Source organism: Achromobacter insuavis (assembly GCF_902859645.1).
Taxonomy (GTDB): Bacteria; Pseudomonadota; Gammaproteobacteria; order Burkholderiales; family Burkholderiaceae_B; genus Achromobacter; species Achromobacter insuavis.
This window is the reverse complement of record NZ_CADIJR010000001.1, coordinates 1-115,343: the sequence shown is the minus strand read 5'-3', so window position 1 is coordinate 115,343 and position 115,343 is coordinate 1. Positions and strand designations below refer to the sequence as shown.

Genomic DNA, 115,343 nt, shown 5'->3' with positions numbered 1-115,343 from the left:
CTTTCTACACTGTCGTTATGCCCGCCCCTGCATCCTGGCGCAGACGGCTGCTGTACACGGCGTTGACGGCAGGCTTGGCCAGCCCGTTCGCGTCGGCGTTCGGCGGCACGCCCGCGGCCCCCCTCTCCCCTTCGCCGGCCCCGACCTACGTGGCGCGCGGCATCGGCGTGCTGGCGCCGGTGCAACCGGTGCCGGTCCGGCCCGCGCCGTCGCTGGAGTCGCGCGCGGTGCCGCTCGACCCCACGCCCTGCGACATGCAGACGGCCGAACCGGCCATGGATACCAGCGTGGCCGGCGGCAATGACGCGGAGCTGATACCGGGGACGGGCTCGACCCTGTCCGGCGATGCCAGCGCCGGCCCGCTGGGCTGCACGCCGCCCCAGGCCGCCGCCGACCCGTCCGACACGCCCGAATACGCCTTCGACCTGGAAAGCGGCGATATCCCGCGCGTGCCGGTGGTGGTGATCTCCGGCGTGTCGCGGCCGACCCGTCCCTGGTTCTCCTCGGTCAGCGGCCAGGACGGCCTGCGCTACGGCGGCGACCGCAACTGGGTCTACCGCAACACCACCGGCCCGTCGTTCTCGGTGGGCAACATCAACGCCAACGCGCCCACCTGGGGCAGCAGCGCGCCCGTCGGCGGGCTGCAGATCTCCAACCTGCAAAGCACCACGGCGCCGCTGGCGGAAGGCAGCTTCGGCTATTCCTCGTCGCTGGGCCGGCTCAACCGCATGGATCCGAGCGCCACGTCCGGGGCGGTCGACTACGGCGCCTCGGTCGGCAACAGCACCGTCCGCTACGGGCTGACGCCGGTGCTGACGCTGGAAGGCCAGATGCAGAGCGCGCCGGCGCTGACCACGCGCGGCATGGGCACCACCTATTCCGCCGGCGACTACGGCACCTTCCAGGCCGGCGCCACTCAGAGCTCGTTCGACGCCGCCAGCGCCTGGCGCTACCGCTTCGGCTACAACGTCGACGTGGCCGACGCGGTCAACCTGGGCTACACCAACGAACAGATCGGCGCCGGCTTCGGCGACCTGTCCACCTATTCCGGCGGCGTCGCCGCGGCGCCGCAGACCCGCAACACCCTGTCGGCCGGGGTGCCGATCACCGGCTGGGGCACGCTCAGCGGCACCTATTCGGGGCTGCACGAGGGCTCGGTGCTGGCCGAACAGCGCGTCGGCCTGTCCCACAGCATGTTCGTGGCGCCCAAGGTCAAGCTGGCGGTGGGCGCCGACCGCGACATCATTTCCGGCAATTACGAGTGGCGCGCCAACCTCAGCATGCCGGTGGACACCTTCATGCGCGGCACGTGGCTGAGCTGGTGATGCGGGTCGCCCGGCGGACGGAAATATCCCCCCGCGCCCGGGCGGCCGGATTTGCGGCTTAAAATCCCCGCCATGATGCTCCCGGCCTATCCCCATGTCTGACGCGCGCGCCCTCGGCGTCCTGCAGCGCGTTTTCGGTTACGAATCCTTCCGCGGCGACCAGCAAGCCATCGTCCAGCAAGTCATCGACGGCGGCGACGCGCTGGTCCTGATGCCCACTGGCGGCGGCAAGTCGCTCTGTTACCAGATTCCGTCGCTGGTGCGCGAAGGCACCGGTATCGTCGTGTCACCCCTGATCGCGCTGATGCAGGACCAGGTCGACGCGCTGACCGAACTCGGCGTGCGCGCCGCCTTCCTCAACTCGACGCAGGAATGGCGCGTGGCCCGCGACGTCGAGCAGGCTTTCCTGGCCGGCGAGCTGGACCTGCTGTACGTGGCGCCCGAGCGCCTGCTGACCGACCGCTGCCTGCAGCTGCTGGAACGCGGCAACATCGCGCTGTTCGCCATCGACGAGGCCCACTGCGTCTCGCAATGGGGCCACGATTTCCGCCCGGAATACCTGGGCCTGTCGATGCTGCACGAGCGCTGGCCCGATGTGCCGCGTATCGCGCTGACGGCCACCGCCACCGCCGAGACCCGCACCGAGATCGCCCAGCGCCTGTCGCTGACCGACGCGCACCACTTCGTCTCCAGTTTCGACCGCCCCAACATCCGCTACCGCATCGTCGAGAAAAACGAGGTGCGCAAGCAGCTGCTGGACATGATCCGCACCGAGCACGAGGGCGAATCCGGCGTGGTCTACGCGCTGTCGCGGGCGCGGGTCGAGGAAACCGCCGAATTCCTCTGCAACCAGGGCATCGACGCCATGCCGTACCACGCCGGGCTCAGCGCCCAGGTGCGGGCCGCCAACCAGGCGCGCTTCCTGCGCGAGGACGGCGTGGTCATGGTCGCCACCATCGCCTTCGGCATGGGCATCGACAAGCCCGACGTGCGCTTCGTGGCCCACATCGACCTGCCCAAGTCGGTCGAGGGCTACTACCAGGAAACCGGCCGCGCCGGCCGCGACGGCCTGCCCGCCACCGCCTGGCTGGCCTATGGCCTGCAGGACGTGGTGCAGCAGCGCCGCATGATCGACGAATCCCCCGGCGACGACGCCTACCGCCGCCGCCTCGGCCAGCAACTGGACGCCATGCTGGGGCTGTGCGAAACCGTGGAATGCCGCCGCGTGCGGCTGCTGGCGTATTTCGGCCAGCACATCACGGCCTGCGGCAATTGCGACGTCTGCCTCGATCCGCCCCAGGCCTGGGACGGCACCGTGGCCGCGCAGAAGGTGCTGTCGGCCGTCTACCGCCTCTGGAAGGAACGCGGCCAGCGCTACGGCGCCGGCCACATCATCGACATCCTGCGCGGCAAGGTCACCGACCGCACCAAGCAGCACGGCCACGAAACCCTGAGCGTGTTCGGCGTGGGCGAAGACCTGAGCGACACGGCCTGGCGCGGCGTGCTGCGCCAGTTGCTGGCGCAGGGCCTGCTGACCGTCGACAACGAGGGCTACGGCACCCTGGCCCTGACCGAGGGCAGCCGCGCCGTGCTCAAGGGCGAACGCCAGCTGATGCTGCGGCGCGACTCCGAAAAGAAGACCCGCTCGGGCAAGACCGGCGGCACCCGCGCCAAGGCCGCGGCGATCGACCTGCCCGCCGAACTGCAACCGGTGTTCGAGGCGCTGCGCGCGTGGCGCGGCGAAGTGGCCAAGAGCCACGGCGTGCCGGCCTACGTCATCTTCCACGACGCCACGCTGCGCGAGATCGCGCTGGCCCAGCCGGAATCGATGGACGCGCTCAGCCACATCAGCGGCGTCGGCGCGCGCAAGCTGGAAGCCTACGGCGAAGAGATCCTGCAACGGGTGGCGCGGCCGGTGCTGTAGCGGCCGGCGGTTCTCGATAGCAGCCGCTTCGATGACGGCTGTGCGGCGGCCGTCCGCGTGGCGGCCCATGCGGCGGGCGCCTCGACGGCGCCCGCGTTGCCGTCAGGGCGACGGCGGCGGCAACAGCGGCACGGGCGCGCGTTCCCGGCCGAACACCGAGCGGTAGGCCAGGATGTTGAACACCAGCACCACCGGAATCCCCACCACCGCGCCGGCCATCACCAGCCGCATCGAGCCCAGCGCGCCGGCGCCGTCCCACAGCGTCATGTCGTCCAGGATCAGGTAGGGGAACAGGCTGTAGGCCAGGCCGCTCAGCATCAGCAGGAACAGCGCCACGCACAGCACGAAGGGCAGCCAGCTGAAGCGGTCGGCGCGGCCCGGCAGGCGGGCCAGCAGCATTTCGGCGGCGACGAAGCCGGCCAGCATCAGCACCCATACCGTGGCCGCCAGGCTCAGGTGGGCGATGTTGCTCCATTTGTAGAAGATGCCGGCGTTGGCCAGGCCCAGCGTGACGGCGATGGCGACCATGCCGACCGCGGTCCAGCGGATCGCGTGGCGCGCCCAGTTGGCGGCGCGGCGCTGCAGGTCGCCGTCGACCCGCATCACCAGCCACGATGCGCCCAGCAGCACATAGGCGGCCACGGCGCACAGGCCGACGAACAGCGCGAACCAGCCATAGCCGGCGTCGGATTGGTAGCCGGTGGCGATGCGGCCGAGCAGCATGCCCTGGCCGAAGGCGGTCATCAGCGAACCGGCCCAGAAGGCGAAGATCCAGCGCGGCTTGGCCTCGTTGCGGGCGCGGATGCGGAATTCGAAGGAGACGCTGCGCAGCACCACGCCCAGCACCATGAAGGTGAGCGGTCCGTAGAGCTTGCCCAGCACCGCGCCCCAGGCGAACGGAAAGGCCGAGGCGAACAGCCCCATGCCCAGCAGCAGCCAGAATTCGTTGGCGTCGCGCCAGGGGCTCAGCAGGCTCATCATGCGGCCGCGCTCCTGTTCGGGCGCCAGCTGCAGCAGGATGCCCACGCCCAGGTCGAAGCCGTCCAGCACCACGCCGGCGGCGATGACCACGAACAGCAGGCCCATGAACGCCAGCGGCATCCAGAAGGAAGGATCATCGGGACTCAGCCCCTGCGAGGCAGCGAGCATGGCGATCATGGCGTTCCCCCGCCCAGTTTGCGCACCGGCACCACGCCGTAGCGGGCCGCGTGGAACAGCATGCCGGCGAAGGCCGCCAGCAGCAGCGCGTACAGCAGGCCGTAGCCGATCAGACCGTACAGCACGGTGCTGGAAGACATGGGGCCCAGCACCTCGGTCTGGGTGATCGTGCCGTTGACGACGAAGGGTTGCAGGCCGATGACGGACACCCACCAGGCGGCGACGACGGCGATGCCGCCGGAGAACATCATGCCGCACAGCACGCGCTGCCACCATCGCGACACCACCGCGACATCCATGCCGCGGCGCCAGGTCAGCAGGACCGTGACCCAGGACACGGCCAGCATCAGCAGGCCCAGCCCCGCCGCCACCCGCAGCGACCAGAAGGTCAGCGCCACCGGCGGCAACATGCCCGAATACTTGTCCAGCCCCTGGTAGGTGCCGTCTTCATTGCGGTGCAGCCACATGCCGCCGGCGTTGTTCCAGGTCCAGTCGGCCACGTTGGTGTGATTGCGGGCGTCCGGCCAGCCGAACAGCACCAGGCGCGGCTCGGCGCCGCTTTCCCAGTAGCCGGCGGCGGCGGCGGCCTTGGCGGGCTGGTACTGCGCCACCATCTGGCCGGCGCCGGAGGCCACCGGCAACTGCAGCACGGAAGCCAGCGCGGCGATCGCCAGGCCGGTCTTGAAGGTGCAGCGCTCGCCGTCGTCCAGCGGACGGCGCAGGGCCTGCAGCGCGGTCACGCCCATCATCAGGAAGGCCGCGGCCAGGGCCGAGCCCACCACCACCACGGCCATGCGCCAGCCGACCGAGGGGTTCAGCACCACCGCCGCCCAGTCATAGACCTGGTAGCGGCCATCGACCAGCACGGCGCCGTCAGGCGTCTGCATCCACGATTGCAGCGCCAGCACCCAGAACAGCGCCACCAGCTGCCCCACGGCCACCATCAGCACCGCCAGGGTATGGGCGCCGTCGGACACGCGGCGCTGGCCGAACAGCATGACGCCCAGGAAACACGACTTGAGGATGAAGACGGACAGGATGCCGTAGCCCAGCAACGGCCCGGCGACGTTGCCGATCTTGTCCATCAGGCCGGCCCACAGGCTGCCCAGCTGGATCAGCACCGGCACACAGGCGGCCAGGGTCAGCACGAAGGACAGGGCGAAGATGCGGACCCAGAAGCGGTAGGCGGCGGTCCAGCCGCCCTGCCCCGAGACGCGGGCGCGTATCTTGAAGAACAGCAGGACCCACGCAAGCGCCAGGGCCACGGCCAGGAACAGCGCCAGAAAGCTCAGGCTGGCCACGAATTGCGCGCGGGCCAGGGAAAGGGTGGAGATATCCATGATGGCCCGTAGTGTAGAGCCAGTTACATGGCAATGGGGGCCAGTTTGAAACCGCTTGCAGCGAGCCAAAAATGGCTTGTCACGGGAACGTGGCAAAATTGACGCTTTGTCGCTGCTTTTTCCTATTCTTTCAAGAATGACCTCCGCCACGACGCCGACCCCCGCCGCATCCAATTTCCTGCTCAACATCGTCGAAGACGACCTGCAAGCCAACCGCTTCCAGGGCAAGCGTTGGGCGGGCAAGCCTGGACCGGCCTCCGTGCAGCAGCAGGGCGAACCCGACCCGGCGAAGATCCGCACCCGTTTTCCGCCGGAGCCCAACGGCTACCTGCACATCGGCCACGCCAAGAGCATCTGCGTGAATTTCGGCCTGGCCCGCGATTTCGGCGGCGTCTGTCACCTGCGCTTTGACGACACCAACCCCGAGAAGGAAGACCAGGAATACGTCGACGCCATCATCGAGGCCGTGCACTGGCTGGGCTTCGACTGGAAGGCCGACGGCCGCGAGAACCTGTATTTCGCCAGCGACTACTTCGGCTATATGTATGAGTTCGCCGAGGCGCTGGTCGAGGCCGGCCACGCCTACGTCGACGCGCAGAGCCCCGACGAGATCCGCGCCAACCGCGGCACCCTGACCGAACCCGGCACCGACTCGCCCTGGCGCAACCGTCCGGCCGCCGAGTCCATCACGCTGCTGCGCGAGATGCGCGACGGCAAGCACCCGGACGGCAGCCTGGTGCTGCGCGCCAAGATCAACATGGCGTCGCCCAACATCAACCTGCGCGACCCGGTCATGTACCGCGTGCGTCACGCCACCCACCACCGCACCGGCAACCAGTGGTGCATCTACCCGATGTACAGCTGGGCGCACCCGGTGGAGGACGCGCTGGAAGGCATCACCCACAGCGTCTGCACGCTGGAGTTCGAAGACCAGCGCCCGTTCTACGACTGGATCCTGGAACGCCTGGCCGAACTGGGCAAGCTGGCCCGGCCGCTGCCGCACCAATATGAGTTCTCCCGCCTGAACCTGAGCTACGTGGTCACCAGCAAGCGCAAGCTGCTGCAACTGGTGCGCGAAGGCCACGTGGACGGCTGGGACGATCCGCGCATGCCGACCATCTTCGGCCTGCGCCGCCGCGGCTACACGCCGGCCTCGATCCGCCTGTTCTGCGACCGCACGGCGGTGTCGAAGTCGGATTCGCGCATCGACTACAGCCTGCTGGAGCAGGCCGTGCGCGACGACCTGGACCCGATCGCGCCGCGTTCGGTGGCGGTGCTGGACCCGCTCAAGCTGGTCATCACCAACTATCCGGAAGGCCAGACCGAGATCTGCACGGCGCCGCGCAATCCGCACGATCCGGAAGCCGGCGTGCGCGAATTCCCGCTGTCGCGCGAGCTGTGGATTGAGCGCGATGACTTCCGCGAGGAAGCGCCGAAGAAGTATTTCCGCCTGTTCCCGGGCAACCTGGTGCGCCTGAAGTACGGTTATGTGGTGCGTTGCACCGGCTTTACCAAGAACGAGGCGGGCGAGGTGGTCGAGGTGCAGGCGGAGTACCTGCCTGAGACGCGCAGCGGCACGCCGGGGGCGGACAGCGTCAAGGTCAAGGGCAATATCACCTGGGTGAGCGCGGCGCATGCGGTGCCGGCGCAGATCCATCTGTACGACCGCCTGTTCGCGGATCCGCGGCCGGATGGCGGCGACAAGGATTTCCTGGCCTGCCTGAATCCGAATTCGAAGCAGACGGTGACGGCGTGGCTGGAGCCGGGCACGGTGGCGACGCCGGGGGCGACGTGGCAGTTCGAGCGGCTGGGGTATTTCACGGCTGACTTGAAGGAGTCGACCGTGGAGAAGCCTGTGCTGAATCGGGTGGTGACGTTGCGGGATTCTTGGGCGCAGGGGTGAACGGGTTTTGCCTTGTTGCGTTGTGTATTCAAAAAAGCGCCTTCGGGCGCTTTTTTTTATGGCCAGCGAGGTTGTGGGCTTCGTAGGCCGCGCCTCGCGCGGTGGGCCTGGGGAGGGCGTGCCCACGATTGCGGTCCGGAATCGAGCGTTGAGGCCGGGCTGGATACAGGGGTTCCGGAGAGGTTTTCGGGGCCCGCCAAAATCGGCCGCGCGGGCGGCCGGTTTTGGCATACGTGGTGTCTGGCGTTGGGGCGATGGGCGCTGCGCGGAGGGGGCAGGGAGATTGCTTTGGGGGGGCGGGGACGCCCCCCGCCCTCTTTCAGTCCAGTTTGATGTTGGCGGCCTTTACTACGTCGGCCCACTTGGCGGTTTCGCTTTTCATGTAGGCCTCGAAGTCGGCGGGGGTGCCGCCCAGGGGTTGGCTGCCTTCGTCTTCCAGGCGCTTGATGACGGCGGGTTCCTTGAGGACGGCCTGCATGCGGGCGTTGAGCTGGTTGACCATGTCGGGGGACATGCCGGCGGGGCCGACCAGGCCGGTCCAGGCGGACGCTTCGAAGCCGGGGTAGCCGGATTCGGCGACGGTGGGGACGTCGGGCAAGGCGGCCAGGCGGGCGTTGGAGGTGACGGCCAGCGCGCGCAGCTTGTTGGCGGCGAGCAGGGGGAAGGCGGTCTGCGGGGTGATGAAGTAGAGGTCGGTCTGGCCGCCGACCAGGTCGGTGACGGCGGGGCCGGCGCCCTTGTAGGGGACGTGCAGGAACTCGACGCCGGCGCGGCGCGCGAGCATGACGCCGGACATGTGGCCGATGGTGCCGTTGCCGGCGGAGGCCAGGCGCAACGCGGCGGCGGGCTTTTTCCTGGCGTCGTCGACGAGGTCGGCGAGGGTCTTGTAGGGCGAGTCGGCGCGCACCACCAGGACCACCGGCTGGGCCGCGACCAGGCCGACCAGGGTGAAGTCCTTTTTCGGGTCGAAGGGCATCTTCGGATACAGCGCGGGGTTGATCGCGAGGTTGGCGGCCTGGCCCATGCCGACGGTGTAGCCGTCGGGCTGGGCGCGGGCCACGTAGTCCATGCCGATGTTGCCGGTGGCGCCGGGCTTGTTCTGCACCACCAGGTTCCAGCCGGTGGCCACGCCCAGGCGCTCGGCCAGAAGGCGGCTGACGACGTCGGTGCCGCCGCCCGGCGGCATCGGCACGACCAGGTTGATGGGGCGTTCGGGATAGGCGGCGATGGCGGGCGCGGCGCCGGCCAGGGTGGCGACGGCGATCGCGGCCGCGGCCAGGCGGCGCGGCAAGAGGCGCGAGAGGGCATGCATGAGTTGTCTCCAGAGGGGATATATATCGGGCGGGACGGCCGGGGCCGACAGGGTTAGTTCACAGGCCCCACGACGCCTGCTTCGGTCAGGGCCGCGATCTGCGTCGCGCTCAGCCCCAGGGTTTCCAGCAACTGGGCGCCATGCGCGCCCAATGCCGGGGGATCGATACGCACGCCGGGGCGGCGGCCGCCCAGCGTGATGGGCAGCAGCGGCACCTTGGCATGCGCGTTGACCGCCCCGCTGCCCGCCCCGCTGCCCGCACCGTCTTGCGGCAGGGCGATCTCGGCCAGGCCGCCGGTGGCGGCCAGGTGCGGATCGTCGAACAGGTCCTGCGGCTTGGCGATGGGCGCGTAAGGCAGGCCGTGCGCCTCGAAGCGGGCGGCGATGGCGGCGGCCGGCTCGGACGCCAGGCGTTCGCGCAGGATCGGCATGAGCCAGGCGCGGGCCTCGACACGGTCGTTGTTGCCCGCCAGGCGCGCGTCGGCGGCCAGGTCGGCGAAGCCGAAAGCGTCGCAGAACAGCTTCCACTGGGTGTCGGACACCACGGCCAGGAAGATCTGTTCGCCGTCCTTGACGGTGAAGACGTCGTACACCGCCCACGCCGATATGCGACTGGGCATGGGCGCGGCGGGCTTGCCGGTGACGGCGTACTGCATCATGTGATGGCCGACCAGGAACACGTTGTTCTCGAACAGCGCGCTCTGCACTTCCTGGCCGCGGCCGGTGCGCTGGCGCTCGAGCAGCGCGGCCATGGCGCCCATGGCGCCGAACATGCCGCCCATGATGTCGTTGACGGCCGCGCCCGCCCGCAGGGGGCGGCCTTCGGGGCCGGTCATGTAGGCCAGGCCGCCCATCATCTGCACCACCTCGTCGAGCGCGGTGCGGTGCTGGTAGGGACCAGGCAGGAAGCCCTTGTGCGAGACGTAGATCAGGCGCTCGTTCAGCTTCGACAGCGTGGCGTAGTCCAGCCCCAGGCGCGCCATGGTGCCGGCCTTGAAGTTCTCGCTGACGATGTCGGCGGTGGCGATCAGCTTGAGCACCAGCTCGATGCCGCGCGGATCCTGCAGGTTGACCGGCAGGCTCTTCTTGTTGCGGTTGAACATGGTGAAGAAGCCCGCGCCCGAGCCTTTCAGGCGGCGCGTGTTGTCGCCCTGCACCGGTTCGATCTTGATGACCTCGGCGCCCAGGTCGGCCAACATCATGCCGCAGGTGGGGCCCATCACCATGTGGGTGAATTCGACCACCCGAATGCCCGTCAGCGGCAGGGCCGGTTCGGCGCTGGCCGGATGGGGGTCATGCGTACTCATGCGGCCTCCCGCGCGTAGGTGAATCCTTTCGGCAGGCCCGCGTCGGGCAAGTGGCCGTACAGCGCTTCGCCCGGCAACCCGTCGCGCAGCGCGGCGCGGGCCGCCATCAGCGCGTCGACGTCGATGCCGGTATCCAGGCCCATCGACTCCAGCAGGAACACCAGGTCCTCGGTGACGATGTTGCCGGAGGCGCCCGGCGCGTAGGGGCAGCCGCCCAGGCCGCCCTGGCTGGCGTCGAAGGTGTCGACGCCGACCTCCAGCGCCGCCACCACGTTGGCCAGTCCCTGGCCGCGGGTGTTGTGGAAATGGGCGCCGCCGGCGCGCGCGCCCAGTTCGGCGCGCAGCGCCTTGAACAGGCGCCCGACCTGCGCCGGATTGGCGTAGCCGGTGGTGTCCGACAGCCCGACCTCGTCGACGCCCAGCTGCGCCATGGCCACGGCCATGCGCAGCGTGTCGGCTTCCGGCACCTGGCCGGCCAGGGTGCAGCCGAAGGCGGTCGACAGACCGGCCTCGAGTTTCACGCCGGGATGGCGGGCGTCGCGCAGCGCCACCACGGCCGCGACTTCGTCACGCATCTGCGCGTGGGTCTTGCGCACGTTGGCCAGGGAATGGGCCTCGCTCACCGACACCGGCAGCGTGACCTTGGCCGCGCCGGCCTCGAAGGCGGCCTGCGCGCCGCGCAGGTTCGGCGCCAGCGCCGCGACGTGCAGGCCGGGCAACTGGCGCGCGCCGGCCACCACCTCGGCGGCATCGGCCATCTGCGGCAGCAGCTTGGGCGGCACGAACGAGCAGACCTCGATTTCGCGCAGGCCGGCCGCCGCCAGCGCGCCGATCCAGCGCAGCTTGGCGGGCGTGGACATGACGGCGGCGATGCTCTGCAACCCATCCCGGGGGCCGACCTCGCTGACTAGAATCTGGGGCATTGACTTTCTCCTTAGCGTTCTATAAGATAGAACGACGTTCTATAAATTATTCCCCATCCGGATTCCGGGTGTCAACCCTGCCTGCCCGAAAGGCCGTTTCGCCATGCCCAGAAAAGCCAGCCAGCCCTCCCTCGCCGACCAGCACGCCGCGCCCGGCGGCGCCGCCGCGGTCGATCGCGCGCTGTCGGTGCTGTCCGCCTTCCGCACGGGCGACACCGCCCTGACCCTGGCGGAACTGGCCGAGCGCACCCAGCTCTACAAGAGCACCGTGCTGCGCCTGCTGGCCTCGCTGGAACACGGCCGCCTGGTGCAGCGCAGCGCGGACGGCCACTACACGCTGGGCGCGGAGATCGCGCGGCTGCACGCCGTGTATGCGGCGTCGTTCTCGCTGGAAGGGGTGGTGATGCCGGTACTGCGGGAACTGACCCGCGTGACCCGCGAAAGCGCCGCGTTCCACGTGCGCCAGGGCGACCATCGCCTGTGCCTGTACCGGGTGGATTCGCCGCAGCCGGTGCGCGACCACATCAAGGCCGGCGACCTGCTGCCGCTGGAACGGGGCGCGGGCGGACGCGTGCTGATGGCCTTCGCCGGCGCGGCCGGCGAGCCGTACGAGACCATCCGCCACAGCGGCGTGGTGGTGCTGGAGGGTGACCGCATGCCCGAGCTGTCCGGCATCTCGGCGCCGGTCTTCAATGAAACGGGGGCCCTGGCCGGCGCCGTCACGCTGACCATGCCCACGCCGCGGCTGCAACGCGAACATGCGGCGCTGGTGGTGGCCGCCGCCGCCGAAGCCACCCGCAACCTGGGGGGTTTTTACCCTTGGCCGAACGATTGAACGGGGCCCGGGCGGGTTATCATGCCCGACATTCCGCAGCCGGTTGCGCGCGCCCCTTCCAGGCGCCCCGAACCGCCAGCCCCAATCAAGATGAACACTGAATCCCTAGCCCTGGACTTCAAGAGCGCCACCCTGTATGCGATCCGGGTGGTCCTGCACAGCGCCGACCCCGAACGCCTGAACGCCGCGCTGGCCAAGCGCATGGCCGACGCCGGCAGCTTCTTCGAGAACGAGCCCGTGGTGATCGACGCCAGCCGCGTCGAGGAAGCCATCGACTGGGCCGCGCTGGTCGGCGCCTTGCGCGGGCACAACCTGCCGCCCATCGGCGTGGTGGCCGAAGGCGCCAACCTGGCCGCGGCCCGCGCCGCGGGCCTGACGCCGGTGGAGCTGTCCACCCCGGCCGCGCGTCCGGCGCAGGTGATCGACACCGCCCCGCCCAACGACGTCGCCACGCCGGTGCCGTCGGTGCCGGCCGCCGCCGTCGAGATCGCGCCCGCGCCCACCACGGCTGCCGAAGCGCCGGCCGAAAAGGCCGCCGAACCCGCCACGCCCAAGAGCGCGGCCGAACCGCTGCCCGAGCGCGCCGCCGCCAGCACCACGTCGGCCGCCAGCCCGACGCCGGCCGCGCCGCAATCGTCGTCGGCCCTGGTCATCACCCGCCCGCTGCGTTCCGGCCAGCGCGTCTACGCGCGCCACACCGACCTGGTCGTGATCGGCATGGTCAGCCAGGGCGCCGAAGTCATCGCCGACGGCAACGTGCACGTGTACGGACCGCTGCGCGGCAAGGCCATGGCCGGCGCGCGCGGCGACACCTCGGCGCGCATCTTCACCACGCATCTGGATGCCGAGCTGCTGGCCGTGGCCGGCGTCTATCGCGTGGTCGAGGACAAGCTCGACCGCTCGCTGCACAACCAGCCCGCGCTGGTGCGCCTGGATGGCGATACCTTGCGCATCGAGGCCCTGAAAGCCTGAGCGGGCCGGCCTCTGGCAAGACCGCGCCAGGCTCGGAACGGTCTTGCATCGACAGACTCTGTTTACCTTGAACGGGCGGTGCCCGTTCAACACATTCTGTAAGAAGCCTTACACGGGCTTTTTGCTTTACGATAACGCGATTTATTCGAACATAAGGGTTTGATCGTCATGACACGCATTGTTGTGGTGACTTCCGGCAAAGGCGGCGTGGGCAAAACCACGACGAGCGCCAGTTTTTCCGCGGGCCTCGCGATGCGGGGCCACAAGACCGCTGTCATCGACTTCGACGTCGGCCTGCGCAATCTCGACCTCATCATGGGCTGCGAGCGTCGCGTGGTGTACGACTTCGTCAATGTGATCCAGGGTGAAGCCACGCTCAACCAGGCGCTGATCAAGGACAAGCAGCTTGAAAACCTGTTCATCCTGCCCGCCTCGCAGACGCGCGACAAGGACGCGCTGACGCAGGAAGGCGTGGAAAAGGTCATCAACGACCTGAAGGAAATGGGCTTCGACTACATCGTCTGCGACTCGCCCGCCGGCATCGAGACGGGCGCGCTGATGGCGGCCTATTTCGCCGACGACGCGCTGGTCGTGACCAACCCCGAAGTCTCGTCGGTGCGCGACTCCGACCGCATCCTGGGCATCCTGGCGGCCAAGTCCAAGCGCGCCGTCGAAGGCGGCGACCCGGTCAAGGAATTCCTGCTGCTGACGCGCTACAACCCCAAGCGCGTGGTCGACGGCGAGATGCTGTCGCTGGGCGACATCGAGGACATCCTGCGCATCAAGCTGATCGGCGTCATCCCCGAGTCCGAAGCCGTGCTGCAGGCCTCGAACCAGGGCCTGCCGGCCATCCACCTGAAAGATACCGACGTGTCCGAGGCCTACAAGGACGTCGTGGCCCGCTACCTGGGCGAAGACAAGGCCCTGCGCTTTACCGACTACGAAAAGCCGGGTTTCCTGAAACGCCTGTTCGGAGGCAAGTAAGCAATGTCCTTCCTGTCGTTTCTGCTTGGTCAAAAGAAAACATCCGCTTCCGTCGCCAAGGAACGGTTGCAGATCATCCTGGCCCACGAGCGGGGCCGTGGCGACTCGCCCGACTACCTGCCGCAGTTGCAGCAGGAACTCATCGCGGTGATTTCCAAATACGTGAAGATCAACCCCGAGGACATCAAGGTGCACCTGGAACGCCAGGACACCCTCGAAGTGCTGGAAGTGAAGATCGAGATGCCGCAAAGCGAATCCTGACGCGTTTTCCGCGCGCCGCTGGCCGGCGCCGGATCCGCACGCGATGCGCGCAAAAAAACGCCCGGCAATGCCGGGCGTTTTCGCATTTGGGCGCAGCGCGCCAGCCTGCGCTGGCGACCGCCTGGTTCGCGGTTTAGTGCTTGCCCACCTGATCGCCGATGACGCCGCCGATGGCCGCGCCGCCCACCGTGCCGAGAATGCCGCCGTTGGTGATGACGGCACCCGCCACGCCGCCGAGCGCCGCACCGCCCACCGTGCTTTTCTGGCGATGGCTCATGCTATCCCACGACGAGCAACCCGCCATGGCGGCGGCCATGGCAACAGCGACACAGATTTTGGAAAGAGATGCGATTTTCATGATGAGGCTCCTATTCTTGTCCCCGGGGTCGCACCAAGATCCAGACGCGAGCGCACGATGCCCCTTGTGGGTTTAGAGCCTTCAGGATCGCAAAATATCCCGTCCCGCGCTGTGAAGTTTGCCCAGGAATTGTGTCAAACGGCGAGGGAATCTTTGCGCTTCCCAGGGACAGTGTTGCTGGAACGGACCGCTATTTGACCAGACGTAACACGTCGCGGAAGCGCGCATGCTCGCAGGTCTCCATCCACTCGAAAATCGCCATCTCCGTGGTCACGATCTCGGCGCCGTGGGCGCGCGCGCGGCGCAGCGCGGCATGGTGGTCGGACGGCTTGCGCGAACCCGCCGCGTCGGCCACCAGCACCGCCTTGTAACCCAGTTCGGTCAAACCGATGACGGTCTGCAACACGCAGATGTGGGCCTCGCAGCCGGTCACCAGCACCGTCTTGCGCGCCGCCGGCAGCCACGCATCGAAGCCGCGCTCGCGCGCCGCGGAGAAGTGCATCTTCTGGAACGTGGACTGCACCAGTTCGGCGAGCGGCGCCACCGTGACGCCCAGCATCTTGCTGTGATGCTCGGTGGCCACCACCGGCACCTCCAGCAGCCGCGCGGCCTGCGCCAGCTTGGCGTTGGCGGCCAACACCGCGTCGCCGTCGTGGATCACGGGCATCAGGCGGCCCTGCATGTCGACGATGAGCAGCGTGGAATCGGAGGCTTGCAGCAGCATGGGGGGACTCCTGGAATATTGGGAACCGCTTGAAAAAAACCCGGCACGCAATGGCCGGGTTTTCGGACTGCCAGTCAGGCCAGCTTACTTCAATGCCTTGTAGCGCAGGCGCTTGGGCTTGGCGCCCTCTTCGCCCAGGCGGCGCTTCTTGTCGGCTTCGTACTCCTGGTAGTTGCCATCGAAGAACACCACTTGCGAATCGCCTTCGAAGGCCAGGATGTGCGTGGCGATACGGTCCAGGAACCAGCGATCGTGGCTGATGACCATGACGCTGCCGGGGAACTCCAGCAGCGCGTCTTCCAGCGCGCGCAGCGTTTCGACGTCGAGGTCGTTGGACGGTTCGTCCAGCAGCAGCACGTTGCCGCCGGCGATCAGCGTCTTGGCCATGTGCAGGCGGCCGCGTTCACCGCCCGACAGCTGGCCGACCACCTTGTTCTGGTCGCCGCCCTTGAAGTTGAAGCGCCCCAGATAGGCGCGCGAGGACATCTCGAACTTGCCCACGGTCAGCAGGTCGGCGCCGTCGGCGACCGCGTCGAACACGGTCTTCTTGTCTTCGAGCGCGTCGCGCGACTGATCGACGTAGGCCAGCTTGACGGTCTGGCCGATCTTCACTTCGCCCGAATCCGGCTGCTCGCGGCCCGCGATCATGCGGAACAGCGTCGACTTGCCGGCGCCGTTGGCGCCGATGATGCCGACGATGGCGCCGGCCGGGATCTTGAAGCTGAGGTTGTCGATCAGCAGGCGGTCGCCGTAGGCCTTGCTGACGTTGTTGAACTCGATGACCTCGTTGCCCAGGCGCTCGCCCACCGGAATGAAGATTTCCTGGGTTTCGTTGCGCTTCTGGTATTCGTAGGACGACAGTTCCTCGAAGCGGGCCAGGCGCGCCTTGGCCTTGGCCTGGCGGCCCTTCGGGTTCTGGCGCACCCACTCCAGTTCCTTCTTGATGGTCTTCTGGCGGGCCGACTCGGACGACTCTTCCTGCTTGAGGCGGTCTTCCTTCTGTTCCAGCCACGAGCTGTAGTTGCCCTTCCAGGGGATGCCGTAGCCGCGGTCCAGTTCGAGGATCCACTCGGCGGCGTTGTCCAGGAAGTAGCGATCGTGGGTCACGCCCACGACGGTGCCCGGGAACTTGTGCAGGAACTGTTCCAGCCACTCGACACTTTCGGCATCCAGGTGGTTGGTGGGTTCGTCCAGCAGCAGCATGTCGGGCTTGGACAGCAGCAGGCGGCACAGCGCCACGCGGCGCTTTTCACCGCCGGACAGGTTGCCGACGATGGCATCCCAGGGCGGCAGGCGCAGCGCGTCGGCGGCGATTTCCATCTGGTGTTCGATGTCGTCGGCGCCGCTGGAGGCGGCGGCGGCGATGATGGCTTCCAGCTCGGCCTGCTCGGCGGCCAGCGCGTCGAAGTCGGCGTCCGGCTCGGCGTAGGCCGCGTAGACCTCGTCCAGGCGCTTCTTGGCGGTGACCACCGCGCCCAGGCCTTCCTCAACCGCCTGGCGCACCGTGTGCTCGGGGTTGAGCTGCGGCTCCTGCGGCAGGTAGCCGATGTTCAGGCCCGGCATGGGGATGGCTTCGCCCTCGATTTCGCGATCCACGCCCGCCATGATCTTCAGCAGCGTCGACTTGCCCGAGCCGTTCAGGCCCAGCACGCCGATCTTGGCGCCAGGAAAAAACGAAAGCGAGATGTCACGCAGGATCTGCCGCTTGGGCGGCACGATCTTGCCGACGCGGTTCATGGTGTAGACGTATTGGGCCATGGGCTCGTATAGGGTAAGAAAGCTGATGAATCGTTGATTGTAGGCCGGAACCCGGACAGGCGTGCGACAGGCGGCCGTTCTACGACGCGGCCCGCGCCCGCCGCCAGCCGGCGAACGGCGCCCGCATCTGCGCCAGCATCACCCCGGCCAGCGCCATCGCGCCGCCGATGATGTGAAAGAGATGCGGCTTCTCGTCCAGGAACACCGCCGCGATCGCCACCGTGCCCACCGGCATCAGGTTCAGAAACACGCTGGCGCGGTTCGGCCCCAGGTGCCGCACGCCCTGCATCCACAGGAACGGCGCGAACAGCGACGGGAACACCCCCGCATAGAGCACCAGCGGCAGGTTGTCGCCATTGATGGGCGAGGCGGGCGCCATCAGGAACCCCGGCAGCTGGAACAGCACGCCGAACGCCACCTGCACGTACAGCGACACCCACGGCCCGACAGGCAGGCCCCAGCGGCGCAGCAGCACGCCGTAGAGCGCGTAGGCCAGCGCGGCCACGCCCATCAGCACGTCGCCATGGTTGGCGCCCACCGACAGCAACCGCGTCGGATCGCCCTCGCCGATCAGCAGCGCCAGGCCCGCCAGCGACAGCAGGCCGCCCAGCAGCGCCAGCGCCGACGGCCGCTCGCGCAGCACCAGCGCCCCCACCGCGATCGTCAGCAGCGGGATCATCGCGGTGATGATGCCCATGTTGGTCGCCGTCGTGCTGCCGGCCGCCACATAGGCCAGGCCCTGGTACAGCGCCATGCCCAGCCCGCCCAGCACCGCGAACTTGGGCAGGTAGGGCCACACCAGGCGGCGCTGGCGCCACAGGCCGGGCAGCGCGAACGGCGTCAGCAGCACGCCCGCCAGGGTCCAGCGGTAGAAGCCGATGACCGCCGGCGAGATCAGGCCGGCCGCCATCTTGGTCACGATCATGTTGACCGACCAGATCAGCGCCGCCAGCAGCGGGAACATCAGGTAGCGGGCCGGGGTGGCGGGAGAATCTGCGCGCGTCATGGAAATACTGCCAAGCATGGAAAACAAGCGGCCAGTGTAGGAGCTGTCCGACTCGCTGTATATAATGAAAAACCGACAATTCCACGCGAACTTCGGACATGGCCCCCTTTCCCGACCTTGGCCCCGGCAGGCCCTATCCCCTGGCCTGCCGCATCCTGCACTTCCTGCCGAAATCCAGCATCCAGCGCCATCGCTCGCCCTGGGGCGAATTGAATTTCGCCCTCTCGGGCATCATGGAAATCGGCATCGAGGACACGACCTACCTGTCGCCGCCCCACTACGCCATCTGGATCCCGCCGCAGGTCCCCCATTGCTGCCAGAACCAGGCCGAAGTGCATTACGCCTGCATCGACGTCCCCGCCGCCGCCTGCGCCACCCTGCCCGCCACGCCCTGCACGCTGGAAATCAGCCCGGTCATGCGCGCCGTGCTGGCCGACTTCGAACGGCGCGGCGTCGCCTATCCGGATACGCCCGAAGACCGGCGCCTGGCGCAGGTCGTGATCGACCAGATCCGCGTGGCCCGCGCCTACGCCAGCTATCTGCCGTCCACCCACGACGCCACGCTGGCGCCGATTCTCGCGGCCCTGCAGCGCCAGCCTGGCGACAAGCGCGGCGCGGCCCACTGGGCCGCCACCGCCGGCATCACCGAGCGCACCCTGCTGCGCCACTGCCAGCAGCACCTGGGCATGCCCTTCAACGAATGGCGCCAGCGCCTGCGCGTCGTCAGCGCGCTGGAGATGCTCGATGCCGGCCATCCGGTGCAAACCCGTGGCGCGCGAACTCGGCTACAGCACCCCGTCCGCCTTCATCGCCATGTTCCAGCGCCTGACCGGCCAATCCCCCGACAGCGCCCGCAAACGTCCCGCCGCGCCGGCCTGACATCCCGCCACGCCGCGCCTGGATGCATCGTCATCCAAGCGCCCGATGCAAGCCTCGCGTGATCGCGAGACAATAGCGTCTGTTTTTTCGTAACGCCGTCCCCGCGGCATCATCGCGCCAGGAACCCCCATGTCCGCCTCCGCCACGCCCCCGCCTTCCCTGACCCACTTCAGCGCGACCGAACTCGACATGCTGGCCAAGACCGCGGACGCCCTCAGCGCCTACCTGGGCAAGCCCGTCCTGGCCGAAGTCGTACTGGGAGAAGAAGGCACCGAATGGGTCACCTATGGCGTGCCCATCGACGAAAACGCCGAGCCCGACGAAGAGCAGACCCACGTCCAGCTGGGCGGCCCCGGCGCCCGCCTCCTGGGCAACCGCGGCGGCCTGCCCCCGACCGGCGACGACACCTACGACTGCCTCTACCTCTGGGCCATCCAGATCTCACTGAACGAAGGCGAACGCTTCATCAAGCTCGACCACGACGGCGAAGAATCCGCCTGGTCCGACACCCTGGAAGACGTCCTCCCCTTCGCCCTGACCGAGGAACCCCTGCCCGATCCGGACGAGGAAGACGAAGAAGACGACGACGAGGACGAAGACGACGCCCACGACCACCCCCACGACCACAACGACCCCGGCCACCGTCACTGAAGAACAACAAGGCAGGCGGCCGGCCCCAATCCGCCGTCCTCCCACAAACAAAAGGGCTTCCAAAAGGAAGCCCTTTGCCAAAACCACTCCCCCGCCACACCGCCCCGAAAAAAAAAGGCAAGCGAGCAAGCCAGCACCACCTCGACGCCCCACCCCTCAGACGCTGCAACGGGCCGCCCGCGCGGCCCCGTTGCAGCAGCCCCGCAAGACCCTCTCCCCCCACGACAGTGCCGGCAAACACGCCAAGCACACCAGTCGCCCCAGCACCCGTCATGAGCCGCTGACGCAAGTCTGTCGCGGCGGTCGGCGGTGGGCGCGGGGCGTGTAGATGCGCCCGACGGAATCCGAAGGCAGCCGCCGCAGGCGGCAACGAGGATGAGGAAGGGGCAGTCCGGAGCGAACGCTCCGGACCGCAATCGTAGCCCCGCGCCCGCCGCCGACCGCCGCGACAGACGCCTCAAGAACTCAAACAACCCACAAGACTAAGACAGCAAAAGATCACCCCGCAATCCGCCCCTCCTCCACCGCATGGCAAGCCACAACCGCCAGCTCCGCCACCCGAGCCACAGGCGCCTCCGCCTTGCACCGCTCATTCGCATGCGGACACCGAGGATGAAACGTGCACCCCGACGGCGGATTCAACGGATTCGGCACTTCCCCCGCCACCGCCGTGCGCGGCTTCCCGGTCCCATCGATATCCGGAATCGCCTCCAGCAGCATCCGCGTATACGGATGCCGCGGCCGCGCGAACAGCTCATCGCGCGGCGCCACCTCCACCATCCGCCCCAGATACATCACCCCGACCCGATCGGCCACGTGATGCACCACCGCCAGATTGTGCGAGATGAACAGGTAGGTCAGCCCCAGCTCGCGCTGCAGATCCTTCATCAGGTTCAGCACCTGCGCCTGCACCGACACATCCAGCGCCGACGTCGGCTCGTCGCACACCAGGAACTCCGGATTCACCGCCAGCGCCCGCGCGATCGAAATGCGCTGGCGCTGCCCGCCCGAGAACTGATGTGGATAGCGGCTCTGGTCGGCCGGATCCAGCCCCACCTGCTTGAGCAGATCGCCGACCCGCGCCGTGCGCTCGGCCGGCGTCATCTTCGTGTGCGTCAGCATCGGCTCGGCAATGATGCGGCCGACCCGCCAGCGCGGATTCAGGCTCGCATACGGATCCTGGAAGATCATCTGCAGCCGCTTGCGCAGCTCGCGCCCGCCCGGCTCCGACATGCGCGACAACGGTTGGCCGTCGAAGCGGATGTCGCCGCGGGTCAGGCCATACAGCCCCACCAGCATGCGCGCCACCGTCGACTTGCCGCAGCCCGACTCGCCCACCAGCGCCAGCGTCTCGCCGCGCTTGATCTCGAACGACACGCCGTCCACCGCGCGCAGCATCACCCGCGGCTTGCCCGCCAGCTTGCGCTCCAGCCAGGGCGGCGACACATCGAACCAGCGCGCCGCGTCCTTCACTTCCACCAACGGCGTGCTCATGTGGCCACCTCGACTTCGTTTTCATGCAACCAACAGGCCGCGCGGGACGTGCCCGCCGGCATCAGCTCGGGCCGGTCCTGGCCGCAGCGCGGCAGGCGCCGCCCGCAGCGCGGATTGAAGGCACAGCCCGGCGGAATCGCGTTCAGCCGCGGCATGCTGCCGTCGATCTGCACCAGCCGCTCGGAATGTCCCTGCAGCGACGGGATCGATCCCATCAGCCCCGTCGTATACGGATGGCGCGGCTGGTGGATGACGTCGCGCACGGGGCCGATCTCGGCCACGCGTCCCGCGTACATCACCGCCACGCGGTCCGCCGTTTCCGCGATCACGCCCATGTCGTGCGTGATCAGCATCACCGCCGTGCCCTGTTCGCGGCACAGGCGCTTGAGCAGCTCGATGATCTGCGCCTGGATCGACACGTCCAGCGCCGTGGTCGGCTCGTCCGCCACCACCAGCTTGGGCTCGGCCGCCAGCGCCAGCGCGATCACCACTCGCTGCCGCATGCCGCCCGAGAACTGGTGCGGATAGTGGTCGATGCGCTCGCGCGCCGCCGGGATGCCGGTAGCCGCCAGCAGCTCGACCGCGCGGTTGCGCGCCTGCGACCAGCTCATGTCCAGGTGCGTCACGATGGTCTCGGCCAGTTGCCGGCCCACCGTGTACAGCGGATTCAAGGAGGTCAGCGGGTCCTGGAACACCGCTCCGATCTCGCGGCCGCGCACGCGGCGCATCTGCTCGTCGGGCAGGTTGTCGATGCGCCGGCCCGCCAGCAGGATCTCGCCGGCCGCGATGCGGCCGGGCGGTTCCAGCAGGCCGATGATCGACGCGCCGGTCAGCGACTTGCCGGCGCCCGATTCCCCCACCACGCCCAGGACTTCGCCCGCCTGGATCGAAAAGGACACGTCGTCCAGGGCGCGTAGCGTGCCGCGGCGCGTCGGAAACTCGACGCGCAGATTGCGGACTTCAAGTAATGCGCTCATGGGTATATCTCTAATTCAGGCGTGGATTCAATGCGTCGCGCAGCCAGTCACCCAGCAGGTTGACCGACAGCACCAGCAGCACCAGCGCCGCGCCCGGGAAGATGGTGATCCACCATTCGCCGGAAAACAGGAAATCGTTGCCGATGCGGATCAGCGTGCCCAGCGACGGCGCCGTCGGCGGCACCCCCACCCCAAGGAACGACAGCGTCGCCTCGGTGATGATGGCGGTCGCCAGGTGCACGGTGGCCAGCACCAGCACCGGCCCCAGCACGTTGGGCAGCACGTGGCGGAACATGATCACGGGCGAGGCCACGCCGATCACGCGCGCCGCCTGCACGTACTCGCGGTTCTTCTCCACCAGGGTCGAGCCGCGCACCGTGCGCGCGTACTGCGGCCAGCCGGCCAGTGCGATGGCGCCGATCAGCACCGGGAACGCGATGATCTCGTGCAGCTCGCGCGGCACCGCCGCGCGCGCCACGCCGTCGATCAGCAGCGCGATCAGGATCGCCGGGAACGACAGCTGCACGTCGGCGATCCGCATGATGAAGGCATCGATGCGCCCGCCCGCGTACCCCGAGATCAGCCCCAGCACGATGCCGATCAGCATCGACAGCAGCACCGAGGCCAGGCCGATCAGCAGCGACACGCGGGTGCCGTACAGGATCGCCGAATACAGGTCGCGTCCCTGGCTGTCGGTGCCCAGCAGATAGGTCGACTGGCCGTTGGGCGACCAGGCCGGCGGCAGCAGCGCGTCCAGCAGTTCGACCTTGGTCAGGTCGAACGGATTGTGCGGCGCCACCCAGCCGGCCCCGAAGGAGCCGATCAGCAGGGCTGCCAGCAGCACGGTGGCGACGATGGCCACGGGGGCCCGGCGCCAGGCCCAGGCAATATCGCTGTCCCACCAGCGTTTCATAACGGCACGCATCAGTGGCCACCTCCGCCGCGGGTCAGCCCGGAGCGCAGGCGCGGGTCCACGACAAAATACAGAAGATCGACGATCAGGTTGATCACCACGAACACCAGCGCGATCAGGCACAGGTACGCGGCCATCACCGGCACGTCGGCGAATTGCACCGCCTGAATGAACAGCAGCCCCATGCCGGGCCACTGGAACACCGTCTCGGTCACGATGGCGAAGGCGATGATGCCACCCAGCTGCAGGCCGGTGATGGTGATGACGGGCACCATGGTGTTCTTGAGCGCGTGGCCGAAATGGATGGCGCGACGCTTCAGGCCGCGGGCGCGGGCGAACTTGATGTAGTCCGAACGCAGCACCTCCAGCATTTCCGAACGCACCAGCCGCAGCACCAGGGTCATCTGGAACAGCGACAGCGTGATCGACGGCAGGATCAGGTGCTTCCAGCCATTCGCGGTGAACAGGCCGGAGGTCCACCAGCCCAGCGCCACGGTATCGCCGCGGCCGTAGCTGGGCAGCCAGCCCAGCTGCACCGAGAACACCAGGATAAGCAGGATGCCGATCAGGAAGGTCGGCAACGACACGCCCAGCAGCGAGCCGGCCAGCAACAACTGCGACAGCAGGCTGTTGCGCTTGAGCGCGGTATACACGCCCAGCGGCACGCCCACCACCAGCGCCAGCAGGGCCGCCACCAGGGACAGCTCCAGCGTGGCCGGCAGGCGCGATTTGAGCAGGGTCGAGACCGGTTCGCTCTGGCGCAGGGAAATGCCGAAATTGCCTTGCGCGGCGTTGGCCACGAAGTGGCCGAACTGGACGATGGCGGGCTCGTTCAGCCCCAGGCGCTCACGCAGTTCGATGCGCTCGGCATCGGTGGCGTCCTGCCCCAGCATGATGGTGACAGGGTCGCCGACGTATTGAAAAAGCACGAAGGCCAGTAGCGCGACGGTGAGCATCACCGCTACGGCCTGCAACAGGCGACGCAGTATGAAAGCAAACATAGGCGGGAAAGGCAAAACGGCGAAGCCCCGCGGGGCTTCGCTGTCTGATTAGCCGGAAGGGCGGGGTCAGTCGACCTTGACCCAGTCGGCAACGAGGCGGTTGTCCGCGCGGTGGATCACCGACACGTTCTTGCGCATGGCCCAGGGGATGACCTGGTCATGCAGCGGGATGTGGCCGAATTCCTGGGCGTGGACTTCCAGCACCTTGCGGATGTCGGCGTCGCGCTTGGCCACGTCGGTTTCCGTCTTGATGCGGTCGATGACCGCGTCCAGGTCCTTGTTGCTGTAGTTGCCCAGGTTGTACATGCCGTCCGCGCCCTCGCCCTTGGTGCGGATCAGGTTCTGCAGCGTGTACATGGCGTCGAACGTCGGCACGCCCCAGCCGAACAGGTAGGCGCTGGTGTCGGAGTTCTGCACCTTGGGGAAGTAGGTCGAACGCGGCATGGCGTTCATGGTCGCCTTCACGCCCACCTTGGCCCACATGCCGACCACGGCCTGGCAGATGGCCTCGTCGTTGATGTAGCGGTTGTTGGGACAGTCCAGCGTGAAGTTCAGGGTGCCGTCATAGCCGGCATCCTTGAGCAGGGCGCGGGCCTTCTCGGGATCGTAGGGCACGCGCTTGTGCAGCGATTCGGCCCAGCCGTGGACCTGCGGCGCGATCATGGTGCCGGTGGGCGCCGACAGGCCGCGCATCACGGCGCGCTTGATGGCGTCGACGTCGATGGCGCGGTACAGCGCTTCGCGCACGCGGATGTCCTGGAACGGGTTCTTGCCCTTGATGCTGGAGTACTGCAGCTCGGGACGCTTCTGGTCCAGGCCCAGGTAGATGGTGCGGTATTCGTTGCCCTCGACCACCTTGGCCGACTGGCGCAGGCGGTCCAGGTCCTGGGCGGCCGGATCCAGCACGAAGTCGATCTCGCCGGACAGCAGCGCGGCGGTGCGGGTGGCGTTCTGCTTGATCGGGGTGAACACCACTTCGGTCACGTTGCCGACCTTGTTGGCCTGGTTCCACCAGCCCTTGTTCTCTTCGAACACGGTGCGCACGTCGACTTCGCGCGACTTCAGCTTGTACGGGCCGGTGCCGTTGGTGTTGCGGGCGCCGAAGGTCTCTTCCTTGTTGACGAAGTCCTGCGGCTTGGCGATGTTGTTCTTCTCCGACCAGGCCTTGTTCATGATGAACACGTTGGGCAGCTGGCGCAGCAGCACCGGGTTGGGCGCCGAGGTCTCGATCTCGACCGTCAGGTCGTCGATCTTGCGCGCTTCCTTGATGCCGGTGGTGTAGGCCTTGTAGTTCGAGGTGGGCGCCATGGCGCGGTGCACCGAGAACACCACGTCGTCGGCCGTGAAGGCGGCGCCGTCGTGGAACTTGACGCCGGGGCGCAGCTTGAAGCGGTACAGCGTGGGCGAAACCTGCTCCCACTCGGTTGCCAGGCGCGGCACCACCTTGAAGTCCTTGTCGTAGTCCACCAGCGGTTCATAGACGTAGCTGTTGGCGGCAATCGTCATGCCTTCGTTCTGCGAGTGCGGATCAAAGGTGAGGATGTCGCCCTGGGCGGCCCAACGGAAGGTCTTGGCCTGCCCGATCGAGGGCACGGCCACGGCGGCGGCGATCGCGATGGCAATCAAAGTGCGGCGCATAGGTTTAACTCCTGACTATAGTCTGAATACCGGCGCGATATTGCCTAGGCCCAAGACCCGCGTCAATTAAGGGTTTATGCGTACCGGAGGGGGTTTTCAGAGGAGAAACATATTTAGGGACGTATAAAAATATGACAAAAAAATCGATCATCCCTTGATATAAACACTGTTCGCCCGGCCGGACCGGCCGCCATACCGGCGCCAGCCCCGTCCGGCGCGGCCGGAGCGCCCCTATTCGTCGGCGTCCAGCGGCAGGTCGAGCGGCACGTGCTCGGCCATCAGGCGCCGCAGCATGTCGATCAGCAGCGCCGCTTGGTCCTCGCCGAACGGCGCCAGCACCGCCTTCTGGTGCTGCATGGCCTGCTCGCACAGCGCGCCGATCAGGTGGCGGCCCTTGGTGGTGATGACCACGCGCGTCTGGCGGCGGTCGGCGCGCACGCCGCTGCGCGCCACCAGCCCCTCGGTCTCCATGCGCTGCACCACCTTGCTGAGCGTCGGCTGCTTGGTGATCGCCAGCACCGCCAGGTCGCCGATGGTCTCGCCGGCGCTGCCCTCCAGGCTGGCCAGCACCCGCCATTCGGTGACCGACAGGCCGGCGGCCTTCACCTGCTGGTGGAACTCCGCCGAGATGCGCTGGCTGGCCTGCGCCAGCAGGTAGGCCAGGTAGTCGTCGACGAACCGCGCGCCACTGGCCTGGGTCCCGTTGCCCTGCTTGTCCGACCGCATGTTGTTCCGCTCCCACGCATCAATAGTGAATAGACGACCCGAGGCCGGCAGGCGCATTGCACCACGGCGGCGCAAACGCGCGCCATGACGCGGCGCAATGCTGTTGCGCAGCACAGGGTATACCCCGAATCGCGACCCGTTTTTGCACCATGAAAGCGCCTTTTCAGCGCCTTCAGGCTAGAGGACAACCAGTATATACACCCTTGTTTTCGCGTGATATTTTTTTGATTCCATGAAATTTCATCTTTTTTGTTGACAGCTAAAACGTTGACTCCTAAAGTATTTTTCAGAGCGAAATTTCGTGACATGGGCGTGCTGCGCAGCAGCATGGCTTCGGGACCCGGATGCCGGTCCGCGTGGAGGAGTTCGAGATGGCTGAAAGGTCTTTCAAGAAAGAAGTCCAGCAGTTGCGCATCGGCGCGGGCGAGGAGTTCCGCGGCGAGGGGATTCTCGCGGTCACCAAGGCGCTGCTGCAGTCCGGCGTGGGCTATGTCGCGGGCTACCAGGGCTCGCCCATCTCGCACCTGATGGACGTGCTGGCCGACGCCAACGACATCCTGCAGGAACTCGGCGTGCACTTCGAGGCCAGCGCCTCGGAAGCCACCGCCGCCGCCACGCTGGCCGCCTCGGTCATGTACCCGATCCGCGGCGCGGTCACCTGGAAATCCACCGTCGGCACCAACGTCGCCTCCGATGCGCTGGCCAACCTGGCCTCGGGCGGCGTCACCGGCGGTTCGCTCATCATCGTCGGCGAGGACTACGGCGAAGGCTCGTCCATCATGCAGGAACGCTCGCACGCGTTCGCCATGAAATCGCAGATCTGGCTGCTCGATCCGCGCCCCAACCTGGAAAGCATGGTCAAGGCGGTGGAAGACGGCTTCGCGCTGTCGGAGGCCAGCAAGACGCCGGTGATGCTGCAATTGCGCATCCGCGGCTGCCACGTGCACGGCCGCTTCATCGCCAAGGACAACCAGCGGCCGGCGTTCTCGCTGGCCCAGGCGCTGGAAAGCCCGGCGCGCGACACCAGCCGCATCGTGCTGCCGCCGGCCTCGTTCCTGCACGAGCAGGAAAAGATCAAGGAGCGCTGGCCCGCCGCCATCCGCTATATCAAGGAACACAAGCTCAACGAACACTTCGACGGCGACCAGGACGACATCGGCCTGATCCTGCAGGGCGGCCTGTACAACGGCGTGATCCGTTCGCTGCAATTGCTGGGCCTGGCCGACAACTTCGGCAACAGCCGCATCCCGCTGTACGTGATGAACGTGGCCTACCCCGTCATCGAGGACGAGGTCATCGACTTCTGCCGCGGCAAGCGCGCCGTGCTGCTGCTGGAGGAAGGCCAGCCCGACTACCTGGAACAGGCCCTGCACGCGGTGCTGCGCAAGGCCGGCGTCGATACGAAACTGTCCGGCAAGGACGTGTTGCCGATGGCCGGCGAATACACCACCCAGGTGATGCGCGACGGCCTGCGTGAATTCCTCAAACGCGAACGCCCCGAATCGCTGCAGACCCATCCGGCCGTGGCCGCCGACGCCGGCGCCGCCGAGCCCGCGCTGCAGGTCACCGAGATCACGCGGCCCAAGCCCGCGCCGCGTCCGGCCGAGCAGCCCATCACCTTCCACAAGCACGTCGCGGAACTGGCCGCCGTGGTGCCGCCCCGCCCGGCCGGCTTCTGTACCGGCTGTCCGGAGCGGCCGATCTTCTCGGCCCTGACGCTGGCGCAGGAAAAGCTGGGCCAGCACCATATCTCCTGCGACATCGGCTGCCACCTGTTCTCGATCCTGCCGCCGTTCAACCTGGGCGCGACCACCATGGGCTACGGCCTGGGCGCGTCCAGCGCCGCGGCCTTCAACGTGCCGGCGGCCAAGCGGCCCATCTCGATCATGGGCGACGGCGGCTTCTGGCACAACGGCCTGGCCTCGGGCATCGGCAACGCGGTGTTCAACAAATACGACGGCGTCATCGTCATCGTCGACAACTTCTACGCCTCGGCCACCGGCGGGCAGGACATCCTGTCCTCGCGCGCCGAGAATCCGGACCGCTCCACTAACAACCCCATCGACCAGGCCGTGCGCGGCGTGGGCGTGAAGTGGGTGCGCACGCTGGACCGCACCTACGACGTGGCCAAGGTGCGCGCCACCATCGAAGAAGCGCTGACCACCGACATCAAGGGCCCCAAGGTCATCATCGCCCAGTCGGAATGCATGCTGAACAAGCAGCGCCGCATCAAGCCGCTGTTCAACCAGGCGGTCAAGGCGGGCAAGCGCGTGGTCAAGGAACGCTTCGGCGTCGACCCCGACGTCTGCACCGGCGACCACGCCTGTATCCGGCTGTCCGGCTGCCCGTCCCTGACGGTCAAGGACAGCGGCGATCCCCTCAAGGAAGATCCGGTCGCCCACGTCGAGAGCAGCTGCGTCGGCTGCGGCAACTGCGGCGAAGTGGCGCACGCCGCCGTGCTGTGCCCGTCCTTCTACCGCGCCGACATCGTCCACAATCCCAGCGGCCGCGACCGTTTCCTGGCGCGCCTGCGCCAGGGCGTGATCGGCTACCTGCAGCGCCGCCGCGAAGCGCGCCTGGCCAAATTCGCCCTGTGAGGACCCGCCCCATGAACCCGGTGGCATTGCAGCAAGGCACTCCCATCAAGATCGCCATCCTGGCCATGGGCGGCCAGGGCGGCGGCGTGCTGGCCGACTGGATCGTCGACATGGCCGAGCACGCCGGCTGGTGGGCCCAGACCACCTCGGTGCCGGGCGTGGCGCAACGCACCGGCGCCACCATCTATTACCTGGAACTGCTGCCCGAGTCCGACGTGACCCGCGCCGGCCGTCCGCCCGCGCTGGCGCTGATGCCCACGCCGGGCGACGTCGACCTGGTGGTGGCGGCCGAGCTGATGGAAGGCGGCCGCGCCATCCAGCGCGGGCTGGTCACGCCCGACCGCAGCATGCTGATCACCTCATCGCATCGCAGCTACGCGGTCAGCGAGAAATCGGCGCCCGGCAACGGCATCGCCGATCCCAACAAGGTGCTGGAGGCCGGCCGTGCCGCGGCCCGCCGTTTCCTCTGCTTCGACCTGCAGGACCTGGCCGACCGCGCCGGCAGCGTCATCAGCGCCAGCCTGTTCGGCGCCGTGGCCGGCAGCGGCGCGCTGCCGTTCTCGCGCGACGACTTCGAGGCCACCGTGCGCCGCGCCGGCGTCGGCGTGGACGCCAGCCTGCGCGCCTTCGCGCTCGGCTTCGAGGCCGCCGACCAGGCGCCCGCGCAGCCGGCCGCGATCGACCTGACGCGGCCGGTGCCCGCCGTGCCCGAGCGCGCCGCCAGCCCGAAGGCGCAGGCCTTGCTGGACCGCATCCAGCGCGATTTCCCCGCCTGTGCGCAGCCGATGCTGACGGCCGGCGTGCGCCGCCAGATCGAGTTCCAGGACCTGGCCTATGCCGAGGACTACCTGGCCCGCATGGCCGCGATCCGCGAACTCGACGCGCGCCACGGCGGCGACGCCCGGCAATGGGCGCTGACCTGTGCCGCCGCGCGCTACCTGGCCACCGCCATGGCCTATGACGACGTGATCCGCGTGGCCGACCTGAAGACGCGCGGCAGCCGCTTCGAGCGGGTGCGCGCCGAAGTGGGCGCCAAGCCGGACCAACTGGTCTACACCACCGAATTCATGCATCCGCGGCTGGAGGAAATCTGCGGCACGCTGCCGGCCGGGCTGGGCCGCTGGCTCGAACGGTCGAAAGCCTTCGGCGGTTTCGTCGAACGCCGCCTGGGCAAGGGCCGCCGCATGCAGAGCGGCACGCTGGGCGGCTTCCTGATGCTGTACACGCTAGCCGGCATGCGGCGCTTCCGCCGCCGCACGCTGCGCCACCAAATCGAATCCGCGGGGCTGACCCAATGGCTCGACCTGATCGCCAGCCTGGCGCCGCGCGACTACGACCTGGCGGTCGAGACCGTCAACTGCCGCCGCCTGGTCAAAGGCTACAGCGACACCCACGTGCGCGGCGGCGGCAAGTACCGCCAGCTGATCGCGGCCGCCGCCCAGCTGGCGGGCCGGCCCGATGCGGCCGCCTCGCTGCGCGCCCTGCGCCAGGCCGCGCTGGCCGACGAGAAATGCGGCCCCATGGAACGCCAACTGGCCGAAAAACTGGCCGCCTGACATCGAGATAGAGACGAACGCCGTGCAAACCCTGAAACTCATCGTCCGTGAAGTCCGGCAGGAATCGCCGCTGATCCGCTCGCTGCGCCTGGCGCGCGAAGACGGCGGCGCCCTGCCCGCCTTCGGCCCCGGCGCCCACCTGAAGGTCAGCGTGCCGGGCCTGCGCGAACCGCGCTGCTACTCGCTGGTGCAACTGGCGCCGGAGGCCGGCCGTTTCGCCGAACCCGTCGAATATCGCCTGGGCGTGCGGCTGGAGGAAGCCAGCCAGGGCGGATCGCGCCACATGCACGGGCTGGCGGTGGGCGACACGCTCAGCGTCGAAGGCCCGAAGAACGATTTCCCGCTGCACGAGGCCCCGGCCGGCGACGAGCCGGTGGTGCTGATCGCCGGCGGCATCGGCATCACGCCGGTGGCGTCGATGGCCGCGGCGCTCAAGTCCGCCGGCCGCGCCTTCGAACTGCACTACAGCGGCCGCAGCCGCGACCAGCTGGCGTTCCTGCCGGAACTGCAGGCGCTGGCCGGCGACGCGCTGGTGCCGCACGCCGACGACGACGCGACCTGCCGCTTCGACCTGAAGGCGCTGCTGGACGCCGCCCATCCGCGCCAGCACCTCTACGTCTGCGGCCCCAAGGGCCTGATCGACGCCGTCATCCAGGAAGCGCGCGCGCGCCACTGGCCCGACGCCCACATCCATTTCGAGCTGTTCGCCAGCGCCGCGCCGCAGGCGGGCGACCAACCCTTCGAGGTCGAACTGCGCCAGTCCGGCCGGGTGCTGACCATCCCCGCCGACAAGACCATCGTCGACATCATGGAAGAAGAAGGCTGCGACCCGATGTACGACTGCAAGCGCGGCGAATGCGGCGTGTGCCAGGCCACTGTGCTGGAGGGCGAGCCGGACCACCGCGACTACTACCTGTCGGATACCGAGAAGGCCAGCGGCAAGATCATCCAGATCTGCATCTCGCGCGCCAAGTCGGCGCGCCTGGTGCTGGACCTGTAGGGCCGGGCGCGACAAGAGGAGACCACCATGGCCAAATACCGCGACAACCCCGACGCCATCCGCGCCCTGCTGCGCGAGACCGAGGTGCACAAGGACCTGTTCATCGACCCGGAACTGTTCGACCTGGAGATGGAACGGCTGTACGCCAACACCTGGGTCTTTGTCGGCCACGACAGCCAGGTGCCCAATCCCGGCGACTACATCACCACCACCGTCGGCAACCAGCCGGTGGTGATGGTGCGGCACAGCGACCGCTCGGTGCGCGTGCTGCACAACCGCTGTCCGCACAAGGGCACCATGGTGGCGGGCGACGCCTGCGGCAACACCGGCAAGTTCTTCCGCTGCCCGTACCATGCCTGGACCTTCAAGACCGACGGCAGCCTGCTGTCGATCCCGCTGAAGAAGGGCTACGAGAACACCGGCCTGGAGCAGTGCGAGGCCAGCCAGGGCATGGCGGCGGTCAAAGACGTGCGCAACCATCGCGGCTTCGTGTTCTGCCGCCTGAACCCGAACGGCCAGTCGTTCGAGGACTTCTTCGGCGACGCGCTGTCGACGCTGGACAACATGGTCGACCGCTCGCCCGAGGGCCGGCTGGAAGTGGCCGGCGGCGTGCTGCGCTACATGCACCGCTGCAACTGGAAGATGCTGGTCGACAACCAGACCGACACCTGCCACCCGATGGTGGCGCACGAATCGTCGGCCGGCACCGCCGTCAAGGTCTGGGAGCAGGCCCCGGCCGGCACCCCAAAGCCGATGGCGGTGGAACTGTTCGCGCCCTTCATCTCGCCCTACGAGTTCTTCGAGAACATGGGCATCCGCGTCTGGGAAAACGGCCACGGCCACACCGGCGTGTCCGATTCGATCCACGCCGCCTATTCGGGCATTCCGGGTTACTGGGAGTCGATGGTCGCCGCCTACGGCGAGGAGCGCGCCCACCAGATCCTGGGCGACGTGCGCCACAACACCGTGTACTTCCCCAACATCATGGTCAAGGGCCCGATCCAGACCCTGCGCGTGTTCAAGCCGATCGCCGCCGACCGCACCCTGGTGGAATCGTGGACCTTCCGCCTGGTCGGCGCGCCCGACCTGCTGCTGGAACGCACCCTCATGTACAACCGCCTGATCAACGCGCCCACCTCGGTGGTCGGCCACGACGACCTGGAGATGTACGAGCGCGCGCAGGATGGCCTGCAATCGCGCGCCCGCGACTGGGTCAACGTCGGCCGCCTCTACGACCCGGCCGAGCTCGGCCAGAAGAACGTCACCACCAACGGCACCAACGAATGGCAGATGCGCAACCAGTACCGCGCATGGGGCCGCTACATGACGGAGCAGGCATGAGCTTCAGCGACCGCGACCTGATCGATTTCGTCTACGCCGAGGCGCGCCTGCTCGACGAGCTGCGCTTCGAGGACTGGCTGGAGCTGTACGCCGACGATGGCTACTACTGGATGCCGCTGGCCCACGGCCAGACCGACGCCCGTCTGCATGCCTCGCTCATGTACGAGGACAAGCTGCTGCTGCGCGTGCGCGTCGAGCGCCTGGCCGGCCAGCGCACCTTCTCGCAGCAACCCAAAAGCCGCTGCCACCACCTGCTGCAGGCGCCCACGGTCGAGCACGACCATCCCGATTCGGCGCCGGACCAGGGCCGCCACGTGGTGCGCACCGCCTTCCATTACGTCGAGACGCGGCAGGACGCGCAGACGCTGTACGCCGGCTGGGCCACGCATCACCTGGTCGAGCAGGACGGCGCGCTGCGCATCCGCCTCAAGCGCGTCGACCTGGTGAACTGCGACGCCGCGTTCGGCAACATCCAATTGTTCATGTAGGAGCGGCTTGTGAGCACCACCGTCCACCAGGCTTTCCTGGACACCGCGGCCCGGCATGGCGCCCGGCCCTTCCTGTGCATCCTGCCGGAAACCGCCGACATCTACGGCATCGGCGCCGGCGAACTGGGCTATGCCCAGGCCGCCGCCGCCATCGAGACGCTGCGGGCGGCCTACGCCCGCGCCGGCTACGGCCACGGCCATCGCGCCGGCCTGCTGCTGGAAAACCGGCCGGCCTTTTTCCTGCACTGGTTCGCGCTGAACGCGCTGGGCGTGTCGGTGGTGCCGATCAACCCCGACCTGCGCGCGGCCGAACTGGAGTACCTGACGGGCCATTCCGAGATCGCGCTGGCCGTCGCCCTGCCGCAGCGCCACGCCGACCTGCTGGCCGCCGCCGAGCGCGCCGGCCGGCCGCTGCGCGTGATGGGCCCCGACGATGCGCCGCCCGCCGCGCCCTTCCCCGCGCCGCTGGCGGGCACGCCCGACGAACTGACCGAATGCGCGCTGCTGTACACGTCCGGCACCACCGGCCGCCCCAAGGGCTGCATCCTGCCGAACCGCTATTTCCTGCACGCGGGCGGCTGGTACGCCCGCATCGGCGGCCTGGCCGAATTGCGCCCCGGCGAGGAACGCATGCTGACGCCGCTGCCGCTGGTGCACATGAACGCCATGGCCTATTCCGCCATGGCCATGGTGCTGACCGGTGGCTGCCTGATCCCGCTGGACCGCTTCCATCCCAAGACCTGGTGGGACAGCGTGCGCGATTCCGGCGCCACCGTGCTGCACTACCTGGGCGTGATGCCGGCGATCCTGATGAAGGCCGAACCCTCGGCCCGAGACCGGCAGCCGGCGATTCGCTTCGGCTTCGGCGCCGGGGTCGACCGCAAGCTGCATGAACCGTTCGAGGCGCGCTTCGGCTTCCCGCTGCTGGAAGCCTGGGCCATGACCGAGACCGGCGCCGGCGCCGTCATCATCGCCAACCAGGAGCCGCGCCACATCGGCAGCAGCTGCTTCGGCCGCGAAGAGGACGACGTGGCGGTGCGCATCGTCGCCGACCACGGCGGCGAGGCCGCCGCCGGCGAGCCGGGCGAGCTGCTGGTGCGCCATGCCGGCGATGACCCGCGCTACGGCTTCTTCGCCGGCTACCTCAAGGACGCGGACGCCACCTCGCAGGCCTGGGAAGACGGCTGGTTCCACACCGGCGACATCGTGCGCCGCGAGGCCGATGGCGCGCTGCGCTTCGTCGACCGCAAGAAGAACGTGATCCGCCGCAGCGGCGAGAACATCTCGGCGGTGGAGGTCGAAAGCGTGCTGCTGCAGCATCCGCTGGTCAAGGCGGTGGCGGTGGCCGCCGTGCCCGACCCGGTGCGCGGCGACGAGGTGCTGGCCTGCGTGGTGGCGGAAACCGCGCCCGCCGACGCCGCCGCCCGCGACGATGCGGCCCGCGACATCGTGCAATGGAGCCTGCAACAGCTGGCCTACTACAAGGCGCCCGGCTACGTCGCCTTCGTCGACAGCCTGCCGCTCACCACCACCAACAAGATCCAGCGCGGCGAAATGAAGACGCTGGCGCCGACGCTGCCCGGCACCGCCCGCTGCGTCGACACCACCGCCATGAAGAAGCGCCAGGAGCCAGCCCGATGACCCCGACGCGCGCCCGCTACGACGGCGTGGTGGCGGCCCTGCCTGTCAGCATTCCGTATGAGCGCTACTCCACCCATGCCGCGCATTGGTGGCTGGGCCGCGCGCTGGGCGCGCTGATCCGCCAGGCCGGCATCGCCAAGACCGACGTCGACGGCCTGTGCGTGTCCAGCTTCACGCTGGCGCCGGACACCGCCGTGGGCCTGACGCAGCACCTGGGCATGAGCCCGCGCTGGCTCGACCACATCCCCATGGGCGGCGCCAGCGGCGTGGCCGCGCTGCGCCGCGCCGCGCGCGCGGTGCAGGCGGGCGACGCCGGCATCGTCGCCTGCATCGCGGGCGACACCAACCAGGTCGACTCGTTCCGCAACACCGTCAGCCAGTTCTCGCGCTTCGCCCAGGACGCCGTCTATCCCTATGGCGCGGGCGGCCCCAACGCCAGCTTCGCGCTGCTGACCGCGCACTACATGCGCAGCACCGGCGCCACCCGCGAGGACTTCGGCAAGGTCTGCGTGGCGCAGCGCGACAACGCCCTGCGCTATCCGCACGCGCTGATGAAGAAGCCGCTGACGCTCAGGCAGTACCTGGACGCGCGCGTCATCACCGACCCGATCCACCTGTTCGACTGCGTCATGCCCTGCGCCGGCGCCGACGGTTTCCTGGTGATGAGCGAAGACCGGGCGCGGGCGCTGAACCTGCCCTACGCCCGCATCCTGTCCACCATCGAGCGCCACAACGCCTGGATCGAGGACCCGATCCAGACCCGCGGCGGCTGGACCATGGACATCGACGAACTCTACGGCATGGCGGACGCGGCGCCGGCCGACATGGACTTCCTGCAGGCCTACGACGACTACCCCGTCATCAACCTGATGCAGATGGAAGACCTGGGCTTCTGCGCCAAGGGCGAGGCGCCCGGGTTCGTGCGCGCCAACACCTTCACCGTCGATGGCAGCTTGCCGTTCAACACCAATGGCGGCCAGCTGTCGGTGGGCCAGGCCGGCGCCGCCGGCGGCTACCTCGGCATGGTCGAGGCGCTGCGCCAGCTGACCGGCACGGCCGGCGGCACCCAGGTGGCCGACGCGCGCCTGGGCCTAGTCAGCGGCTTCGGCATGATCAATTACGACCGCGGCCTGTGCACCGCCGCGGCCATCCTGGCCAGGAGCGACGCATGACCGAGCCGCTAGCCAAGCCGCCGCGCAAGAACCCCGTGGCGCGCACGCGCCAGCCGACCCTGCCGCCCGGCGCCCGCAGCCGCGCCGCCCTGGGCTTGACGGCCGCGGCCGCCGAGGGCCGCTTCGAACTGCAGGCCTGCGCCGATTGCGGCGCGGTGCAATACCCGCCGCGCGAGGTCTGCGGCCATTGCCTGTCGGAACGCCTGCCGTGGCGGCCGGTGGATCCCGACGGCGTGCTGCTGGTCAGCACCACCCTGCATCACAGCAACGACCTCTATTTCCGTGAACGCCTGCCGTGGCGGGTGGGCACGGTGCGCATGGACGCCGGCCCGTCGGTGGTGGCGCACGTGCACCAGGATTGCGCCGACGGCGCCCGCGTGCGGCTGGCGCTCAAGCTCGACCGCAGCGGCCAGGCCGTGATGATCGCCCTGCCCGAAAGGAATACGCCCAATATGGAAGACGACAAGACCCTGCGCGAGACCTCGTGCGATCCGAAATTCCGCCGGGCGCTGGTCACCGACGGCAAGTCGGCGGTGGGCCAGGCGGTGGCGCGCGCCCTGCTCGACGCCGGCTGCCCGACCGTGTTCCTGGGCGACCCGCAGGCCTGGCGCCGCGACGCCGCCTTCGACGCGCTGGCGGCCGATCCGCGGGTGCAGGCGCTGGCCCTGGACGTGACCGACAGCGACTCGGTCGAACGCGCCGCGGCGTCGATCGGCGGCAAGGTCGAGATCCTGGTCAACACCGCCGACCTGGAACGCGAAGGCGGCCTGCTCGGCCGCAAGGACGTCAACACCGCGCGCGACGCCCTGGACGTCAACGTGCTGGGCCTGATGCGGCTGGCGCAGGGCTTCGGCCCGGCGCTGTGCGGCCGCGCCGCCGACGGCGTCAACAACGCCACGGCCTGGGTCAACGTGCTGTCGATCTACGCCCACGTCAACCTGCCGGCGCGCGGCATGTGGTCGGCCTCCAAGGCCGCCGCGCTGTCGCTGGCGCAATGCCTGCGGGCCGAGCTGCGGCCGGCCGGCGTGCGCGTGGTGAACGTGTTTCCCGGCCCGGTCGACCACGAATGGGAGCAGCGCACGCCGCCCCCGCGCGTGGCGCCCGCGGCCATCGCCGGCGCCATCGTGCGCGCGCTGAAGGAAGGCGTCGAAGACGTGTACGTCGGCGACGTGGCACAGGAATTCCGCGCGCGGCTGGCGGAGAACCCCAAGGGACTGGAACGAGAACTGGGCGCCTGACGGCGGCCGCCGTGCCCGACGAGACGAAAACCAAAGGAGCAACAGATGAGCCAACCCATACTTGCGCAATTCATGACCGAACTGGTGTCGGGCCGCATCCGCCTGGTGGACCTGACCGAGACGCTGACGCCCGAATTCCCCACCATCGTGCTGCCGCCGGAATTCGGCCAGGCCTGGCCGTTCCGCATCGAGGAAATCTCGCGCTATGACGAGCGCGGCCCGGCCTGGTACTGGAACAACTTCTCCTGCTCCGAGCACACCGGCACCCACTTCGATGCGCCGGTGCACTGGGTCACCGGCAAGGACCAGCCCGACAACACCGTCGACACCATCCCGGTCGAGGCGTTCATCGCCGGCGCCAGCGTCATCGACTGTTCGGCCGAGGCGCGCGACAACCCCGACTTCCTGCTGACCATCGACTTCGTCAAGAAGTGGGAGGAAAAGCATGGCCGCATCCCGGCCCGTTCCTGGGTGCTGATGCGCACCGACTGGTCCAAGCGCGCCAAGCCGGCCGAATACCTGAACATGAAGGAAGACGGCGCCCACTCGCCCGGCCCCGACGCCGAGGTGGTGCCATGGCTCATCAAGGAACGCGACGTGCACGGCTTCGGCACCGAATCGGTGGGCACCGACGCCGGCCAGGCCCATCACCTGAATCCGCCCTACCCCTGCCACTACTTCATGCACGGCAACAACCGCTACGGCCTGCAGTGCCTGACCAACCTGGACCAGCTGCCGCCCACCGGCGCGGTGATCTTCTCGGCGCCGCTCAAGATCCGCAGCGGCTCGGGCAGCCCGCTGCGGGTGCTGGCGCTGGCGCCGCGCGCCTGAGCGGCGGCGGATAACTAAAGAACACAGGGGGATCCACCATGACGCACACCAACGTCGCCATCGTCACCGGCGGCAGCGCCGGCATCGGCGCCGAAATCTGCCGCAGCATGCTCGACGCGGGCTACGAAGTGATCTCGATGGCGCGCCGCGCCGCCGACTTCGGCCACCCGCGCCTGCACAACGTGCAGGTGGACCTGCTGGACGCCGACGCCACGGCCCAGGCCGGCGCCGAGATCGCGGCGCGTTTTCCGGTCAGCCATGTCATCCACAACGCCGGCGTCATCTGGCCCAACCTGCTGCCGCAGGTGACCCAGGAGGAACTGCACGGCCTGACCCAGATCCACCTGGGCGCGGCCATCAGCCTGGTGCAGGCGGCCCTGCCCGGCATGCAGGAGCGCCATTTCGGCCGCATCGTCATGATGTCCTCGCGCGGCGCGCTGGGCCTGCCCACCCGCACCGCCTATTCGGCCACCAAGGCCGGCATGGTCGGCATGGCGCGCACCTGGTCGCTCGAACTGGCGCCCTACGGCATCACCGTCAACGTGGTGGCGCCCGGCCCGATCCAGACCGACATGTTCTACGAAGTGATCGAACCCGGCAGCGAACGCGAAAAGCAGCTGGCCAACGGCATCCCGGTCAAGCGCCTGGGACGCTCGGACGACGTGGCGCGGGCGGTGATGTTCTTCGCCGACCCGGCCAACAGCTTTGTCACCGGCCAGACGCTGTTCGTCTGCGGCGGCGCCAGCGTCAGTTCCATCACCATCTGACCGGCGTCCCACGCATCCGCTTCGGGTTTTGACGGATAGGTAAGCACGCAGACCGCGTCTACAGTGCAGTGCCAGAAAGTTGAAGCCAAAAGCAATTTCCGCGGTATCCGTTTTCTCCGTTTTCCAGCCGCACCCACTCTGCCCCCTATCCGGAGGTTTTGCCATGCTGTCGAAGAAACTCCCCCTGGCCGCCGCCGTGCTGGCCACGCTGGTCTCCCTGCCCGTCCTGGCCCAGGTCAAGGTCGGCGTGGTCACCTCGTCCACCGGCCCCACCGCGCTGGTCGGCATTCCGCAAAAGAACACCGTGCCGCTGCTGCCCAAGAAGATCGGCGACCTGACCGTGGAATACATTTCGCTGGACGACGCCAGCGATTCCACCAACTCGGTCACGGCCTTCAAGAAGCTCATCACCGAACAGAACGTGGACGCCCTGATCGGGCCGTCGGGCTCGCCCAACGCCATGGGCGTGATCCAGTTCGCCGCCGAGGCCGGCGTGCCGATGCTGGCGCCGGTGGGCACCGCCGCCGTGGTGCTGCCGATGAACGAGCAGAAGAAGTGGGTCTTCAAGACCACCCAGAACGACGACATCATCGCCCGCGCGCTGGTCGACCACATGGCCAAGACCGGCATCAAGACGGTCGGCTTCATCGGCCTGAACGATCCCTATGGCGAGAACTGGTACAAGGTGTTCTCGGCCATGGCGGCCGAAAAGGGCATCAAGCTCACCGCCAACGAACGCTACCTGCGCTTTGACAGCTCGGTCACCGGCCAGGCGCTGAAGATCCTGGCGGCCAAGCCCGACGCCGTGCTGATCGCCGCCCCCGGCGCCGCCAGCGTGCTGCCGCAGACGACGCTGTTCGACCAGGGCTACAAGGGCAAGTTCTACCAGACCCACGGCGCCGCGCTGCCCGACTTCCTCAAGCTCGGCGGCAAGAAGGTCGAAGGCACCGTGCTGGCCGCCAGCCTGATGCTGGTGCTGCCGGAAATGCCCGACAGCAATCCGTCCAAGAAGGTCGCCAGCGACTACATCGCCGCCTACGAGAAGCTCAACGGCTCCAAGCCCGCCACCTTCGGCGCCAACGTCTACGACGCCGGCCTGCTGCTGGAAAAGGCCATCCCGCTGGCCGAGAAGGCCGGCAAGCCGGGCACCAAGGAGTTCCGCAGCGCGCTGCGCGACGCGCTGGAACAGACCCGCGAGCTGGTCGGCACCCAGGGCGTCTACAACATGAGCGCCGCCGACCACAGCGGCTTCGACGACCGCGGCCGCGAACTCATCACGGTGAAGGACGGCAACTGGACGCTGGTGAAGTAAGCCGAAATAGCCCCCCCGAAGCGCTGCGCGCCTCCCCCCCAGGGGGCATGCCTGCGGACCGGCAGAGCCGGCTCCGCGGCATCCCGATGGGCAGGGTTCAAGCGGAGATAAAACCGCTGCAGTGTTTTTCCGTTTTATCCGGAAGTACCGATGAATGCTCAGATCGCCCTGATACTCGGGCAGGATGGCATCACCAACGGCGCCATCTACGCGCTGCTGGCCTTGTCCATCCTGCTGGTCTTTACCGTTACCCGCGTGCTGTTCATCCCCCAGGGCGAGTTCGTCGCCTTCGGCGCGCTCACCATGGCCGCGCTGCAGGCCGGCAAGCCGGTGCTGCTGGTGTGGCTGCTGCTGGCGTTCGCGCTGGCCGAGGCCGTGGCCGACCTGATGGCGCGCGCCAGGCGGCCGGGACGCCGCGCGCCGCTGTGGCGCATCATCGCCAAGGTGGCGTATCCCCTGCTGCTGGCCGCGCTGTTCTACCGCCTGCCGCTGGCGCAATTGCCGATGGCCGTGCAGGCGCTGCTGACGCTGCTGCTGGTGGTGCCGATGGGCCCGCAGCTGTACCGCCTGTTCTACCAGCCGATCGCCTCGGCCTCGACGCTGGTGCTGCTGATCGTGTCGATCGCCGTACACCTGGCGCTGGTCGGCCTGGGCCTGCTGGCCTTCGGCGCCGAGGGCGCGCGCACCGCGCCGTTCAGCGACGCCAGCCTGGCGCTGGGTCCGGTCAACGTCAACAGCCAGGCGCTGTGGGTGGTGGCGGTGTCGGCGCTGCTGATCGTGGTGCTGTACCAGTTCTTCGAGCGCTCGATGTACGGCAAGGCCCTGCGCGCCGCCGCCTTCAACCGGCTCGGCGCGCGCCTGATGGGCATATCGCCGGTGTTCGCCGGCAAGGCCACGTTCTTCCTGGCGGCGCTGATCGGCACCGTCTCGGGCATCCTGATCGCACCCATCACCACCATGTATTTCGATTCCGGCTTCATGGTCAGCCTGAAGGGCTTCGTCGGCGCCATCATCGGCGGCCTGGTGAGCTATCCGCTGGCCGCCGCCGGCGCCGTGCTGGTCGGCCTGATCGAGGCCTTCTCCTCGTTCTGGGCCAGCGCCTACAAGGAGATCATCGTCTTCACGCTGATCATCCCCGTGCTGCTCTGGCGCTCCCTGAAAAGCCACCACGTCGAGGAAGAAGAAGAATGACCCCGCGCCACCTCGTCCTCGTGTTCCTGGCGCTGCTGGCGGCCGCGCCGCTGGCGTTGCCGCCGTTCTACGTCACGCTGCTGAACTACATCGGCCTGTACGCCATGGTGGCGCTGGGGCTGGTTCTGCTGACCGGCGTCGGCGGCCTGACCAGCTTCGGCCAGGCCGCCTTCGTCGGCATCGGCGCCTACACCACCGCGCTGCTCACCACCCGCGCCGACGCCCTGCCCGCCTGGCTGGCGTGGCTCGGCGCCTCGCCCTGGCTGACGCTGCTGGCCGGCCTGTTGCTGACGCTGGTGGTGGCCTACCTGCTGGGCGCCATCACGCTCAAGCTGTCCGGCCACTTCCTGCCGCTGGGCACCATCGCCTGGGGCCTGTCGCTGTACTTCGCCTTCGGCTCGGTCGAAGGCCTGGGCGGCCACACCGGCATCCCCGACGTGCCAGCCATCCACCTGTTCGGCTGGGCGCTGACGCAGGGCGATGAGATCTACTACCTGATCTGGGCCTTCCTGCTGGTGGCCATGTGGTCGACCAGCAATCTGCTCGATTCGCGCGAGGGCCGCGCCATCCGCGCCCTCAAGGGCGGCCGTGTCATGGCCGAGTCGATGGGCGTGGACACGGCCCGCTCGCGCATGGTGATCTTCATCATCGCCGCGCTGCAGGCCTGCGCCTCGGGCTGGCTGTACGCGCACATGCAGCGCTTCGTCAATCCGAACCCGTTCGGCCTGCAGATGGGCATCGAATACCTGTTCATGACCGTCATCGGCGGCGCCGGCCAGGTGTGGGGCGCGCTGGTGGGCGCCGGCGTGTTCACGGTGCTCAAGCAATGGCTGCAGGACTGGCTGCCCAAGCTGCTGGGCCAGACCGGCAACTTCGAAGTGATCGTGTTCGGCTTCGGCATGGTGCTGCTGCTGCACCGCTTCCGCGGCGGCCTGTGGCCGGTGCTGGCGCGCTGCGTGCCGGTGCACAAGCGCCAGCGGCAGATCGACGCCCAGGCCGAGCCGCTGCCGCGCAAGCCGATGCCGCCGCGCGGCGAGGTGGTGCTGAAGGCGGTCGACGTGACCCGCAAGTTCGGCGGCCTGGTCGCCAACAACGCCATGAACCTGGAGATCCGCGCCGGCGAGATCCTGGCGCTGATCGGCCCCAATGGCGCCGGCAAGAGCACCATGTTCAACCAGATCTCGGGCGTGGACACGCCCACCTCCGGCCAGGTCACGCTGCTGGGCCAGCAAGTGGCCGGCGCCGGCGCGCGCCGGATCGCCCGCCTGGGCCTGTCGCGCACCTTCCAGCACGTGCGCCTGCTGGGCCGCATGAGCGTGCTGGAGAACGTCGCCATCGGCGCCCACCTGCGCGGCCATCGCGGCGTGCTGCCGGCCGCCTGGCGCCTGGACCGCACCGAGGAGGCCCGCCTGCTGGCCGAGGCCGCGCGCCAGGTCGAGCGCGTCGGCCTGGGCAAACACCTGCACGACGAGGCCGGCTCGCTGGCGCTGGGGCAGCAGCGCATCCTGGAGATCGCGCGGGCGCTGGCGTCGGATCCCTGCATCCTGCTGCTGGACGAACCGGCCGCCGGCCTGCGCTACCAGGAAAAGCGCGAACTGGCCGAACTGCTCAAGAAGCTGCGGGCCGAGGGCATGGCGATCCTGCTGGTCGAGCACGACATGGATTTCGTGATGGGCCTGGTGGATCGCGTGGTGGTGATGGACTTCGGCGAAAAGATCGCCGAGGGCCTGCCGGCGGAGATCCAGCACAACCCCGCGGTGCTGGAAGCCTATCTGGGCGGAGTGGAATGATGAGCGCGAAACTGCTGGAAGTGCGCGACCTGCGCGTGGCCTACGACAAGGTCGAGGCGGTCTCGGGCGTCAGCCTGTCGGTGGACGAGGGCAAGATCGTCACCGTCATCGGCCCCAACGGCGCCGGCAAGACCACCCTGCTGTCGGCCATCATGGGCGTGCTGCCCTCGCGCGGCGAGATCGTGTTCGGCGGTAAGCGCCAGGAACACGCCGAGATCGAGGAAATGGTGGCGGCCGGCATGAACCTGGTGCCGGAAAAGCGCGAGCTGTTCGCCGAGATGTCGGTGGAGGACAACCTGATGCTGGGCGCCTTCGACCGCTTCCGTCGCGGCCTGCGCGACCAGGACCAGACGCTGGCCGAGGTCTACGACTTGTTCCCGCGCCTGCGCGAACGCCGCGCGCAGCTGTCGGGCACGCTGTCCGGCGGCGAACGCCAGATGCTGGCCGTGGGCCGCGCGCTGATGGCCAAGCCGCGCCTCCTGATGCTGGACGAACCCAGCCTGGGCCTGGCGCCGCGCATCGTGCGCGAAGTGTTCCGCATCGTCGAACAGCTGCGCGGCATGGGCGTATCGATCCTGCTGATCGAGCAGAACGCCCGCGCCGCGCTGCAGGTGGCCGATTACGCCTACGTGCTGGAAACCGGCAGCGTCACGCTGGAAGGCCCCGCCGCCCAGGTCGCCGAGGACCCGCGCGTGGTCGAGGTCTATCTGGGGCTGGGCCACGCCGCGCCGGCAACGGCGTAGCATCGCCTGACGGCCGTGGCGACCGTCCGGCCGGCGCTCAGGCCACGCCGCGCCGCCGGTCGCGGCGGTACAGCGCGTAGCCCAGCGGCCACATCGCCCCCACCATCACCCGCGCCCACGGATTGGTCAGGCGATAGGCCTGCAGCGCCGTCGGCACGCCGGAGTGCTTCAGATGCAGCCGGAAACGGGTGTAGCGCGCCGCGGCCATGATGAATTCACGCGGCCGGAAGCGGAAGAATTCCAGGTGGTGCTGCAGCATGTCCCAGGCCAGCAGGTACAGGCCCTGGGCATTGTTGGCCACCGACGTCGCGCCCCGGGTCAGCCCGCCCGGGGTGTCGTGATAGGTGCGCACCACCTGGTTGATGAAGCGGCTGAGGTAGCCGGCCCGCGCGATCGCCCACCACACCAGGCTCTCGGGCACGAAGCCCGCCACGTTTTCGGGAAAGGGATATTTCTTGAGGACGTCGGTGCGCATGCAACCGAATTTCTCGCCCTTGATGCGGTAGCGGAAATAGACGTCCACCGCCGTGCTGTCGAACACGTCCTGCGGATAGCGGTCGCCGACGATGCTGCCGTCGGGCCGGGCGCACAGGCCGGTCACCGCCACGTAGGAATCGCGCCGCGCCGGCGGAATCGCCTCCCAGGCCGCCTTGAACGTCGCCAGCGCCTCGGGCGGCATCTCGTCGTCGCTGTCGAGCGCCACGATCAACTGGCCATGCGCTTCGCGCACCCCGCGGTTGAAGGCGGTTTTCTTGTGCTGGTTGTTCTGCCAGATGTAGCGGATGGGGAAAGGGGCCCGCTGCTGCCAGTCGAGCACCGCTTCGTGGGTGTTGTCGGTGGACCCATCGTCCACGATCACCCACTCGAAATCCCGGAATGTCTGGCGGGATAGCGATTCGTACACCCTGTGCAACGTCCCCGCCCGGTTGTAGGTGGGCGTCAGGACGGTGAAGAACGTCGGCGTATCGATCATGCGAACTGGGCCCCTTGGCGATTCCGGATAACCGCTGCGGTCTTGGTATGGTGTTTCGCCTGAAGTGTAGGGGATATGCCCACGGCAACTGATGCCACGGCATGCAAATTTGCAATCAAATCTGACAAGGTGCGGATTCCCGGACTGATTCCCATCCACCGCGCCGGCGTTGGGACGGGCGCCGGAGTGGCGTAAACTCGGGCGGCCCACACCGGAACGCCTATGGAAGCCCCGACCGTCCAGCTCAACGACATCGCCCTGTTTGTAGAAGTTGCCAAGCGCAAGAGCTTCAGCCTGGCCGCCCGGGCGCTGAACATGCCGACCTCGACGCTGTCGCGCCGCATCAATGAGCTGGAACGCGCGATCGGCCTGCGCCTCATCAACCGCAACACCCGCCGCCTCGACCTGACGGAAGCCGGCGCGGCCTACATGAGCCGCTGCCAGGGCCTGATCGACGAGGCCCGCCTGGCGCACGAACAGCTGCAGGCGCTGTCGGGCGGCCCCTCGGGCAATCTGCGGGTGTCGATGCCCTACAGCCTGGCGATCTGGCTGCTGCCGGAAACGATCAACGATTTCACGGACCGCTATCCCGAGGTGGAGTGCGAGTTCGACCTGAGCATGATGACGGCCTCGGACGCCCAGGGCACGCCGTTCGACATCGTGCTGCGATTCGGCCGCAACAGCGACTATCCGGTGGCCAGCGCGGACAACGGCAATGGCGCCGCGCCGGCGCCCCGCAGCGACGGCGCGGTGGTGCAGGAGCTGGTGTCGCTGGACAACTATCTTTACGCCTCGGACCGCTATCTGGAACGTTTCGGGGAACCGAAGACGCCGTCGGACCTGACGCAGCATCAATGCCTGCGCACGACGATCGACGACGCCCATTCGCACTGGACGCTGCATAACGGGCGGGTGAGCGAACAGGTGCCGGTGAGCGGACACCTGGCGGCGAACAACATGAGCATCGCGGGGACGCTGGCGGGGCTGGATCTGGCGATCACGCGGATGCCGCATTGCCAGGCGCTGGATCCGATCATCAAGCGGAACTCGCTGCGGCGGGTGTTGCCGGGGTGGTCGGTGGATCCTATTTCGATCTACGTGGTGTATCCGTCGAGTATTCAGCCGGCTAAGACTCGGGCGTTTATGGATTTTATTCGGCCTAAGTTGGGGCCGGCTGAGTAGTTTTTTTTGGGGCGGAGTGGGTGCTTTAGGCGCGCGTGGCGGGGTCGGTGGGGGATGGCGGGGCTACGATTGCGGTCCGGAGCGTTCGCTCCGGACTTGCCTAGGCGGCCCCCCCCTTCGTCATCTTCGTCACAGCCTTCGGCTGTTCCTTCAGATTCCCTCGGGCGCATCTACACGCCCCGCCATCCCCCACCGACCCCGCCACGCGCTCGCGATGAGACTTACTGCCGGGCTTTGGGGCGGGTGGTGTGCTTGGCATGTTGATGCAACGTCAGGGCGGGGGGAGAGATTTACGGGGCCCGTCCTAAAAGGCCGCCCGGGCGGCCTTTTAGGACTTACGCGGAGTCTTGCGTCTGGGCGATGACGCTCTCGCGTGTGGGTGGGGGTGCTGGCGTTCTTATGTTGGGCTGGCGTGGATTGGAAGATCTTGCGGTGGTCGCCCTTCCTCGGCCGCGCGGGCGGCCATCGGAGGGCATCCGCGGGGTCTTGCGGTTGGGGATGCCGCTTCGCGCTTGCGGTGAATGGTGGGACGGGGCCCGCCTCAAGCCGGCCGCGCGGGCGGCCTTTTGAGGCTTACGCGATGTCTTGCGATCCGTGATGGCGCTATCGCGTGTGGGAACGGCGAGATCATTTTCTTTGGAAGGCTTGCTGCCGCCGCGAATGACTTTTCATTGAAAGCGTGCCAGCGTCGCAACGCATTGCTACCAAGGCCCACCTGCGCCAAAACCCTTTGCCATTGAGTGCATGCCCGCACCAAGACTGTTTGTGGTCGGCGCACGAAGCTCGTCACGCGCAACACGGCGCACATCGCGCCGACCACCACCGCCCCTCCCCCTCGACGCGCGGAATCAATAGAAACCCGCTCTCCACCCGCGCGCAGCGCCCCCGCCACAAACCAAACCGCACAACCGCCAATTCCGGCCGCCCGCGCGGCCGAAATTGGCGTCCCGGAAGGTTCCATTCCCTGAACACAGGTCTAGCAGCGCAACGAGCCTCGAAATCCGTAGCCCCTCGGTCGGGCGGACCCGATGGCGGGCAACCTCGATGCGCCCGAGGGAATCCGAAGGAGTCGCCGAAGGCGAGGACGAGGATGACAAAGGGGAAGTCCGGAGCGAACGCTCCGGACCGCAATCGTGGGCGCCCGCCATCGGGTCCGACCGACCGAGGGGCGACCTACGAACACCCAACTCGTCCCCGTTTTACAACCACAGCAGCCCCCCAAAATTGGCAGCCCCCCCACTTTCAGGCTAGAATGCCAAGTTACCCAATTCCCCCGCCAGCCCAGTATCCGGTTGTGCGGTCGGGTCGAAGCCTTGCCAAACCGCAAGACCCGCTTCGCCCCGCAAATCTGATTTCCGCAAATTCAACAGGAGAATCAACATGGCTGAACGCAAACGCGTGCGTCGCAACACCCTGGAACGCCGTTGCCTGGGCAAGGCCTTCAAGCGCTTGTTCGTCAAGTCGCCCAAGGGTGTGTTCAAGATGCTGGAAAAGATCAAGCGCGTCTAAATGACACGCCGGCCGCGCCAGGTTCCTGGCGTGCGGCCTGATCGAAAAAAATCCCCGCTGGTGCGAACCGGCGGGGATTTTTGTTTGGGCGGCCGGGCACGCCAGCGGTAGACAAACGGCCCGGGGAAACTGGCGAGTGGGCGACCCGCGTTGCCGGCAGGCCATTGTCGACGGGCCGCCTGCAGCGCCTGCGGTTGATACCGGCCGCGCTCGCTGGCGCCCACTTCAGCCCCAGGCGTCAACCCCGCAGCTTCGCCAGCACCTGCTCAGCGCGCGGCAGCGGATTGACCGCGCCGTAGCCCAGCGTCGACAGCGCCGCCGCCACATTGGCGTAGCGCACCGCGTCGGCCCAGTCGTCGCCCTGGCAGCGGCGCGCCAGCAGGCTGCCGGCGAAGCAGTCGCCGGCGCCGGTCGCGTCCACCGCCTCCACCCGCAAAGCCGCCACCGGGGTGCGCGTCTTGCCGTCGTCGATGATCGAACCGTCCTTGCCCAGCTTCAACACGACCACGCCCGTCGCCCCGGCATCGCGGATCCAGTCCAGCGTGCGTTCGGGGTCGTCGTTGCCGGTCAGGTGCTGCATGTCGTCCATGCTCGGCAGGAACAGGTCGGCATGGCACAGCGCCTCGCGCAGCACGGCGCGGGCCCGGTCCAGCGGCCACAGGCGCAGCCGCAGGTTCGAATCCAGGCTGACCTGCACGCCGGCCGCGCGCGCGCGGGCGATGGCCGCGAAGACCGTGTCGCAGGCGCTGGTGCTGATCGCCAGGCTGATGCCGGAGACATGCAGGAAGCGGGCGCGCTCGATCAGGCCGCCGTCGAGCGTGGCCGGCGTCATCAGGCTGGCGGCGGAGCCGCGGCGCAGGTAGCTGAAGGCGTGGCCGTCGGGGCCGTGCTGCACGAAGTACAGGCCGGTGTGCGCGCTGGCGTCGACCTCGACGCCCGAGGTGTCCACCCCCTCTTCGCGCCACAGGTCCAGGAACTGCGCGCCGAAGGCGTCGTCGCCGACGCGGGTCAGGTAGGCGCAGCGCGCGCCCTGGCGAGCCGCGGCGATGACGGCGTTGGAAGTGTCGCCGCCGAAGCCTTGCAGGTATTGCAGCTCGCCCTGGCGGGTCTGGTTCAGTTCGACCAGCGGCTCGCCCAGCGCGACGATGTCGAAATCAGCCATGGGCGGCCTCGCGGGTACGGATGATCTGCGCCACCAGCGCGGCAGTGTCGCGCGCGGCGAAGGCGGCCTTGTCGTAGAGGTTGCTGCCGATGCCGACCAGGCCGGCGCCGGCGGCGAAGTACGAGGCCATGTTCTCGGCGGTGACGCCGCCGGTGGGGCAGAACACCGTGTCCGGGTAGACCGACTTCAGCGCCGCCAGGTGCTTGGGGCCGCCGGTATCGGCCGGAAACACCTTGACCACGTCGACGCCGGCGCGGCGCGCGGCCAGCACTTCGGTGGGCGTGAAGGCGCCCAGCAGGCACAGGGCGTCGGCGGCGTGCGCCAGGTCGACGATCTCGGTGGCCAGGGCCGGCGACACCAGGAAGTCGGCGCCAGCCACCAGGGCCTCGCGCGCCTGGGTTTCATCCAGCACCGTGCCCACGCCCAGCAGCAGGCTGGGACCGTGCTTGTCGCGCAGCGCGCGCACCAGGTCGGTCACGCCCGGAATGGTCCAGGTCAGTTCCAGCGTGGTGCAGCCGGCGGCCACGGCCACCTCGGCGGCGTAGGCCGCGGTGGCGGCGTCCTGGTAGCGCAGCACGGGCACGACCCGGGCGGCGAGCAGGGCGTCTAGCTTCGAGGCAAGGGGAGCAGCAGTCATGGCATTCCTTTCGGGACGGAGCGTTCAGGCGCCGCCGGATGGCAGCACGGCGAGTTTGGCGGCGGCCGCATCGCGCAGCCGCAGCAGGGGTTCGATATAGGCGGATTGCGGATCGTCGCGGCGCCGGAACATCAGCGTGCTGACGCTGACGCAGGCCACCGGCTGGCCGGCGGCATCGCGCAGCGCCACGCCGTAGCAGACGATGCCGGGCTCGTTTTCCTCGTTGTCCAGCGCGTAGCCGCGCGCCGCCGTCTCGGCCAGCGCCGCGCGCAGCGCGGGCAGGCTCGCCACGGTGCCGGGCATGCGCGATTCCAGCGGCAGGTCGCGCAACAGGCGCTCCCGCGCCGGCTCGCCCAGCGCGGCCAGGTAGGCCTTGCCGACCGCGCTCGAATGCAGCGCCACCGCCGCGCCCACGCGCGAGGCCATGCGCACCGGGCCGGGGCTTTCGAGCTTGTCGATGTAGATCATTTCGGCGCCGGCCGGCACCGCCAGGTGCACGGTCTCGCCGGTCGCGTCGCGCAGCGCCTGCAGATCGGCCGCGAGCGCGGCGCGCAGGTCGAACTGCGACCAGGCGCGGCTGGCCAGGGCCAGCAGGCGCGGCCCCAGGCGATAGGCGCCGTCGGTTTCGGCCACCATGCCCTGCTCGGCCAGCGCGGCCACGATGCGGTAGACGGTCGGCCGCGGATAACCGCTGCTGCGCGCCAGCGCCGCCGCCGTGGGCGGCTGCGGCGCGTCCGCCACCGCCTGCAACACCGTCATGAATTTGGCGAACGCCGCGGCGCCCGCCACCTTGGATTCCGACACGACCGCCCCCACCTCGGGTAGATGCCCTGCGTTAACAATGCGCCCGCAGAATGCACCCGGCAAACCGCGCTAATTTCAGACGAATCTGCGATACTGTTTATTTGTACAGCAGCGGAGCGCATGTTTGACCACATTGTGGACACATGCCTCACGATATAGGCAATTATTCCACATCGCCGCGCCCGGAACCAGCCACTGGCCGTCGTCCGGGGCCGCGCCCTCCCTCAGGCTACGATACCGTCCATGAGCTCCCAAATCCGCATCGTTGGCGCCCGCCAGAACAATCTCAAGAACCTGGACCTGACCATCGCCACCGGCGAACTGGTGGTCGTGACCGGCGTGTCGGGGTCCGGCAAAAGTTCGCTGGCCTTCGATACCCTCTACGCCGAGGGCCAGCGCCGCTACGTGGAAACCTTCTCGCCCTATGCGCGCCAGTTCCTGGACCGCATGGACAAACCGCAGGTGGACCGCATCGAGGGCATCCTGCCGGCCATCGCCATCGACCAGACCAACCCGGTGCGCAGCTCGCGCAGCACGGTCGGCACGATGACCGAGCTCAATGACCACATCAAGCTGCTGTTCGCGCGCGGCGCGCGCCTGCACTGCCGCGGCTGTGGCAAGGTAGTGCAGCGCGACACCCCGGAATCGATCTACCGTTCGCTGGCCGAGCGCTCGGCCGCCGCGGGCGATCCGCGCCTGGTGGTGACCTTCCCCATCGCCGTGCCGGCCAACTTCACCGAAGACGAAGTGCGCGGCTTCCTCGAGCAGCAGGGCTACACCCGCGTGCACGCCGAGGAAACCGCCGTGCCGAACGCCACCGCGCCGGCCAAGGGCGCCAAGAAGGAAAAGGGCAAGGCCAAGGCCGCCGCCGAGGAACGCCGCATCCTGCACGTGATCCAGGATCGCTTCCGCTTCGCCGGCACCGAACGCGAACGCGTGATGGAAGCGCTGGATACGGCATTGCGCATGGGCGCCGGCCACCTGGCCGTCTACGTCATGGACGCCGAGGGCGCCGACGCGCACACCTGGAAGTACAGCGACCGCCTGCACTGCGCCGACTGCAATATCGAATACACCGATCCGCTGCCCAGCAGCTTCTCGTTCAACTCGCCGCTGGGCGCCTGCGAGGCCTGCCGCGGCTTCGGCCGCGTGATCGGCATCGACTTCGGCCTGGTCATTCCCGACGAGAACAAGACCCTGCTGGAAGGCGCCATCAAGCCCTGGACCACGCCCTCGTACAAGGAATGCCAGGACGAACTGCAGAAATACGCGCCGCGCGCCGGCGTTCCGCTGGGCGTGCCCTGGAAGAGCCTGAGCGAGGAGCACAAGCGCTGGGTGCTGTACGGCACGCCCGACTGGAAGGGCGGCAACGACGCCTGGAAGCACCAGTGGTACGGCGTGCAGCGCTTCTTCGACTGGCTCGAGACCAAGTCGTACAAGATGCACGTGCGCGTGCTGCTGTCCAAGTACCGCAGCTACACGCCCTGCCCCACCTGCAACGGCGCGCGCCTCAAACCCGACGCGCTGCTGTGGCGCCTGGGCACCAAGGCCGAGGCCGACGCCGTGCTGCCGCCGGAAGACGGCCGCTACAAGCGCTTCATGCCGGTCGGCGCCAACTGGAGCCGCGAGCAGCTCGACAACCTGGACGGCCTGTCGATCCATGACGTGATGCTGCTGCCCATCGAACGGGTGCGCACGTTCTTCGACAAGCTGTCGTTCGAAGGCGCGCTGGACGCCGCCACCGACCTGCTCATGACCGAGGTGCGCGCGCGCCTGAAGTTCCTGTGCGACGTCGGCCTGGGCTACCTGACGCTGGACCGCCAGAGCCGCACGCTGTCCGGCGGCGAAGTGCAGCGCATCAACCTGACCACCGCGCTCGGCACCTCGCTGGTGAACACGCTGTTCGTGCTGGACGAGCCGTCCATCGGCCTGCACCCGCGCGACATGCACCGCGTGGTCGAAGTCATGCATCGCCTGCGCAACGCCGGCAACACGCTGGTGGTGGTGGAGCACGACCCGCAGGTCATGGTGGCCGCCGACCGCATCATCGACATCGGCCCCGGCCCCGGCGAACGCGGCGGCCAGATCGTGTTCGACGGCACGCCGGCGCAGCTGCGCGCGGCCCGCACGCTGACCGGCGACTACCTTGGCGGCCGCCAGCGCGTCGAAGCGCCGCGCCCCATGCCGGTGGCGGCCAACACGCCGCGCCTGCTGCTCGAGGGCGTCAACGCGCACAACCTCAAGAACGTCTCGGTCGAGCTGCCGCTGGGCCGCCTGGTGTGCGTGACCGGCGTATCCGGCTCGGGCAAGTCGACGCTGGTGCAGGACGTGCTGTTCCCCGCCCTGCTCAAGCAGAAGGGCAAGCCGTCTGAAGCCCCGGGCGCCTTCGAGCGCCTGCTGGGCGCCGAGCAGATCGCCGACGTCGTCATGGTCGACCAGACCCCGATCGGCAAGACCGCGCGCTCCAACCCGGCCAGCTACGTGGGCGCGTTCGACGCGATCCGCAAGCTGTTCGCGCAGGCGCCGCTGGCGCGGGAACGCGCCTACACCGCCGGCACCTTCAGCTTCAACGGCGGCGACGGCCGCTGCCCGACTTGCGGCGGCACCGGCTTCGAGCACGTCGAGATGCAGTTCCTGTCCGACGTCTACCTGCGCTGCCCCGATTGCGACGGCAAGCGCTTCCGCCCGGAAGTGCTGGAAGTGCGCGTCGAGCACCTGGGCAAGAGCGCCTCGATCGACGAGGTGCTGGAAATGACGGTGAGCGAGGCGCTGGAATTCTTCAAGGGCCTGCGCGACGTGCAGACCGGGCTGGCGCCGCTGGCCGACGTCGGCCTGGAATACGTGCGGCTGGGCCAGCCGGTGCCGACCCTGTCGGGCGGCGAGGCGCAGCGCCTGAAGCTGGCCGGCCACCTGGCCGAGGCGGCGCGCAGCGGCATCTCCACCGCCAAGGTCGCCAAGAAGGGCAGCCTGTTCCTGTTCGACGAACCCACCACCGGGCTGCACTTCGATGACGTCGCGCGCCTGATGCGCGCCTTCCGCAAGCTGCTGGCCGCGGGCCACACGCTGCTGGTCATCGAGCACAACCTGGACGTGATCCGCGCGGCCGACTGGCTGATCGACCTGGGCCCCGAAGGCGGCGACGCCGGCGGCCTGGTGATCGGCGTCGGCACGCCGCAGGACCTGATGGCCAACCCCGCCTCGCATACCGGCGCGGCGCTGCGCGACTACGAAGTCAGCATCCTGCCGGCCGACGTGGTGGTCAGCAGCGACATCGACGCGCAGGAGGCCGAACAGGCCGGCCTGACGGCCCGCATCGCCGAGCCCGAAGCCGTCTATGGCGCCGGCGAAGGCACGCCGCTGCAATCCCTCATGCGCAAGCGCCGCCAGGACAACATGGCGATCGAGATCCGCAACGCGCGCGAGCACAACCTGAAGAACGTCAGCGTCGAGATCCCGCGCGACAAGTTCACCGTGATCACCGGCGTGTCCGGCTCGGGCAAATCGACCCTGGCCTTCGACATCCTGTTCAACGAAGGCCAGCGCCGCTATCTCGAATCGCTCAACGCCTACGCCCGCGCCATCGTGCAGCCGGCCGGCAAGCCCGACGTGGACGCCATCTTCGGCATCCCGCCGACCGTGGCCATCGAGCAGCGCACCAGCCGCGGCGGCCGCAAGTCGACCGTGGCCACGATGACCGAGATCCACCACTTCCTGCGCCTGCTGTACGTGAAGCTGGGTACGCAGTACTGCCCGGACTGCAACGTCGCGGTGGAGCCGCAGAACACCGACCAGATCGTGGCGCGCCTGCTGCGCGAACGCAAGGGCGAGCACATCGGCCTGCTGGCGCCGCTGGTCACCGCGCGCAAAGGCTACTACACCGACCTGGCCAAGTGGGCCGGGTCCAAGGGCCACTCGCACCTGCGGGTCGACGGCGAGTTCATTCCGGTGGCGCCGTGGCCGCGCCTGGACCGCTACAAGGAACACACCATCGAGCTGCCGGTGGCCGACATCGTGGTCGACCCCGCCAACGAGGCCGACCTGCGCGCCGCCGTCAAGAGCGCGCTGGAAAACGGCCAGGGCGTGATGTCGGTGGTGTGGCCCGTGAACAAGCTGCACGAAGCGCTCGACAGCGAACTGCAGCAGCAGCACTTCTCGGTCAAGCGCGCCTGCCCGTCGTGCGGCACCAGCTTCCCCGAGCCCGATCCGCGCCTGTTCTCGTACAACTCCAAGCACGGCTGGTGCACCGGCTGCTTCGGCACCGGCCTGCAACTGCAGGGCTTCGACGAAGAACAGACCGGCGAGGAAACCGCCTGGAACGCCTGGTACGAAGGCGAGGCCAAGGTCTGCACGCAGTGCGACGGCCAGCGCCTGAACCGGGTCGCGCGCGCCGTGCGCTGGCGCGACAAGTCGATCGCCGAGCTGGCCTCGCTGCCGGTGTCGGACGCGCACACCTTCTTCACCGGACTGGTGGCGCGCGGCCGCGAAGGCGAGATCGCCCGCGACATCCTCACCGAGATCCGCGGCCGCCTGAACTTCATGCAGGAAGTCGGCCTGAACTACCTGGCGCTGGACCGCGCCGCCCCCACCCTGTCGGGCGGCGAGGCGCAGCGCATCCGGCTGGCGGCGCAGCTGGGCTCGAACCTGCAGGGCGTCTGCTACGTGCTGGACGAGCCCACCATCGGCCTGCACCCGCGCGACAACCGCATCCTGCTGGACGCGCTGGCGCGCCTGGAAGGCAACGGCAACACGCTGGTGGTGGTCGAGCATGACGACGACACCATCCGCCGCGCCTCGCACATCATCGACATCGGCCCCGGCGCCGGCATCCGCGGCGGCCGCGTGGTGGCGCAGGGCAGCGCGCAGGACCTGATCGACGCGCCCGAATCCGTCACCGGCCGCTACCTGGCCAAGCCGCTGCAGCATCCGCTGCAAGGCCGCCGTCCGGTCGAGGCCGACACCCCCATGATCGAGATCAAGGGCGCGCGCCTGCACAACCTGCGCAGCGTCGACGCCAAGATCCCGGTCGGCCGCCTGAGCGTGGTCACGGGCGTGTCCGGTTCCGGCAAATCGACGCTGGCGCGCGAAGTGCTGCTGGACAACCTGATGCAGGCCGTCTCGCAGGGCAAGGCGCCCGGCTGGGCCGGCTGCGAGAGCATTCAGGGCTGGGAAGCGATCGACCGCGTGCTGGAAGTGGACCAGACCCCGATCGGCAAGACGCCGCGTTCATGCCCGGCGACCTACGTCGGCTTCTGGGACGACGTGCGCAAGCAGTTCGCCGACACCCGCGAAGCGCGCATGCGCGGCTGGACCGCGGCGCGCTTCTCGTTCAACACCGGCGACGGCCGCTGCCCGATCTGCGAAGGCCAGGGCATGCGCACCATCGAAATGAACTTCCTGCCCGACGTGAAAGTGCCGTGCGACGCCTGCAACGGCGCGCGTTTCAACAGCGACACGCTGAGCGTGCAGATGCGCGGCAAGAACGCCGGCGAACTGCTGTCCATGGAAGTCGATGACGCCATCGAATACTTCGCCGCCCATCCCAAGATCCATCGCCCGCTGCAGCTGATGCAGGACGTCGGCCTGGGCTACCTGACGCTGGGCCAGCCGTCGCCGACGCTGTCCGGCGGCGAGGCGCAGCGCATCAAGCTGGTCACCGAGCTGTCCAAGGCGCGCCTGACCGACGGCCTGATCAAGACCGGCCGCGCCTCGCGCATCCCGCACACGCTGTACGTGCTGGACGAGCCGACCGTGGGCCTGTCGATGGCCGACGTGGAAAAGCTGATCCACGTGCTGCACCGCCTGGTGGAAGCCGGCAACACGGTGGTGGTGATCGAGCATAATCTCGACGTTATCGCCGAAGCCGACTGGCTGCTGGACCTGGGCCCCGAAGGCGGCACCGGCGGCGGCAAGCTGGTGGCGCAGGGCTCGCCGGAACACGTCATGACCCTGAGCGACCACTCCCACACGGGCCGGGTGCTGACGGAGTTCCTGGCACAACAATAAAGAGCGTCATGCATTGTCGTTTTGAAGACCGGCTGTCCGGCCGCGCCCTGCGGCTGGACGGCTTTCTGGCCCGCATCGAGGCGCGCGCGGCGGCCGAGGTCGGCCCCGCCCTGGCCGCCATCGAGGCGGCGCGCCAACGCGGGCACTGGGTCGCGCTGCTGCTGGACTACGAGCTGGGAGAATGGCTGTTGCCCGAAGCCGCCCGGCCCGCGCCCGCCGGTCCCTGGACGCCGCCGCATGATGACGGCCGGGCGCGCCTGACGGCATTGGTGTTCGAGCGCCAGATCGACGAAACGCCATGGGACGCGCCGGCGGCCGACAGCCCGCCGGCCGCCCTCAGCATCCCCGCGCCGCGCATGACCGAGGCCGGCTACGCGCGCCAGATCGAGGCCATCCGCGCGCTGATCGGCGCCGGCGAGCTGTACCAGGTCAACTACACCCAGCCGCTCGACGTGCAATACCAGGGCGACGCGGCCACGCTGTACCGCCGCATCGCCGCGCGCAATCCGGTGGCGCACGGCGCCTACATCGAGGACGGCGCGCGCACGGTGCTGTCGTTCTCGCCCGAACTGTTCGTGACCCGCCGCGGCGCGCGACTGACCACCCGGCCGATGAAGGGCACGGCGCCGCGCCACCCCGACCCGGCCGAGGACCAGCGCCTGGGCCAGGCGCTGCTGGCCAGCGACAAGAACCGCGCCGAGAACCTGATGATCGTGGACCTGCTGCGCAACGACCTGGGCCGGCTGGCCGAGCCCGGCTCGGTCAAGGTCGAGGCGCTGTTCTCGCTGGAACGCTATCCCACCGTCTGGACCATGACCTCGACCGTGTCGGCACAGGCGCCGGACGCCACGCTCGAAGACGTGCTGCGCGCGCTGTTCCCCTGCGGCTCCATCACCGGCGCCCCCAAGGTCGCCGCCATGCGCCGCATCCGCCAGATGGAGGCCGCGCCGCGCGGCCTGTATTGCGGCAGCATCGGCTGGCTCGCGCCCGACGGCGACTTCTCGCTCAACGTGGCGATCCGCACGCTGGTGCTGGACCAGGCCGGCCACGGCGTCTACAGCGTCGGCGGCGGCATCGTGCATGATTCCGATCCGGCCGAGGAATGGCAGGAATGCCACTGGAAGGCCCGCATCCTGCGCGCCTGAGTGCGCAATCCGTGTCCGCGGGGTAGGATAGAACCCGGCCCCGCCCGCCGCCGCCCGCCGTTTACCAGGAGCCCCCATGCAACCCGAACTGATCGAGACCATCCTGGTCGACGCCGAGCACCGCGTGCCCCTGCTGGCGCGCCACCTGCGCCGCCTGGAGCAGTCGTGCAAGGCGCTGGGCTACACCTGGGGCGGCAACGCGGTGCAAAGCGACATCATGATCGCCGCGCTCAGCCTGAACACCCCCGGCGCGCACCGCCTGCGCCTGCTGGTCGCGCGCGACGGCAGCCGCCACATCCAGACCGCCGTGCTGCCGCCGCTGCCGGCGGAGCAGGAAATCATGCTGGCGCCCGAGGCGCTGCGCTCGTCCGAGCCGCTGCTGCGCTACAAGACCACCTACCGGCCCTGGTACACCAAGACCATCGAATGGCTGCCGGCCCATCCGCACATCTTCGATCTGGTCTACCTGAACGAACGCGGCGAACTGTGCGAAGGCAGCCGCAGCAACGTCTACCTGCGCCTGGACGGCGACTGGTACACGCCGCCGGTCGACAGCGGCTGCCTGCCGGGCGTGCAGCGCGCCGAACTGCTGGACACCGGCAACGTCAGCGAACGCGTGCTGACCCTGGCCGACCTGCACGCGGCCGACGAAATCCGGCTGTCCAACGCCCTGCGCGGCTGGTTCACGGTCACCCTGCGCGAAACCTGAACCCGTCCGCCCCGGGACGACGCCGATTGCCAAACCGGCAAGCCTGAAGAATAATTGATACTCATTCTTATTGATTATTCGACGTTGGCAACGTCCCATCGTGTTCCCCTCCCCGCGCGCGGCATCCCCCGATATCGAAGTCCTCTATAGCGACCACCACGGCTGGCTGCAGGATTGGCTGCGCCGCCGGCTGGGCAACGCCTTCGACGCCGCCGACCTGGCGCACGACACCTTCCTGCGGGTGCTGCGCAACCTCGAGCCGATCCGCGAACCGCGCGCCTACCTGACCACCATCGCCCACGGGCTGGTGGTCAACCACTGGCGGCGCCAGGACCTGGAGCGCGCCTATCGCGACACGCTCGCCACCGTGGCCGACACCCTGGCGCCCTCGCCCGAGGAAGGCGCGCTGCTGCTGGACGCGCTGTGCGAACTCGACGCGCTGCTCAACCAGCTCAACCCCAAGGCCCGCGCCGCGTTCCTGCTGTCGCACCTGGAGGGCTACACCTACGTCGAAATCGCCGCGCGCCTGGAAGTGTCCGAGCGCATGGTCAAGAAGTACATGGCGCAGGCGATGCTGCATTGCCTGACCGCCGGCCAGCCGCCCGCGCCATGAGCGCCGCCGCCCCCAGCTTCCAGGTGCTGCAGCAGGCCGCCGAATGGTACGCGGCGCTGGGCGCGCCCTCGGTCGACGCCGCCGAACGCCAACGCTGGCGCCAATGGCACGACGCCGATCCGGCCCACCAGCAGGCCTGGCGCCAGGTCGAGGCCATCAGCGGCAAGTTCCTCAATCTGCCGGGCGGCAACAAGCCCATGGCGCACCGCCTGCTGGACGCGGCCGCGGCCGGCCAGGCCCGCCGCCGCCTCACCCTCAAGACCCTGACGCTGCTGTGCGGCGCCGGCCTCGGCGGCTGGGGCGCGTCGCGCGCCCTGCCCTGGCGCCAATGGGCCGCCACCCACCACACCGCGCTGGGCGAACGCCGCCAGATCCGGCTGGCCGATGGCGCCGTCATCTGGCTCAACACCGACAGCGCGATCGACGTGGACTACGGCCCCGACCTGCGCCGCATCAGGCTGGTGGCGGGCGAGATCCTGGTCGCCACCGCCCCGGACAACCAGTCTCCCGCCCGCCCCTTCGTGGTCGACACGGCCCAGGCGCGGCTGCGCGCCCTGGGCACGCGCTACAGCGTCTACCAGCAGGACGGCGCCAGCGTGGTCGCCGTGTTCGACGGCGCGGTGCGGATCGAACCCGTGGCCAATGGCGTCCCCGGCGGCATCCTGCATGCCGGCGAACAGGCCCGCGTCACGCGGGCCGGCGCCGCGCCCGCCGAGGCCGCCGCCCTGGCGCGCCGCTCCTGGGCCGACGGACTGCTGGTGGCCGAGAACATGCGCCTGGGCGATTTCGTGGCCGAACTGTCGCGCTACCGCCGCGGCTACCTGGGCTGCGCGCCGGAAATCGCCGACCTGCGCATCGTCGGCACCTACTCGACCACGGATACTACGCAGGCCCTGGCAACCCTGGAAGCCACGCTGCCGCTGCGGGTGCGCACGCCCATGCCCTGGTGGACCGTGCTGGAGCCCAGATAGCGCGCGGCGCCGGCCGCCCTGCGCCGCGCGTCGCGGGCAGGTTCCCCTTTTTTCCGTCTCGATTGGCATACGGGGTGAAACCACCTCATTCACCTCCTGTCGACCTATGCCATTCCGTTCCCTGCCCTCCGCGCGCCGCCGCGCCGCCCTCCGCCAACCGGCCGCCGCCGCGCTCGCCGCCACCGTCATCGGCCTTGCCCCGCTGGGCGCCGCGCCGGCCCATGCCCAGGCCGCGGCCGACACCGTGGCCGAGCGCGACTACGACATTCCTGCCGGCGACCTCAGTCGCGTGCTGACCGAGTTCGCGGTGCAGGCCGGCATCCAGGTCTCGGTCGACGCCGCGCTGACGGCCGGGCGCCACAGCCCGGGCGTGCGCGGCCGGCAGTCGCCGTGGTCCGGCCTGAACGCGGTGCTGGCCGGCACCGGCCTGCAGCCGGTGCGGCGCGGCAATGCCTTCAGCGCGCGCCTGGCGCCCGCCGGCGACGCCGTCACGCTGCCCAGCGTCACGGTGCAAGGCAGCGCCACCGCCTCCCTGCAGCAGGAAGGCCTGGCAAGCGATGGCTACCGCGCCACCACGGTGTCCGCCGCCGGCGCGCTGGGCGGCATGGAGCTGCGCAACGCGCCCTATTCCTTCAGCGTGGTGACGCGCGACCTGCTGCAGAACGTGCAGGCGCAGTCGCCCGACGACGTCTACCGGATCAACCCGTCGACCCTGACGCAGACCCCGCAACTGAGCGGCTGGGCGCCGATGGTCAAGATCCGCGGCTTCAACAGCTACGACCGCGCCGAAGACGGCCTGCGCCGTTCATACGGTTTCGCCGCCTCGCTCGAAGACAAGGAACGCGTCGAAGTGCTCAGCGGCCTGTCCGGCTTCCTGTACGGCGCGGCCTCGCCCGGCGGCATGGTCAACTATGTCAGCAAGCGCCCCACGCCCGACTACCTGAACAGCATCACCGTGGGCAACTACGGCGGCAGCCAGTACTACGTGCATGGCGACTTCGGCGGCCCGTTCGACGACAACGGCAAGGTCGGCTACCGCGTCAACCTGGTGCGCCAGAACGGCGACACCGCCGTCGACGACCAGAAGATCGACCGCACCCTGGCCAGCCTGGCGCTGGACTTCAACATCACCGACCGCTTCAAGCTCGAGCTGGGCGCCTCGTACAGCGACTACAAGATGCGCTCGCCCACCGCCTACTGGTTCGTCGGCGAAGACGTGCACCGTCCCGCGGCCATGGATTCGAGCAAGGATTGGGGACAGCCGTGGATCCGCGACGAAACCCAGAGCCGCCGGTGGATGGCGCGCATGACCTACGAGGCCAGCGACCACCTGACGCTGCGCGTGGCGCACCTGCGCGAATACCAGGACCGGCCGGTCCAGTACCACACCATGAATTCGATCCAGCCCGGCAACCAATACCTGCAGCTGCGGCAGAAGGTCGGCGAGACCAAGACGGAATCCGAGGCCTGGCAGGCGCTGGCCGACATCTCGTTCGACACCTGGCAGGTCGGCCACAAGATCACCCTGGGCTATTACGGCTACATGGACAAGCAGTGGCAGACCACCTACGCGCCCCATACCGGCTACCAGGGTCCGTACGGCCTGGATTCGCCCACCCTGGTCGCGGAACCCGACTGGCCCTCCGACGCCGCCAAGCGCACCTACTACGCCAGCCGCATCCGCAACGACAACTTCATGATCGGCGACCTGATCCGATTCAATGAGCAATGGTCGGCGCTGGTGGGCATCAACCGCAGCACCATCAAGTCGATGGAACGCGGCGCCGACGGCCTGCCCGGCCAGCCGGACTACGACCGCGGCCGCAACTCGCCCAACGCCTCGCTGATGTTCGCGCCCACCCCGTGGCTGACCACCTACGCCACCTACATCGAAGGCCTGGAACAGGGCGGCGTGGCGCCGGACGAGGCCGTCAACCGCCTGCAGGTGCTGCCGCCCATGCGCAGCAAGCAGCGCGAACTGGGCGTCAAGGCCGAGCTGGGCGGCGTGCTGGTGAGCGGCGCGCTGTTCGACATCGAGAAATCCTACGAATATTCCAACAATGCCAACGTCTACGTGCAGGACGGCATCCAGCGTCATCGCGGCGCCGAGGTGTCGGCGGTCGGCAAGGTCACCGACGCCTGGACGGTGATGGGCGGCGTGACGCTGCTGACCGCCCGCGTCGAGGGCAGCGCCAACGACGGCAGCGCTCCGATCAACGTGCCGAAGATCATGGCCAAGCTGTATTCCGAGTACGCGCTGCCGTTCGCGCCGGGCCTGAGCGTGACGGGCGGCATCTACCACGTCGGCCAGCAGTACGCCACGGCCAGCAACAACAGCCGCCTGCCGTCGTACACCACCTTCGACCTGGGCCTGCGCTACGCCACCAAGGTCACCGGCCGGCCGCTGACGCTGCGCCTGAACGTCAACAACGTCGCCAACCGCGACTACTGGCTCAACAGCTACTACCTGGGCAGCCCGCGCAGCGTGGCGCTGTCGGCGCAGATGCAGTTCTGAGGACGGCGCCAGGGCCTGTTCACACTAAAAGGAGCCTCGCACAGGCCCTAATCCGCGAACTGCTCCACCACCACCTGCCGCAGCCACTGGTTGGCCGGCTCGCGGTGGTTGCGGGCGTGCCAGAACACGTTGATGACCGACTCCGGGATCTTCACCGGACAGGGCGCGGTGGCCAGGCCGAAGGGCTTGCAGGCGCAATCGGCGAAGCGCCGCGGCACCACCGCGATCATGTCGGTGGCCTGCAGCACCGGCCCCACCGCCATGAAGTGCGGCACCGTCAGGCGCAGGCGCCGGCGGATGCCGGCCTGCTCGATCACCTGGTCGACCACGCCGTGGCCGGTGCCCTCGGACACGATGGCGACATGCTCGGCGGCGCGGAACTGGCGCGCCGACACGCCGGTGCGCGCCAGCGGATGGTCCTCGCGGAAAATGCACACATAGGGCTGGCGGAACAGCCGGCGCTGGAAGAAGCCGTGTTTCAGGCCCGGCAGGAAGCCCATCGCCAGGTCGATGCGGCCGCGCTCCATCTCGTCCTTCACATCGATCGAGGTGGTGCGCACGGTGCGGATGGTGACGCCGGGCGCGGCGTCGTCCAGCGCCCGCATCAGGCGCGGCAGGAAGTAGGTCTCGCCGACGTCGTTGACGCCGATGACGAAGGCGCGCTCGCTGCGCGCCGGATCGAAGCTGGCGCGCGCGTTGAGCGTGCCGTGCAGCGCCGCCAGCGCATCGGCGATCGGCTGCGCCAGCGCCTCGGCATAGGGCGTGGGCACCATGCCGCGCGAGGTGCGCAGGAACAGCTCGTCGCCCAGCAGCTTGCGCAACCGCCCCAGCGCGTTGCTGACCCCCGGCTGCGAAATGCCCAGGTTCTGCGCCACCGCCGACACCCGGCCGTGCTTGCACAGCTCGTTGAACACGACCAGCAGGTTCAGGTCCATGTCTTGCAGGTTCATGCTTGTCTCCACCAATATTTATTTTGGTGATTGTTGTCATCATCCAGATTCTATTTATTTATTTCACACCCTGGCCGATGATGCAACAAACGCCGGCGCCGATGTCGCGCGGGCCCCGATGGATGAAGGAGACAACCATGCGCCATCCCCTTGCCCCGCCCTGTAGGCGCGGCCGCCTCGCCGGAGGCCGCCGATGAACGCCCCCGAACAACCGCTCTCGTTCGTGCCGCCCTGGCAGGGCGACGGCAGCCACCGCATTCCCTTCGGCGTCTACACCGACGCCGCCCTGCACCAGCGCGAGCTGGAGCGCTTCTTCTACCGCGGCCACTGGAGCTACGTCGGCCTGGAAGCGGAAATCCCCAACCCCGGCGACTTCAAGCGCACCGCCGTGGGCGAGCGCTCCGTCATCCTGCTGCGCGACAACGACGGCCAGGTGCGCGTGGTGGAAAACGTCTGCGCCCACCGCGGCGTGCAGTTCTGCCGCGAACGTTCCGGCAACCGCAGCGAGTTCGTCTGCCCCTACCACCAGTGGAACTACGACCTGCAGGGCAACCTGATCGGCGTGCCGTTCCGCCGCGGCGTCAAGCAGGACGGCCGCGTCAACGGCGGCATGCCGCCCGACTTCAAGCCGGAAGAGCACGGCCTGACCAAGCTGGCCGTGGCCTGCCGCAACGGCGTGGTGTTCGCCTCGTTCGACCACGGCGTCGAGCCGCTGGAGGACTACCTGGGCCCCGACATCCTGCACTACTTCGACCGCGTCTTCGACGGCCGCCAGCTGGTGATCCACGGCTACAGCCGCCAGCGCATCCCCGGCAACTGGAAGCTGATGCAGGAGAACATCAAGGACCCCTACCACCCCGGCCTGCTGCACACCTGGTTCGTCACTTTCGGCCTGTGGCGCGCCGACAACCGCTCCGAACTGAAAATGGACCGCCACTTCCGCCACGCGGCCATGATCTCGACCCGCGGCCAGGGCGGCAAGGGCAGCGTCACCAGCGGCGTGTCCAGCTTCAAGGAACAGATGACGCTGAACGACGACCGCTTCCTCGACATCGTCCCGGAACCCTGGTGGAACGGCCCCACCGCCGTGCTGATGACGCTGTTCCCCAGCGTCATCATCCAGCAGCAGGTCAACTCGCTGTCCACGCGCCACATCCAGCCGGTCGGCCACGACGCCTTCGACTTCGTCTGGACCCATTTCGGCTTCGCCGACGACACGCCCGAGATGACGCAGCGCCGCCTGCGCCAGGCCAACCTGTTCGGCCCGGCCGGCTTCGTCTCGGCGGATGACGGCGAAGTCATCGAGTTCTCGCAATCGGGCTTCGCGCAGAAGCCCTGGCACCGCAGCGTTGCCGAGCTGGGCGGCAAGACCGCCGAGAACACCGACCACATGGTGACCGAGACCCTGATCCGCGGCATGTACGCCTACTGGCGCCGCGTGATGGAAGCGGAGGCGTGACGATGCTGGACTTTCCCCTCTACTACCAGCTGACCCGGCTGTACGCCGACTACGCCGCCGCGCTCGACGCCGAACAGTGGGAACAATGGCCCGACTTCTTCCTGGAGGACTGCGTCTACAAGGTGCTGCCGCGCGAGAACCACGAGCGCGGCTACCCGCTGGCGACCATGTCGTTCGAGAGCCGCGGCATGCTCAAGGACCGCATCTACGGCGCCACCGACACCATCTTCCACGACCCCTACTACCAGCGCCACGTGGTCGGCGCGCCGCGCGTGCTGTCGGTGCGGGGCGACCGGATCGAATCGGAAGCGAACTACGCCGTGTTCCGCACCAAGCCGAACCAGCTGACCACGGTCTACAACGTCGGCCGCTACCTGGACGTGATCCGGCAGACGCCCGACGGGCTGAAGTTCGAGTCGCGGCTGTGCATTTTCGACAGCGAGCTGATCCCGAATTCGCTGATCTATCCCATCTGACCAGGACATCAAGACATGAGTACGAACTGGATCAAGGCCATCGCGCTGGCCGACGTGCCGGACGAAGACGTGATCGCCGTGCAGGCGGGCGACCGCGAGATCGCGCTGTACGGCGTGGAAGGCGGCGTCTACGCCACCGACAACCTCTGTACGCACGGCAATGCGCGCCTGTGCGACGGCTTCCTGACGGGCCACGAGATCGAGTGCCCGCTGCACCAGGGCCGCTTCGACGTGCGCGACGGCCGCGCGCTCTGCTCGCCGCTGCGCGACAACCTGGCGACCTACCCGGTCAGGATCGAGGATGGCGTGGTGTTCGTGGCGCTGTGACCCGGGCGCGGCGGCGTTCCGTGACGGGCCGTCGCCGCCCAGCTAGCCTTGCAGCGCCAGCCGCAAGGCCTCGTTGGCGGCGGCCATGCCCATGGCGGCGGTCACGGTGACCACCGAACCATAGCCGGCGCAGGATAACCCCTGCGGCGCCACGGCCTGCGCCGAAGCGCCCATATCGTCCTCGGCCTCCGCCTGCCGCGTCCATTCATCGGGCAGGATGGCGGGCTGGTCGAACCACAGGGCATGAATTCCCATCTTCGGCACGCGCTTGAGCGCCTTGCCGTTCTTGTCCGACGCCCGCGGAAACCCATGCTCGCGCCGCAGCTTGTTGCGCAGCTTGGACAGCAAGGCATCGTTGACGGCGGCCGACAGGTCGCCGGCGCGCAACGCCAGCGGATCGGTCTTGCCGCCCGCGCCGCCGCACAACAGCATCGGAATCCCCAGCGCCCGCGCATGCAGAATCATGGCGATCTTGGCCGCGGCCTGGTCGGTGCAGTCGATGATGGCGTTGTAAGGACCGGGCAGCACTTCCCCGACGTTCTCCGGCGACACGAAATCATCGACGCGCGTCAGCCGGCACTCGGGATTGATGGCCAGGACGCGCTCGGCCATGGCATCCACCTTGGATTGCCCCAGGGTTTGCGTGAGCGCGTGGATCTGCCGGTTCACGTTGGATTCGGCGATGTGGTCCAGGTCGATCAGCGTCAGGGCGCCGACGCCGCAACGGGCCAGCGCTTCGACGGTCCAGGAGCCCACGCCGCCCAGCCCGGCGACGGCGATGTGGGCGTTCTGGAGGCGTGCGGGAGCGTCGGGGCCGTAGAGGCGGGACAGGCTGCCGAAGCGGCGGGCGATGTCGGCTTTTTCTTCTGGGGCGGTCATGGGGGGTATTTTATATGGGCGCGCGTCGGGCGATCCCCCCCGGGTCTTTTCAGGGCGAAGGTTGCCATTCATCCCGGACATAACCCGGTGCAAGGCCCGTCACGACCACCCCGTCCGGCGTGGCCGGCCCGGCCGAGACCACGACCGACCGCTCGGGGGAGCTTGCCGATTCGCGAAACCGGACAAGGCTCTTTCCCGCGCCAGTACGAATCGCCGTGGCCGGCACCACCATCGCCTGCTCATCATGAAAGATCACGATCGAGGCGCTCGCCGTCATTCCCAGCCGCACCACCGCCTGTTGCGCCGCCGTCAGCGGCGGCAATGCAATCACTACCGGATACATCGTGCCCGCCTGCGAGTCTCCTTCGAGTCCCTGCACCCCGATCGATTCCAATTCGCCGGAAAGCGCCAGGTCCCTGAATCCTTCGCCACGTATTTCCACCGGCTGGCCTGGACGCAGCTGATTGAGATCCGTCTCGTCGACCTTGGCCACGACATGGACCCGCGCGACGTTGGCAATAGCCAACAGCCCCTGGCCCTGCCCAACCTTGGCGCCCGCCAACAATGGCTCTCCGGCGGCGTCCCGCCTGCCATCGCCGTTGCCCGGGACGCGGATCACGACACCCGAAAACGGCGCCACCACCACGCCGGAGGCCTCATCGGCCAGCGCATTGAGCCGGGCCGTGGCATTGGCCACCGCCATTTCCGCGAGTTGCCGCGCTTGCCCCTTGCCGCGCTCCCGGGCGTTGGCGATTTCCGCCTCTGCCGAGGCCACCGACAGGGATTGCATCTTTTCCTGTTGGATCAACGCATCCAGCTCCATGCGGGGCACGATTCCGCGCTTATAGAGCTGCCTGGTCTCAACCAGCTTCTGATGCGTGTCGCTCACACTGAGACGCGCGCTCGACAGGGTTTGACGAGCACGGGCGACGTCAGGGCCAGACTCCCAGTGATCGATGTCGCTCAGGAGCTTGCGCGCCTTGATCTGTTCGCTCAGCGCCTGGCGTCGCTGTATGTCGAGTTCGGTCACATCCATCTCGAGCAGGCGCTGGCCCGCCTCCACCCACTGCCCTTCCGACACCTCAAGCGACTTGATATTGCCATCGAAGGGCGCCGTGATTGTGACGATCTGCGCCGAAACGATCTTTCCCGCCACGCCCAGGCGAAGCTCGGCCGGCCGAGGAGAAACCAGTGTCCAGGGCGAGGGTTTATCTTGCGCCCTGCCGCCAGGCGGCCGATGCCATGCAAAGGCGATCGCCGCGACGGCAAGCAGGGCCACGCCCGCCGCCATCAGGCCGGATGGATAGGCAGAGAGCTTAGTCATTCAGCGAGATACCCCAACTTTGCAATGTCATGCCAAGCTTCAGGTCCAACTGCGCCTGTGCATCCAGATAGCGGATTAAGGCATTGAGTCGGGCGTTCTCCGCCCCGCGTAGATCGGTTTCAAAGGCCAGCACCTGAAAATTGCTCGATCGTCCTGCCTGCAGTTTCTGGCGTTCGATCTCGAGCTTCTTGCGTGAAAGATCGCGGACGCGCCCCGCGATTTCGTACTGGCGCCATCGCGAGGCCAGTTCCCGCACCGCGTTATTCACGTCCAGCGCCAACTGCTGTTCGGCGTCTTCGAGCAGCAGCGCCTGGTTGTCCGCGTCGGCTTTTGCATGGACGGTAGCCTGTCGCGCGCTCAGGTCCCCGATCGGTATCTGGACCTGGACACCCACATACCCGTCCCAATGGCGATCGGACACCGCCTCCGAATGGCTCGATCGCCTTGTCCGCCCTTGGCTGGCGCCGCCCATCAGGGAAACATCCCACAGGCGGTTGTCGCGCGCGACCACAAGATTGATATCGGCCTGTTCCCGGGCGATCACCTGCTGCAAATACCGCGGTTGGTGCGTCAACGCGATGCGCTGAGCATCCTGCACGCTGAGCGTCGAGGGCTTTTTCCCTGGCGTGTCGCTGGCCCGGATCCGGCTGCGCAGATCCAGGGCCAGCAGTTGCAGCAACATCAATCGGCAGGCGTTGAGATCGTTATCGGCATTCTCGACATTGAATTCCTGGGCGGCCACATCGGCCTCCGTCTGCACCAAGTCGACCTGCGCCATGCGTCCGGCGGCGATCAGCGCCTGGTTGATCTCCAGAAGCGCTTTGGAACGCTGCAATGCCGCCTTGGCGATGGTGACTTGCTCTTGCGCCCGCATCAATTGCCAGTAGGCCTGGACGATCTGCGTAACGGCCTGGGAAACCGAATCCTGCAAAGTCAGCCGATTGCTTTGCTCGATCAGGCGCGCCATGCGCAAGGGCGCGGTTGCTACCTCACGGCCCGCGCCACGCAGCAAGGGTTGGATGATCGCGAGCGTGACGCCGTCGTCCCGGAACCCGCCCGCCCGGTTGGCATTGCTCAATTGGCTCGTCCAACCCAGGCTGAAACGCGTGCCGAATTCCCCCACCATCGTTGCCGCGGACGAGAGCAATCCCTGCCGCGAACGGTCGTCCTGATTGCGGTTTCCGGTGATCTGCCCGGTGACGAGAAGCTTGGGCGAAAAGAAATCCTCGGCCACGCGCAGGTCGAACTTCTGCGCCACGCGGGTCAGGTAGGCGCTGCGTATGCCGCGATTGGCGCGCAAGCCGAGAAAGACGGCATCTGTCAAAGTCAGATCGACGACGCCTTCGCCCAACACGGCCGGCGCCTGATACCGCATGGTCGGGCGAGACGGCAACGGCTCATCACCCGCGCGTGCCACGGGTGACAGCGCCGCCAACCCAAGCGCCACGATGAGCATCCGCACCGCACTACGCATCGCGCAAGGCCTGGACAGGCTCCAGCCGCGAAGCCGCGGCGGCCGGATACCAACCGAAGAACAGGCCCGTCAGCAGCGCCGTGCCCATTCCCAAGGGCAAGGACGCGGGCGCCAGCACGAAATCCCAACCGGAGAAGCGCGCAAAAGCGTAGGCCGCGCCAACGCCGAACACTGCGCCCAGCGCCGCGCCCACAATGGCCAACAGACCCGCCTCGGCGAGGAACAACAGGCGGATGTCGCGCCGGGTCGCCCCGAGCGCCAGGCGAACGCCGATCTCGCGCCGCCTTTCGGAAACACTCATCAGCATCACGTTCATGACGCCCACACCGCCCACCAGCAATGAGATCGCGCCCAGCCCCGCGAGCAGATATGAAAAGGTACGGGATTGGCGCTCGAGACCGTCGATCAACTGCCGGGGAATATCCACCTGGACCTCCCTGCCGGGCACCTGCGCGCCGACATACTCGCGCAGCGCGCTGGCCGTTTCCACAAGGTCGGCCATAGGCGTCGCCCTGGCCAGGATGGCGCCGAGTTCAGGCTTGGGAAACAATCGGTGCAGCCCTTCAATGGGAACGATCACCGATCGGTCCGCATCGACCGGAATCAGCGGATTCCCCTTCATGCTGCGCGTGACGCCGATGACTTGGTAAAAGTAGCCGTCAATTTGCAGCGAGGCACCCAGGGCGAGCGGATGCGCCGGACTGCCCAGTTCACGCGCGATTTCCGCACCGACGACGGCAAACGTGGCATGACGATCGAACGGCGACAGGAAACGGCCGCGATCCATGCGCAGATTCATCGCGGCGGCAAGATCCGGCGTCGTGCCTACGATCCTGGGAACCATCGTACGTCCCGGGAAACGCAGCGGCACGTTGTAGACCGACAGGGGCGCCGCATGGCGGATGCCCGGCACGGCTTGCGCCAACGCGCCGGCATCCAGCGTGCGGGGCAGCGCGCGCGGCTTGGCGCCCGTCACCGGGAAAGTCACCACCAGGACGTCCGTACCCATGTCCTTGAACATGCGCATCACCTGTTCGGCGGCGCTATGCCCGATGTTCAGGAGCGCGATGATGGCGGTGCTGCCGACCATGATGCCGAGCAAAGCCAACAAGGCCCTGCGACCCATTTGGCGCAGGCTGTCGGCCGCTTGCAGCGCAGTTTGCGTCAGCGATGGACCGCGCATGCACCGGAACACCGGAAATCAACGTCTTTCATCGCAGTGGCAGGGTTCATGCAATACACCGTCGCGCACATGAAGCTGGCGCGAGAAGCGGCCAGCTAGGTTGGCATCATGCGTCACCATCACGATCGTGACCGCCCGCTCGCGATTCAGCCCCATGAGCAAGGCCATGATGCTCTCGGCTGAAGCTTGATCCAGATTACCGGTCGGTTCGTCCGCAAGAATGACGGAGGGATTGCCGACCAAGGCGCGGGCAATGGCGACCCGCTGGCGCTGCCCGCCGGAGAGATCGGCAGGGAGATGCCCGCCGCGATCGGCCAATCCAACTTGACGAAGCCAATCCATGGCCGTGGCCCGCGCCTGGGCTCGCGAGATACCACGATAGAACAGTGGCAAGGCAACGTTATCGAGGGCGTTCATACGGGGCAACAGGTTGAAGGACTGAAAAACAAACCCGATCTCTCGATTGCGAACCCAGGCGCGGGCGTTCTCGTCGATACCCAGCATGTCGCGTCCGCGAAACAGGAGCTGGCCGGCCGACGGCCGGTCGAGCAAGCCCAGGATATTGAGCAAGGTGCTCTTGCCGGAACCGGACGCCCCAAGCAGCGCGCAGGTTTCGCCGGGGTGGAGCTCAAGTGTCACATCGCGCAGCACGCTTACTGATTGGCTGCCTTTGCGATAAGCATGGCGGACACGTGTGATTTGAATGAGCGGATGGCCCCACGAATCTGCAATCCACATCAGTCACAAGGTCCAGAATCGACTTATATCTCTTTATAGCGACTTATCGTCAAATTGAAGATAAGTCGCTATCCATTACAACTCTCTTAGTCGTTGTAATAAACCACCATCGTGGCAAGAATATAACGAGGATATGGCCCGACACCTGTCCCGGTATACGTTACAGAAAACGGCTTATCAGCAGAATTTCCGTCAAAATAATGGGATATCTGCCCACTCGAGGATAACGAGGCGCAACTGACCCCACCGTTATAGCAAACCAGCGCCGACACATTTGCCTGTGAGCTATCCTGAATTTGAATTTGAACGCCTTTAATTTTCTTTCCTACTGGTGAGACAAGAAAATTGCTAGGTTGATAAACAACAGTAGCGGTGCCTCCTCTTCGTGACACATAGTCGCCACTTTTATAAGTGGACCACACATAATCACCGGCAAACGCACTACCGGAGAACAACAGCGAAGCAACAACCAAAAAACGCAGCAACTTATTTTTCATTAGATTTCTCCACAAAATACAGACAGCATATCAATCATTGACTGATGCCGGACTCACCCGCGGGATGGCTTCTACCGCTATCGCCTTATCAACGCACAAGGTGAACAGATTGGATAACCTGTCCTTCAATTGGAGCGCATAAAGAACATCGCATATTTCTATTTTTGGAACACTAGCGACCAAATAGGTCAGACCACAGAAACATCGACCAAATCATTACCAGCAGCTTTTCAGCACATAAAAAAAGCACCATCAACGCACTTTATCTAAAAAAACGCCCGACGATATTAATCGGGCACCATATCTTCCATAAGAATTACAGCAGAACAAATCCAGAGCCAACAATCTACATTCAAAGACCAGATATCAACGTCGGTTGTTGATTCACACTACGATAGAGCAAATCCATCAGGATATATTGCCTATGCCGTTCCATATCATGCGCCATCTGTAGCAACATTCTGCGTGAAAACCCATCCTTAGCCTGCATCAGGGTCCCGTCCTTTGATTCGCCTGGCGGGTCATATTTGAAGGAGAAAGAACCGCCGCCCCCCTTGAACGGATCGCCATGTCCTCCCCATTGAGGCATAGACTCCACCTTCTCTCGAAACTTGACACTGAATCCGAATTTGTATGCGAAATCATCCGGCTGGGACAGAATCAATCTTCCTATTTTTTTATAGATATCCATCGCCGAGCTGCCTTTACTCATCTCGACTGCATACATCGATTTCAGGTCAGCAACAAATGCATTGGATTGTTTTTTATCTATCATCTCACTTTCAGGAGTAACCGGAATTCTAGTTGTTGCATAATATAAATCTCCTCCGCGAATATAATCAGAACAATCAAATCCAGGAGAATAATCATTAAAAACCCAGGTTTTTAGTTGTTCATACTGTTCGGCCTCTGTATATTGATTGGCAAAACGAGCCAACCAATCAGGTGTCCAGCACACCAACAAGCTCAGGTCTGCATCCTCGTCGTCAGCCTCCTGGCTTGACAGCGCCACCGCCTTATCAGACAGGGTCACGGCCTTCGATGCGGGGGAGCTTTCGATATATTTTTGCTTCGCAGAACCCATGACTTCGGTGAAGCGGGCTTCCCCATTCGCGTCCGTAGTGAACCGCGTCGACGAATAGTTGAAACCGAGCGGGCCGCTCGGACCTGACAGCGTTGAATTGGATACTTGCACAAGTAGCTCCTGATTGATTCAAGCCATTGATGCCATTGGCTGTTCTCCAAATAGGCACAAGGGCAGGGAAATGGATCTTTCAATCTAGAACGGCGAGTGGCCTTTGACGTTGCCTTATAAGAAACGCGCCAGACCGAAAAGGTAACGTACGGGCAACCCACCCGAAGGCGGTACCCACTGCGCACATAGGGAGCAATTCGCCCGGCAATGGCTAGTCAACCTGATGAGGTTTTTCTGTTGCCGGGAGTTGCCCCCCCCTAGCGGGGTTTCCCAGGTAGGAACCGGTCCGCAAAGCCGGTCGAGCAAGCCCAGGATATTGAGCAAGGTGCTCTTGCCGGAACCGGACGCCCCAAGCAGCGCGCAGGTTTCGCCGGGATGGATCTCGAGAGTCACGTCCCGCAGCACGGATACGGATTGGCTGCCCATGCGATAGGCATGGCTGACATGCGTGATTTGAACGAGCGGATGGCCCGACGACGCATCTTTGCTCTGCATCGGCCACGAGGTCCAGAATCAGCTTATATATTTCGGATAGCGATTTATTTTCAAATCAACAAAAATCGCCATCCATTGCAGTTTTCTCAGTCGTTGTAATACACCACCATCGTAGCAAGGATATAGCGAGGATATGGCCCGATCCCTGTACCAGTATATTTCACATGGAACGGCTTATCGGCAAGCTTGCCATTAAAATACTGCGATATCTGCCCGTTATTGGATAAAGGAATGCAATCAAACGGACCGTTATAGCAAACCTGCATTGATACGCTTGCCTGGCTACTATCCTGAAGCTGAATTTGCACACCCTTGATTGTTTTCCCCACTGGCGAGACAAGGAAATTGCTAGGTTGATACACAACCGTGGCGGTTCCTCCTCTTCTCGACACATAGTCGCCACTCTTATAGGTGGACCACACATAATCACCGGCAAACGCGCTGCCAGAGAAAAAAAGCGAAGTAATAACCAATGCACGCAGCAATGGGGTTTTCATGGTATCTCTCCAGGGCTAGGTATGAAACTACGCATCAATCACCGATTGATGCCCCCCTTAGATGACTTGCTTTCAGCTTGACAATATACGGGGTGGACAGGTTGACAACCTGCACATCAATTTGAACGCAGCAACGGCGTCGTTTATTGCTATTTTGGGAACACGCGTTACCGTATCGGTCAGAAAAATATGGTTTTTACCCTAGCCATAAAAAGCTATGGTCAGCCGAATACCCACGAAGCGCTACGCCAAGCGGGGTTCGGGCTGACCATCTCATTAGGCTCGGCAAATCCCTCTGCCGACGCCTTTCCGAAAAATGCGACGTGCGCATTTTTCGGAAGAACCTGATCTACACCCGGCGACCTGCGGGTTTCGACTTAAGGTTCACTTTCCCATACAGCAGGTCCATCAGTTGATGCTGCCTGTCTCGCTCCATATCATGTGTTCTCTGTTGCAGCTTGTTGTGCGAAAACCTATCCTTCATTTTTGTCAACATCGCGACATCCGATTCGTCTGAAGCAGCATGACTACGGGTAAACAACTCACCGTGCTGCCGTTCGACCGGGTTAGCACGCCCTCCCCATTGCATGGACTCCACCCTCTCGCGAAACGTGACACTGAATCCGAACTTATAAGCAAAATCATCCGGCTGAGACAGAATCAATTTTCCGATCTTCTTATAGATATCCAGCGCTGAGCTGCCCTTGTTCCTTTCGGCCTTATACATGGATTTCAACTGCGCAACGAACGTATCCGATTGCCGCCTATCGACAATTTCACTTTCTGGGGTAACCGGAATCCTCGTAGTCGCATAGTAAATCTGGCCACCATCTGCAGTAAGCTCACTGCAATCGCATCCTGGCGAATATTGACTGTTAAAAACCATAATATCCAGTTCCTCGAGCCGCTCGCTTTCCGTATAGTTCCTGGTGAAGCGCGCCAGCTCAGCCGGTGTCCAGCACGCCAGCAAGCTAAGATCCGCATCCTCATCTTCGGTCTCCTGGCTTGACAGCGCCACCGCCTTATCAGACAAGGCCACAGTCTTCGATGACGGAGGGCTTTCGAGATATTTTTTCTCCGCAGAACCCATGACTTCGGTGAAATGGGGTTTCCCATTCGCGTCGTTAGTGAGCCGGGCCGACGAATAGTAGCAACCGAGCGGGTCGCTCGGACCAGACAACGTTGAATTGGATACTTGCACAAGCAGCTCCTGATTGATTCAGACCATTGATGCCATCGGCATCTCGCCCAAAGACGGTACAAATGGCAGGGAATTGGGTCTTTCCAATCTAGAGCAGTTCGTGACCTAGCATGTTGCCTTATTGGAAACGTGCTGGACCGAAAAGGTAATGCATGGGCTCCCAACTCGAAGGCAATGACCGCCGACGACCGGTCGAGCATTGCCAAGCAAGGTGCGATTGCCGGAATCGGACGCCCCAAGCAGCGCGCAGGTTTCACCGGGATGGATCTCGAGCGTCATGTCGCACAGTACGCTTAAGGATTGATCGCCCATGCAATAGACATGACTGAGATGTCTGATTTGAATAAGCGGATCACCCGACGTCTCTGGAATCCGCATCAGTCATATAGTCAAGAACTGGCTCGAATAGATTTATAGCGACTTATCGTCGGATCCACGATAATTCGCTACCCAAGGATTTAGTTAATCGCTGTAATAAACCACCATCGTGGCAAGGATATAACGCGGATACGGCCCAACGCCGGTACCTGTATATGTCACCGTAAATGGCTTATCTGCTGGCTTACCGTTAAAAGCTTTGGAGATTTGCCCATCATAGGACAACGAGACACAATCAAGCGGGCCGTTGTAGCAAGCCCGCATCGACACGTTTGCCTGGGGACTATCTTGAAGCTGGATTTGCACGCCGGTGATTGTCTTTCCAGCTGGGGAAATTAGAAAATTACTAGGTTGGTACACAACCGTGGCGGTTCCTCCTCTTCTTGATACGTAGTCGCCACTCTTATATGTTGACCATACATAATCACCAGCAAACGCGGTGCCCGAAAACAAAATTGACGTAATCACCAAAACACGCAACAACCGAACTTTCATAAAATATCTCCTGAGGTATGTGAGCTACGTATCAATCAGCAACTTATGCCGACTTCACCATGACACGACTTATGCTTCGAGAGCTTGTTCAACAGGCAGGGTGAGAAAATTGACGGCCCACATCTCAATTTGAGCTCAACAACGACCACATATATTGCAATTTTTAGAACACACATGACCAAATCGGTCAGACAAAAATCACCCGAATAGTGGCGAAAAAAATACTCGATGAAACTCATCGAGTATTATTCCTAACGGAGCACTCCCCCGAAAGGCGTTCCAGGGTAAGTATTCCAGATTGATGACCTACGCCCGGTGACCTGACGCAGGTTTCATCATAGGGTTTCCCATTCCGTACAGCAGGTTCATCAGGACATACTGCCTATCCTGCTTGAGATGATCTGCCTTCTGCAGCAAAGCATTGCGCGAAAGTCCGGCCTTCATCTGCATCAACTTTTTTTCAATCTTTGGCTCGCCAGCATGGTCAAACTTAGGGGAAAGCGAATGGCTACGTCCTTCAGGTGAGTTGCCATACGCCTCTAGTTGAGACATAGCATCCAATCTCTCGCGAAATTTCACCGTGAGTCCAAATTTGTCGGCAAAGCCGTCCGGCTGAGACAAGATCAATTTCCCGATCTTCTTGTAAATATCCATTGGTGAACTACCCTTGCTAATTTCAGAGGCATACATGGCTCTCTGTTGAGCAGAGAATAGATCGTGCTGCCGTTTATCAAACGCCTCACTTTCAGGCGTGACCGAAATTCTCGTAGTGGAATAATATGTTGGACCTCCGCACATCGCCTCACTACAATCATAGATGGGCGAATAATAGCTATTGAAGACCATAATATCGAGTTGGTGATACTGCTCGGCCTCTGTGTAGTTATTAGCAAAGCGTGCCAACCCAGCAGGTGTCCAGCACGCCAACAAGCCGAGATCCGCATCCTCAATTTCCGTTTCTTGACTTGACAGTGCCAGGGCCTTATCAGAAAAGTTCACCACCTTCGGCGCTGCTGGACTTTCGAGATATTTTTGCTTCACCGAACCCATGATTTCGGTGAAGCAGGCTTCACCGTTTTTTTCGCTGGTGAACTGCGTCGACGAATAGTTGAAACCGAGCGGGCCGCTCGGACCAGATAGCGTTGAAGTGGATACTTGCACAAGCAGCTCCTGATTGATTAAAACAATTGATGCCACGGGCTTCTTTTTAAAAAGCGCTACAAAGGCAAAGAATTGGATCTTTCAATCTAGAACGGAGAATGGTCCATCACGTTGCCTTATGAGAAACATGCGGGACCCAAAAGGTAACGAGTAAATGTGTTCGAGCTGGGTTCACGCGCCGATGCTTGCCGTCTACCGCGCACGGGAAGGTGGGAAGGTGCTGTCTTCGCGCATGACAATCACCCGCTCAACGAAGCGCGTCACGTTCTGGCGTGCGACGCGGGTTGAGCGCAGGAGCCAAGTCGTCAACGCCGCCGGCTCGGCCAGCGGGCGGCTGAGGATGCCGAGTTCCCAGTTTGAAAGGGCCTGGGAAGCGCCCACCAGTGCGAGGCCGACGCCAGCGGCCACCATCGAAAGCATGAGATAGGTCGACTGCACCTGCGCCGCCACGAGAGGTTGGGCCGAACCCTTACTGATCAAGCGGTCGATTTGCTGGCGGCATCCCTCGCAATACTTCGGATCGCCAAGTACCAGGGGATGCCTGAGAACCTCGCTCAAGGGAATCACTTCCATCGCCAGCAACGGGTGGCCGGTGGGGAGGACCACATGGATCGGGTCTTGCCAGGCTCGTTCAGCCACGATGCCGCGGCCCACGTGGTCGGATGGCGCGAAACCCAGGTCGTAAAGGCCTTGGTCCAGGCCTGCGAGCTGCTGGGCGAACGGCACCTCCGAAAAATGGATGACCACGCGCGGCTCGTCCGCGCGGCAACCGGCCATCAACGCGGCCAATCGCGTCGGGTTCATTCCTTCTGACAGGGCAATATGTAGCGCGCCGCGATTGCCAACGGCCACGCCTAGGACGCTGTCGCGCGCCTGACCGATTGCACTGAATATGGCCGGGATGTGTTCCCGTAGCGCCTCCCCCTCCGGCGTGAGCAGGGTGCCGCGGTTGGAGCGCACAAAAAGAGACACCCCCAAGGTGGTTTCCAGCGATTGAATCGCCCGAGACAACGGCGAGATTTCAATATGCAGCCGTTCGGCGGCGCGGCGATAGTTCAACTCGTCGGCCAACACAGCGAAGTACTTCAGCAGTCGCAAATTCATTCTGAGCATTCGGTGATGGCGATCGGCCGTTTCAGTGAACGTGATCAGTCTGGCGGGGGGTATTGCGCGGTCAATAGATTGTAGCGACGGCCTTCATGATTCAGCGTCGGCTGACGCTGCTTTCCGTCTTCTATTGCATCGGGTGAAACCGTCCGAATCTGACGGCATGGGCGACGATTCGAAAACAGGCCGAAGTGCTGCGGGTCAGTTTGCGAACTGCCCGTGCCGATATCGAAGTTGATGCTTGGATCGAACGCGATCCGGTTTCAACGCTGGCGCCGGCAATATCGTTCGCCGACGCCAGGGCATTTTTTCAGGGCGCTATCGGCGCGATCCCATCATCGGCCGCGCCCGCGCCAGAACCGGCCATGACGGCAAGATCATCCCCCCCCAACGCCTGATAAACCTTCACCTGATTCACCAACCGATTCAACGCATTCTCATCCCGCGCGATCTCCGCCGTCCGCCGCTTCTCCTGCGCATCCAGCCAGAACCGCAACGACACCGACCCCGCGCGGTAGCGCACCTCGTACAGGCGCTCGGCTTCCCGCGCCGCCTTCAGCGACGCCTCCAGCTGCTCCGCCTGCAGGCGCAACTGCGTCCGGTTCGACAGCGCGTTCTCCACATCCGCCATCGCCTGGTACAAGGCCTGCCGGAAGCTCACCACCCGCTCATCGAAATCCGTGCGCGACACCTTCAGATTCAGGTTCAGGCGGTTGAATTGCAGGAACGGCAGCGTCAGCGCCCCCGTCAGCGTGCCCACCGGGTTCTGCAGCACATTCGACAGCGTCGGGCTGGTGCTGCCCAGCGCGCCGGTCAGGTTCAGCGTCGGATAGAAGCTCGCGCGCGCGGCGTCGATGTTCGACAGCGACTCGCGCAGGCGCAGTTCGGCGGCGCGCAGGTCGGGGCGGCGGCCCAGCAGTTCGGCCGGCACGCCTTCGCGCGCCTGCGGCAGCGGGTATTGCGGCAGGCGTTGCGGATCGGCCATGACGCGGTCGGGCGGGCCATCGAACAGGATCGTCAGCGCATTGACGTATTCCACGCGCTGCTGCACCAGCAGCGCGTGCGCCGCCTGCTGGCTGGCCACGGTCTGCTCGGCCTCGGCCAGTTCCAGCGCCGAGGCGCCCCCGGCGGCGTACTGCGCGCGCACCAGGTCCTGGGTCTTGCGGGCGTAGGCGATGCTTTCCAGGCTGCTGGCGATGCGCTGGTTGATGAAGGCCGTCTGCCAGTACAGCGTGGCCGTGGTGCCCACCAGCGACAGCGCCGAACTCTGGCGGTCCTGCTCGCTGGCCAGCGCCTCCCATTCGGCGGCGTCGAGCTGGCGCGACAGCTTGCCCCACAGGTCCACCTCGTAGCCGATCGACAGTTCGGCGCTGTTGGTGCGCGTGATCTCGCGTTCGCCGCGCAGATTGCGCGTGCGCGTCACGTTGCCGGTGCCGGACAGCTGCGGAATCAGCTGGTCCTGCGCCAGGCCCGCCTGCAACTGAGCGCGGCGCACGCGGATGGCGGCGGCGGCCAGGTCGTTGTTGCGGGCCAGCGCGCCGTCGACCAGGCCGTCGAGCGCGGGGTCGTTGAAGTTGCGCCACCAGGCGCCGCCGGCGGCCAGCGCGTTGGCCGGCGCGTCGGCGCCGGCGCCGTGGCTCCAGGCGGCCGGGGCCTGCGTCGCGGGCGTGTGGTAGTCGCTCTTGAGCAGGCCGCCGCAGCCGGCCAGGGCCAGCGTCAGGGCCAGCGCGGCGGGTTTGCAAATCAGGGAAACAGCTTTCATCATCCTCATTCCCGGGCCAGGGCCTCGACGGGATCCAGGCGCGCCGCGTTGCGCGCCGGCAAATAACCGAACAACACGCCGATCAGCGTCGAGCAGGTGAAGGCCGCCACCATCGACGCGGTCGAATAGATCATGCGGAACGAGCCGCCGGTGGCCTTGGACACCAGCACGCCCAGGCCCAGCGACAGCGCGATGCCCACGGCGCCGCCGATCAGGCAGACCAGCACCGCCTCGATCAGGAACTGCTGCATGATATCGCTGCGCCGCGCGCCCACCGCCATGCGCACGCCGATCTCGCGGGTGCGCTCGGTGACCGACACCAGCATGATGTTCATGACGCCGATGCCGCCCACCATCAGCGAGATCAGCGCGATCAGCGACACCAGCAGCGTCATGGTCGCGGTGGTGCGCTCGATGGTCTTGCGGATCGCGTCGGTGTTGAACACGAAGAAGTCCTTCACCACGTGGCGGCGCAGCAGCACCTTGGTGATGGCCTGCTCGGCCGCCGCCGGCGGCGCGGCGTCGTTGACGCGCACGGTGATGCTCTTGAGATGCTGCTGCCCCAGCACGCGCGACAGCGCCGTGGTGTAGGGGATCCACACGTTCAGGGTCTCGTTGTTGCCGAACACGGTGTCGTTCTTCTTGGTGACGCCGATCACCCGCGCCGGCATCGACCCCAGGAACACGATCTGGCCGATCGGGTCGGTGTGCGAGCCGAACAGCGTCTTGCGGGTGCTTTCGTCGATTACCACTTCCTGGGCGCGCCGCGCCACGCTGGTCGTGTCGAAGAACTTGCCCTGCGCCAGCTTGACTGCGCGCACGCGGAAATACTGCTCGCCCACGCCCTGGATCGAACCGTTCACCGCCACGTTGCGGTAACGCAGCGTGCTGCTGGTGGAGACTTCGGGCGTGACGCTGTCCACATACGATTCGCGCGACAGCGCCTCGGCGTCGGCCGGCACCAGGGTGCGGATGTTGACGGCCTTCTCGTCGCCGAAGTCCTTGCCCGGGAACACCTCGACGGTGTTGGTGCCGATCTCGCTGATGTCTTCCAGGATCTTCTGGCGCGAGCCTTCGCCCAGCGCCACCACCGACACCACCGCGGCGATGCCGATGATGATGCCCAGCATGGTCAGCGAGGTGCGCAGGCGATGCGCGTTCATCGCCAGCAGCGCCATGCGCAGCGCTTCGCCGCAGCGGTCCAGGTAGGCCTGCCAGGCCGGCCGCGGCGGCAGCGGCGCCGCCTCCTCGCGCTGCGCCTCGATGCGCGGGGCGTCGGGATTGCGCTGGTCCGAGACGATCTCGCCATCGCTGATCTCGATGATGCGCTGCGCGTGCCGCGCCACGTTCATGTCGTGGGTGACCAGGATGATGGTGTGGCCGGCGGCGTTCAGCTCCTCGAGGATGCGCAGCACTTCCTGGCCGGTGTGCGTGTCCAGCGCGCCGGTCGGCTCGTCGGCCAGGATGATGTCGCCGCCGTTCATCAGCGCGCGGGCGATACTCACCCGTTGCTGCTGGCCGCCGGACAACTGCCCCGGCCGGTGGCCGGTGCGTTCGCCCAGCCCCAGGCGCTCCAGCAGCTCGGCGGCGCGCGCCAACCGGGCCTCGCGGCGCTTGCCGGCGTAGACGGCCGGCACCTCGACGTTGCCCTGCGCCGTCAGGTCGGACAGCAGGTGGTAGCGCTGGAAGATGAAGCCGAAGTGCTCGCGGCGCAGCTCGGCCAGCTCGTCCGGATCCAGTTCGCCCGTGCTGCGGCCGCTGACGCGGTAGTCGCCGCTGGTGGCGCGGTCCAGGCAGCCCAGGATGTTCATCAGGGTCGACTTGCCCGAGCCCGACGCGCCGACGATGGCGACCATCTCCCCGGCCTCGATGGTCAGGTTGATGTCCTTGAGGACGGCGATGGTCTGCTCGCCCGCGGGAAACTCGCGCCGTACCCCGGACAGCGAAATCAACGGTTCGGCCATGTCAGCGTCCCGCTGCGGCGGCCACCGGCGCGGCGTCGGCCGACACCACGCGCTCGCCCACCTCCAGGCCTTCCAGCACCTGCGCCTGCACGTTGTTGTTCATGCCGATCTTGACCTGGCGGGTGTCGGTCTGGTTGTTCTTGCCCACCACCCGCACGGCGTAACGGCCGTCCTCGCCGCGCTTGCCCAGGGCCGAGGCCGGCACCACCACGGCGTCGCGCGCCTCGCCCAGCACGATCGACACCTGCGCCGTCATGGAGATGCGCAGCTTCTCGTCCGGGTTGGGCACGTCGAACAGGCCGTTGTAGTAGACGGCCGCGCTGGTGGACGAGGAGCTGGAGGAAGTCAGCGACGAGGTGGCGTCGTCCTTCTGGATCGAGTCGGGCGCCGGTTCCACCGCGCGCAGGGTGGCGTGGTAGCGCTGGTCGGGCTCGCCCAGGATGGTGAAGTACACCGGCAGGCCCGGCTTGACGCGGGTCACGTCGGCTTCGGAGATCTGCGCCTTGATGGTCATGGTGGCCACCTGGGCCACCTTGATGATGGTAGGCGCGCTCTGGATCGAGTTGACGGTCTGGCCTTCCTTGGTCACCACCGCCACCACCACGCCGTCGATCGGCGAGACGATGCGGGTGTAGCCCAGGTTGACCTTGGCGGTATCCACCTGGATCTCGGCCTGCACGATCTGCGCGTCGAGCGAGGCGATGTCGGCGCGCGTCACGCCCAGCGTGGCCTCGGCCGACTCATAGGACTCGCGCGAACTGGCGTCGGCCGCCAGCATCTGGCGCTGGCGGCGGAAGGCCAGCTCGGCCTGCTTGAGGGTGGCGACCTTGGCCGCGCGCTCGGCGCGGCGGGTCTGCAGCGCCGCCTGGGCGTTGCGCAATTCGTTCTGCTGGGTCAGGTCGTCGATTTCGGCGACCAGCTGCCCCTTCTTGACCCGGTCGCCCAGCGCCACCTTCAGCGATTTCAACTGGCCGCTGGCCTGCGCGCCGACGCTGACGCGCTCGACGGCGTCCATCGTGCCGCTGGCCAGCACGCTGTCTTCGAGGTTGCCGCGGACGACTTCGGCCACGGCGAAGGTGGGCGGCGGCGGCGACGAGAAGAACGCGGCGCGCACGCCGAAGGCGATGAGCAGGAGAACGACGGCGATCAGGACGTAACGCTGGACTTTGCTGCGAGGCTTTTTCATTGAACCAGTTCGGATGGGGCGGCGGATGCATCGTCCGCCACTCGAATAACTCAGTACGGATCGGGCCGGGGATACCTGCCCAGACTGCCCGCACATCCTAAACGGCGGGGAGCGCCAAAGCATGGCCAATCTGTGGCGAAAGGGTGAAAAACGGTAAAGCGGGCTTGCATTGGCCCTGACAATGGAACGATTGTTCCGTTGCATCGACGATACATCTGCTGCAGCGCACGAATGACCGCCCCATGCCGCGAACGTGACGCCATCTTGCCCCATCCCCATCCCAGTTGGTCCATAGATGGCGCCTATCTTGTCGCCACTATCCAAACCCGATTGCGGCGGCGCAAAAAAACGATGCCTCGACATAGCGCGACGATAGGGACAGAATGAATGCAGTTAAGCCGTATCCGTGTCCAATTCGCCCCCCTCCCCCTCTTCAAACAGCGCCGCCCCGGAGTTTTCCGGGGCGGCGCTGTTGTGCGTGCTGGCCATGCTGAACCACGTGGCGCTGACAGGGGGACGGATCACCGTCTCGCTCACGGCGCTGCAGATGGGCCTGTCGACCTTCAAGGTCGGCACGCTGGTCGCCGTGTTCGCGGTGCTGCCGATGCTGTTCTCGGTGCGCGCCGGCCGCTGGGTCGACCGGGTCGGCATCGTCCGCCCGCTGGTCACTGGCACCACGCTGGTCGCTGTCGGCACCGCGCTGCCCTTCCTGTCGCAGACCCAGTTCGCCTTGTTGGTTGCATCCTGTTGCATCGGCATCGGCTTCATGCTGCACCAGGTCGCCACCCAGGACCTGCTGGGCCACGCCGAGCCGACCCAGCGCCTGCGCAATTTCTCGCTGATGTCGCTGGCCCTGGCCGGCTCGGGTTTTTCGGGCCCGCTGATCGCCGGCCTGGCGATCGACAACCTGGGCACCCGCCTGGCCTTCGGCCTGCTGACGCTGGGGCCGCTGCTGTCGGCCGGCGGCCTGTACATGCTGCGTCACCAATTGCGCGCGGTGGATTCGCAACTGGCCGGCGCCAAGGAAGCCGAACGGCGCCGCGTCACCGAATTGCTGGCCGTGCCTGCGCTGCGCCGCATCCTGATGGTCAACACCATCCTGTCGGGCGCCTGGGACACGCACCTGTTCGTGGTGCCGATCTTCGGCGTCGCCATCGGCCTGTCCGCGACCACCATCGGCATCATTCTTGCCTCCTTCGCGGCGGCAACGTTCATCATCCGCTTGGTACTGCCCTTCATCCAGCGCCGGGTGCGGTCCTGGACGCTGGTGCGGGTGGCCATGGCCACGGCCGCCATCGACTTCATGCTTTACCCGCTGTTCACCGACGTTAGCATCCTGATCGTGCTGTCCTTCATCCTGGGACTTGCGCTGGGATGCTGCCAACCGAGTATGCTGTCATTGCTGCACCAGCATTCGCCGCCGGGCCGCGCCGCCGAAGCCGTGGGCTTGCGGATGGCGCTGATCAACGGCTCGCAGGTCTCCCTGCCGCTGACCTTCGGCGCGCTGGGCGCGGTCATCGGCGTCGCCCCGCTGTTCTGGGCCTATTCCGTGGCCCTGATGGCCGGAGGCTGGGCCAATCGCAACCCCCCGCTCGAATCTGACCGGAAACCGTAGTCGTGAACATGCAGTCCCCCCCTCCCGTGGCCGGCGCCAGCCTGCCATTCCGCCTGTGGACGCCCGAAGAGCGGCAAGCCTCGCTGCGGACCGCCCTGGAACACTGGCGCGACGGCGAGGACGTCTGGGTATATGGGTACGGGTCACTGATCTGGCGTCCCGATTTCGATTTCGAGGAGCGCCGCCTCGCCACCCTGCGCGGCCACCACCGCGCGCTGTGCCTGTGGTCGCGGGTCAACCGCGGCACGCCGGAATGCCCCGGGCTGGTGTTCGGCCTGGATCGCGGCGGCTCCTGCCGCGGCGTGGTCTACCGCCTGTCGGGCAGCCAGGTGCCGACCTATTTCCCGGCCCTGTGGGACCGCGAGATGTCCACCGGCGCCTACCTGCCGCGCTGGATCAACTGCAGCACCGAGGACGGGCCGGTGCGCGCCCTGGTCTTCATCATGAACCGCGACAATCCGGCCTACATCCGGGCCCTGCCCGAGGCCGAGTTGCTCGCCATCGTGCGGCGGGCCGCCGGGCGCTACGGCCCCTGCACCGAGTATGTGGTGCAGACCGCCCAGGCGCTGCGCGCCGCGGGCATTCACGACGCCCGCCTGGACGCCATCGCCCGGCGCCTGGAACAGGACAGCCACACCCTGCCCGAGGGCGCCTGAGGCCAGCCTGGCGCCAGACCGCCAGGCCCTGCCGGCAGGCGCCAGGGGCATCCCGGCGCAAAAACTTGCCCGGGCCCTGCGCGGGGTCAATGAAGGGTGGAGTTCTTCGGCGGTATAAACTGCTTGTTATCAACGCTGAATCACTCGCCCCATGTCTGTCTCCGATCTGCGTCAAAGCTACGAAAAGAACGTGCTGCTGGAAAGCGAGGCCGCCGCCTCCCCGTTCGAGCAGTTCACCCGCTGGTTCGACGAGGCCCTGGCCGCCAAGGTGCCCGAGCCCAACGCCATGACCCTGGCCACCGTCGACGCCGACGGCCAGCCCAGCGCCCGCATCGTCCTGATCAAGGGGTTCGACGAGCACGGCTTCACGTTCTTCACCAATTACGAATCGCGCAAGGGCACCGACCTGCTGGCCGAGCCGCGCGCCTGCCTGCTGTTCTTCTGGCAGCCGCTCGAGCGCCAGGTGCGCATCGAGGGCGTGGTGGAAAAAGTGCCGGCCGAGGAATCGGACGCCTACTATCACAGCCGCCCGGCCGGTTCGCGCATCGGCGCCTGGGCCTCGCGCCAGAGCCAGCCCATCACCCGCGCCGAACTGGAAGCCCGCGAGCAGGAATTCCGCGCCCGCTACGGCGACCAGCCGCCGCGCCCGCCGCACTGGGGCGGCTACCGCCTCAAGCCCACCGCGATGGAATTCTGGCAAGGCCGGCCCTCGCGCCTGCACGACCGCCTGCGCTACGTCGCCGACGGCCAGGGCTGGAAGATCGAACGCCTCTCGCCTTGACGCCGCCGGGCGCCGTCCACGGCGCCCGCCCCATTTATCACTTGCATGCCAGCCTCCTCCCCTGATTTCGACGCTGCCTTCTTCCGCACCGCGCTGGGCCGTTACGCCACCGGCGTCACGGTCGTGACCACCGCCGACCTCGATGGCGCCCCCATCGGGCTCACGGTCAGTTCGTTCAACTCGGTGTCCCTGAATCCGCCGCTGGTGCTGTGGAGCCTGTCGCGCAATTCCTCGTCGCTGGCCGCCTTCGAGCAGTGCCAGCGCTATGTGGTCAACGTGCTGGGCGCCGAGCAGATCGCGCTGGCGCGGCGTTTCGCCACCGGCAAGACGCCCGACCGCTACGCCGGCCTGACCGTGCACCACGCGCCGGGCGGCACGCCGATGCTGGACGGCCATTGCGCCGCCTGGTTCGAATGCCACAACCGCAGCCGCTATGTCGAAGGAGATCACGTCATCATGGTCGGAGAAGTCGAACGTTGCGGGTATAACGGCGAGCCGCCACTGGTCTTTCATGCCGGCGGGTTCGACCTGACGCCGGCCGGCGCCCGCGCCGGAGGCAAGGTCTCGTGAGCGCCGACGTCGATTGCGTCGTCATCGGCGCCGGCGTGGTCGGCCTGGCCATCGCCCGCGCGCTGGCCCAATCCGGCCGCGAGGTGCTGGTGGCCGAGGCCACCGAGGCCATCGGCACCGGCACCAGTTCGCGCAACTCCGAAGTCATCCACGCCGGCATCTATTACCCGGCGGGCAGCCTGAAGGCCCGCCTGTGCGTGCGCGGCAAGCACCTGCTGTACGCCTATTGCGCCGAGCGCGGCATCCCGCACAAGCGGCTGGGCAAACTGATCGTGGCCACCAGCGCGGAACAGGCCGCCCAGCTCGAAGGCATCGCGCAGCGCGCCCGCGCCAACGGCGTGGACGACCTGCAGTTCATTTCCGGCGAAGACGCCATGCGGCTGGAGCCGGCGCTGCGCTGCACGGCGGCGCTGGTGTCGCCATCCACCGGCATCGTCGACAGCCATGCGCTGATGCTGGCCTACCAGGGCGACGCCGAGAATGCCGGCGCGCAGTGCGTGTTCCATACGCCGCTGGTGTCCGGCCGGGTGCGCCCCGAAGGCGGCTTCGACCTGCAGTTTGGCGGCGATGACGCCATGAACCTCAGCTGTAACGTGCTGATCAATTCGGCCGGCCTGCAGGCGCCGGCGCTGGCGCGCCGCATCGATGGCGTGCCGGCCGCCAGCATCCCCACCGATTACCTGTGCAAGGGCAGCTATTTCACGCTGTCCGGACGCGCGCCGTTCTCGCGCCTGATCTACCCGGTGCCGCAGCACGCCGGCCTGGGCGTGCACCTGACGCTCGACATGGGCGGTCAGGCCAAGTTCGGCCCCGACACCGAATGGATCGGCACCGAGGACTACACCCTCGACCCGGCCCGCGCCGAGGTCTTCTACGCCGCCGTGCGCAGCTACTGGCCGGCCCTGCCGGACGACGCGCTGGCGCCCGGCTACACCGGCATCCGCCCCAAGATCTCCGGACCGCACGAACCCGCCGCCGACTTCGTCATCGCCGGCCCGGCCGCCCATGGCGTGCCCGGCCTGGTGAACCTGTTTGGCATAGAATCGCCCGGCCTGACCTCCAGCCTGGCGCTGGCCGAGGAAACCCTGGCGCGGCTGGCCGACGACGCTTCTTCCCATCCTTCCCACTGAATCATGCAGCACAACGACTACATCCTGACCCTGTCCTGCCCCGACCGCACCGGCATCGTCTTCCGCGTCAGCGGCCTGTTGTTCGAATTGGGTTGCAACATCCTGGATTCGCAGCAATTCGGCGATGACGAGACCGGCCGCTTCTTCCTGCGCGTGCACTTCGACCTGCCGGCGGACGCGTCGCCGGACGCGCTGCGCGCCCGCCTGGACGAGATGGCGGCCGAGTACGGCATGGAACTGCAGCTGCACGACGCGCGCCGCAAGGAACGCCTGCTGATCATGGTCAGCAAGCAAGGCCACTGCCTGAACGACCTGCTGTTCCGCGTGCACAGCGGCCAGCTGCATGCCGAAGTGGCGGCCATCGTCTCGAACCACAACGACTACGCCAGCCTGGCCGCGTCCTACGGCATCCCCTTCCATCACCTGCCCGTGACGGCCGATACCAAGGCCGAACAGGAACAGCAGGTGCTGGCGCTGGTGGACCGCTACGAGATCGACCTGGTGGTGCTGGCGCGCTACATGCAGATCCTGTCGGCCGACATGTGCCGCGCGCTGAACGGCCGCGCCATCAACATCCACCACAGCTTCCTGCCCAGCTTCAAGGGCGCCCGCCCGTACCACCAGGCGCATGCGCGCGGCGTCAAGATCATCGGCGCCACCGCCCACTTCGTGACCTCGGACCTGGACGAAGGCCCGATCATCGACCAGGACATCGAGCGCGTCGACCACACCATGACGGCGCAGGACCTGACCCAGGTCGGCAGCGACATCGAGTCGCTGGTGCTGTCGCGCGCCGTGCGCAGCCACGTCGAGCACCGCATCCTGCTGAACCGCAACAAGACCGTGGTGTTCCGCTAGGACGCCACCGCTGCCGGCGGGCTGCGCTCAGCGCGTCCAGTCGGCGTCCTTGAACCAGTTGCGCAGGTGTTCCACGATCAGCCTGACCTTGTCGGGCTGGTTGCGGCGGGTCTGCACGACCGCGTGGATGTCCAGCCCCTGCGGCTCATAGCCCGGCAGCAGCACTTCCAGCACCCCGTCGGCGATGTCCTGTTCGACCATGTAGCGCGGGTGCATCGACACTCCGCCGCCGCGCTTGGTCATGTTCATCAGCGCTTCGCCCAGGTTCGAATTGAACGAGCCCGCCACCCGCACCACGTGGGTGTTTGACTGGGCGTCGGTGAAACTCCACTGCCCGGTGGGCGCCTTCAGGTTGTGCACCAGGCAGTTGTGCCGCTCCAGGTCCTGCGGTTTCTCCGGCCGGCCATGGCGCGCGAGATAGTCCCGCGTCGCCACCACCACCTGCGGCACCAGCGTGATCTTGTAGGCGATCTGGTTGGAATCCTTCAGCCGCGGCGCGATGCGCACGGACAGGTCGAGGTTCTCGGCGATCAGGTCGCCGCGGCCGTCGTCGATCAGCAGCGACACCTTGATCGCGGGATAGCGCGCCAGGAAATCCTGGATCGCCGGCACCATGTGCACGGTGCCGAACGACGGCGGCGTGCCGATGCGGATGCGGCCGCTGGCGGTCAGCACCGGCCCCTGCACCAGTTCTTTCAGGTTCATCAGGCTCAGCGCCAGCGTATCGGCGTTTTCCAGCAGCAGCCGGCCGCTCTCGGTCAGGCTGACGTGCTTAGTGTTGCGGTTGAGCAGCTGCACTTCGAAGTGCGCTTCGAGCCAGGCGATCTTCTTGGTGACCGCCGAACGGCTCGACGCCAGGCTTTCCGCCGCCTTGGAGAAACTGAGGCTCTTGCCGACTTCGGCAAAGACTTCCAGGCAATCGATAACGTTCATTCCCGATCCGTGTGTTTCCAAAAAGGAAAAAACGATTTCCTTGTTTGGTGATTTTTCAGGGCAACCGGCGTCTCTATACTGGCCGCATGAGCCAAGACCGCCCCCCTGCTGCCACCGCCCGCGCCGCCGCTTTCGACTATCACCTGTTCGGTACCCATGTCTGTTTCGGCGATGGCGTGTCGGCCTTGATATTAAAAGAACTCGACGCGCTTGGCTGTTCCCGGCCCGCGATCCTGGCGCAGGATGCGATGATGCGATCCGCCGCTTTCGAGGCGCTGTCCGCCTGTTGGAGCGGGCTTGATCACCTGCGGCTCCCGGCGGTGCCACGGCACTCCAGTGTCGACGTTGTGGAAACAATGGCCGAAAAAGTACGGGCATTCGGCGCGGACAGTCTGATCGCCATCGGCGGCGGCAGCGTGGCCGACAGCGCCAAGGCCCTGGCCCTGCTGCTGGCCGAAGGCGGCCGCCTGGCGGATCACGTCACCACCTTCGAGCCGCCCGCCACGGTGCGCATCCCGCGACGCGTCCGGCCGCAGCTGCCGATCATCGGCATCCCCACCACCGCCTCGGGCGCGGAAGCCACGTCGTCGTTCGGCGTGCGCCGGGAAGACGGCCACAAGCTGATGTTCTGGAACCGGCGCGTGGCGGCCGCGACCCTGCTGATCGACCCGCGCCTGAGCGCGGACCAGCCCGTCGCGCTGCTGCGCGACAGCGCCATGAACGGCATCGCCCACGCGGTGGAGGCCCTGTATTCGCGGGGACGCTCGCCCGTGTCCGATTGCATCGCCGTGCAGGCCGTCCGGCTGTTCGACGCCGCCCTCGACAGCGACAGCCTCGGCGGCCACGAGACACGCGGCGCGATCCTGCAGGCGGCGCACCTGGCCGGCCTGGCCCTGTCGATGGCGCGCAGCTGCCTGCATCACGCCATCTGCCACGTCGTGGCGTCGCGCCAGCGGTTGTCGCACGGCGCCGTCAACAGCGCCATCCTGCCGCACGCGCTGGCCTTCAACGAAGCGGTGGCGGCGGACGCGCTGCGGCCCGCGCTCGACGCGGTCAACCAGCGGGCGCCCCGGCCCCACGCCGCGCTGTCGGCCTGGGTGCGCGGCCTCCAGCAGCGTCACGCCATGCCGGCGCGGCTGTCGGCATTGGGCGTGCCCGTTGACGCACTGGAATCCCTGGCCCGCGGCGTGATGACGGAACGCGGGCTGGCGCTCAATCCCCGCCCGGTCGCCGATGCGACCGAGGTCCTGGCAATCCTGCGGGCCGCGTTCTAGGGGCTGTTCACCCTGACGCGCCGGCATCCCGGGAAGGCCGTCCAGGCCTTCCCCATCCCGAGAACGGAGACATCATGAAGATCGTTGCTGGCGGGGGCTCGTTGGGCGCCCGCATCCTGGATATCGACCTGGCCCAGCCTCTGGCCGAGGCAGACCACCGCGCCATCGAGGCGGCGCTGGGCCGCCATGGCGTGGTCAGCTTCCCGAAGCAGGCGCTGCAAGCGCCGCACCTGAAAGCGTTCGCCGGACGCTTCGGCACGCTGGAAGTGAACGTCGCCAACATGTATTTCGAGCCCGGCCTGCCGGAAGTGATGATCCTGTCGAACATGGTGGAGAACGGCAAGCCCGTGGGCCTGAGCGACGCCGGCCAGGACTGGCACACCGACATGTCCTACAGCCGCACCATCGCCTTCAGCAACGTGCTGTACGGCATCCGCATCCCGATGCGCGACGGCAAATCGCTGGGCAACACCGAGTTCTCGAACATGCACGCCGCCTACGACGAGCTGCCGGACGCCTTGAAGACCGAGCTGGACGGCATGACCATCACCCACGACTTCAACAAGTTCTGGGAAATGATGCGGCGGGAAAAGGGCAGCACCCGCCCCCCGCTGACCGAGGAACAGAAGCGCCGCAAGCCGCCGGTCTCGCATCCGGTGTTCCTGACGCATCCGATCACGGGCCGCAAGGTGCTGTACGCCAACCCCGGCTATTCCGTGAGGATCAACGAGTTGCCGGAAGCGCGCAGCGCCGAGGTGCTGGACTTCCTGTTCAGGCACCAGCTGCAGGAGAAGTACCGCTATCGCCATCAGTGGCAGGAAGGCGATGTGCTGATGTGGGACAACATGGGGACCATCCATAACGCCGTGGCCGACTACCGGCCGGACGAGCCGCGCCTGATCAAGCGCTGCCAGGTGATGGCGGATCGGTACTTCCCCGACCAATACTGATATCAAAACAAGGAGGAGACATCATGAACACAAAAAAATGGACCAACCTGCTCTGCGCCGCGCTGATCGGCGCGGGCGTCGCGGCGCCCGCCCTGGCCGACGACTATCCGTCGCGGCCGATCCGCATGGAAGTCGGCTACGCGGCCGGCGGACCGACCGACGTGATCGCCCGCATCCTCGCCAAGCGCATGTCCGAAAGCCTGAAGGCCTCGATCGTGGTGGAGAACAAACCGGGCGCCAGCGCGTCCATCGCCGCCAACGACGTGATGCGGTCGGAACCCGACGGCTACAAGGTGCTGGTGACCTCGCTCACCCTGAACGTGAATCCGCTGCTGTACCCCGAACGCTACAACTATGACGCGGTCAAGGACTTCACCCCCGTCGGCAATTTCGCCAAGCTGCCGATGGTGGTGGTGACGAGCTATGGCTCGCCCTACAAGACCATGCAGGAGCTGGTGGCCGCGGCCAAGGCCAGCCCGGACAAGCTCACCTTCGGCTCGTCGGGCATCGGCGGCTCGGCGCACCTGACCGCCGAGATGCTGGCCAACATGACCGGCGCGCGCATGATGCACGTGCCGTTCAAGGGCAATGGACCGGCCCTGCAGGAAATGCTGGCGGGGCGCATCTCGTTCATGTTCTATCCCAGCGTCGGCATCGCCAATTATGTGGCGCAGAAGCAGTTGCGCGTGCTGGCCATCGGCACGCGCGAACCGCAACCCGACTTCCCCGGCGTGCCGACGCTCGAAAGCCTGGGCTATCCCGGCTTCGACGCGGCCGCGACCTGGGTCGGCATGCTGGCGCCGCCCGCCACGCCCAAGGCCATCGTCGACAAGCTGAACCAGGCCGCCAACGAGGCCCTGGCCGATCCGGCGGTGAAGCAACAGCTCGCCTCGCTGGGCGCCCTGGCCGACGGCGGCACGCCGGAACAGTTCAGCCAGTTCCTGGTGCAGGACCGGACACGCTGGGCCGACGTGATCAAGAAAGGCAATGTCAAAGGCGAATGATGGCGCGGCCACGATCCAGGAGAACGCCGCGATGACCGCCCGGCTCGACGATTGCTTTTCCATCGAGCGCCTGCGCATCGCGGCGCGGGCGCGCCTGCCGCGGCCGGTGTTCGACTTCTTCGACGGCGGCGCCGAGGACGAGATCACGCTGCGCGAGAACGTCACCGCGTTCCAGCGGCTGCGCCTGGCCCCGCGGGTGCTGCGCGATGTCTCGCGCGTCGACCTGGCGGCGCCGTTCGTCGGCACGCCCGCGGCCCTGCCCTGCGCCATCGCGCCCACCGGCGCGGTCGGCTTCGGCTGGCGCGGCGGCGACGTGGCGCTGGCGCGCGCCGCCGCGCAGGCCGGCATTCCCTACACCCTGTCCACGTCCGCCACCGCGTCGATCGAGGAAATCGCCGACCGGGCGCCGGGCCGGCTCTGGTTCCAGGCCTATATCCTGCAGGACAAGGCCCGGCTTGCCGACCTGATCCGGCGCGCCGGCGCCGCCGGCTACGAGGCGCTGATGATCACGGTGGACCTTCCGGTGGGCGGCAAGCGCGAGCGCGACCTGGCGCACGGATTGGCGTTTCCCATGAAGCTCAATCCGCGCAACGTCTTGCAGTTCGCGCGCAAGCCCGCCTGGTCGCTCGACATGCTGCTGCGGCGGCCGCCCGCGATGCCCAGCCTGGCGGGCCTGGCGCCGGTCGCCGCGGACCGCAAGGCGATGAAGTCCGTCGCCGGCCGCAACTACGATCCGGCGTTCAAGCTGGACGACCTGGCGCGGCTGCGCGACGGCTGGCAAGGCAGGCTCATCGTCAAGGGCGTGGTCAACGCCCTGGACGTGGACGCCATCGTCGGCATCGGCGCCGACGCGCTGGTGGTCTCGAATCATGGCGGCCGGCAACTGGACAGCGGCATCGCGTCGCTGGACGCCCTGGCGGATGTGCTCGCCGCCGCGCGCGGCCGGGTGCCGGTATTGCTGGACGGCGGCGTGCGGCGCGGCAGCGACATCTTCAAGGCGCTGGCGCTGGGCGCGGCCGGCGTGCTGACCGGCCGCGCCACGCTCTACGGCGTGCTGGCGGGCGGCCATCCTGGCGCCTGCAAGGCGCTGGAGATATTGCGCGACGAACTGGCGCGCACCATGCAACTGTGCGGCGCGGACACGCTGGCCGCCATCGATGAAACCATGCTGAGGACGACATCCCCATGAGCGATACCCTGTCGCTTTGCCACAACCAGGTCATGGCGTTTTTCCGCGATCTGGACGAAAACCGCTACGACGATCTGGTGCGGCGCCTCGCCCCCGACGGCGTCTGGCTGCGCCAGGGCCAGACGCTGGCGGGCCGCGACGCCGTGCTGGCGGCGCTGGCGCGCCGTTCCCCGACCCAGCGCATCCACCACCTGATCTGCAACCTCGCGGCGCACGCCTGGAACGCGGACCGCTGCGCGCTGCGCGCCTACATGCTGGTGGTGCGGCACGACAGCGGCGCCGCGCTGTCCGGCCCCGCGCCGCTGACGGGCATCGACACCATCCGCACCACCCACATCGAACTGGCGCGCAACGATGGCGAATGGCTCATCACCCGCATGGCCAACGACGATCCCGGCTTTTCCGCCCAGGCGGCCTGAAGGAACCCACCATGAAATGGATACGCTGCATCCACGACGGTCAGACGTTCTACGGCATTCTCGACGACGACCGCATCACGCCGGTGCGCGGCGACCCGTTCAACGGCCATGAAAGGCGCAATGAATCGCTGCGCCTGGCCGATGTGCGGATCGAGGTACCGGTGATTCCCCCGACCTTCTATTGCGTCGGCCTGAACTATGTCCAGCACATCGGCGCCGAGGGCAAGAACATTCCCGCCCAGCCCGATGTCGGCTACCGCGCCAACAACGCGCTGCTGGCGCACGGGCAGGACGTGCTGATGCCCGCCGACGCCACCCGCGTGCAGTATGAGGGCGAGCTGGTGGTGGTGATCGGCAAGCGCATGAAGCACGTCCGGCCGGAAGACGTGCGCGCCGGCATCCTCGGCTACACCATCGGCAACGACGTCAGCGCGCGCGATTGGCAGGCGTCCGACCGCACTTTCTGGCGTTCCAAGAACACCGACACCTTCAAGCCGATGGGCCCCTGGATCGAGACCGACCCGGACCTGGCGCGCATGGAGACGGTGGTCAGCGTCAACGGCCGCGAGAGCACCCGCTTCGGCACCGGCGACATGCTGTTCGGTGTCGACACCTTCATCAGCACGATGAGCCGCTACCTCACCCTGCAGCCCGGCGACATCCTCTGGATGGGCACCGACGGCCATTCGCCAGACCTCAGCGACGGCGACGTGGTCGACGTGACGCTGACCGGGCTGGGCACGCTGACCAACCGCTTCACGCGACTGCCAGGCTGAGATATCCGGGCGGCGCGCCCCGGATGCCCATTCAGGCCGCGGGGAACTGGCGCTCGACCAGCGCCAGCGCCTTTTCCTGCAGCGGCGAACGGTCCTCGTCCGGCCAGATCACCTGGCTGACCGAGCGCGCCTGGTGCTCGAAGGCGATGAAACGCGTGCCCGCCAGGCCGCTGCGCGACAGGCAGGACGGCACGATCGACACGCCCAGGCCCTGCGACACCAGCGAAGCCACGCTCAGCCAGTGGCGCACTTCGTGGCGGATCACGGGCATGAAGCCCGCCCCCACGCACAGCGACAGCACGGTCTCGTAATAGCTGGGCGAGGCGGCGCGGGCGAAAAACACGAAGTCATCGGTAGCCAGCTCCGCCAGCGCCAGCGACGGCCTGCTGGCCAGCGGATGGCTTTCCGGCAGGCACACCACGAACGGTTCGGCCAGCAGGTCGCGCGCCGCCACGCCGGCCGGCACCGGGTTGGCGTGGATGAAGCCCAGGTCCTGCTCGCCGCGCCGCACCGCCTCGATCTGGTCGTGCGAATTCAGCTCGGTCAGGACATGTTCCACGTCCGGCAGTTCGGCCCGCATCGACGCCAGCAGCGCCGGCAGGCCGCGATACAGCATCGAGCCGACGAAGCCGATGCGCAGCCGGCCGCGCAGGCCGGCGTCGACCCGCTGCACCAGCGTGCGCACGTCCTCGGCCTGGCGCAGCAGCGTCAGGGCCTCGCGGTACAGCACCTGGCCGGCGGCGGTCAGTTCGACGTGGCGGCTGGTGCGCGCCAGCAGGCGCGCGCCGACGTTGTCCTCGAGCTGGCGGATGGCGTAGCTCAAGGGCGGCTGGGAAATGTGCAGGCGCGCGGCGGCGCGGCTGAAATGGCGCTCTTCGGCCACGGCGATGAAATAGCGCAACAAGCGCGGATCCAGGTCCATCGGTCTCCTCCCGGGGCGCGCCTGCCGGCGGCGCCCGAGATCCATATTTTTATTGGATAGGTCTACACCAAAACGGTATTTGTATAGATTAATCCATCATCGCACCATGCCGGAAACTCCTCTTTTGCGCAGGATGCCGCCATGGATACCCCCGCCCAGCCCCCCGTCGCCCCCACCCGCGCCACCGCCACGCCCGTCCCGGACGCGCGCGGCCTGAACCTGTTCCGCGCCGATCCGTACGCCGCGCCGCTGGCCCGGCGCTACCTGCCGGCCGCGCTGCACGCGCACCTGCTGCCGCACCTGGACCGCCTGGGCGGACTGGCGGGCGGCCTGATGGACGAACTGGCGGCCACCGCCGACAAGCATCCGCCCACCCTGTCGGTGCGCAGCCGCGCCGGCGCCGACGAGTCGCGCATCGACAAGCATCCGGCCTACGTCGAACTGGAGCGCCTGGCCTACAGCGAATTCGGCCTGGCGGCGCTATCGCATCGCGGCGGCGTGCTGGGCTGGCCCGAGCCGATGCCGGCCGCCGCCAAGTACGCGCTCAGCCACCTGTTCGTGCAGGCCGAGTTCGGCCTGTGCTGCCCGGTCAGCATGACCGATTCGCTGGCGCGCACGCTACGCAAGTTCGGCGACCCGGCGCTGGTCGAGCGGGTCCTGCCGCAGGTCACCAGCCAGGACTTCGACGCGCTGCGCCAGGGCGCCATGTTCATGACCGAGCAGGGCGCCGGCTCGGACGTCAGCGCCACCGAGGTCACGGCCCAGCGCCAGGAAGACGGCAGCTGGCGCATCCACGGCGACAAATGGTTCTGCTCCAACCCCGATGCCGGCTTCGCCATGGTGCTGGCGCGCAGTGAAAGCGAGCCCGGCCTGAAGGGGGTGTCGCTGTTCCTGCTGCCGCGCGACCTGGCCGACGGCACGCACAATCACTACCGCATCCTGCGGCTCAAGGACAAGCTCGGCACCCGCTCCATGGCCAGCGGCGAGATCCGGCTGGAAGGCGCGGTCGCCTGGCTGGTGGGCGAGCGCGGCAAGGGCTTCAAGCACATGGCCGACATGATCAACAACTCGCGCCTGTCCAACGGCATGCGCGCGGCCGGCCTGATGCGCCGCGCCGTCACCGAGGCCACCTACGTCTCGCAGCACCGCCGCGCGTTCGGCAAGCGCCTGATCGACATGCCGCTGATGCAGCGCCAGCTGGTGAAGATGACGGTGTGGGCCGAACAGGCCCGCAGCGTCATGTTCCAGACCGCCCGCGCCCTGGCGGACGCCGACCAGGGCCAGGGCGACCCGGCGCTGGCGCGCATCCTGACGCCGCTGATCAAGTTCCGCGCCTGCCGCGATGCGCGCAAGGTCACCGGCGACGCCATGGAAGTGCGCGGCGGCTGCGGCTACATCGAGGAATGGACCGAGCCGCGCCTGGTGCGCGACGCGCACCTGGGCTCGATCTGGGAAGGCACCAGCAACATCGTGGCGCTGGACGTGCTGCGCGCCATCAAGAAGGAAGGCTCGCTGCCCGCGCTGCGCCGCCATATCGACCAGTTGCTGGCCGACGGCCTGCCCTGCCCGCCCGCGCTCGCCGCCACCCAGGCCGATGCGCTGCAACGGACCTATGCGCTGGCCGAACACGCCGCGCAGGGCGACCATGCCGAACTGGCGCGCCAAGCCGCCTCGCTGCTGTACCACGCGGTGTCGATGGCGGCGCTGCGCTGGGAGGCGGCCGGCGACGGCCTGGCCAGCCGCGCGCTGCTGGCCGACCAGGTGCTGCAGCACCGCCTGGCGCCGCGCGATCCCTATGCCATTCCCGCCGACGAAAGCGCCGCCTGCCGCGGCATCCTGCAACACGCGCTGTAGCCTGGCGCCCCCCCGACGCCGGCGGCACAGCCGGCGCGCCCCCACTGGAGACAACCATGAAACGCCTGTTCACCCCCCTGCTGCTGGCGGTCGCCGCCATCGCCGCCGTCCCTCCCGCGCTGGCGGCCGACGCCTATCCGTCGCGTCCGGTCACGCTGGTGGTGCCGTTCCCGCCCGGCGGCCCGACCGACGCGCTGGCGCGCCGCCTGGCCGAAAAGCTCAAGCAGCCGCTGGGCCAGACCGTCATCGTCGAGAACCGCGCCGGCGCCGGCGGCAACATCGGCTCCGAATACGTGGCCGCCGCCAAGCCGGACGGCTACACCATCCTGTTCGGCACCTCGGGACCGCTGGCCATCAACGTCAGCCTGTACAAGAACCAGGGCTACAACCCCGAGACCAGCTTCGCGCCCATCATCCGCATCGGCCACCTGCCCAACATCCTGGTGGTGAACCCGTCGGTGCCGGCCAACAACGCGCAGGAACTGATCGCCTACGCCAAGAAGAACCCGGACAAGCTCAGCTACGCCTCGTCCGGCAACGGCGCGTCCTCGCACCTGGCCGGCATCCTGTTCAACCAGATGGCCGGCACCCGCATCATGCACATCCCGTACAAAGGCACCGGGCCGGCGCTCAACGACCTGCTGGGCGGCCAGGTATCCATGTCGTTCACCGACATCCTGACGGCGCTGCCGTACATCAAGGCCGGCAAGCTGCGCGCCATCGGCCTGGCCAGCGCGCAGCGCTCGGACGCGCTGCCGGACCTGCCGACGCTGTCCGAACAGGGGCTGTCGGGCTATGACGTCAGCGTGTTCTTCGGCATCGTCGCGCCCAAGGCCACCCCGCCCGAGACCGTGGCCAAACTGAACCAGGCGTTCCAGACCGCGCTGTCGGACCCCGCGATCGAACAGACCCTGCGCAGCCAGGGCATCGTGCGCGCCCAGGACCAGACGCCGCAGGGACTGTCCAGCTTCATCACGGCCGAAGTGCCCAAGTGGCGCACGCTCATCAAGAGCGCCAACGTTTCCATCGACTGACCGCAGAGGCTTCATGGCTCCCAAGCTCCCCGACGCCGGCGCCCTCGCCGGCTGCAAAGTGATCGACCTGTCGCGCGTGCTGGGCGGTCCGTACTGCACCCAGATCCTGGCCGACCACGGCGCCGACGTGCTCAAGATCGAGCCGCCCGGCGGCGACGAGACCCGCGGCTGGGGCCCGCCGTTCCTGGGCGAGACGGCGTCGTACTTCGTCGGCGTCAACCGCAACAAGCGCGGCATGACGCTGGACCTGTCGCAGGCGGCGGGGCAGGAACTGCTGCGCCACCTGCTGGCCGACGCCGACGTGCTGGTCGAGAACTTCAAGCCGGGCACGCTGGAGAAGTGGGGCCTGGGCTACGACACCTTGCGCGAACGCTTCCCGGCGTTGATCCACTGCCGCGTCAGCGGCTTCGGCGCCGACGGCCCGCTGGGCGGCCTGCCCGGCTACGACGCCTGCGCCCAGGCCATGTGCGGGCTGATGAGCGTGAACGGCGAGGCCGACGGCGACGCCACCCGCGTCGGCCTGCCGGTGGTGGACATGGTGACCGGCCTGAACGCGGCGGTGGCGATCCTGCTGGCGCTGAACGAACGCGTGCGCAGCGGCCTGGGCCAGTTCCTCGACATCACGCTGTACGACTGCGCGTTGTCGCTGCTGCATCCGCACGCGCCCAACTATTTCTACAGCGGCAAGACGCCGGGCCGCAGCGGCAACGCGCATCCGAACATCGCACCCTACGAGACGCTGCCCACCGCCAGCGGCCCGATCTTCCTGGCGGTCGGCAACAACCGCCAGTTCGCGCAGCTGGCGCAGGTGCTGGAGGCGCCGGCGCTGGCCGCCGACCCGCGCTACGCCGCCAACGCCGATCGCCTGGCGCATCGCCAGGCCCTGCGCGACGAGCTGTCCGCCCTGCTCGCGCATCACGACGCGGCGGCGCTGGCCGACCGCCTGCTGCGCGCCGGCGTGCCGGCCGCGGCCGTGCAGACCGTGGACCAGGCGCTGGCCCATCCCCACACGAAGCACCGCGGCATGGTGCTGGAACAGGGCGACTACCGCGGCGTCGGCTCGCCGATCAAGCTGTCGCGCACGCCCGCCACGCTGCGGCGGTTGCCGCCCGACCTGGCGCCGACCGAACCCTGACGCGCGCGCCGCGCGACCGCGATCCACGCCCGCCTCGAAGCGGGCGTTTTTCTTCGCGGCGCCGCGCACGCCTGGCGATTCGATCCACGACGATCGCGCTGCGCATTTATCGTGCCCAGCCACACGCGCTTGCATGGTTTTCATGCGCAGACAATTCGTTGCATCACTGTTGCATCGCGGCGCGCAACGCCGCTTTAGACTTTTCCCCGTCACCTCGGACCTGCCGCCAGGCCGGTCCCGGCGTTGCCCAGACGCGACTCCCCCAAATCGAAAGAGAACAAGGAGAAAGACGATGGCCACGAATGATGCCCCGGACGCCGCGCAGCAAAGCGCCCCGCTCAAGCGGGTGATGGGACCCAAGCTGTTATTGCTGTTCATCGTCGGTGACATCCTGGGCACCGGCGTCTACGCCCTGACCGGACAGGTCGCCAAGGAAGTCGGCGGCGCGGCCTGGCTGCCGTTCCTGGTGGCCTTCGGCGTGGCGCTGCTGACCGCGCTGTCCTACCTGGAACTGGTCACCAAGTATCCGAAAGCGGCGGGCGCCGCGCTCTATGTGCACAAGGCGTTCGGCGTGCATTTCCTGACCTTCATCGTCTGCTTCACCGTGATGTGCTCGGGCCTGACCTCGGCGGCGACCGCGTCACAGGCCTTCGCGGCCAACCTGTTCGCGGCCTTCGGCATCGAGGCCGACAAGGCCTGGATCACCACGGGCGCGCTGGGCTTCATGGCGCTGGTGATGCTGGTGAACCTGCGCGGCGCGTCCGAGAGCGTGCGCGCCAACGTGGTGCTGACCCTGATCGAACTGTCGGGCCTGCTGATGGTGATCCTGCTGGGCTTCTACGCCATGTCGGAGGGCCAGGCCGATTTCTCGCGCGTCATCGCCTTCGACACGCCGGAAGACAAGAGCGTGTTCCTGGCCGTCACCTCGGCCACGGCGCTGGCATTCTTCGCCATGGTCGGCTTCGAGGACTCGGTCAACATGGCCGAGGAGACCCACAACCCCAGCCGCATTTTCCCCAAGGTGATGCTGACCGGCCTGGGGCTGACGGCGGTGATCTACGTGCTGGTGTCGATCTGCGCGGTGGCGCTGGTGCCGGTGGGCGAACTGGCCAGCAGCAGCACGCCGCTGGTGCTGGTGGTCAAGCGCGCCGCGCCCGGCCTGCCGGTGGAATACATCATGCCGGTGATCTCGATGTTCGCCGTGGCCAACTCGGCGCTCATCAACATGATGATGGCCAGCCGCCTGCTGTACGGCATGTCGCGCCAGGGCGTGCTGCCGGCCTTCCTGGCGCACGTGCATCGCCGCAACCAGACGCCGTGGACCGCCATCCTGTTCACCACCGCGCTGGCCTTCGGCCTGATCATCCTGGTGGCGCTGGCCGATTCCGAAGCCATCCGCGCGCTGGGCGGCACCACCGCCCTGCTGCTGCTGGGCGTGTTCGCCTTCGTCAACGTGGCGGTGCTGGTGCTGCGCCGCGACCAGGTCAAGCACGAGCATTTCCGCATCAACCGCATCGTGCCGTGGCTGGGCGCGGCCGCCTGCCTGTTCCTGCTGACGCCGCTGACCGGCCGCGACGTGATCCAGTACCAGGTGGCAGGCTGGCTGCTATTGCTCGGCGTGGTGATGTGGGGCGTGACCTACCTGGCGCGCAGCCGCGAGGACAAGATGCGGCTGGATCCGTCGGCGCTGGAATGAACCGTTGCGCCAGGCCCCGCCCAGCGCGGGGCCTGCTTGCCCGGCGTGCTTGCCCGGCGTGTGGCGCGCCGGGCGACATACTGCGAATGCCGCCTCAGCCGCCCGCCGCCAACCCTTCGCGGCGCGGGTCGACCCCGCCCTGCAGGCCGTCCGCATCGATCACGATGCCATGGATGCCGCTGGGGAATTCGGTGATCTTCACCGGATGCCCCATGCGCTCGAGCGCCGGCGCCAGCGCTTCCAGCGCGGTGCCCTTCTCCAGCTCGGTCTCCTTGTTGCGGCTGCCCAGGTTCGGCAGGGCCGCCGCGGCCTGGATGTCCAGCTTCCAGTCCAGCACCGCCACGATGGTCTTGGCGACGTAGTTGATGATGGCGCTGCCGCCCGGCGAGCCCACCAGCAGGTAGGGCTTGCCGTCGCGCAACACGATCATCGGCGCCATCGCGCTGCGCGGGCGCTTGCCGGGTTCGACGCGGTTGGCCACCAGCCGCCCTTCGGGATCCTTGAACGACGACGAGAAATCCGTCATCTCGTTGTTCAGCAGAAAGCCGCGCACGAAGATCTTGCTGCCGAATTCGTTTTCGATGGTGGTGGTCATCGACAGCGCATTGCCGTCGGCGTCCGCCGCCACCAGGTGGCTGGTGGAAGGCTGCTCCAGGGCGTTGTCACGCCCCCGCGACAGCAGCTTGCCTTCGGGGTCGCCGGGCAACGCCACCTTCATGCTGCGATCGGGCCGGATCAGCGCCCCGCGGGCGCGCAGGTACGCGGGGTCCAGCATCGCGCGCACCGGCACGCGGACGAAATCCGGGTCGGCCACGTAGAAGTCGCGATCGGCGAAGGCCAGCCGGCCGGCCTCGGCGAAGTAGTGCACCGCCTCGACGCTGCCGGGCGCGAAATCGCCGATCGGATATTGCTCCAGCTCGCCCAGCATCTGCAGCACCGCGATCGGGCCGCTGCTGGGCGGGCCCATGCCGCACAGCTGAAAGCCGCGATAGGCGCCGCAGACCGGGTCGCGCTGGCGCGGCTGGTAGCCGGCCAGATCGGCCAGCGTCAGGTCGCCGGGCTTGGGGTGCGCGTGCACCGCCGCCACGATGTCGCGGGCGATATCGCCCTGGTAGAAGGCGTCCGCGCCGCCCTGCGCCACCGCCCGCAGCGTGGCCGCGAAGGCGGGATTCCTCAGCACTTGGCCGACCGGCCAGGCGCTGCCGTCGGGCGCATAGAAATAGGCCGCGGCGGCCGGCTGGCGCGGCAATTCCTTGTTGCCCGCCAGCAGTTTGTGCAGGCGCGGCGAGACCGCGAAGCCCTGCTCGGCCAGCCGGATGGCGGGCTGGAACAGGTCGGCCCACGGCAGCTTGCCCTGGCGCTTGTGCGCCATCTCCAGGCCGCGCAGCAGGCCCGGCACGCCCACGGCCATGCCGTTGTTGACCGCCTGCGTGAACGGCAGCGGCTTGCCGTCGGCATCCAGGAAGCGGTCGGGGCGCGCCGCCGCGGGCGCGGTCTCGCGGCTGTCGTAGGTGACGATGCCGCGGTCCCTGGCCGAGTACACCACCATGAAGGCGCCGCCGCCGATGCCGGACGATTGCGGCTCGACCAGGTTCAGCACCAGCTGCGTGGCGATGGCCGCGTCCACCACGCTGCCGCCGCGCTTGAGCATCTCGTCGCCGGCCGCGGTCGCCAGCGGATTGGCCGACACCATCATGTAATGCGGCGCGCGCGCCAGCGTGCGCGCCTGGCTGCCGCTGGCGGCTTCCGGATTCAGGTCCTCGGCCGCGGTCGGCGTACGCGCCCAGGCCGAGGGCGCCGCGGCCAGGGCGGCGGCGAACAGGAGGGCGGCGGTGGAACGGCGCACGCGCATGGGACGGACTCCAGGATGACGCCGGACGGCCGGCATGGACGTCCATGATAGACAAGACCCGCGGCGCTGTCGCAGCGCCCCCGCCGCGCCGTAGAATGCGGGATTGCGCCGATATCCCCCTTTGCTCCATGCGCCTGCGCCACATCGAGATCTTCGAAGCGATCCGCCGCACCGGCTCCCTGACACAGGCCGCGGCGGCGCTGCACATCACCCAGCCCGCCGCCAGCAAGCTGCTGGCGAGCGCCGAGGCGCAGTTGGGCTTCAAGCTGTTCGAGCGCGTCAAGGGCCGCCTGGTGGCCACGCGCGAGGCCGACATCCTGACGCCCGAAGTGGCGCGCCTGAACCAGGACCTGGACAGCGTGCGCCGGCTGGCCGCCAGCCTGCGCGACCGTCCCCACGCGCACCTGCGGCTGGGCTGCGCCCCGGCGCTGGGGCTGGGCCTGCTGCCAGGCGTGGTGCGCGACAGCCGCGCCGCGCGGCCGGGCCTGACCTTCGACATCCACACCCACCACAGTACCGAACTGGTGCGCGGCATGCTGACGCGCGAGCTGGACCTGGCCGTGACCTTCGACACCCGCGACACGCCGGGCCTGGCGCGCATCGAGCTGGGCCACACCGAGCTGGTGCACGTGGGCCGGGGCCCCGGCGACGGCCCGCTGGCGCTGGCCGACATCGCCGGCGATGCGCTGATCCTGCTGGACGCCAGCGACGCCTCCGGCGCGCTGCTGCAGATGGCGCTGGATGCGCAGGGCCTGGATCCCCACGCCGCCGTGCGGGTGCAGACCCATTACGTGGCCTGCGCGCTGGCCCAGGCCGGCGCCGGCGACGCCATCGTCGACGCCATCACGGCCCAGGCCATGCTGCGCCCCGACATGCGCCTGCGGCGGCTGTCGCCGGCCTTGCGCGTGCCGATCAGCGTGCTGGCGCGCAGCCAGGATCCGCTGTCGGCGCTGCACCACGACCTGATCGACCGGCTGCGCGCGGCCTGCGAAGCCAGCCAGGCGGCGCTGGGCGGGTAGCGGGCGCTTCTCGCACAGGTCTCGCCGCCAGAATGCGGCGGCCATGAAAAAGGGCGCCCGAGGGCGCCCTTCATGTGGCAGGCGGCGGGCCTGGGCCCGCGCCATCAGGCCATCAATCCAGCTTGATGTTCTGCTTCTTCACGACGTCCTTCGCCCAGTCGTACTGTTCCTTGATTTCCTTGGCGAATTCTTCCGGGGTGTTGCCCGACGGGGCCGAGCCCTGGTCGTCCAGCGCCTTGATGACCTTGGGGTCCTTCAGGGCCACCACGGCGGCGTCGCGCAGCTTGTTGACGACATCCATCGGGGTGCCCTTGGGCGCCAGCAGGCCGTACCAGACCGGCTGGTTCAGCACCGGGAAGCCGGCTTCCTTGAAGTTGGGCACGCCCTTGAGCGAGGCGATGTTGTCGGGCCAGGCGATGGCCATGGCGTTCAGCTTGCCCGCCTGGATCTGCGGCATCGAGGACGGCAGGTTGTCGAAGATGATTTCGATCTGGCCGCCGACGGCGTCGGCCACGGCCGGGCCCGAACCCTTGTAGGGCACGTGCACGATGTCGGTGCCGGTGGCCATCTTGAACGACTCGCCCATCAGGTGCAGCACGCCGCACGTGCCCGAGCTGCCGTACGAGTACTTGCCGGGGTTCTTCTTGAGTTCCTCGACGAAGCCCTTGAAGTCCTTGGCCGGGAACTTCGGGTTCACCGCGACCACGTTGGCGGTGTTGGCGAAGTTGGTGACGGCCTGGAAGTCCTTGATCGGATCGTAGGGCAGGTCGTTGGGGCGGCACGCCGGGTTGACGGCCATCGTCGAGACGGTGGCGATCGACAGCGTGTAGCCGTCCGGCGCGGCGCGCGCGGCTTCGGCCGCGCCGATGGCGCCACCGGCGCCGCCCTTGTTTTCCACGACCATCGGCTGGCCCAGTTCCTGGCTCATGCGCTGCGTCACGAGGCGCGCGATGATGTCGGTGGAGCCGCCGGGCGCGAACGGGACGATGACGCGGATCGGCTTGTTGGGATACTTGTCGGCGGCGTGAGCGGCCGAGGCGCCGATCGTGCCGGCGGCCAACGCGACAGCGATAGCCAGGGAGCGAACTTTATTCATGTGTGTGTTTCCTCCAAGTGTGCGAGCCCGTATGTGAACGGACCGTTTTGTGACGTACCCGTCTGTAGACGAGTCAGCAGTTAACGGTGGGGGCGCATCGCTTAGTATGCAGGGCAGAAAGCCGTGCTGTTTTGAGTTGCTTGTGGCACACGCGCCCGCCAGAATGACGGAGAATAGCAGCAAATGCTTACGATCGCATAGCGAGCCGATCCCCGGCCGGCGCGCTCGAAAAACACTTCATCGACATGTCGGTCGCACTGCTGGTTTTCCCTGATTTCATGCTGGTCGCGCTGGGTTGGGCGCTGCGCCACAAATTGAATTTCTCGCGCGAGTTCTTCGCCGGCGCCGAGCGCCTGGTGTACTTCGTGCTGTTCCCCGCCCTGCTGTTCCAGTCCATCCTGCGCACGCCGATCAGCGCGGGCAATGCCGCAATACTGTTGCAGGCGACGGCGGCGGTGATCGTCGCCGGCGTGGCGCTGTCGTGGCTGGCCGGGCTCGTGCTCAAGCCTTCCTCGCTGGGACTGGCGTCATCGGCGCAATGCGGCTTCCGCTTCAACACGTATATCGGACTGGCCCTATCGGCCAGCCTGGGCGGCGCGCAAGGCCAGACCGTGATGGCGCTGATCATCGGGTTCGCGGTGCCGATGGCCAACGTGGCCGCGGTGTACGGGCTGGCGCGCCACAACGGCGGCAGCCTGCTGCGCGAGCTGGCGCGCAATCCGCTGGTGGTGTCGACGCTGGCGGGGCTGGCGTGCAATCTCGCGGGGCTGCAGCTGCCGGGGCCGGTGGACACGGTGCTGGCGCGGCTGGGCGCGGCGGCGATCGCGTTGGGGATTCTGTGCGTGGGGGCCAGCCTGTCGTGGGAAGGCGGCAAGGGCTATGGCGGCTTGATCGCGTGGATGCTGGCGGTGAAGCTGGTGGCGTTGCCGCTGGTGGCGCTGGGGGTGGCGCGGCTGCTGGGGCTGGCGCCGCTGGAAGCGCGGATGTTGCTGCTGTTTGCGGCGTTGCCGACGGCGTCGGCGGCTTATGTGCTGGCGATGCGGATGGGGGGAGATGGGAGGATGGTGGCTGTGCTCATTTCTATGGGGACGTTGTTTTCTGCTTTGACGATTCCTGCTTGGGTGTTGTTGGTGGGGAGCGCTTAGGGGCTTCTTTGGTTGCGCGGCTCGGGGGTTTTTGCGGCGGTTGCTTTCTTCGTAGGTCGCCAGGGCCGGCCGCGCGGGCGGCCGGACCTGGCATACGTGGTTGTGGGCGTCGGGGGGGTGTGCGCTGTGCGCTTGCGCAGATGGGCGCTGTGGGGCAGTGATGGTGGGCGCACAGTGGCCGTGATTAGAGATTGGGACTACGGGGGGCCACATCCTGTGGGTGGCGAGGTAGTCGGTCAGTGACGTGGTGCGGCCGCGCCATCAAGCGCGGCGCGCAAAAAAAAGCCGCCCCTCTCGGGGCGGCGTTTTTTTTGCGGCGGGATTACTTGGCGGCGTTGGTCATGCTGCCGGGGACGACCCATTCGGCGAATTGGGCTTCGGTGACGTAGCCCAGGGCCAGCGCCGATTCCTTCAGGGACAGGCCTTCCTTGTGCGCCTTCTTGGCGATCTGGGCGGCCTTGTCGTAGCCGATGTGGGGGTTCAGGGCGGTGACCAGCATCAGCGAGCGGTCGACCAGTTCGGCGATGCGGTCGCGGTTGGGCTGGATGCCGGCGGCGCAGTGCTGGTCGAAGCTGGCCATGCCGTCGGTCAGCAGGCGCACCGACTGCAGGAAGTTGTGGATCACCAGGGGCTTGTAGACGTTCAGTTCGAAGTTGCCGCTGGCGCCGCCGATGTTGATGGCGACGTCGTTGCCCAGGACCTGGGCGGCCAGCATGGTGATGGCTTCGCACTGGGTCGGGTTGACCTTGCCCGGCATGATGGAGCTGCCGGGTTCGTTTTCGGGGATGCTGATTTCGCCCAGGCCGGAACGCGGGCCGCTGGACAGCCAGCGCACGTCGTTGGCGATCTTCATGAGGCCGGCGGCGAGCGACTTGAGGGCGCCGTGGGCGAACAGCAGGGCTTCGTGCGAGGCCAGGGCCTGGAACTTGTTGGGCGCGGAGACGAAGGCGGTTTCGGTGGCGTGGGCCAGTTCGGCCGAGACCTTGGCGCTGAACTGCGGGTGGGCGTTCAGGCCGGTGCCGACGGCGGTGCCGCCGATGGCCAGCTGGTGCAGGCCCGGCAGCGTGGCGCGGATCTGCTGTTCGGCCAGGTCGAGCTGGGCGACGTAGCCGGACAGTTCCTGGCCCAGCGTCAGCGGGGTCGCGTCCTGCAGGTGGGTGCGGCCGATCTTGACGATGTCGTAGAACTCGGCGCTCTTGGCGGCGAAGGTGGCGCGCAGGGTCTTCAGGACCGGCAGCAGGTGGTGCTCGACCTGGACGGCGGCGGCCACGTGCATGGCGGTGGGGAAGGTGTCGTTGGACGACTGGCCGCGGTTGACGTGGTCGTTGGGGTGCACCTTGCGTTCTTCGCCGCGCACGCCGCCCAGCAGTTCCGAGGCGCGGTTGGCCAGCACCTCGTTCATGTTCATGTTGCTCTGCGTGCCCGAGCCGGTCTGCCACACGGACAGCGGGAATTCGTTGGGCCACTTGCCGGCGATGACTTCATCGGCGGCGCGGATGATGCCGTCGGCGATCTTGGGATCGAGTTCACCCAGGTCGGCGTTGACCTTGGCGGCCGCGCGCTTCAGGCGCGCCATCGCGATGACCAGCGGCTCGGGCATCTTTTCGGTGGAGATCGCGAAAAAATGCAGCGAACGCTGCGTCTGCGCGCCCCAGAGGTGATCCTCGGGGACTTCGATGGGGCCAAAGGTGTCTTTTTCGATGCGGGTCTTCATGGCGCTTACTGCTCCGTGGCGGCGTCCGTCGCGGCCCGAGGCGTGGCGCCAGGCCGGACTTATTTGAGAATAGCAATCACTTATAAGATTAGCAGAAACCCGAATTCCTATAATTGCGTTCAATCCGTGTTCCCATCCTGACCTTTTACCACTCGCCTCCCGACCCGCGCCATGTCCGCCCCCCTCAGCAGCCTGACCCTGCACCTGCCCGACGAAGCCGCCACGGAAGCGCTGGCGCGCCAGCTCGCCCCCCTTGTCTCCGGCCGCGAAACCGGGCTGGCGGGCGCATGTATCCACCTTCAGGGAGACCTGGGGGCAGGAAAAACGGCCTTCTCCAGGGCATTGTTGCGGGAATGCGGCATCACAGGCCGAATCAAGAGTCCAAGCTACGCGCTGCTTGAATCCTATAAAGTTTCTAACTTATACTTCTATCACCTTGATTTTTATAGATTTAGTGATTCGCGCGAATGGTTGGACGCCGGATTCCGGGATTTGCTGCGTGAGGATGCGGTCGTTTTGATTGAATGGCCGGAACGGGCCGAGGGCCTGTTGCCCCCTCCCGACCTGCAGATTTCCCTGGCGTACGCAGGCCAAGGACGCGATGTCACGCTGACCGCGCACACCGCTCGAGGACAAACATGGTTGAACGCGATTGTCCCCCCGCCCGACACGGCGCCCTCCCCGCGGCAGGCGCCACCCGACGTCGCCTGATCAGCGTCGCCGCCACCCTGCTCGTCCTGCCGGTGGTGCCGCGCCTGGCGCAGGCCGCCACCATCCTGGCCGTGCGTACCTGGCCGGCCGACGAATACACCCGCGTCACGCTGGAACTGGACAGCGAGCTCAAGGCCGAACAGTTCACCCTGGAGAATCCCCACCGCCTGGTGGTTGATATCGAGGGACTGACCCTGAGCGCCGCCCTCAACGACCTGGTGTCCAAGGTCCGCCCCGACGATCCCTACATCCAGAGCCTGCGCGTGGCGCAGAACCGGCCCAACGTGGTGCGGCTGGTGTTCGACCTGAAGCAGGCCGTGGCGCCGCAGGTGTTCACGCTCAAGCCGGTGGCCGACTACCAGTACCGCCTGGTGCTGGACCTGTATCCCAAGATCGCGCAGGACCCGCTGGTCGCCATCCTGAACAAGAGCGGTCCCGACGCCGACGATCCGCTGGCGCGCATCCTCGAAGACATCCAGCGCAATCCGGCCGCCCGCGCCGACCCGCCCGAACCGCCGCGCGTGCGCGGCCAGCAGCCGGCCGCGCCGCTGCCGGTGCCGAAGTCGCCGCCCGCCAGCGCCGGCCGCGGCAAGCAGCGCATGCTGACCATCGCGCTGGACCCCGGCCATGGCGGCGAGGATCCGGGCGCCATCGGCGGCAGCGGCCTGCGTGAAAAAGACGTGGTGCTGCGAATCGCCCGGCGCCTGAAGGCGCTGATCGACAGCCAGCCCTACATGCGCGCCTACCTGACGCGCGACGACGACTTCTTCGTGCCGCTGCACGTGCGCGTGCAGAAGGCGCGCCGGGTGCACGCCGACCTGTTCGTGTCGATCCACGCCGACGCCTGGATCAAGCCCTCGGCCAACGGCTCGTCGGTGTTCGCGCTGTCGCAGCGCGGCGCCACCAGCGCCCAGGCGCGCTGGATGGCCGACAAGGAAAACGCGGCCGACCTGATCGGCGGCGTCAACCTGGGCAGCCACGACCGCCAGGTGGCCAAGGTGCTGCTGGACCTGTCGACCACCGCGCAGATCAACGACTCGCTCAAGGTCGGCAACGCCTTCCTGGACGAGATCAAAAAGATCAACCGGCTGCACAAGAACAGCGTCGAGCAGGCCGGCTTCGCCGTGCTGAAGGCGCCGGACATTCCGTCGGTGCTGGTCGAGACCGCCTTCATCAGCAACCCGCAGGAAGAGGCGCTGCTCAAGACCACCGCGCACCAGGAAAAGCTGGCGCAGGCCATGCTGACCGGCATCCAGCGCTACTTCACCGCCAACCCGCCGCTGGCGCGGTTGGGCGACGTCAGCTGAGACCTCGCCGGCAACACCAGGGGCCATGCTTGCGCATGGCCCTTTTCTTTTGCGGCCGTCGTCCCCCGGGACCATCAGCCGCCCAGCCTTGTCAACGCACCGCAGCTTGAATCTGGCGCCACCCTCACAAGCGCCGGGTTACCCGATCTTATATACCCGCGGGGACAGGACTCCTCGGCGGACTTTCAGACGAATGCCCGCAGACCTCGGGAGGCGGCCTCGGTAAATTAGCGGCCATCCTTTTGGAAAGATCCATGGCCGCCGCTCCGCCTGCATTGGTGCCCCCCGCCCCGCTCGACGTTCCAGCGCAATCCTGTATTCATCATGCAAGGATCCTGGGACATGAAATGCAGGAATGTATCGCTGGCGACAGCCCTCTTGTTATCCACAACCGCTTATGGCCAGAACACGCCCCATGACACGGCCGCCGGCGAGGTCAGAAATGATGATCAGCGTGGCGTGAAGGTTTTTTCACCCATTACGGTCACCACGACCATCAAGCCGCAAGACGTCACCACGCAATCCATTTCCGCCGATGATCTGAAAAAGACAGGCGGCAATAATTTCGGCACCATCATGCGCTATCAACCGTTGATCAGCGCATCGGGCGTCAATAGTGGCTCGCGCAACGGCAAGTCCGGCTTTGACCGCGGCGGCTACACCGGCTACAACATCCGCGGCCTGGACGGCAACCGCGTGGCGCTGGATGTCAACGGCATTCCCTTGCCGGACGCCACCGGGCGCAGCTACTCGCCCACCACCGGCGAAGACACCTTTGGCATTGGCCGCGACTATATCGACCCTTACCTGTACGGCCAGGTGAACATCACTTCCGGCTCGGCACGGCAGAGCACGGTCAAGAACGTGGTCGGCGGCTCCGTCTCGTTCATCAGCAAATCCCCGGACGCCTATCTCACGGACGGCGAAAGCAGCTACCTGGCGTACACCGGCGAGTTCGACAGCGCCGATCATTCCTGGCACAACGGCATGACCTCCGCGTTCGGCAACGATCGCGCCAGGGCATTGTTCGCCTACAGCCGCCGTGACGGCAAGCAGACACAGAACAACAGTGACTATCTGGATGCCTACCCGATGCGCTGGCACTCCGATGCCGCGCTGCTCAACAGCGTGCTCAATATCGACGGCGGCAACCGGATCGTCGGCACCGTGGATTTCTATCAAAAATCCAGCCGGGAAAGCGCGCCGATGTACCGGAAACTGACCAGCGCCGCCCCACAGGAAAGTATTGTTGGCGGGTCCAGGCAGAACAACGCCACGCAACGCTACTCGATAAGCCTGGCCCATGTCTTTACGCCGGCAAACAACAGCCTGATCGACACGATGGAAAGCAAGGTGTTCTATCAGCGGACGCGCGTCAGCGATGACACCTTTTCAGTCCAGGACACCGTCACATCCTCCAGGTCGTACCGGACCGGGCTGGAGACGGTGAATCCATTGGAGAATGTGTCCACCTTCTCGGATATGAAAACCACGACCTTTGGCTTTCAGAGCGAAATCACCAAGGATTACGGTAATCACGCACTGAATTACGGCGTGAATTTCTCGTCCACGGCGTTCTCCCGGCCGTTCCAACAAATTGGCGAAACCTATCCGACCCTGCAGCCACAGGGTAACAATCGAACCTATGACACGAATGTGTGGCTGGGCGACACCATCACCCTCGGCGCGTTCTCGGTGGTGCCGGGATTGAAGTACTCATGGCACAGGATCAAGCCGCAAGGCTTTGAAGCGCCTTCCGACAATAACGCGCTGGGCGGATTGACGCTGGCGGAAATCAATCAGATACACAGCAAGACGTTCACGGACGCAAAGCCATTGCCCTCGTTGACCGTCATGTATGCGTTGAACCCGGAGCTCAGCACCTATCTGCAATACAAGCGCGGCGTCTCCTATCCCACCAGCAGCCAGATCGCGGGAATCTGGCTGCATCCCAAGATTGGGCGCGCCTCGCCGGCCATGGTCGGCAATTCAGACTTGAAATCCGAGACCAGCAATCAGTTTGAATTCGGGGTTGTCGGTCAGGCTGCCACTGGCATCTCCGTGCGCGGCAACGTCTTCTACAACACCTATGACAATTTCATCTATAACCGCAAGTACGCATTGAGGGATTACACGACGGGCGCGCCGAAACCCGGCGTTGACAGCCTGCTCGCCAAGCTTCCCGCCTCGATCTCCAGCCTCACCATCGCGGAGAACCGTGACAAGGCGTACATCTATGGCGCCGAACTGGTGACCCGGATCAATTATGGCGCGCTGCTTGGGGCTGCCAGCGGATTGAGCAGCACCTTTGCCGTGGGCTACAACCAGGGCAAATCGAAATCGTCCTATTCCGGTGATGACTGGGTGGATCTGGACAGCGTGCTGCCCGTCAAGGCCATTGCATCACTGGCCTGGGATGACCCTCAGAACCGTTATGGCGCGAGCCTTACCGCCACCTTTGTCAAGGGCAAGCAAGCCATCGACCCGGTGCGGCAGAACTTCTCGAACAATGGCAGCTTCACGTTTGAAAAATATGCCGAGAAATACGAGAAGAACTACAAGTACATCCCGGGCTACAGCATTTTCGACCTGGCGGCCTACTACAACGTGAAGAAACACCTGACCGTGGCGATGGGCATCTACAACCTCACCAATCGCAGATACTGGGATTACGCCAGCAACAAGAAAATGACCATGTCCTCGGAGCAGGATCAGCGCGATATCGCTCTGGGCACAGCGTCTGGCAGAACTTACCAGTTGAGCGTCACCGCGATTTTCTAGTTTCGTCCTTTCCCTCGCGGCGGCTGGGCGCCCGTCGGCCCCCTAGCCGCCCCGGCGCGCGCGCAGCAGCTTGAACAGCGCCGCGCCGACCACCGGCACCACGGCCGCGGCCAGGCCGATCAGGACGATGGTGTTCAGGTGTTCCTTCACCAGCGGGATGTTGCCGAAGAAATAGCCCGCCGCCACCAGGCTCACCACCCACAGCAGCGCGCCCAGGATGTTGAACAGCTGGAAGCGCGACAGCGGCATGTCGGCCACGCCCGCCACGAACGGCGCGAAGGTGCGCACCACCGGAATGAAACGCGACATGACGATGGTCTTGCCGCCATGCTTCTCGTAGAACGCGTGCGTGCGCATCAGCGCGCCGCGGTCCAGGAAGCGCAGATTCATCGAAAACACGCGCGGCCCGATGTAGCGGCCGATGGCGTAGTTCACGCTGTTGCCAGTGATGGCCGCCACGATCAGCAGCGCCCCCAGCAGCACCGGATCGAGGCTGCCCGTGGCGCCGAAGGCGCCGGCGATGAACAGCAGCGAATCGCCCGGCAGGAACGGCAACACCACCAGCCCGGTTTCCGCGAAAACGATCAGGAACAGCACCAGATAGACCCACACGCCATACTGCTGGACCCAGACCCCGAGGGTCTGGTCGATGTGGAGCACCATTTGGAAAAATTCAAGCATCAATACGTCCCTGAAAGCGGAAGGCGGAATCAGGCAACGACTATAGCCCACCCTATCCAGAGGCTAAAATCATCCCTATAGCTACACCGGAACACCCCATGACAGAACGCCGCTCCATTCTTGCGCTGCCCGACCTGCTGATCAGCCAGATCGCCGCGGGCGAAGTGATCGAGAGACCCGCCTCGGTGCTCAAGGAAATCCTCGAGAACGCCATCGACGCCGGCGGGCGCGCGATCGAAGTGCGCCTGGAGGGCGGCGGCATCCGCCGCATCGCCGTGACCGACGACGGCGGCGGCATTCCACCGGAAGAACTGCCGCTGGCGCTGGCGCGCCACGCCACCAGCAAGATCCGCAACCTGCACGAGCTGGAATCGGTCGCGTCCATGGGCTTCCGCGGCGAGGCGCTGGCCTCGATCGCCTCGGTGGCGCAGGTGTCCATCATCTCGCGCACGCGCGACGGCGAGCATGCCTGGCAGATCCAGGCCGGCAGCATGCAGGTCACCCCCGCCTCGGGCCCGCCGGGCACCACCGTGGACGTGCGCCAGCTGTTCGACGCGGTGCCGGCGCGCCGCAAGTTCCTGCGTTCCGAAGCCACCGAGTTCGGCCACTGCGTCGACGCCATGGAGCGCATCGCCCTGGCCCATCCGCAGATCGCCTTCCGCCTGTTCCACCACGACCGCGCGCAGCGCCAATGGCTGCCGGCCGAGCCGCCGCAGCGCATCCGCGACGTGCTGGGCGCGGAATTCGCCGAGCACGGCCTGCTGCTGTCGCACAGCGTCGGCACGGTCAGCCTGGCCGGCATGATCACCCGCCCCACCGCGGCCCGCGCCCGCGCCGACCGCCAATACCTGTACGTCAACGGCCGCTACGTGCGCGACCGCACCGTCAGCCACGCGCTGCGCGCCGCCTATGCCGACGTGCTGCATGGCGACCGCCAGCCGGCCTACGTGCTGTTCCTGGACATCGACCCGGCCGCGGTCGACGTCAACGTGCATCCGGCCAAGCACGAGGTGCGCTTCCGCGACAGCGGCGCCGTGCACCGCTTCGTCAACCACGCGGTCAGCCAGACGCTGGCGCAGACCGGCGGCTCGTCGGCGGTGGCGCCGACCACGGCCGCGCGCGATGACGATGGGGGATTCGAGACCGTGGCGCCGTCCGCGCCCACGGCGCCCGGCGGCTTGCCCGCCTCCGCGCCGGCCGACACGCCCCGCCCCGGCTACACCGGCGCCAGCCC

At 67.0% G+C, this 115,343-nt stretch carries 98 protein-coding genes; 56 read left to right on the top strand and 42 right to left on the bottom strand.

Annotated elements, in window-relative coordinates; genetic code table 11:
- Nucleotides 1-17 precede the first annotated feature (17 nt).
- A complete protein-coding gene (locus H0523_RS00485; RefSeq protein WP_238924922.1) occupies nt 18-1,325 on the top strand; it encodes a fimbrial protein in 1,308 nt (435 codons plus the stop codon).
- 94 nt (nt 1,326-1,419) lie between these two features.
- Nucleotides 1,420-3,249: a DNA helicase RecQ gene (gene recQ / locus H0523_RS00480; RefSeq protein ID WP_054432887.1), complete on the top strand. Its 1,830-nt coding sequence runs from the start codon at nt 1,420-1,422 to the stop codon at nt 3,247-3,249.
- A 102-nt stretch (nt 3,250-3,351) separates the two neighbouring features.
- Here the strand turns inward: recQ and H0523_RS00475 are convergent, their stop codons facing one another.
- Both H0523_RS00475 and H0523_RS00470 read right to left on the bottom strand, forming a co-directional pair.
- Nucleotides 3,352-4,407 carry a cytochrome d ubiquinol oxidase subunit II gene (locus H0523_RS00475; RefSeq protein ID WP_054432886.1) on the bottom strand — a complete coding sequence of 352 codons (1,056 nt, stop codon included), beginning with the start codon at nt 4,405-4,407 and terminating at the stop codon, nt 3,352-3,354.
- A complete protein-coding gene (locus tag H0523_RS00470; RefSeq protein WP_054432885.1) occupies nt 4,404-5,747 on the bottom strand; it encodes a cytochrome ubiquinol oxidase subunit I in 1,344 nt (447 codons plus the stop codon). The genes H0523_RS00475 and H0523_RS00470 overlap by 4 nt, the downstream gene beginning before the upstream one ends.
- A gap of 136 nt (nt 5,748-5,883) precedes the next feature.
- On the opposite strand from H0523_RS00470, the gene H0523_RS00465 reads away from it, so the two are divergent.
- Nucleotides 5,884-7,650, top strand: a complete 1,767-nt coding sequence (locus H0523_RS00465; protein WP_054432884.1) for a glutamine--tRNA ligase/YqeY domain fusion protein — start codon at nt 5,884-5,886, stop codon at nt 7,648-7,650.
- A 319-nt stretch (nt 7,651-7,969) separates the two neighbouring features.
- Here the strand turns inward: H0523_RS00465 and H0523_RS00460 are convergent, their stop codons facing one another.
- Genes H0523_RS00460 through H0523_RS00450 form a run of 3 tightly spaced genes read right to left on the bottom strand, consistent with a single transcriptional unit; the run spans nt 7,970 to nt 11,192 of the window.
- Nucleotides 7,970-8,962 (bottom strand): Bug family tripartite tricarboxylate transporter substrate binding protein, encoded by a 993-nt coding sequence (locus H0523_RS00460; protein WP_054432883.1) that lies wholly within the window; start codon nt 8,960-8,962, stop codon nt 7,970-7,972.
- Nucleotides 8,963-9,015: 53 nt separating this feature from the next.
- On the bottom strand, nt 9,016-10,269 hold the full coding sequence (locus H0523_RS00455) for a CaiB/BaiF CoA transferase family protein (RefSeq protein WP_054432882.1): 1,254 nt from the start codon (nt 10,267-10,269) through the stop codon (nt 9,016-9,018).
- Nucleotides 10,266-11,192: a hydroxymethylglutaryl-CoA lyase gene (locus H0523_RS00450; protein WP_054432881.1), complete on the bottom strand. Its 927-nt coding sequence runs from the start codon at nt 11,190-11,192 to the stop codon at nt 10,266-10,268. The genes H0523_RS00455 and H0523_RS00450 overlap by 4 nt, the downstream gene beginning before the upstream one ends.
- A gap of 103 nt (nt 11,193-11,295) precedes the next feature.
- Between H0523_RS00450 and H0523_RS00445 the strand changes: the two genes are divergently transcribed.
- The 4 genes from H0523_RS00445 to minE all read left to right on the top strand — a co-directional run bounded on the left by H0523_RS00445 (nt 11,296) and on the right by minE (nt 14,244).
- Nucleotides 11,296-12,027 carry an IclR family transcriptional regulator gene (locus tag H0523_RS00445; RefSeq protein ID WP_054432880.1) on the top strand — a complete coding sequence of 244 codons (732 nt, stop codon included), beginning with the start codon at nt 11,296-11,298 and terminating at the stop codon, nt 12,025-12,027.
- A gap of 90 nt (nt 12,028-12,117) precedes the next feature.
- The gene (gene minC / locus H0523_RS00440; protein WP_054432879.1) at nt 12,118-12,999 is read left to right on the top strand and encodes a septum site-determining protein MinC; all 882 of its coding nucleotides are present in this window, start codon (nt 12,118-12,120) and stop codon (nt 12,997-12,999) included.
- A 168-nt stretch (nt 13,000-13,167) separates the two neighbouring features.
- Nucleotides 13,168-13,983, top strand: coding sequence for a septum site-determining protein MinD (gene minD, locus H0523_RS00435; protein WP_035361266.1), 816 nt, complete (start codon nt 13,168-13,170; stop codon nt 13,981-13,983).
- A gap of 3 nt (nt 13,984-13,986) precedes the next feature.
- Entirely contained in the window at nt 13,987-14,244 is a 258-nt protein-coding gene (minE, locus tag H0523_RS00430; protein WP_006393143.1) for a cell division topological specificity factor MinE, read from the top strand.
- A 133-nt stretch (nt 14,245-14,377) separates the two neighbouring features.
- Here the strand turns inward: minE and H0523_RS00425 are convergent, their stop codons facing one another.
- From H0523_RS00425 to H0523_RS00410, 4 genes are all read right to left on the bottom strand, one after another.
- Entirely contained in the window at nt 14,378-14,602 is a 225-nt protein-coding gene (locus H0523_RS00425; protein ID WP_006388976.1) for a YMGG-like glycine zipper-containing protein, read from the bottom strand.
- A gap of 190 nt (nt 14,603-14,792) precedes the next feature.
- Nucleotides 14,793-15,326 (bottom strand): isochorismatase family protein, encoded by a 534-nt coding sequence (locus tag H0523_RS00420; protein WP_054432878.1) that lies wholly within the window; start codon nt 15,324-15,326, stop codon nt 14,793-14,795.
- An 84-nt stretch (nt 15,327-15,410) separates the two neighbouring features.
- Entirely contained in the window at nt 15,411-17,084 is a 1,674-nt protein-coding gene (gene ettA, locus H0523_RS00415) for an energy-dependent translational throttle protein EttA (protein WP_006393139.1), read from the bottom strand.
- 79 nt (nt 17,085-17,163) lie between these two features.
- Entirely contained in the window at nt 17,164-18,090 is a 927-nt protein-coding gene (locus tag H0523_RS00410; protein ID WP_082385803.1) for a DMT family transporter, read from the bottom strand.
- 98 nt (nt 18,091-18,188) lie between these two features.
- On the opposite strand from H0523_RS00410, the gene H0523_RS00405 reads away from it, so the two are divergent.
- Together H0523_RS00405 and H0523_RS00400 are read left to right on the top strand one after the other, a co-directional pair.
- A complete protein-coding gene (locus tag H0523_RS00405) occupies nt 18,189-19,031 on the top strand; it encodes an AraC family transcriptional regulator (RefSeq protein ID WP_257224950.1) in 843 nt (280 codons plus the stop codon).
- Between the two features lie 67 nt (nt 19,032-19,098).
- Nucleotides 19,099-19,620 carry a hypothetical protein gene (locus tag H0523_RS00400; protein WP_054432876.1) on the top strand — a complete coding sequence of 174 codons (522 nt, stop codon included), beginning with the start codon at nt 19,099-19,101 and terminating at the stop codon, nt 19,618-19,620.
- A 498-nt stretch (nt 19,621-20,118) separates the two neighbouring features.
- On the opposite strand, the gene H0523_RS00395 is transcribed toward H0523_RS00400, so the two are convergent.
- The 6 genes from H0523_RS00395 to H0523_RS00370 all read right to left on the bottom strand — a co-directional run bounded on the left by H0523_RS00395 (nt 20,119) and on the right by H0523_RS00370 (nt 26,369).
- Nucleotides 20,119-21,114 carry an ABC transporter ATP-binding protein gene (locus H0523_RS00395; protein WP_054432875.1) on the bottom strand — a complete coding sequence of 332 codons (996 nt, stop codon included), beginning with the start codon at nt 21,112-21,114 and terminating at the stop codon, nt 20,119-20,121.
- Nucleotides 21,111-22,091 carry an ABC transporter ATP-binding protein gene (locus tag H0523_RS00390; RefSeq protein ID WP_006393133.1) on the bottom strand — a complete coding sequence of 327 codons (981 nt, stop codon included), beginning with the start codon at nt 22,089-22,091 and terminating at the stop codon, nt 21,111-21,113. The genes H0523_RS00395 and H0523_RS00390 overlap by 4 nt, the downstream gene beginning before the upstream one ends.
- A 10-nt stretch (nt 22,092-22,101) precedes the next feature.
- Nucleotides 22,102-23,016 (bottom strand): ABC transporter permease, encoded by a 915-nt coding sequence (locus tag H0523_RS00385; protein WP_054432874.1) that lies wholly within the window; start codon nt 23,014-23,016, stop codon nt 22,102-22,104.
- On the bottom strand, nt 23,016-24,005 hold the full coding sequence (locus H0523_RS00380; protein ID WP_054416501.1) for an ABC transporter permease: 990 nt from the start codon (nt 24,003-24,005) through the stop codon (nt 23,016-23,018). Before H0523_RS00380 ends, H0523_RS00385 begins: the two co-directional genes overlap by 1 nt.
- Before the next feature lie 66 nt (nt 24,006-24,071).
- Complete coding sequence (locus H0523_RS00375; protein ID WP_054432873.1) at nt 24,072-25,643, bottom strand: ABC transporter substrate-binding protein; 1,572 nt, start codon at nt 25,641-25,643, stop codon at nt 24,072-24,074.
- Between the two features lie 231 nt (nt 25,644-25,874).
- Nucleotides 25,875-26,369, bottom strand: coding sequence for a MarR family winged helix-turn-helix transcriptional regulator (locus H0523_RS00370; RefSeq protein WP_054432872.1), 495 nt, complete (start codon nt 26,367-26,369; stop codon nt 25,875-25,877).
- A 371-nt stretch (nt 26,370-26,740) separates the two neighbouring features.
- On the opposite strand from H0523_RS00370, the gene H0523_RS00365 reads away from it, so the two are divergent.
- The 14 genes from H0523_RS00365 (at nt 26,741) to H0523_RS00300 (ending at nt 44,036) form a co-directional block, all read left to right on the top strand.
- On the top strand, nt 26,741-28,966 hold the full coding sequence (locus tag H0523_RS00365) for a ferredoxin family protein (RefSeq protein WP_054433080.1): 2,226 nt from the start codon (nt 26,741-26,743) through the stop codon (nt 28,964-28,966).
- 11 nt (nt 28,967-28,977) lie between these two features.
- Entirely contained in the window at nt 28,978-30,522 is a 1,545-nt protein-coding gene (locus H0523_RS00360) for an indolepyruvate oxidoreductase subunit beta family protein (RefSeq protein WP_054432871.1), read from the top strand.
- A gap of 22 nt (nt 30,523-30,544) precedes the next feature.
- Nucleotides 30,545-31,522 (top strand): PDR/VanB family oxidoreductase, encoded by a 978-nt coding sequence (locus H0523_RS00355; RefSeq protein ID WP_054432870.1) that lies wholly within the window; start codon nt 30,545-30,547, stop codon nt 31,520-31,522.
- 27 nt (nt 31,523-31,549) lie between these two features.
- Nucleotides 31,550-32,863, top strand: coding sequence for an aromatic ring-hydroxylating dioxygenase subunit alpha (locus tag H0523_RS00350; RefSeq protein WP_054432869.1), 1,314 nt, complete (start codon nt 31,550-31,552; stop codon nt 32,861-32,863).
- Nucleotides 32,860-33,351, top strand: coding sequence for an aromatic-ring-hydroxylating dioxygenase subunit beta (locus tag H0523_RS00345; protein WP_054432868.1), 492 nt, complete (start codon nt 32,860-32,862; stop codon nt 33,349-33,351). The genes H0523_RS00350 and H0523_RS00345 overlap by 4 nt, the downstream gene beginning before the upstream one ends.
- A gap of 9 nt (nt 33,352-33,360) precedes the next feature.
- A complete protein-coding gene (locus H0523_RS00340) occupies nt 33,361-34,992 on the top strand; it encodes an AMP-binding protein (RefSeq protein ID WP_054432867.1) in 1,632 nt (543 codons plus the stop codon).
- Complete coding sequence (locus H0523_RS00335) at nt 34,989-36,164, top strand: thiolase family protein (protein WP_054432866.1); 1,176 nt, start codon at nt 34,989-34,991, stop codon at nt 36,162-36,164. The genes H0523_RS00340 and H0523_RS00335 overlap by 4 nt, the downstream gene beginning before the upstream one ends.
- Nucleotides 36,161-37,402, top strand: coding sequence for an SDR family NAD(P)-dependent oxidoreductase (locus tag H0523_RS00330; RefSeq protein WP_054432865.1), 1,242 nt, complete (start codon nt 36,161-36,163; stop codon nt 37,400-37,402). Before H0523_RS00335 ends, H0523_RS00330 begins: the two co-directional genes overlap by 4 nt.
- 45 nt (nt 37,403-37,447) lie before the next feature.
- A complete protein-coding gene (locus H0523_RS00325; protein WP_054432864.1) occupies nt 37,448-38,233 on the top strand; it encodes a cyclase family protein in 786 nt (261 codons plus the stop codon).
- A gap of 38 nt (nt 38,234-38,271) precedes the next feature.
- Nucleotides 38,272-39,000 carry an SDR family NAD(P)-dependent oxidoreductase gene (locus H0523_RS00320; RefSeq protein ID WP_054432863.1) on the top strand — a complete coding sequence of 243 codons (729 nt, stop codon included), beginning with the start codon at nt 38,272-38,274 and terminating at the stop codon, nt 38,998-39,000.
- Nucleotides 39,001-39,163: 163 nt separating this feature from the next.
- Nucleotides 39,164-40,312, top strand: a complete 1,149-nt coding sequence (locus H0523_RS00315; RefSeq protein ID WP_054432862.1) for an ABC transporter substrate-binding protein — start codon at nt 39,164-39,166, stop codon at nt 40,310-40,312.
- A 150-nt stretch (nt 40,313-40,462) separates the two neighbouring features.
- Entirely contained in the window at nt 40,463-41,503 is a 1,041-nt protein-coding gene (locus H0523_RS00310) for a branched-chain amino acid ABC transporter permease (protein WP_020925013.1), read from the top strand.
- Nucleotides 41,500-43,293, top strand: coding sequence for a branched-chain amino acid ABC transporter ATP-binding protein/permease (locus tag H0523_RS00305; RefSeq protein WP_054432861.1), 1,794 nt, complete (start codon nt 41,500-41,502; stop codon nt 43,291-43,293). The genes H0523_RS00310 and H0523_RS00305 overlap by 4 nt, the downstream gene beginning before the upstream one ends.
- Nucleotides 43,293-44,036: an ABC transporter ATP-binding protein gene (locus tag H0523_RS00300; protein WP_054432860.1), complete on the top strand. Its 744-nt coding sequence runs from the start codon at nt 43,293-43,295 to the stop codon at nt 44,034-44,036. The genes H0523_RS00305 and H0523_RS00300 overlap by 1 nt, the downstream gene beginning before the upstream one ends.
- Nucleotides 44,037-44,073: 37 nt before the next feature.
- Here H0523_RS00300 and H0523_RS00295 read toward each other — a convergent pair whose 3' ends face one another.
- Nucleotides 44,074-45,009, bottom strand: a complete 936-nt coding sequence (locus tag H0523_RS00295; protein ID WP_054432859.1) for a glycosyltransferase family 2 protein — start codon at nt 45,007-45,009, stop codon at nt 44,074-44,076.
- Between the two features lie 222 nt (nt 45,010-45,231).
- Here H0523_RS00295 and H0523_RS00290 point away from each other — a divergent pair, with 222 nt between their 5' ends.
- Together H0523_RS00290 and H0523_RS32155 are read left to right on the top strand one after the other, a co-directional pair.
- Entirely contained in the window at nt 45,232-46,191 is a 960-nt protein-coding gene (locus H0523_RS00290; RefSeq protein ID WP_054432858.1) for a LysR family transcriptional regulator, read from the top strand.
- Between the two features lie 1,380 nt (nt 46,192-47,571).
- The gene (locus H0523_RS32155) at nt 47,572-47,700 is read left to right on the top strand and encodes a hypothetical protein (protein ID WP_006226408.1); all 129 of its coding nucleotides are present in this window, start codon (nt 47,572-47,574) and stop codon (nt 47,698-47,700) included.
- A gap of 238 nt (nt 47,701-47,938) precedes the next feature.
- Here the strand turns inward: H0523_RS32155 and H0523_RS00285 are convergent, their stop codons facing one another.
- The 3 genes from H0523_RS00285 to H0523_RS00275 are packed head-to-tail and all read right to left on the bottom strand — an operon-like array spanning nt 47,939 to nt 50,303.
- On the bottom strand, nt 47,939-48,862 hold the full coding sequence (locus H0523_RS00285; RefSeq protein WP_054433958.1) for a sugar kinase: 924 nt from the start codon (nt 48,860-48,862) through the stop codon (nt 47,939-47,941).
- Nucleotides 48,855-49,499 carry a bifunctional 4-hydroxy-2-oxoglutarate aldolase/2-dehydro-3-deoxy-phosphogluconate aldolase gene (locus tag H0523_RS00280; RefSeq protein WP_054433959.1) on the bottom strand — a complete coding sequence of 215 codons (645 nt, stop codon included), beginning with the start codon at nt 49,497-49,499 and terminating at the stop codon, nt 48,855-48,857. Before H0523_RS00280 ends, H0523_RS00285 begins: the two co-directional genes overlap by 8 nt.
- A 24-nt stretch (nt 49,500-49,523) precedes the next feature.
- A complete protein-coding gene (locus H0523_RS00275) occupies nt 49,524-50,303 on the bottom strand; it encodes an IclR family transcriptional regulator (RefSeq protein ID WP_054434024.1) in 780 nt (259 codons plus the stop codon).
- Between the two features lie 243 nt (nt 50,304-50,546).
- Here H0523_RS00275 and uvrA point away from each other — a divergent pair, with 243 nt between their 5' ends.
- From uvrA to H0523_RS00245, 6 genes are all read left to right on the top strand, one after another.
- On the top strand, nt 50,547-56,306 hold the full coding sequence (uvrA, locus tag H0523_RS00270; protein WP_054433960.1) for an excinuclease ABC subunit UvrA: 5,760 nt from the start codon (nt 50,547-50,549) through the stop codon (nt 56,304-56,306).
- A gap of 8 nt (nt 56,307-56,314) precedes the next feature.
- Nucleotides 56,315-57,451: an aminodeoxychorismate synthase component I gene (locus H0523_RS00265; RefSeq protein WP_054433961.1), complete on the top strand. Its 1,137-nt coding sequence runs from the start codon at nt 56,315-56,317 to the stop codon at nt 57,449-57,451.
- Between the two features lie 76 nt (nt 57,452-57,527).
- Nucleotides 57,528-58,160 carry an aminotransferase class IV family protein gene (locus H0523_RS00260; RefSeq protein ID WP_054433962.1) on the top strand — a complete coding sequence of 211 codons (633 nt, stop codon included), beginning with the start codon at nt 57,528-57,530 and terminating at the stop codon, nt 58,158-58,160.
- Between the two features lie 100 nt (nt 58,161-58,260).
- The gene (locus tag H0523_RS00255; RefSeq protein ID WP_054433963.1) at nt 58,261-58,773 is read left to right on the top strand and encodes a sigma-70 family RNA polymerase sigma factor; all 513 of its coding nucleotides are present in this window, start codon (nt 58,261-58,263) and stop codon (nt 58,771-58,773) included.
- Nucleotides 58,770-59,744 carry a FecR domain-containing protein gene (locus H0523_RS00250; protein ID WP_180179994.1) on the top strand — a complete coding sequence of 325 codons (975 nt, stop codon included), beginning with the start codon at nt 58,770-58,772 and terminating at the stop codon, nt 59,742-59,744. Before H0523_RS00255 ends, H0523_RS00250 begins: the two co-directional genes overlap by 4 nt.
- 106 nt (nt 59,745-59,850) lie before the next feature.
- The gene (locus H0523_RS00245) at nt 59,851-62,259 is read left to right on the top strand and encodes a TonB-dependent siderophore receptor (protein WP_231689959.1); all 2,409 of its coding nucleotides are present in this window, start codon (nt 59,851-59,853) and stop codon (nt 62,257-62,259) included.
- 47 nt (nt 62,260-62,306) lie between these two features.
- Here H0523_RS00245 and H0523_RS00240 read toward each other — a convergent pair whose 3' ends face one another.
- Nucleotides 62,307-63,209: a LysR family transcriptional regulator gene (locus tag H0523_RS00240; protein ID WP_006388935.1), complete on the bottom strand. Its 903-nt coding sequence runs from the start codon at nt 63,207-63,209 to the stop codon at nt 62,307-62,309.
- Nucleotides 63,210-63,402: 193 nt separating this feature from the next.
- On the opposite strand from H0523_RS00240, the gene H0523_RS00235 reads away from it, so the two are divergent.
- From H0523_RS00235 to H0523_RS00225, 3 genes are read left to right on the top strand one after another with little or no spacing between them, the layout of a single operon-like run.
- Nucleotides 63,403-64,668 (top strand): aromatic ring-hydroxylating dioxygenase subunit alpha, encoded by a 1,266-nt coding sequence (locus tag H0523_RS00235; protein WP_054433965.1) that lies wholly within the window; start codon nt 63,403-63,405, stop codon nt 64,666-64,668.
- Between the two features lie 2 nt (nt 64,669-64,670).
- On the top strand, nt 64,671-65,144 hold the full coding sequence (locus tag H0523_RS00230; protein ID WP_054433966.1) for an aromatic-ring-hydroxylating dioxygenase subunit beta: 474 nt from the start codon (nt 64,671-64,673) through the stop codon (nt 65,142-65,144).
- A 15-nt stretch (nt 65,145-65,159) separates the two neighbouring features.
- Complete coding sequence (locus H0523_RS00225) at nt 65,160-65,471, top strand: non-heme iron oxygenase ferredoxin subunit (protein ID WP_054433967.1); 312 nt, start codon at nt 65,160-65,162, stop codon at nt 65,469-65,471.
- A 42-nt stretch (nt 65,472-65,513) separates the two neighbouring features.
- Here the strand turns inward: H0523_RS00225 and H0523_RS00220 are convergent, their stop codons facing one another.
- The 16 genes from H0523_RS00220 to H0523_RS00145 form a co-directional block, all read right to left on the bottom strand.
- The gene (locus tag H0523_RS00220; RefSeq protein ID WP_054433968.1) at nt 65,514-66,350 is read right to left on the bottom strand and encodes a tRNA threonylcarbamoyladenosine dehydratase; all 837 of its coding nucleotides are present in this window, start codon (nt 66,348-66,350) and stop codon (nt 65,514-65,516) included.
- A gap of 49 nt (nt 66,351-66,399) precedes the next feature.
- Entirely contained in the window at nt 66,400-67,674 is a 1,275-nt protein-coding gene (locus H0523_RS00215; protein WP_082404744.1) for an efflux RND transporter periplasmic adaptor subunit, read from the bottom strand.
- On the bottom strand, nt 67,667-69,148 hold the full coding sequence (locus H0523_RS00210; RefSeq protein ID WP_054433970.1) for a TolC family protein: 1,482 nt from the start codon (nt 69,146-69,148) through the stop codon (nt 67,667-67,669). The genes H0523_RS00215 and H0523_RS00210 overlap by 8 nt, the downstream gene beginning before the upstream one ends.
- Complete coding sequence (locus H0523_RS00205; protein WP_054433971.1) at nt 69,141-70,331, bottom strand: ABC transporter permease; 1,191 nt, start codon at nt 70,329-70,331, stop codon at nt 69,141-69,143. Before H0523_RS00205 ends, H0523_RS00210 begins: the two co-directional genes overlap by 8 nt.
- A gap of 18 nt (nt 70,332-70,349) precedes the next feature.
- The gene (locus H0523_RS00200; protein WP_054433972.1) at nt 70,350-71,069 is read right to left on the bottom strand and encodes an ABC transporter ATP-binding protein; all 720 of its coding nucleotides are present in this window, start codon (nt 71,067-71,069) and stop codon (nt 70,350-70,352) included.
- An 86-nt stretch (nt 71,070-71,155) separates the two neighbouring features.
- Complete coding sequence (locus tag H0523_RS00195) at nt 71,156-71,566, bottom strand: hypothetical protein (protein WP_131727115.1); 411 nt, start codon at nt 71,564-71,566, stop codon at nt 71,156-71,158.
- Between the two features lie 352 nt (nt 71,567-71,918).
- Nucleotides 71,919-72,761, bottom strand: coding sequence for a hypothetical protein (locus H0523_RS00190; RefSeq protein WP_156350534.1), 843 nt, complete (start codon nt 72,759-72,761; stop codon nt 71,919-71,921).
- Nucleotides 72,762-72,875: 114 nt separating this feature from the next.
- A complete protein-coding gene (locus H0523_RS32150; protein ID WP_238924959.1) occupies nt 72,876-73,187 on the bottom strand; it encodes an ATP-binding cassette domain-containing protein in 312 nt (103 codons plus the stop codon).
- Nucleotides 73,188-73,342: 155 nt separating this feature from the next.
- Nucleotides 73,343-73,753 (bottom strand): hypothetical protein, encoded by a 411-nt coding sequence (locus tag H0523_RS00180; RefSeq protein WP_156350536.1) that lies wholly within the window; start codon nt 73,751-73,753, stop codon nt 73,343-73,345.
- A gap of 349 nt (nt 73,754-74,102) precedes the next feature.
- Nucleotides 74,103-74,954 carry a hypothetical protein gene (locus H0523_RS00175; protein ID WP_156351033.1) on the bottom strand — a complete coding sequence of 284 codons (852 nt, stop codon included), beginning with the start codon at nt 74,952-74,954 and terminating at the stop codon, nt 74,103-74,105.
- A gap of 462 nt (nt 74,955-75,416) precedes the next feature.
- Nucleotides 75,417-75,827: a hypothetical protein gene (locus H0523_RS00170; RefSeq protein WP_156333568.1), complete on the bottom strand. Its 411-nt coding sequence runs from the start codon at nt 75,825-75,827 to the stop codon at nt 75,417-75,419.
- A 306-nt stretch (nt 75,828-76,133) separates the two neighbouring features.
- Nucleotides 76,134-76,988 carry a hypothetical protein gene (locus H0523_RS00165; protein ID WP_156333569.1) on the bottom strand — a complete coding sequence of 285 codons (855 nt, stop codon included), beginning with the start codon at nt 76,986-76,988 and terminating at the stop codon, nt 76,134-76,136.
- 192 nt (nt 76,989-77,180) lie between these two features.
- The gene (locus H0523_RS00160; protein ID WP_054434637.1) at nt 77,181-78,092 is read right to left on the bottom strand and encodes a LysR family transcriptional regulator; all 912 of its coding nucleotides are present in this window, start codon (nt 78,090-78,092) and stop codon (nt 77,181-77,183) included.
- Nucleotides 78,093-78,405: 313 nt separating this feature from the next.
- On the bottom strand, nt 78,406-79,857 hold the full coding sequence (locus H0523_RS00155; protein WP_054434639.1) for an efflux transporter outer membrane subunit: 1,452 nt from the start codon (nt 79,855-79,857) through the stop codon (nt 78,406-78,408).
- Nucleotides 79,858-79,862: 5 nt separating this feature from the next.
- Nucleotides 79,863-81,821, bottom strand: a complete 1,959-nt coding sequence (locus tag H0523_RS00150) for a MacB family efflux pump subunit (RefSeq protein ID WP_054434549.1) — start codon at nt 81,819-81,821, stop codon at nt 79,863-79,865.
- Between the two features lies 1 nt (nt 81,822).
- On the bottom strand, nt 81,823-83,007 hold the full coding sequence (locus H0523_RS00145) for an efflux RND transporter periplasmic adaptor subunit (protein ID WP_054434551.1): 1,185 nt from the start codon (nt 83,005-83,007) through the stop codon (nt 81,823-81,825).
- Nucleotides 83,008-83,413: 406 nt separating this feature from the next.
- Here H0523_RS00145 and H0523_RS00140 point away from each other — a divergent pair, with 406 nt between their 5' ends.
- From H0523_RS00140 to purU, 6 genes are all read left to right on the top strand, one after another.
- A complete protein-coding gene (locus H0523_RS00140) occupies nt 83,414-84,622 on the top strand; it encodes an MFS transporter (RefSeq protein ID WP_156333570.1) in 1,209 nt (402 codons plus the stop codon).
- Nucleotides 84,623-84,624: 2 nt separating this feature from the next.
- Nucleotides 84,625-85,278 carry a gamma-glutamylcyclotransferase gene (locus tag H0523_RS00135; protein ID WP_054434552.1) on the top strand — a complete coding sequence of 218 codons (654 nt, stop codon included), beginning with the start codon at nt 84,625-84,627 and terminating at the stop codon, nt 85,276-85,278.
- Between the two features lie 151 nt (nt 85,279-85,429).
- Nucleotides 85,430-86,059, top strand: a complete 630-nt coding sequence (pdxH, locus tag H0523_RS00130; protein WP_054434554.1) for a pyridoxamine 5'-phosphate oxidase — start codon at nt 85,430-85,432, stop codon at nt 86,057-86,059.
- A gap of 45 nt (nt 86,060-86,104) precedes the next feature.
- A complete protein-coding gene (locus H0523_RS00125) occupies nt 86,105-86,629 on the top strand; it encodes a flavin reductase family protein (RefSeq protein ID WP_054434556.1) in 525 nt (174 codons plus the stop codon).
- Complete coding sequence (gene lhgO, locus H0523_RS00120) at nt 86,626-87,759, top strand: L-2-hydroxyglutarate dehydrogenase LghO (protein ID WP_054434559.1); 1,134 nt, start codon at nt 86,626-86,628, stop codon at nt 87,757-87,759. The genes H0523_RS00125 and lhgO overlap by 4 nt, the downstream gene beginning before the upstream one ends.
- Before the next feature lie 3 nt (nt 87,760-87,762).
- On the top strand, nt 87,763-88,617 hold the full coding sequence (gene purU / locus H0523_RS00115) for a formyltetrahydrofolate deformylase (protein ID WP_054434561.1): 855 nt from the start codon (nt 87,763-87,765) through the stop codon (nt 88,615-88,617).
- A gap of 27 nt (nt 88,618-88,644) precedes the next feature.
- Here purU and H0523_RS00110 read toward each other — a convergent pair whose 3' ends face one another.
- Nucleotides 88,645-89,550: a LysR family transcriptional regulator gene (locus tag H0523_RS00110; RefSeq protein ID WP_006393082.1), complete on the bottom strand. Its 906-nt coding sequence runs from the start codon at nt 89,548-89,550 to the stop codon at nt 88,645-88,647.
- Between the two features lie 86 nt (nt 89,551-89,636).
- Between H0523_RS00110 and H0523_RS00105 the strand changes: the two genes are divergently transcribed.
- From H0523_RS00105 to H0523_RS00080, 6 genes are all read left to right on the top strand, one after another.
- Nucleotides 89,637-90,824 (top strand): iron-containing alcohol dehydrogenase family protein, encoded by a 1,188-nt coding sequence (locus H0523_RS00105; RefSeq protein ID WP_054434563.1) that lies wholly within the window; start codon nt 89,637-89,639, stop codon nt 90,822-90,824.
- A 74-nt stretch (nt 90,825-90,898) separates the two neighbouring features.
- The gene (locus tag H0523_RS00100) at nt 90,899-91,774 is read left to right on the top strand and encodes a TauD/TfdA dioxygenase family protein (protein ID WP_054434565.1); all 876 of its coding nucleotides are present in this window, start codon (nt 90,899-90,901) and stop codon (nt 91,772-91,774) included.
- Between the two features lie 23 nt (nt 91,775-91,797).
- Nucleotides 91,798-92,778 carry a Bug family tripartite tricarboxylate transporter substrate binding protein gene (locus tag H0523_RS00095; RefSeq protein WP_054434568.1) on the top strand — a complete coding sequence of 327 codons (981 nt, stop codon included), beginning with the start codon at nt 91,798-91,800 and terminating at the stop codon, nt 92,776-92,778.
- Nucleotides 92,762-93,967 (top strand): alpha-hydroxy acid oxidase, encoded by a 1,206-nt coding sequence (locus tag H0523_RS00090; protein ID WP_231689960.1) that lies wholly within the window; start codon nt 92,762-92,764, stop codon nt 93,965-93,967. The genes H0523_RS00095 and H0523_RS00090 overlap by 17 nt, the downstream gene beginning before the upstream one ends.
- Nucleotides 93,964-94,386 (top strand): nuclear transport factor 2 family protein, encoded by a 423-nt coding sequence (locus H0523_RS00085; protein ID WP_054434572.1) that lies wholly within the window; start codon nt 93,964-93,966, stop codon nt 94,384-94,386. The genes H0523_RS00090 and H0523_RS00085 overlap by 4 nt, the downstream gene beginning before the upstream one ends.
- An 11-nt stretch (nt 94,387-94,397) precedes the next feature.
- Nucleotides 94,398-95,162, top strand: coding sequence for a fumarylacetoacetate hydrolase family protein (locus H0523_RS00080; RefSeq protein WP_054434574.1), 765 nt, complete (start codon nt 94,398-94,400; stop codon nt 95,160-95,162).
- Nucleotides 95,163-95,193: 31 nt separating this feature from the next.
- Here H0523_RS00080 and H0523_RS00075 read toward each other — a convergent pair whose 3' ends face one another.
- Nucleotides 95,194-96,084 (bottom strand): LysR family transcriptional regulator, encoded by an 891-nt coding sequence (locus tag H0523_RS00075; protein WP_054434576.1) that lies wholly within the window; start codon nt 96,082-96,084, stop codon nt 95,194-95,196.
- 141 nt (nt 96,085-96,225) lie between these two features.
- Here H0523_RS00075 and H0523_RS00070 point away from each other — a divergent pair, with 141 nt between their 5' ends.
- From H0523_RS00070 to H0523_RS00055, 4 genes are all read left to right on the top strand, one after another.
- Nucleotides 96,226-97,938 carry an acyl-CoA dehydrogenase family protein gene (locus H0523_RS00070; protein ID WP_054434578.1) on the top strand — a complete coding sequence of 571 codons (1,713 nt, stop codon included), beginning with the start codon at nt 96,226-96,228 and terminating at the stop codon, nt 97,936-97,938.
- A 56-nt stretch (nt 97,939-97,994) separates the two neighbouring features.
- Nucleotides 97,995-98,972: a Bug family tripartite tricarboxylate transporter substrate binding protein gene (locus H0523_RS00065; protein ID WP_054434579.1), complete on the top strand. Its 978-nt coding sequence runs from the start codon at nt 97,995-97,997 to the stop codon at nt 98,970-98,972.
- Nucleotides 98,973-98,985: 13 nt separating this feature from the next.
- The gene (locus tag H0523_RS00060; protein WP_054434581.1) at nt 98,986-100,107 is read left to right on the top strand and encodes a CaiB/BaiF CoA transferase family protein; all 1,122 of its coding nucleotides are present in this window, start codon (nt 98,986-98,988) and stop codon (nt 100,105-100,107) included.
- A 292-nt stretch (nt 100,108-100,399) separates the two neighbouring features.
- Nucleotides 100,400-101,803, top strand: a complete 1,404-nt coding sequence (locus H0523_RS00055; protein ID WP_054434583.1) for an APC family permease — start codon at nt 100,400-100,402, stop codon at nt 101,801-101,803.
- A 94-nt stretch (nt 101,804-101,897) separates the two neighbouring features.
- Here H0523_RS00055 and ggt read toward each other — a convergent pair whose 3' ends face one another.
- Complete coding sequence (gene ggt / locus H0523_RS00050) at nt 101,898-103,655, bottom strand: gamma-glutamyltransferase (protein WP_054434585.1); 1,758 nt, start codon at nt 103,653-103,655, stop codon at nt 101,898-101,900.
- Nucleotides 103,656-103,783: 128 nt separating this feature from the next.
- Here ggt and H0523_RS00045 point away from each other — a divergent pair, with 128 nt between their 5' ends.
- The gene (locus H0523_RS00045) at nt 103,784-104,674 is read left to right on the top strand and encodes a LysR family transcriptional regulator (protein ID WP_054434587.1); all 891 of its coding nucleotides are present in this window, start codon (nt 103,784-103,786) and stop codon (nt 104,672-104,674) included.
- Between the two features lie 112 nt (nt 104,675-104,786).
- Here the strand turns inward: H0523_RS00045 and H0523_RS00040 are convergent, their stop codons facing one another.
- Nucleotides 104,787-105,770, bottom strand: coding sequence for a tripartite tricarboxylate transporter substrate binding protein BugE (locus tag H0523_RS00040; RefSeq protein WP_054434589.1), 984 nt, complete (start codon nt 105,768-105,770; stop codon nt 104,787-104,789).
- Nucleotides 105,771-106,015: 245 nt separating this feature from the next.
- On the opposite strand from H0523_RS00040, the gene H0523_RS00035 reads away from it, so the two are divergent.
- A complete protein-coding gene (locus H0523_RS00035) occupies nt 106,016-106,915 on the top strand; it encodes an AEC family transporter (RefSeq protein ID WP_156350577.1) in 900 nt (299 codons plus the stop codon).
- A gap of 322 nt (nt 106,916-107,237) precedes the next feature.
- Here H0523_RS00035 and fumC read toward each other — a convergent pair whose 3' ends face one another.
- Nucleotides 107,238-108,629 (bottom strand): class II fumarate hydratase, encoded by a 1,392-nt coding sequence (gene fumC / locus H0523_RS00030; RefSeq protein ID WP_054434594.1) that lies wholly within the window; start codon nt 108,627-108,629, stop codon nt 107,238-107,240.
- A gap of 171 nt (nt 108,630-108,800) precedes the next feature.
- Here fumC and tsaE point away from each other — a divergent pair, with 171 nt between their 5' ends.
- The 3 genes from tsaE (at nt 108,801) to H0523_RS00015 (ending at nt 113,428) form a co-directional block, all read left to right on the top strand.
- Complete coding sequence (gene tsaE, locus H0523_RS00025) at nt 108,801-109,340, top strand: tRNA (adenosine(37)-N6)-threonylcarbamoyltransferase complex ATPase subunit type 1 TsaE (RefSeq protein ID WP_054461055.1); 540 nt, start codon at nt 108,801-108,803, stop codon at nt 109,338-109,340.
- On the top strand, nt 109,268-110,647 hold the full coding sequence (locus tag H0523_RS00020) for an N-acetylmuramoyl-L-alanine amidase (protein ID WP_054434597.1): 1,380 nt from the start codon (nt 109,268-109,270) through the stop codon (nt 110,645-110,647). The genes tsaE and H0523_RS00020 overlap by 73 nt, the downstream gene beginning before the upstream one ends.
- A gap of 342 nt (nt 110,648-110,989) precedes the next feature.
- The gene (locus H0523_RS00015; protein ID WP_231689961.1) at nt 110,990-113,428 is read left to right on the top strand and encodes a TonB-dependent receptor domain-containing protein; all 2,439 of its coding nucleotides are present in this window, start codon (nt 110,990-110,992) and stop codon (nt 113,426-113,428) included.
- Between the two features lie 42 nt (nt 113,429-113,470).
- Here the strand turns inward: H0523_RS00015 and H0523_RS00010 are convergent, their stop codons facing one another.
- Nucleotides 113,471-114,109, bottom strand: a complete 639-nt coding sequence (locus tag H0523_RS00010) for a VTT domain-containing protein (RefSeq protein ID WP_085943738.1) — start codon at nt 114,107-114,109, stop codon at nt 113,471-113,473.
- 98 nt (nt 114,110-114,207) lie between these two features.
- On the opposite strand from H0523_RS00010, the gene mutL reads away from it, so the two are divergent.
- Nucleotides 114,208-115,343, top strand: a 1,136-nt coding sequence (gene mutL, locus H0523_RS00005; protein WP_257224936.1) for a DNA mismatch repair endonuclease MutL, incomplete at its 3' end; no start/stop codon positions are given.

Coding starts and splice junctions, on each gene's coding strand:
- H0523_RS00290 (WP_054432858.1), top strand. CDS start 45,232: ATGGAAGCCCCGACCGTCCAGCTCAACGACATCGCCCTGTTTGTAGAA.
- H0523_RS00060 (WP_054434581.1), top strand. CDS start 98,986: ATGGCTCCCAAGCTCCCCGACGCCGGCGCCCTCGCCGGCTGCAAAGTG.
- H0523_RS00240 (WP_006388935.1), bottom strand. CDS start 63,209: ATGAACCTGCAAGACATGGACCTGAACCTGCTGGTCGTGTTCAACGAG.
- H0523_RS00155 (WP_054434639.1), bottom strand. CDS start 79,857: ATGAAAGCTGTTTCCCTGATTTGCAAACCCGCCGCGCTGGCCCTGACG.
- H0523_RS00405 (WP_257224950.1), top strand. CDS start 18,189: ATGGCCCCCTTTCCCGACCTTGGCCCCGGCAGGCCCTATCCCCTGGCC.
- H0523_RS00260 (WP_054433962.1), top strand. CDS start 57,528: ATGCAACCCGAACTGATCGAGACCATCCTGGTCGACGCCGAGCACCGC.
- H0523_RS00210 (WP_054433970.1), bottom strand. CDS start 69,148: ATGCGTAGTGCGGTGCGGATGCTCATCGTGGCGCTTGGGTTGGCGGCG.
- H0523_RS00015 (WP_231689961.1), top strand. CDS start 110,990: ATGAAATGCAGGAATGTATCGCTGGCGACAGCCCTCTTGTTATCCACA.
- H0523_RS00345 (WP_054432868.1), top strand. CDS start 32,860: ATGAGCTTCAGCGACCGCGACCTGATCGATTTCGTCTACGCCGAGGCG.
- H0523_RS00150 (WP_054434549.1), bottom strand. CDS start 81,821: ATGGCCGAACCGTTGATTTCGCTGTCCGGGGTACGGCGCGAGTTTCCC.
- H0523_RS00200 (WP_054433972.1), bottom strand. CDS start 71,069: ATGTGGATTGCAGATTCGTGGGGCCATCCGCTCATTCAAATCACACGT.
- H0523_RS00035 (WP_156350577.1), top strand. CDS start 106,016: ATGTCGGTCGCACTGCTGGTTTTCCCTGATTTCATGCTGGTCGCGCTG.
- H0523_RS00410 (WP_082385803.1), bottom strand. CDS start 18,090: ATGACGCGCGCAGATTCTCCCGCCACCCCGGCCCGCTACCTGATGTTC.
- H0523_RS00215 (WP_082404744.1), bottom strand. CDS start 67,674: ATGACTAAGCTCTCTGCCTATCCATCCGGCCTGATGGCGGCGGGCGTG.
- H0523_RS00195 (WP_131727115.1), bottom strand. CDS start 71,566: ATGAAAAATAAGTTGCTGCGTTTTTTGGTTGTTGCTTCGCTGTTGTTC.
- H0523_RS00055 (WP_054434583.1), top strand. CDS start 100,400: ATGGCCACGAATGATGCCCCGGACGCCGCGCAGCAAAGCGCCCCGCTC.
- H0523_RS00400 (WP_054432876.1), top strand. CDS start 19,099: ATGTCCGCCTCCGCCACGCCCCCGCCTTCCCTGACCCACTTCAGCGCG.
- H0523_RS00445 (WP_054432880.1), top strand. CDS start 11,296: ATGCCCAGAAAAGCCAGCCAGCCCTCCCTCGCCGACCAGCACGCCGCG.
- pdxH (WP_054434554.1), top strand. CDS start 85,430: ATGTCTGTCTCCGATCTGCGTCAAAGCTACGAAAAGAACGTGCTGCTG.
- H0523_RS00470 (WP_054432885.1), bottom strand. CDS start 5,747: ATGGATATCTCCACCCTTTCCCTGGCCCGCGCGCAATTCGTGGCCAGC.
- ggt (WP_054434585.1), bottom strand. CDS start 103,655: ATGCGCGTGCGCCGTTCCACCGCCGCCCTCCTGTTCGCCGCCGCCCTG.
- H0523_RS00265 (WP_054433961.1), top strand. CDS start 56,315: ATGCATTGTCGTTTTGAAGACCGGCTGTCCGGCCGCGCCCTGCGGCTG.
- H0523_RS00475 (WP_054432886.1), bottom strand. CDS start 4,407: ATGATCGCCATGCTCGCTGCCTCGCAGGGGCTGAGTCCCGATGATCCT.
- H0523_RS00385 (WP_054432874.1), bottom strand. CDS start 23,016: ATGCGTGCCGTTATGAAACGCTGGTGGGACAGCGATATTGCCTGGGCC.
- H0523_RS32150 (WP_238924959.1), bottom strand. CDS start 73,187: ATGGGCAGCCAATCCGTATCCGTGCTGCGGGACGTGACTCTCGAGATC.
- H0523_RS00450 (WP_054432881.1), bottom strand. CDS start 11,192: ATGCCCCAGATTCTAGTCAGCGAGGTCGGCCCCCGGGATGGGTTGCAG.
- H0523_RS00160 (WP_054434637.1), bottom strand. CDS start 78,092: ATGAATTTGCGACTGCTGAAGTACTTCGCTGTGTTGGCCGACGAGTTG.
- minC (WP_054432879.1), top strand. CDS start 12,118: ATGAACACTGAATCCCTAGCCCTGGACTTCAAGAGCGCCACCCTGTAT.
- H0523_RS00455 (WP_054432882.1), bottom strand. CDS start 10,269: ATGAGTACGCATGACCCCCATCCGGCCAGCGCCGAACCGGCCCTGCCG.
- H0523_RS00325 (WP_054432864.1), top strand. CDS start 37,448: ATGAGCCAACCCATACTTGCGCAATTCATGACCGAACTGGTGTCGGGC.
- H0523_RS00315 (WP_054432862.1), top strand. CDS start 39,164: ATGCTGTCGAAGAAACTCCCCCTGGCCGCCGCCGTGCTGGCCACGCTG.
- H0523_RS00075 (WP_054434576.1), bottom strand. CDS start 96,084: ATGGACCTGGATCCGCGCTTGTTGCGCTATTTCATCGCCGTGGCCGAA.
- H0523_RS00365 (WP_054433080.1), top strand. CDS start 26,741: ATGGCTGAAAGGTCTTTCAAGAAAGAAGTCCAGCAGTTGCGCATCGGC.
- H0523_RS00080 (WP_054434574.1), top strand. CDS start 94,398: ATGAAATGGATACGCTGCATCCACGACGGTCAGACGTTCTACGGCATT.
- H0523_RS00420 (WP_054432878.1), bottom strand. CDS start 15,326: ATGCTGCTGCAAGCCTCCGATTCCACGCTGCTCATCGTCGACATGCAG.
- H0523_RS00360 (WP_054432871.1), top strand. CDS start 28,978: ATGAACCCGGTGGCATTGCAGCAAGGCACTCCCATCAAGATCGCCATC.
- H0523_RS00330 (WP_054432865.1), top strand. CDS start 36,161: ATGACCGAGCCGCTAGCCAAGCCGCCGCGCAAGAACCCCGTGGCGCGC.
- minE (WP_006393143.1), top strand. CDS start 13,987: ATGTCCTTCCTGTCGTTTCTGCTTGGTCAAAAGAAAACATCCGCTTCC.
- H0523_RS00085 (WP_054434572.1), top strand. CDS start 93,964: ATGAGCGATACCCTGTCGCTTTGCCACAACCAGGTCATGGCGTTTTTC.
- H0523_RS00245 (WP_231689959.1), top strand. CDS start 59,851: ATGCCATTCCGTTCCCTGCCCTCCGCGCGCCGCCGCGCCGCCCTCCGC.
- H0523_RS00250 (WP_180179994.1), top strand. CDS start 58,770: ATGAGCGCCGCCGCCCCCAGCTTCCAGGTGCTGCAGCAGGCCGCCGAA.
- H0523_RS00305 (WP_054432861.1), top strand. CDS start 41,500: ATGACCCCGCGCCACCTCGTCCTCGTGTTCCTGGCGCTGCTGGCGGCC.
- H0523_RS00145 (WP_054434551.1), bottom strand. CDS start 83,007: ATGAAAAAGCCTCGCAGCAAAGTCCAGCGTTACGTCCTGATCGCCGTC.
- H0523_RS00110 (WP_006393082.1), bottom strand. CDS start 89,550: ATGAACGTTATCGATTGCCTGGAAGTCTTTGCCGAAGTCGGCAAGAGC.
- H0523_RS00205 (WP_054433971.1), bottom strand. CDS start 70,331: ATGCGCGGTCCATCGCTGACGCAAACTGCGCTGCAAGCGGCCGACAGC.
- H0523_RS00280 (WP_054433959.1), bottom strand. CDS start 49,499: ATGACTGCTGCTCCCCTTGCCTCGAAGCTAGACGCCCTGCTCGCCGCC.
- H0523_RS00125 (WP_054434556.1), top strand. CDS start 86,105: ATGCCAGCCTCCTCCCCTGATTTCGACGCTGCCTTCTTCCGCACCGCG.
- H0523_RS00390 (WP_006393133.1), bottom strand. CDS start 22,091: ATGAGCGCATTACTTGAAGTCCGCAATCTGCGCGTCGAGTTTCCGACG.
- H0523_RS00095 (WP_054434568.1), top strand. CDS start 91,798: ATGAACACAAAAAAATGGACCAACCTGCTCTGCGCCGCGCTGATCGGC.
- purU (WP_054434561.1), top strand. CDS start 87,763: ATGCAGCACAACGACTACATCCTGACCCTGTCCTGCCCCGACCGCACC.
- H0523_RS00040 (WP_054434589.1), bottom strand. CDS start 105,770: ATGAATAAAGTTCGCTCCCTGGCTATCGCTGTCGCGTTGGCCGCCGGC.
- H0523_RS00100 (WP_054434565.1), top strand. CDS start 90,899: ATGAAGATCGTTGCTGGCGGGGGCTCGTTGGGCGCCCGCATCCTGGAT.
- H0523_RS00370 (WP_054432872.1), bottom strand. CDS start 26,369: ATGCGGTCGGACAAGCAGGGCAACGGGACCCAGGCCAGTGGCGCGCGG.
- H0523_RS00045 (WP_054434587.1), top strand. CDS start 103,784: ATGCGCCTGCGCCACATCGAGATCTTCGAAGCGATCCGCCGCACCGGC.
- H0523_RS00090 (WP_231689960.1), top strand. CDS start 92,762: ATGTCAAAGGCGAATGATGGCGCGGCCACGATCCAGGAGAACGCCGCG.
- recQ (WP_054432887.1), top strand. CDS start 1,420: ATGTCTGACGCGCGCGCCCTCGGCGTCCTGCAGCGCGTTTTCGGTTAC.
- H0523_RS00465 (WP_054432884.1), top strand. CDS start 5,884: ATGACCTCCGCCACGACGCCGACCCCCGCCGCATCCAATTTCCTGCTC.
- H0523_RS00105 (WP_054434563.1), top strand. CDS start 89,637: ATGAGCCAAGACCGCCCCCCTGCTGCCACCGCCCGCGCCGCCGCTTTC.
- H0523_RS00460 (WP_054432883.1), bottom strand. CDS start 8,962: ATGCATGCCCTCTCGCGCCTCTTGCCGCGCCGCCTGGCCGCGGCCGCG.
- H0523_RS00425 (WP_006388976.1), bottom strand. CDS start 14,602: ATGAAAATCGCATCTCTTTCCAAAATCTGTGTCGCTGTTGCCATGGCC.
- H0523_RS00295 (WP_054432859.1), bottom strand. CDS start 45,009: ATGATCGATACGCCGACGTTCTTCACCGTCCTGACGCCCACCTACAAC.
- fumC (WP_054434594.1), bottom strand. CDS start 108,629: ATGAAGACCCGCATCGAAAAAGACACCTTTGGCCCCATCGAAGTCCCC.
- H0523_RS00285 (WP_054433958.1), bottom strand. CDS start 48,862: ATGGCTGATTTCGACATCGTCGCGCTGGGCGAGCCGCTGGTCGAACTG.
- minD (WP_035361266.1), top strand. CDS start 13,168: ATGACACGCATTGTTGTGGTGACTTCCGGCAAAGGCGGCGTGGGCAAA.
- H0523_RS00300 (WP_054432860.1), top strand. CDS start 43,293: ATGAGCGCGAAACTGCTGGAAGTGCGCGACCTGCGCGTGGCCTACGAC.
- H0523_RS00235 (WP_054433965.1), top strand. CDS start 63,403: ATGAACGCCCCCGAACAACCGCTCTCGTTCGTGCCGCCCTGGCAGGGC.
- H0523_RS00230 (WP_054433966.1), top strand. CDS start 64,671: ATGCTGGACTTTCCCCTCTACTACCAGCTGACCCGGCTGTACGCCGAC.
- uvrA (WP_054433960.1), top strand. CDS start 50,547: ATGAGCTCCCAAATCCGCATCGTTGGCGCCCGCCAGAACAATCTCAAG.
- H0523_RS00180 (WP_156350536.1), bottom strand. CDS start 73,753: ATGAAAACCCCATTGCTGCGTGCATTGGTTATTACTTCGCTTTTTTTC.
- H0523_RS00225 (WP_054433967.1), top strand. CDS start 65,160: ATGAGTACGAACTGGATCAAGGCCATCGCGCTGGCCGACGTGCCGGAC.
- H0523_RS00485 (WP_238924922.1), top strand. CDS start 18: ATGCCCGCCCCTGCATCCTGGCGCAGACGGCTGCTGTACACGGCGTTG.
- H0523_RS00070 (WP_054434578.1), top strand. CDS start 96,226: ATGGATACCCCCGCCCAGCCCCCCGTCGCCCCCACCCGCGCCACCGCC.
- H0523_RS00350 (WP_054432869.1), top strand. CDS start 31,550: ATGGCCAAATACCGCGACAACCCCGACGCCATCCGCGCCCTGCTGCGC.
- tsaE (WP_054461055.1), top strand. CDS start 108,801: ATGTCCGCCCCCCTCAGCAGCCTGACCCTGCACCTGCCCGACGAAGCC.
- H0523_RS00010 (WP_085943738.1), bottom strand. CDS start 114,109: ATGCTTGAATTTTTCCAAATGGTGCTCCACATCGACCAGACCCTCGGG.
- H0523_RS00170 (WP_156333568.1), bottom strand. CDS start 75,827: ATGAAAGTTCGGTTGTTGCGTGTTTTGGTGATTACGTCAATTTTGTTT.
- H0523_RS00310 (WP_020925013.1), top strand. CDS start 40,463: ATGAATGCTCAGATCGCCCTGATACTCGGGCAGGATGGCATCACCAAC.
- H0523_RS00395 (WP_054432875.1), bottom strand. CDS start 21,114: ATGAGCACGCCGTTGGTGGAAGTGAAGGACGCGGCGCGCTGGTTCGAT.
- H0523_RS00065 (WP_054434579.1), top strand. CDS start 97,995: ATGAAACGCCTGTTCACCCCCCTGCTGCTGGCGGTCGCCGCCATCGCC.
- H0523_RS00380 (WP_054416501.1), bottom strand. CDS start 24,005: ATGTTTGCTTTCATACTGCGTCGCCTGTTGCAGGCCGTAGCGGTGATG.
- H0523_RS00335 (WP_054432866.1), top strand. CDS start 34,989: ATGACCCCGACGCGCGCCCGCTACGACGGCGTGGTGGCGGCCCTGCCT.
- ettA (WP_006393139.1), bottom strand. CDS start 17,084: ATGGCCCAATACGTCTACACCATGAACCGCGTCGGCAAGATCGTGCCG.
- H0523_RS00320 (WP_054432863.1), top strand. CDS start 38,272: ATGACGCACACCAACGTCGCCATCGTCACCGGCGGCAGCGCCGGCATC.
- H0523_RS00375 (WP_054432873.1), bottom strand. CDS start 25,643: ATGCGCCGCACTTTGATTGCCATCGCGATCGCCGCCGCCGTGGCCGTG.
- H0523_RS00220 (WP_054433968.1), bottom strand. CDS start 66,350: ATGACCGCCCCAGAAGAAAAAGCCGACATCGCCCGCCGCTTCGGCAGC.
- H0523_RS32155 (WP_006226408.1), top strand. CDS start 47,572: ATGGCTGAACGCAAACGCGTGCGTCGCAACACCCTGGAACGCCGTTGC.
- H0523_RS00020 (WP_054434597.1), top strand. CDS start 109,268: ATGGTTGAACGCGATTGTCCCCCCGCCCGACACGGCGCCCTCCCCGCG.